Raw genomic sequence first — 115343 nt, forward strand, 5'->3', positions numbered from 1 at the left:
GGTTCCTACAGTTATTACGCTATTTACGGGTTAACCGATGTTATTCAACCAAGCCTCACGCCTGGCCAAGATCACCAGCCCCCTGGGGCCGGATGTGCTGCTGCTCAATGAAATGGGTGGCGGCGAAGAGCTGGGTCGGCTGTTCAATTTCGAACTGCAGCTGACCTCGCTGGACGCCAACATCGACCTCAACCAGTTGCTGGGCAAGCCCATGAGCCTGAACCTGCAACTGGCGGACGGTGGCGAGCGACACTTCCACGGCATCGTCGCCCGCTGCAGCCAGAACATCGACCAGGGCCAGTTCGCCAGCTATCAGGTGACTTTGCGCCCGTGGTTGTGGCTGCTGAGCCGCACCTCCGACTGCCGGATTTTCCAGAACCTGAGCATCCCGCAGATCATCAAGCAGGTGTTTCGCGACCTGGGTTTTTCCGACTTCGAAGACGCCTTGAGCCGCCCGTACCGCGAGTGGGAATACTGCGTGCAGTACCGCGAGACCAGCTTCGATTTCGTCAGCCGCCTGATGGAACAGGAAGGCATCTACTACTTCTTCCGCCACGAGCAGGACCGCCACGTGCTGGTGCTGGCCGATGCCTACGGTGCCCACGCCAATGTGCCCGGCTACGCCTCGGTGCCTTACTACCCCAAGGACGAGCAGCAGCGCGAACGCGACCATATGCACAACTGGCACCTGGCGCAGGAAGTGCAACCGGGCTCCCTTGAACTCAACGACTACGACTTCCAGCGCCCCAGCGCGAGCATCGACGTGCGCTCGGCCATGCCGCGCCCGCACACCGCCGGCGACTACCCGCTGTACGACTACCCCGGCACCTACGTCAAAAGCGAAGACGGCGAACACTACGCCCGCACCCGCATCGAAGCCCTGCAAACCCTGCACGAACAAGTGGAGTTCAGCGGCAATGCGCGCGGCCTGGGTTCCGGCCACCTGTTCAGCCTCACCGGCTTCAGTCGCCGCGACCAGAACCGCGAATACCTGATCGTCGGCGCCCGCTACTACATCTCCCAGGAAAGCCTCGAAAGCGGCGGTGGCGCGCCTTCGGCCCAGTTCGAAAGCACCCTCACCTGCATCGACGCACAACAGAGTTTCCGCCCGCTGGCCAACACCTACCGGCCCATCGTCAAAGGCCCGCAGACCGCGCTGGTAGTGGGCCCCAAGGGCGAAGAAATCTGGACCGACCAATATGGCCGGGTCAAGGTGCATTTCTATTGGGACCGCCACGACCAGTCCAACGAAAACAGCTCATGCTGGATTCGCGTATCGCAGTCCTGGGCCGGAAAAAACTGGGGCTCGATGCAGATCCCGCGGATCGGCCAGGAAGTGATTGTGAGCTTCCTGGAAGGCGATCCCGACCGGCCGATCATCACCGGCCGGGTGTACAACGCCGAGCAGACCGTGCCTTACGACCTGCCGGAAAACGCCACCCAGAGCGGGATGAAAAGCCGCTCCAGCAAAGGCGGCACACCGGCCAACTTCAATGAAATCCGCATGGAGGACAAGAAGGGGTTGGAGCAGCTGTACATCCATGCAGAGCGTAATCAGGACATCGTGGTAGAGGTGGATGAAAGTCATTCGGTGGGGCATGACCGGAACAAGAGTATTGGGCATAACGAGACGGTGACGATTGGGAACAATCGAGTGCGCATCGTCAAGCATCAAGACATCCTCTCGGTGGGCCAGAGAAAGACCGACAGCATCAGCCAGAGCTACGTGATTGAAGTGGGCGAAAACCTGCGATTGGTCTGCGGTAAAAGCATCCTGGAGTTGAACGCCAGCGGGCAGATCAACCTGAGTGGCGTAAATATCAGCTTCCACGCCAGCGGCGATGCCGAATTCAATACCGGCGGCGTCCTGCACCTGAACAACGGCGGCGGCCCCGGCGCAACACCCGATGGTCAGGGCATGAAAGCCAGCATCGACGCCAATATCAAAGCCGCGTTCCCCGCGCCTAAAAGCTCCTGACGAGACCTGTTTTCCATGACGTACCGAATTAACGAATTTCAGTTCCAACTGCCGGCCGGCGAGCTGCAGGACGCTACGATCAATATCCTCAAGTTCCCCGAGCTGGGCACTTCCTTGATCATCAGCCGCAGCTTCCTCACCGATGGCGAAACCCTGCACAGCAACTTCGACGAACAGCTCAAACGCCTGGAAAAACAGGTGCAGGATTTGCGCTATCAACCGGGCGTCGGTGTCCGTCTAGGTGCAACAAAGGAAGTAGAAGGCATAGAGCTCCGCAGCCAGTTCAGCAAGGGCAGTGACAAGGTGTTCCAGTACCAACTGGCTCTGGTAATCCCGGGCACACGCAAGATGCTCGCCTTGAGTTATGTGAAGGCAGACAAGCTGGGCGATGCCGAGGCGGCGCACTGGGCGACGATCAAAAACTCATTGTCGTTCGACGCGATTTCCTGATGGGCACCATGCATGTCTGATGCTCTATGGGCCGCTCGCATGGGCGACGCGCTCTCCCACACCTCAATGATGGCCGACATCCTCGGCGGTGTGTTGGAGGTGGCGGCCAATATCGCGATCACTGCAGTAGCGACTGCTGCCGTGGTGGCTGCTACCGGTATCACCGTCGCTACCGGCGGACTCGGATGCGTCCTGCTCGGCGCAGTGGTGGGCACAGTTGTCGGCCTTCTCATGAGCAAGAGCGGGGCGGACAAAGGCCTCACCAATTTATGCGACAGCTTCAGCAACGCCCTGTTTCCGCCCACGGTACAGGCGAATATTCTCACCGGTGCCACCGATACCCTGACCAACAACCTTCCCGCCGCACGTGCCGCGGGGGCGATCAGCTCGCATGTCGCGCCAGCCGGAACCGAACTGGAAGAACCCGCACCCGAACCAGAAGCCAGTTATCTGGATATGGCCGAGAGCTTCTTCTCCCAAATGTGGCGCCCCACGGTGGCTACTCCCACACCAGGAGCCGTGCCCAAGCCTCTGGACTTGGTCACCTGCATGAAGCATCCACCGATGCCTCCGCAGTTCCTGGCCGAGGGTTCGGATAAGGTCACGATCAATGGCCAGCCTGCGGTGCGCAGTGGTGATCGTAGTACCTGCGATGCAACAGTGGTGTCGTCCGGGTTGATTTCATCGAACGTGACCATTGGCGGCGGGTCAGTGGTGGTGCGGGAAATACGCAGTGGCAAGACGCCGGGCGTGGGGTTGGCGGTCACCGCGTTACTGATGCTCAAGGGCGGCAAGGGCAAGTTCTTCAGCAAGTTGCCGTGCATGCTGATTGGCGGGGCTACTTCGATGGCCGTCAGCAGCGCGATGGACGCGATGACCAACGCTGCCATGGGCTCGTCGAATCCGGTGCATGCTGCAACGGGAGCGAAGGTGCTGGGCGGCACCGATGAACTGGATTTTGTACTGCCCGCCATCCTGCCGATTGACTGGCAACGCTTCTACAACAGCCGCGACGAACGCCCAGGCACACTGTTCGGTACAGGCTGGAGTGTGGCTTATGAAGTATGCGTCGAAATCCAACCTCATCCAGAAGGCGGTGAAGCGCTGGTCTACACCGACGAGCAGGGGCGCCCTATCGACATGGGCTCGATCCCGTTGGGGGGGGCGGTGTTCAGCCCCGGCGAAGGGCTCTCTGTGCGTCGGCACCTCAACGGGCAGTTGCTGATTGAAAGTGACGACGGCCTATATCGTTTGTTTGAGCCCACAGCCAACCCGTCGCTGCTGCGCCTGATTCAACTTGGCGACCGCAACGACAACCGCATTCATCTCGACTACGACCAGGCCGGACGCCTGGTACGCCTGCGCGATACCTTCGACTTGGTGCAGGTCGAGTTGATACGCGAACATGAGCACGTCACTCGCGTCGAACGCCTATTCCCAGATCAACGTCGCGAAGTGCTCGTCAGCTACGGCTATGACGCCAGGGCCAATCTGGCAGAGGTGCGCGATGCCTCTGGCCAGGTGCAGCGGCGCTTCACGTACGATGCCGGGCACCGAATGGTGGAGCATCAGTTACCCACCGGGTTGCGGTGCTTCTATGAATGGGCACTGATTGAAAACTCAGAGTGGCGAGTCGTCCGACACTGGACCGATGAAGGTGACTCCTACCAGTTCGACTATGACTTGAAGGCGGGCCTCACCCGTATCATCGACGGCTTACAGCGCGTCAGCACCCGACATTGGAATACTCAGCACCAGATCATTCAATACAGCGATAAGCTGGGGCAAACCTGGCTGTTCGAGTGGAATGACGAACGCCAACTTCTCAGCGCCACCGACCCGCAAGGTGGACGCTATGAATACAAGCATGATGACGCCGGCAACCTGATCGGCGAAACGGACCCGTTGGGCCGCAGCGATTCAACGTTGTGGCTTGAACACTGGGCGTTACCCCTGGTGGAGACCGACGCCGCCGGCAACAGTTGGCAGTATCGCTATGATCCTCGCGGCAATTGCGTTGCCGAAACCGACCCGCTGGGCCACATCACCCGCTATCGCTATGACGCCCACGGCCAGGTCGTGGAAATCATCGACGCCTCCGGTAAAAGCAAAAAACTGCGTTGGAATCCGTTCGGGCAATTGGTCGAACACATTGATTGCTCGGGTTATCCCACGCGTTTCAGCTACGACGAGCGCGGCTATCTGCAGGTGATCACCGACGCGCTTGGCGAGCGCACTCAATTCAGCTACGACCTCCAGGGGCGCTTACTCAGCAACCAACTGCCGGACGGTCGCATCGAGCTGTTTCAACGCGATGTCAGCGGCCAACTCGTGGGGTACACCGACCCTGCCGGACATACCACGCTCTACCAGCACAATCGACGTGGCCAGATAAGCCTGCGCACCGACGCTCATGGCCGGCAGGTGAAGTTCGGCTATGACAGCTATGGGCGCCTGCAAGCACTGACCAACGAGAACGGCGAACGTTATCTCTTTGCCTGGGACGCCGGGGATCGGCTGACTGAGCAGCAAGACCTCGATGGCAGTGCCAAAAGCTACACCTACAATCCACTGGACCATATCACCACGGTGACCGCCACTCCGGCCCCCTACGGCAACGGGCTAGGCCTGGTTCCCGAGACGCCGCCAGCGCCCATTGTCCATCAAATGGAACGTGACGCAGTAGGTCGGCTGATCGCCAAAACCACCGACGATGGGCGCACCGACTACGCCTACGACCCGCTGGACCAGCTCACCGCCGTCACCTTCACCGACCTGCTGGGCAATACCCAAGCCCTTGGTTTCGCTTACGACGCCCTCGGCCAAATGCTTGCCGAACAGAGTTCTATGGGCACCCTGCAGCACCACTACGACGAACTCGGTAATCTTATCCAGACCCAGATACCCGACGGACGCTGGCTCAATCGCCTGTACTACGGCAGCGGTCACTTGCATCAGGTCAATCTCGACGGCCAGGTCATCAGCGACTTTGAACGCGACCGCCTGCACCGCGAAGTACTGCGCACCCAAGGCCGACTCAGCACCCGCAGTGAGTATGACCGCAGCGGCCGTCTACGCTCACGCCAACACCGCCTTACAGGCCTGCCATCGTTGATGCCAGCGACAGCGCAAAAGCAGTTCGAGTATGACCCTGCCGACAACTTGGTCGGCAAGTTCGACCAGCAATCTGCCATACAACATCGCCAACTGCTGCACTACGATGCCACTGGCCGCATCATCGCCAGCCAGGACAGCCTGCACGGCCAGCGCGAAACGTTTGCCTACGATGCCGCCGCCAACCTGCTGGATGGCCCGCAGTCAGGCGCTGGGCTGGTCGTGCATAACAAACTGCTGACCTATCAGGACAAGCGTTATCGCTATGACGCGTTCGGTCGGATGATCGAAAAACGCAGCGCAGCGCGTGGCTTGCAACGCTTCGCCTACGATGCAGAAAGCCGGCTGATTGAAGTGCGCAATGAAAACGGCAGCGTAGTCAGGATGATCTACGACCCGTTGGGCCGACGCATTGAGAAAACCGAACATGGCAACGACGGCTATCCCCTGGGGGAAACCCGGTTTACCTGGGATGGGCTGCGGTTATTGCAGGAGCATAAACACAGCCAGACCAGTCTTTACATCTATGAAGATGAAGGCAGCGAACCCTTGGCTCGCGTTGACGGCACCGGGCCGCTGCAGAAAATCCGCTACTACCACAACGACCTCAACGGACTGCCGGAGCAACTGACTGAAGCTGACGGGCATAATGTCTGGCGCGCGACATATCGTGTGTGGGGCAATACGGTTGAGGAAGTGCGCGAGCCGTACTACATCGAAGAACAGAACCTGCGCTTTCAGGGGCAGTATCTGGACCGGGAGACGGGGCTGCATTTCAATACTTTCAGGTTTTATGATCCGGACGTGGGACGGTTTACGACACCGGATCCGATTGAGTTTGACGGCGGGCTCAATTTTTATCAGTACGCCCCCAATCCAATATCCTGGATTGATCCATGGGGACTGGCCCCCGAGCTTTATTACCTGATTGCGAAAAAGGACGGCTTTTATGACGAGATGGCATGGGGCCATAAAAAGCCAATAGGCCAAGTCTATTTGAAAAAAGGTGAAGTTTGGAAAGTCGGTGAAACCGTCAATCCGAATCGGCGATATACCCAAAAGTGGCTGAAATCCAAAAATCTTGCCTACAAAAGGGTTATGGCAGCACCGACGAAGGGCAATATGCAGGTATGGGAAAGATTAAAAATCGGAAAATATTTTAAACGCCGAGGAAAACTACCCCCGGGCAACAAATGCAGGCACTGACATAAGGAATACTTTATGCGAGTCGATACGACATCGGACTCACCGAGTTGGACAAAGGTCTTTGAAATCACCGACGAGCTAAATGGCCTGAGTGAGATTCTTGAAAAAAAGTATCCCACCCTCGACTGGGAACTGGCGGTCTGCATGCGATGCCTGCCGAAGAACCTGGAACGAAAAACATTTTGCCGTTATTACGCAAAAGACAAAATGTTCGGTCTGGATATCGCCATGGACGAGGAAGATTTTGTTCCACTGAAAAAAGACATAGCTGCTCAGCGCAAATTAATAGGTGCGGCATTCATTACATTTTTTGTTGAAAGTATTAAGAAATACGAGAAAAAACTCCCCAATCTGCAACCGGTATCGGCGCAACTAATTGCGGATGTACAGCAATGGTGTATTGAGAACGAGTGGACAGCTTGAAGCTCAACGATTGAGCAAGGATTGCCCACCCACAAAAAATGGGCACCCGACCCAGTCGGCGTGCCCATTTTTTATCCCGCGCTCGCACTCGCATGTGCGTAGCGCAGGCTTCTTTACTTACGGATTGACGCTGTCTTTAAGCGACTTGCCTGGCTTGAACGCAACGGTGTTGCTCGCCTTGATTTTCACCGGCTCGCCGGTTTGCGGGTTTTTGCCGGTGCGGGCGCCGCGGTGGCGCTGCAGGAAGGTGCCGAAGCCCACCAGGGTGACGCTGTCCTTGCGATGCAGCGCGCCGGTGATTTCTTCGAGTACGGCGTTGAGTACGCGGTTGGCCTGTTCTTTGGTCAGGTCTGCTTTTTCTGCAATAGCGGCTGCGAGTTCTGGTTTACGCATAAGTGAAGCCTCTTTGACGGTTTTTTGTTGTTATGTCCGTGCTGCTCTCTATCGGAGCAGCGCCCAAGGCGCCGCAGGCTCTACTCTGCGGCAGACGGGAGTGAGGATGGCATGCCATCGGGGCCTGCGCCAGTCTCACGGCGACCTTTCTACGGTCAAAATGATGCTTATTCCGACAGAACGACCAGCATTTACGCCAGCAGCGGCGGAAGTTCTTTGTTGAGGGCCAGTTTTTCCATCACGGCCGTGCCGGTCAGGGCGTAGCCCAGCAGTCGGCCGCTGGCGTCGCGGCACAGAGCCTTGATGTCGCCGCCCTGCCCTTCGACGCTCCACACACCTTCGGTGCCCCGTGGCGGTGGCGAGACGACCAGCGGGCAGATCGGGGTTTTTACCGTGACGGGCATCGGACCGTAGCTGACGGCCGTCGCGTTACCCGCCAGGGTCTGGGCCAGGGCGCGGGCGCAGCTCATCAGGGGCATTACGTACAGCAGGTTCAGGCCATCGACCTCGGCGCAGTCGCCCAGGGCGTAGATGTTGGCGTGGGAGGTCTTGAGGTGGCGGTCGACCATGATCCCGCGGTTGATCTGCAAGCCGGCGGCGGCGGCCAGGTCGACACGCGGGCGCAGGCCGATAGCAGACACCACCAGGTCACACTGGATCACTTCGCCATCAGACAGGTGGGCTTCCAGGCCGTCAGCGGTGCGCTGCAGGCGATTGAGCACCGGGCCCAGGTGGAAACGCGCCCCCAGGCCTTCCAGACCGGCCTGCACCGCTGCGGCGGCTGCCGGGTGCAGCAGGGTCGGCATGACTTGCTCGCACGGCGCCACCAGGTCGATCTCGTAGCCGCCGAGGATCAGGTCGTTGGCGAACTCGCAGCCGATCAGCCCGGCACCCAGCAACAGCACCCGGCGTTTTCCGGCCGCAGCGGCACGAAAGCGTGCGTAGTCTTCGAGGTCGTTGATCGGGAAAATCAGCTCGGCGGCGTCGCCCTGTACCGGCACCCGCACGGTTTCTGCGCCCCAGGCCAGGATCAGGTCGCGATAGGCCACCGCTTCCTCACCGATCCACAAGCGCTTGTGGCCCGGGTCGATGCCACTGATGCGGGTGTGGGTACGCACTTCGGCCTTCAGTTGCTCGGCCATGGCGCCCGGTTCAGCCATGCTCAGGCCATCGGCTTCCTTGTTCTTGCCAAAGCCTGTGGAGAGCATGGGCTTGGAGTAGGAGCGCCCGTCATCTGCGGTGATCAGCAACAGCGGGGTTTCGCTATCGAGCTTGCGAAACTCCCGAGCCAGGTTGTAACCGGCCAAACCCGTGCCGACGATCACGACAGGTGCGTTCATTCCTTTCTCCTTGTAGTTAGTACGGTTCTTGAATTGCGATTTAAATCAGCAATCAGCCGATTTCGATCATTTCGAAATCCATTTTGCCCACGCCGCAGTCCGGGCACAGCCAGTCTTCGGGGACGTCCTGCCACAGGGTGCCCGGCGCGATGCCGTCATCCGGCCATCCGTCTTTCTCGTCGTAGATCAGGCCACAGACGACACATTGCCACTTCTTCATTACTTGTTTCCTCAGGTCCAGGCGCGTTGGCCGACGGTCGATAGATGCAACCTTGCCGTGCGGCTCAGGGCGTTTTGTACTGATCAGCAGGCGCAGATGCAAGCATGATCGACGCATGGCCCTGGCGCACTCCGGCAAAAGTCCAGGGCACCATGGTAAGCTCGCCGCCTCATTAACTGCCAATAATGACCCTCCGTGCCGCATTCAAACGCCCTTCCCGATGCTTGCCGATGGCTGACCCAGAGCCTTCTGAGCCCACTGCCCGCGCCGCTGACACTCAACTGGCTGTTCGATGAAGGTTCGCTGACCCGGCGCCTGACGCGCCTGTCCGACGATGGCTTCAGCGTGACGCCGTTGTTCGAAGGCTGGCAGCCACTGCGAGACGACGAATGCGCCACCCTGGACTTGCCCGCCGCCAGCATCGGCTGGGTGCGCGAGGTGTATTTGCGTGGCCATGGCCAGCCGTGGGTGTTTGCCCGCAGCGTGGCGGCCCGCAGCGCCTTGCAGGGCGACGGCTTGCACATGGATGAGTTGGGCAGCCGGTCTCTCGGGGAATTGCTGTTTTGTGACCACGCCTTCACGCGCCAGGCCATCGAGGTACGCCGCTACCCACGGGAATGGCTGCCCCCGGCGGACCAGGCCGATCACCTGTGGGCACGCCGCTCGCGCTTCGACCGCGGGCCGCTGAGCGTGCTGGTGGCCGAGATCTTCCTGCCCACCCTGTGGCAAGCCGTGCACGACCATCCGGAGCGTTTCTGATGTACCAGCGCCTGCTCAAATCCCTGAATCACCTGAACCCAAGGGCCTGGGACTTCATCCAGTTGACCCGCATGGACAAGCCCATCGGCATTTACCTGCTGCTATGGCCCACGCTGTGGGCGCTGTGGATTGCCGGCAAGGGTTCACCATCGCTGCTCAATATCCTGATCTTCGTGCTCGGCGTGGTACTCACCCGGGCCGGCGGTTGCGTCATCAATGACTGGGCCGATCGCAAGGTCGACGGCCATGTGAAGCGCACCGAACAGCGCCCGCTGGTCAGCGGCAGGATCAGCTCGAAAGAGGCCCTGGTGTTCTTCGCGGTGCTGATGGTCATCAGTTTCCTGCTGGTGCTGCTGACCAACTCCATGACGATCTGGCTGTCTCTGGGCGGCCTCGCGCTGGCGGCCAGCTACCCGTTCATGAAGCGCTACACCTATTACCCGCAGGTGGTATTGGGCGCGGCGTTCTCGTGGGGCATGCCGATGGCGTTCACCGCCGAGACGGGCAGCCTGCCCGCCGCGGCATGGCTGTTGTACATCGCCAACCTGTTGTGGACGGTGGGATACGACACGTACTACGCCATGACCGATCGCGACGATGACCTGAAAATCGGGGTCAAATCCACCGCGATTCTGTTCGGCGATGCCGACCGGGTGATCATCCTGACCCTGCAGGGCCTGGCACTGGTGTGCCTGTGGCTGGCGGGGATGCGTTTTGAGCTGGGCGGCTGGTTCCACCTGGGCTTGCTGGCGGCGGCCGGGTGTTTTGCCTGGGAGTTCTGGTACACCCGGGACAAGGACCGGCTCAAATGCTTCAAGGCGTTTTTGCACAACCACTGGGCCGGGTTGGCGATTTTTGTCGGGATTGTCGCGGACTACGGGTTTCGGTGAGAGGCCAGGCCCCTCACCCTTACCCGGCTCACATCAAGGCTTGGCGACCTTCCACGCCCCGTCCATTTTGCCTTCGCCGGTCATGTCACCGGCCTTCTTGTCCATGATGAAGGTGTAGAGCGGCTTGCCGCTGTAGGCCCACTGGCTTTTCTGGTCGTCACGGGTGATCACGGTCCACTTGCCCATGGGCTTGTCGGTGGATTCGGCCATCAACGGCGGCCAGTTGGTGGCGCACTTGTCGTTGCACATGGATTTGCCATCAGCGTCCTTGGCAAAGGTGTAGAGGGTCATGCCGTTGTGGTCCACCAGCATCCCGTCCTTGGTCATCGCCGGGTCTGCCGCAAACGCCAGTGTCGGCAGCGTTAACGCGGCCGTTACCAGCAGGGCTTTCCAGGAAAAAGTACTGTGAGTCATGGGAACCTTCCTTTTGTGGTTGTCAGGATTCGGACCCAAAGCGTAGTCCAGAGAGGCAAGGATTGCCCAAGCGACTAAATTACTGTCACACGACTGCAATAATTCCGTTATCTAATGCGGCGCAAGACAGTTAAATGACAAGAGGATTTAGCATGGTTGGCAGGAGCATTCTGATCGTTGACGACGAAGCGCCCATTCGCGAGATGATCGCCGTTGCGTTGGAAATGGCCGGCTATGACTGCCTGGAGGCGGAGAACTCCCAGCAGGCCCATGCCATTATCGTCGACCGCAAGCCGGACCTGATCCTGCTGGACTGGATGCTGCCCGGCACCTCCGGCATCGAACTGGCCCGCCGCCTCAAGCGTGACGAGCTGACCGGGGATATCCCGATCATCATGCTCACCGCCAAGGGCGAAGAGGACAACAAGATCCAGGGCCTGGAAGTCGGCGCCGATGACTACATCACCAAGCCCTTTTCCCCACGGGAACTGGTCGCCCGTCTGAAAGCCGTTCTGCGCCGTGCCGGCCCCACCGATGGTGAAGCGCCTATCGAAGTCGACGGCCTGATCCTTGACCCGATCAGCCACCGCGTGACCATCGACGGCAAACCCGCCGAGATGGGCCCCACCGAATACCGCCTGCTGCAATTCTTCATGACCCACCAGGAGCGCGCCTACACCCGCGGCCAACTGCTGGACCAGGTCTGGGGCGGCAATGTGTATGTGGAAGAGCGCACCGTCGACGTGCATATCCGCCGCTTGCGCAAAGCCTTGGGCGACGCTTACGAGAATCTGGTACAAACCGTGCGCGGCACCGGCTACCGGTTTTCCACCAAAGGCTGAGCCAGCCCGAACTGCCCAGACAGCTGAAAGGACGCGTGTTTAAGTGAACCAAAACTGGCATGGCACCCTGATCCGCCACATGCTCCTGTTGATCACCGGCTGCCTGCTGGTGGGCCTGGTCAGCGGCTATTACGGCTGGAGCCTGGCCGTCGGCCTGGGCCTTTACCTGGGCTGGACCCTCAAGCAACTGCTGCGCCTGCACGAATGGCTGCGCCAGCACAAACCCGACGAAGCACCACCCGACGGCTACGGCCTGTGGGGCGAGGTGTTCGACAGCATCTACCACTTGCAACGCCGCGACCAGCGTGTACGCGGGCGCCTGCAAGCGGTGATCGACCGGGTGCAGGAGTCCACCGCCGCACTGAAAGACGCGGTGATCATGCTCGACAGCGACGGCAACCTGGAATGGTGGAACCGCGCCGCAGAGACCTTGCTGGGCCTCAAGACGCCCCAGGACAGCGGCCAGCCGGTGACCAACCTGGTGCGCCACCCGCGTTTCAAGGAGTATTTCGAGCAGGACAACTACGAAGAAGCCCTGGAAATCCCGTCACCGACCAACGACCGCGTGCGTATCCAGCTGTACCTGACGCGCTACGGCAATAACGAACACTTGATGCTGGTGCGCGATGTCACACGTATCCATCAGCTGGAACAGATGCGCAAGGACTTCGTCGCCAACGTCTCCCACGAACTGCGCACACCGCTGACAGTGATCTGCGGTTATCTGGAGACGCTGCTCGATAACGTCGAAGACGTGAACCCGCGCTGGACCCGTGCCCTGCAACAGATGCAGCAGCAAGGCTCGCGCATGCAAACCCTGCTCAACGACCTGCTGTTGCTGGCCAAGCTGGAAGCCACCGATTACCCCTCGGACAACCATCCGGTGCCGGTGCAAAGCCTGTTGCAGACGATCAAGAGCGACGCCCAGGCATTGTCCGGGCAGCGTGAACAGCAGATCACCCTTGAAGCCGACCCATCGATACTGCTCAAGGGCAGCGAGGGCGAGTTGCGCAGCGCGTTTTCCAACCTGGTGTTCAACGCCGTCAAATACACCCAGGACAAAGGCAACATCCGCATCCGCTGGTGGGCCGACGACCAGGGCGCACACCTCAGCGTGCAGGACTCCGGGATGGGCATCGACGCCAAGCATTTGCCGCGCCTCACCGAGCGTTTCTACCGCGTCGACTCCAGCCGCAACTCCAACACCGGCGGCACCGGGCTCGGCCTGGCCATCGTCAAACATGTGCTGCTGCGCCATCGCGCGCGGCTGGAAATCAGTAGCGTGCTCGGCCACGGCAGTACCTTTACCTGCCATTTCCCGCCGGCCCAGGTGACACGTTCCCGGGTCCTTCATCAGGACGAGTGACCCTCCGCCCGGCAGCCGCCACTAGGCAAGCGCCCCGTCAGCCGCTACATTGGCGGACTTGCGCCTGCCTTTCAGGCCCACCTGCTCACCCTTTTCGATTAGACGGAACCCGCAAAACCCCATCATGGACCCTTCCCCTGGCATCACCCTCGCGACACTCTTCGCCGACTTCGGCATGATTCTTTTTGCACTGATCCTGGTACTGCTCAACGGCTTTTTCGTTGCGGCGGAATTTGCCATGGTCAAACTGCGCTCGACCCGGGTCGAAGCCATCGCCCACAAGAACGGCTGGCGCGGGCAGATCCTGCGCACCGTACACAGCCAGCTCGACGCCTATCTGTCGGCCTGCCAGTTGGGTATCACCCTCGCCTCCCTGGGCCTGGGCTGGGTCGGTGAGCCGGCCTTCGCGCACATCCTCGAGCCGTTGCTGGGCGCGATCGGTGTGCAGTCGCCGGAAGTGATCAAGGGCGTGTCGTTCTTTGCCGCCTTCTTCGTGATCTCGTACCTGCACATCGTGGTCGGTGAACTGGCGCCCAAGTCCTGGGCCATTCGCAAGCCCGAGTTGCTGTCGCTGTGGACCGCCGTGCCGCTGTACCTGTTCTACTGGGCCATGTACCCGGCGATCTACCTGCTCAACGCCAGTGCCAACGCCATCCTGCGCATCGCCGGCCAAGGCGAGCCTGGCCCGCACCACGAGCACCATTACAGCCGTGAAGAACTGAAACTGATCCTGCACTCCAGCCGTGGCCAGGACCCGAGCGACCAAGGCATGCGCGTGTTGGCCTCCGCCGTGGAAATGGGCGAGCTGGAAGTGGTGGACTGGGCCAACTCCCGGGAAGACCTGGTGACCCTGGACTTCAACGCACCGCTCAAGGAAATCCTGGCGCTGTTCCGTCGCCACAAGTTCAGCCGCTACCCGGTGTACGACGCCGTGCGCAACGAGTTCGTCGGCCTGCTGCACATCAAGGACCTGCTGCTGGAACTGGCGGCCCTGGACCACATTCCCGAGTCGTTCAACCTGGCCGAACTGACCCGCCCGCTGGAACGCGTATCGCGCCATATGCCGCTGTCGCAACTGCTCGAACAGTTCCGTAAAGGCGGCGCGCACTTCGCCCTGGTGGAAGAGGCCGACGGCAAGGTCATCGGCTACCTGACCATGGAAGACGTGCTGGAAGTACTGGTAGGCGACATCCAGGACGAACACCGCAAGGCCGAGCGCGGCATCCTCGCTTACCAGCCGGGCAAATTGCTGGTGCGTGGCGACACGCCGCTGTTCAAGGTGGAGCGCCTGCTGGGCGTCGACCTGGACCACATCGAAGCCGAAACCCTTGCCGGGCTGATCTACGACACCCTGAAACGAGTGCCGGAAGAGGAAGAAGTGCTGGAAGTCGAAGGCCTGCGCATCATCATCAAGAAGATGAAAGGGCCGAAGATCGTGTTGGCCAAGGTGCTATTGCTCGACTAGGGCACACCCCCTGTAGGAGCGAGCTTGCTCGCGAAGGACGTTAACAATAACGCTGGGACCCTGACACCCGGCAGCGCCCTCAGGTTTTTCGCGAGCAAGCTCGCTCCTACAAAAGCCTTACCGCGTGCCCAGCGCAAAGTTGGGCAACGCCTGCACCGGCTGGTTGAATTCATAGGGAATCGACACCAGCCCCGACGCCGTCGTGCGCTGCACCACAAAATGCAGATGCGGCCCGCTGCTGTTACCGGTATTGCCCGACAGCGCCAGCGGGCTGCCCACCGCCACGCGCTGCCCTTCCCTGACGCTGACCGACCCTTGCTTGAGGTGCAGGTACACGCCTTGCGTGCCGTCATCGTGCTGCACCCGCACGAAATTGCCCGATGGATCGCTGCCGCGCCCGCTCTGCTCGTTCTCGGTTTTCAGTACGACACCGCCACGTGCCGCGATGATTGGCGTGCCTTCAGGCATGGCAATGTCCATCGCATAACGGCTTTTGAGCTCGGAGTGGCTGAAGGTACCGTTCGGGCCTTGGGTGAGACGGAACGGCCCGCCACGCCAGGGCAAGGGATAACGATAGGAAGCGGGTTGCGAAGGATATACAGGCTTGGGAATCACCCGCTCCTGATACACAAACGCCTGTGCCCCGGGCGTGTACCGGTCGCTGAAGACCACAGCGCCGTCGGCGTCGATGGATTTGTAGAGGGTCATGGACATCGCCGGCATGACAACGGCGAACAGTCCACACAACAGCAGTGAGCGCACGAGCATCGGGTTGGCCTGCCAGGGACGACTGGATGGCAGGCTAACAAGGGATCATGACAGTGCTATGTGAACCAAACACTAACCCTGTGGCGAGGGGGCTTGTCCCCCGTTGGGCTGCGCAGCGGCCCCAGTAGAGTTATCGCGCAGGGTCAGGCAGAACTCAATTACAGGGTTTGGGGCCGCTACGCAGCCCAACGGGGGACAAGCCCCCTCGCCACAGGTTTTTTGGAGACCCCATCAAGTCACGCACCCGGCACAAAATGCTTCTGTGCGGTCCCGCGGGCGATCAGCCGCGAAATGTAGTCAAGCTTCTGCGCATCCTGGTCGATAAACCGGAAGGTCAGTTGCAGCCAGTCACTGTCGGGCTTGGGCTCGTAGGCCACGACGGCATGCAGGTAGCCATTCAGACGCGCCACTTCAGCGTTCTCACCCTGCTCCAGGTCGAGCACGGCGCTTTCCAGTACCTGAGGCAGGATTTCACCACGACGCACCACCAGCAGCGCCTCCTTGATACTCAGGGCCTTGATCACACACTGCTGAGTGCCACTGGACAGGCGCAACTGGCCCTGGCCACGACCGCTGGCAGGCGACGCTGCCGCAGCCACCTGCACCGGCGGGCTGTTGAGCAGGCCTTTGCTGGGCGCGGCCACCGGGGCCGGCTTGACTGCGTCAGGCTTGCCACCAGTGAGGGCGCTGAGGGAATCGTTACCGAACGCCGAGTTCATCTTGGTCGGTGCGCTGGCGATCAGCGCGTCGAGGCGGCCAATCTTGTTCAGTGCCTGCTTGACCTTGTTCAGCAACTGCTCGTTGGTGAATGGCTTGCTGACGTAGCCGGAAACCCCGGCCTGGATCGCCTGCACCACGTTTTCCTTGTCGCCACGGCTGGTCACCATGACGAAAGGCATGGCTTTGAGATGAGACTGTTCACGGCACCAGGTCAACAGTTCCAGGCCGGACATTTCCGGCATTTCCCAGTCGCACAGCACCATGTCGAAGGTTTCGCGCATCAGGATGGCCTGGGCCTTTTTGCCGTTCACCGCATCTTCGATCTTGATCCCCGGGAAGTAGTTACGCAGGCACTTCTTCACCAGGTCGCGAATAAACGAGGCGTCATCCACCACCAATACACTGACTTTGCTCATCGACCCTTCATCCTATAAAAACCCCGGCAAGCATAACGCTTCGCTGATGGCGTTTTGCCAAAAATTCCAACACCACAAACGAAAACGCCCGACCAAAGGCCGGGCGTTTATTTCTCGGGCAATCTTACTTATCGTCAGGAACGCCCGGAACATTAGGGATTTGATCGGTCGTACCTTCAACTTCTGCTTTCATCCGCTTGAGACCCATGTGCCGCACGTCAGTACCCCGCACCAGGTAAATCACCAGTTCCGAGATGTTGCGTGCGTGGTCGCCGATGCGTTCCAGCGAACGCAGTACCCAGATGATGCTCAGTACCCGTGAGATAGAGCGCGGGTCTTCCATCATGTAGGTCGCCAGTTCGCGCAGCGCCGTCTTGTATTCGCGGTCGATGGTCTTGTCGTATTGGGCCACCGACAACGCCAGCTCGGCGTCGAAACGGGCAAACGCGTCGAGGGCGTCGCGAACCATGTTGCGCACCTGGTCACCGATGTGGCGCACTTCGACATAACCACGCGGCGCTTCGCCTTCCTCACACAACTGGATGGCGCGGCGGGCGATCTTGGTGGCTTCGTCACCGATGCGCTCCAGGTCGATCACCGACTTGGAGATGCTGATGATCAAACGCAGGTCGGACGCCGCCGGCTGACGACGGGCCAGGATGCGCAGGCATTCTTCGTCGATGTTGCGTTCCATCTGGTTGATCTGGTCATCGATCTCGCGCACTTGCTGGGCCAGGCCCGAGTCGGCCTCGATCAGCGCGGTGACGGCGTCGTTGACTTGCTTCTCCACCAGCCCGCCCATGGCCAGGAGGTGGCTGCGCACCTCCTCAAGCTCGGCGTTGAACTGCGCGGAGATGTGATGGGTAAGGCCTTCTTTGCTAATCATGTTGGCGTCCTTGGAACGTCCAGTAAGGTGCGGTCGACCGCAGCATCAGTTCAGTGAGCAACCAGCCACCTGCTAGCCGTAGCGACCGGTGATGTAGTCTTCGGTCTGCTTCTTCGCCGGGTTGGTGAACAGGGTATCGGTGTCGCCAAATTCCACCAGCTTGCCCATGTACATGAACGCGGTGTAGTCGGAAACCCGCGCCGCCTGTTGCATGTTGTGGGTCACGATGACGATGGTGAACTTGGATTTCAGTTCGTAGATCAGCTCTTCGACTTTCAACGTGGAGATGGGGTCGAGTGCCGAGCACGGTTCATCGAGCAGCAGCACTTCCGGCTCCACGGCGATGGTGCGGGCGATCACCAGACGTTGCTGCTGGCCGCCGGACAAACCGAGGGCCGACTCGTGCAGGCGGTCCTTGACCTCGTCCCACAGCGCCGCGCCTTTCAGTGCCCACTCAACGGCTTCGTCGAGGACGCGCTTTTTGTTGATGCCCTGGATGCGCAGGCCGTAGACCACGTTTTCGTAGATGGTCTTGGGAAACGGGTTGGGCTTCTGGAACACCATGCCCACCCGGCGCCGCAGCTCGGCCACGTCTTCGCCCTTGCGGTAGATGTTGGTGCCGTACAGGTTGATCGCGCCCTCGACGCGGCAGCCGTCCACCAGATCGTTCATCCGGTTGAAGGTGCGCAGCAGGGTCGACTTGCCGCAACCGGACGGGCCGATGAAGGCGGTCACGCGCTGCTTCGGAATGTTCATGCTGACGTCGTACAGCGCCTGCTTGTCGCCGTAGTACAGGCTCAGGCCCGGGACTTCGATGGCCACGGTTTCCTGGGCCAGGCTCAGGCTCTGCTTGTCGCGACCCAGGGCTGACATGTTGATGCCGTGGGAATGGGTTTCATGTTGCATGGGATGCTCCCTGTGCTACCAATTCGTTTTGTGGGAGCGGGCTTGCTCGCGAAGGCGTCAGGTCAGTTGACCCATGTATGACTGATACACCGCATTCGCGAGCAAGCCCGCTCCCACATTTAGTCCGCGTTCACTTCAATTAACTGTCCAGCGCTTTGTATTTTTCGCGCAGGTGGTTACGAATCCACACCGCCGACAGGTTGAGCGTGGCGATCACCAGCACCAGCAGCAAGGCGGTGGCGTACACCAGCGGCCGCGCGGCTTCGACGTTGGGGCTCTGGAAGCCGACGTCATAGATATGGAAGCCCAGGTGCATGATCTTCTGGTCCAGATGCAGGTACGGGTAGTTGCCGTCCACCGGCAGCGACGGCGCCAGTTTCACCACACCCACCAGCATCAGCGGCGCCACTTCACCGGCGGCGCGGGCCACGGCGAGGATCATGCCGGTCATCATCGCCGGGCTGGCCATCGGCAGCACGATCTTCCACAGCGTTTCCGCCTTGGTCGCGCCCAGTGCCAAAGAACCTTCACGTACGGTGCGAGGAATCCGCGCCAGGCCTTCTTCAGTGGCCACGATCACCACCGGTACCGCCAGCAGCGCCAGGGTCAGGGACGCCCAGAGCAGGCCAGGCGTACCGAAGGTCGGTGCCGGCAAGGCCTCGGCGAAGAACAGCCGGTCAACCGAGCCGCCCAGTACGTACACAAAGAAGCCAAGGCCGAACACGCCGTAAACGATGGCGGGTACACCGGCCAGGTTGTTCACCGCGATGCGGATGATCCGCGTCAGGGTGTTCTGCTTGGCGTATTCACGCAGGTACACCGCCGCCAGCACGCCGAACGGGGTCACGATCATCGCCATGATCAGGGTCATCATCACGGTGCCGAAGATCGCCGGGAAAATCCCGCCTTCGGTGTTGGCTTCCCGTGGATCGTCGCTGAGGAATTCCCAGACCTTGCTGAAGTAGAAACCAACCTTGGTCATGTAGCCCATGGCGTTCGGCTGGTAAGCGTGCACCACCTTGCCAATGCCGATTTCGATTTCTTTGCCGTTGGCATCGCGGGCGGTCAGGCTGTCGCGGTTGAACTGGGTGTGCAGGTCGGCCAAGCGGGCTTCGATATCCTTGTAGCGGTTGTTCAGTTCGGCGCGGCCGCTGTCCATGTCGGCCTGGGCGGTGGCGTCCAGCTTGCCTTCCAGCTCCAGTTTGCGACCGTGCAGGCGGATGCGTTCGAGGCCGGCGTTGATGGCGCCGATGTCGGACTTCTCGAGGGTCTTGAGCTGGGCCGCGAGCTTGTTGACGCGGTCTACGCGGGCTTGCAGTTCCGGCCAGGCCGCCTCGCCTTCGGCGATCACCTTGCCGTCCTGCTTGACGTTGACCAGGGTGCCGTAGAAGTTGCCCCACTCACGACGCTCGATGGCCATCAACTCGACCGGCTTGGTCTGGTTGGTCAGCCACTCGCCGACGATCCAGGTGAAGTCATTGCCGTTCAAGTCACGGTTGCCGACCTTGATCAGCTCGCGGGTCATGAACTCCGGGCCTTGGTCCGGCACCGGCAAGCCAGCGCTTTTCAGGCGCTCGCGGGGCACTTCTTCTTTCTGCACCACTTCGCCGACGACGATGTGATTTTCCTGGCCCGGCACGTTGTAGTTGGCCTGGATCAGGTCGGCCGGCCAGAAGTGGCCCAGGCCACGCACGGCAATCACGGCCAGCAAACCAATGGTCATGATGACCGCGATGGACACCGCGCCACCGCTGATCCAGACGCCCGGGGCGCCGCTCTTGAACCATCCATTCAGGGAGTTCTGTTTCACAGACTTCTACCTTTCTTAAAGCGACGAGTATTTCTTGCGCAGACGCTGACGAATCAGCTCGGCGAGGGTGTTCATGATGAAGGTGAACAGCAGCAGCACCAGCGCCGAGAGGAACAGCACGCGGTAGTGGCTGCCGCCGACTTCCGATTCGGGCATTTCCACCGCGACGTTGGCTGCCAGGGTTCGCAGGCCTTCAAACAGGTTCATCTCCATCACCGGCGTGTTGCCGGTGGCCATCAGCACGATCATGGTTTCACCGACCGCGCGGCCCATGCCGATCATCAGCGCCGAGAAGATGCCCGGGCTGGCGGTCAGGATCACGACGCGGGTCATGGTCTGCCATGGCGTGGCGCCCAGGGCCAGGGAGCCCAGGGTCAGGCCGCGCGGCACGCTGAACACGGCGTCTTCGGCGATGGAGTAGATGTTCGGGATCACCGCGAAACCCATGGCCAGGCCGACTACCAGGGCGTTGCGCTGGTCGTAGGTGATGCCCAGGTCGTGGGAGATCCACATGCGCATGTCGCCGCCGAAGAACCAGGTTTCCAGGTACGGGCTCATGTACAACGAGAGCCAGCCCACAAACAGGATCACCGGGATCAGGATCGCGCTTTCCCAGCCATCCGGGACCCGCAGGCGGATCGACTCAGGCAGGCGGCTGAAGACGAAGCCGGCCACCAGGATGCCAATCGGCAGCAACATCAGCAGGCTGAAAATCCCCGGCAAATGCCCTTCGACATACGGCGCCAGGAACAGGCCGGCGAAGAAGCCGAGGATCACCGTCGGCATCGCTTCCATCAATTCGATCACCGGCTTGACCTTGCGGCGCAGGCTCGGGGCCATGAAGTAAGCGGTGTAGATCGCAGCGGCAACGGCCAGTGGCGCGGCCAGCAGCATGGCGTAGAACGCGGCCTTCAGGGTACCGAAGGTCAGGGGCGCCAGGCTCATCTTGGGTTCGAAGTCGGTGTTGGCGGCGGTCGATTGCCAGACGTATTTAGGTTCGTCGTAGTTTTCGTACCAGACCTTGCTCCACAGCGCGCTCCAGGAAACTTCCGGGTGCGGGTTGTCCAGCAGCAGCGGTTGCAGCTTGCCGCCGGCCTCGACGATCACCCGGTTGGCCCGTGGCGACATGCCGAAGATACCGTTGCCGTCGACCACCTGGTCCACCAGCAACGTACGGTGGGCAGTGCTGTGGAACACACCGAACTTGCCGGAAGCGTCGAGGGCGGTGAAGCCTTTACGACGTTCTTCAGCAGTGATTTCAACGATAGGCGCGGTGCCCATCTGGAAGGTACGGATCTGCTTCAGGCGTTGTTCGCCGTCCGGGTCGCGGGCCATGAACCACTGCGCCAGGCCACCGCTGGAGTTACCGATGATCAGCGAGATGCCGCCCACCAGTTGGGTGCTGGCCGTGACTTGCGCCACGCCGTCTTCCAATAATTTGTAGCGACCGTTGAGGCTCTTGTCCCGCAGGCTGAAAACGTCGGCCTGGGCGCGACCGTTGATCACGTACAGCCACTGCTGGCGCGGATCAACGAAGATGGCTTTGACCGGCTCGGTCATTTGCGGCAGCTCGATGCGTTTCTGCTCGGTGGTGACTTCCTCGGTCATCATGTTTTCTTCACGGCTGATGGACAGCACGTTCAGATGGGCACCACTGGAACCAGCCACCACCAGCGTCGAGTCGGTCGCATTCAAGGCGACATGCTCAAGGGAGCGGCCCTGTTCGTCGAGGACGATCGGTGTTTCGCCGTAAGGGTATTCGACGGCGGGCGAGATGGTCTTCTTGCCGTCCGGGTACGACACTTTATAGGTGTGGCGGAACACCAGGGACTGGCCGTTGGACAGGCCGAGGATCACCAGCGGGCTGCCGGGCTGGTCTTCACCAATGGAGGCGACTGTCACGCCCGCCGGCAACGGCAGGTCAACGCGCTTGAGTTCGGCACCCGTGTCAACGTTGAAGAACAGCGCCTGGCCCTTGTCGGAAACCCGCATGGCGACCTGGTTCTGTTCTTCCATGGAGATCATCAGCGGCTTGCCGGCGTCCTGCAGCCAGGCAGGCGCGAGGGCCTCTTCCTTGGTCAGGTTGGCGCCGTGGAACAGCGGGGCGACCACGTAGGCGAGGAAGAAGAAGATCAAGGTGATCGCGCCCAGGACGGCGAGGCCGCCAATCAGCACGTACCAGCGGGTCAGGCGATCCTTGAGCGCGCGGATGCGGCGCTTGCGTTGCAGCTCAGGCGTATTGAAATCAATGCGCTTGGGGGGAGAAGTCGTCGTCATGGTGGAATTGGCCAGATCATTCATGCGCACACCCTAGCGATCCTGTATGACAGAAAGATGACAATGCAGTGACGCAAGAAATCCGCCGCGTAGCAGGGCTGGCAGCGGATTAAAAAATGGGAGGCGAGGTCCAGGTCTTACAGACCCCGCCCGGGCCTTGAACCGTGGGTAAACCGCGGTTCAAGGCAGGTTTACCGGCGGCTTATTTGCCACCTTCTTTCAGGCCCAGGTCAGCCAGTGCCTTGGCGGCAACTTTGGCTGGCAGCGGGATGTAGCCGTCTTTCACTACCACTTCCTGGCCCTGTTTGGACAGAACCAGCTTCACGAACTCGGCTTCCAGCGGGGCCAGAGGCTTGTTCGGGGCTTTGTTGACGTAGACGTAGAGGAAGCGCGACAGCGGGTATTTGCCGTTCAGGGCGTTTTCTTCGCTGTCTTCGATGAAGTCAGTGCTGCCTTTCTTGGCCAGGGCCACGGTTTTCACGCTGGCGGTTTTGTAACCGATGCCCGAGTAACCGATGCCGTTCAGCGAGGAGCTGATGGACTGCACAACCGACGCCGAACCAGGTTGTTCGTTCACGTTAGGCTTGTAGTCGCCTTTGCACAGGGCTTCTTCCTTGAAGTAGCCGTAGGTGCCGGATACCGAGTTGCGACCGAACAGTTGCACTGGCTTGTTGGCCAGGTCGCCGGTCACGCCCAGGTCGCCCCAGGTCTTGACGTCAGCCTTGGCGCCGCACAGACGAGTCGAGGAGAAGATCGCGTCGACTTGTTCCATGGTCAGGTGCTGGATCGGGTTGTCCTTGTGCACGAACACGGCCAGGGCATCCACGGCAACCGGGATCGCGGTTGGCTTGTAGCCGTACTTCTGCTCGAAGGCAGCCAGTTCGGTGTCCTTCATCTTGCGGCTCATCGGGCCCAGGTTGGAGGTGCCTTCAGTCAGTGCAGGAGGTGCAGTGGCGGAGCCGGCGGCCTGAATCTGGATGTTGACGTTCGGGTATTCCTTTTTGTAACCCTCAGCCCACAGGGTCATCAGGTTTGCCAGGGTATCGGAACCAACGCTGGACAGGTTGCCCGACACACCAGTGGTCTTCACGTAAGCCGGAATCGCCGGGTCAACACCAGCGGCTACCGCGTTAGCGGTCGCAACGCCAGCAGCGACAAAAGTCATTGCCGCCATCAAACGTTTCAGTTTCATGCCTTGCTCCTAGCAGATAGGGATAGTTGGATCGGGGCCAAGTATCGGTAGGCCGTGTGAACACTCTATGTCTGGAATATGACAATTAGATGAAAGGCCAGCATTTATGAAAAAGCTGACAGGAAGGAGAAACGTCAATAAATCCGGGGCTTGCGAGGAGGTTGGAGCGATTTCGTGGAAACAATCTGTAATTGTTGTAAGGCAAAATCTGTGGCGAGGGAGCTTGCTCCCGCTGGGTCGCGTAGCGGTCCCCAGAATGGAACCGCTGCGCAGTTCAACGGGAGCAAGCTCCCTCGCCACAAGGTTGTCCGGCAGTTTTCAAAAACGTGTCAGCGCCCGCGCTTCCACAGGTACCCACCCACCGCCATCCCCATCACGCACAGGGCCGCCACGTAGTAAGCAGGGCCCATCGGGCTTTCCTTCATCAGCAGCGACACCGCTAACGGCGTCAGGCCACCGAATACGGCGTAGGCGACGTTGTAGGAGAACGACAAACCGCTGAAACGCACCACCGGCGGGAACGCTTTCACCATGACATAGGGCACCACGCCAATGGTGCCTACAAACAGGCCGGTCAAGGCGTACAGCGGGAACAGCCAGTCCGGGTGAGCCATCAGGCTGTGATAGAGCGTCCAGGACGTTGCCAGCAACAAGGCACAACCGATGATCAGCACGCGCCCGGCACCAAAACGGTCGGCCAGGGCGCCGGAAGCAATACACCCCAGGCTCAGGGTGACGATGGCCAGGCTATTGGCCTGCAGCGCCACCGTTGGGCTGAAGTGGTAGATCGTTTGCAGCACGGTCGGCGTCATCAGGATAACCACGACCACACCGGCCGACAGCAGCCAGGTCAACAGCATCGACAGTACGATGGCGCCACGATGGTCACGCAACACCGCGCGCAACGGCAGCTCGGCCGCCAGGGTCTTGCGCTGCTGCATCTCGGCGAAGATCGGGGTTTCGTGCAGCCAGCGACGCAGGTACACCGACAACAGGCCGAACACACCCCCCAGCAGGAACGGAATGCGCCAGGCGTAATCCGACACCTGTTCCGGGCTGTAGAGCGTGTTGATGGCGGTGGCCACCAGCGAACCCAACAGAATGCCGGCCGTCAGGCCGCTAGTCAGGGTGCCGCAGGCATAACCGATGTGACGGGGCGGCACGTGCTCGGACACGAACACCCACGCGCCCGGCACTTCACCGCCAATCGCCGCGCCCTGGATCACGCGCATCAGCAGCAACAGGATCGGCGCCCACAGGCCGATCTGCGCGTAGGTCGGCAGCAGGCCCATGATCAGGGTCGGCACGGCCATCATGAAGATGCTCAGGGTGAACATCTTCTTGCGCCCCAGCAGGTCGCCGAAGTGCGCCATGATGATCCCGCCCAGCGGCCGCGCCAGGTAGCCGGCGGCGAAGATGCCGAAGGTCTGCATCATGCGCAGCCATTCGGGCATGTCCGCCGGGAAGAACAGCTTCCCGACTACCGTCGCAAAAAATACGAAGATGATGAAGTCGTAGAACTCCAGCGCCCCGCCCAAGGCAGACAGCGACAGGGTTTTGTAGTCGTTGCGGGTCAGCGGGCGCGAAGGTTGCGCACTGCTTGCGGGCACGGAGGACATGGCAAGGCTTCTCTTATAGTAGTCAGGACGGCAAGCCCGGGACTTGCGGCAGGCTTGGCAAGATAGCAAATCGCTTGAAAAAGCACAGCGTTGAGCCGTTAACAGTTCAGATCCGCGAAATATTTCCGTAGCAGACGTGCAATTAATATGAGCAGGAGCACAGTTGCCGGAAAAAGCCGCGATACAGCGTCTATTTACCGACCAAATGAGCGTAGGGAGGTCGTCGTGGCGCCGACGGCTCGATATACTCGGCCCTTGCAAGCGCCAGACCCGCATCCTTGAGGGGCTGCTGTGCCAAAACGCCGTTGGTTATACACCAGCCGATTTGGCAGAGTTTCCCTTTAGTACGCCTTACGAGAAACGCATCGAGCGGTGTATGTTGGTGCTGAAACGTTTTTCCAGAAGACGGCTATCCACTTGAAATACCCATGAAGCGTCACGGGTCAGAGGCACCGGCATGATCGAACTCGAACAAGAAGATCCTATCCCGCAAGGCGATCTCGCCCTGCAAATCACCGCACTCCCGCGTGAAACCAACGGTTTCGGGGACATCTTCGGCGGCTGGCTGGTCGCGCAGATGGACCTGGCCGGCACCGCCATGGCGAGCAAGGTTGCCGGTGGCCGCGTAGCCACCGTGGCGATTGATCGCATGGCATTCCTGGTGCCCGTGGCCGTCGGCGCGCAGTTGTCCTTCTATACCCAGGCCCTGGAAATCGGCCGCAGCTCGATCCAGATGATGGTCGAAGTGTGGAGCGACGACCCGCTGTCCAGCGAATGGCGCAAAGTCACCGAGGCGGTGTTTGTGTTCGTTGCCATCGATGGCAGCGGCCGCACCCGCTCGGTTCCGTCGCGGGCGCGTTAAACATCGCGACGTTTTGACGGTCCATTGCCCCATTGTCTGCCATTGAGAGCGCGCGCCTATGTCTACGCCCAACGTTGAAACCGTAAAACTGGATGAGCTGAACGCTTGGCGCATCCGCCACAACGGCGCCGAATTGGTGGTGGCCCAGCAAGGCGCGCACATCGTGAGTTACCAGCGCACCGGCGAGAAGCCGCTGATCTGGCCCAACGATCAGGTGCTGTTCAAGAAAGGCAAAGGCATTCGTACCGGCGTGCCGGTGTGCTGGCCGTGGTTTGGCGTATTCGACCGCAACCCGCAGAGCGTCAAGGCCATGTACCAGGGCGCCGAGCCGGCCGGTGCCCATGGTTTCGTGCGGACCGCTGACTGGACGTTGGCTGGCGTTGAGGCAGAAGGCACAGCGCTGAGGGTTGAGCTGGAACTGCCAGTGCCTGAAGGTGGCTTCCCGGGTTGGCCGCATCAGGTTGACCTGAAGATGAGCATCCTGCTGGATGATCAACTGCACATCCGCCTGACCAGCCACAACCACGGCGCCGAGACCGTCAGCCTCAGCCAGGCGCTGCACAGCTATTTTGCGGTCAGCGATGTACGCAACGTGCAGGTCGACGGCCTGGACGGGCGGGACTATATCGATACCGCCGACGGCTGGACCCAAAAGCAGCAATCCGGGCTGCTGCACTTCACCGCCGAGACCGACCGCATCTACCTCGACACCCCGACTCAAGTGAACATCGTCGATAAAGACTGGCAGCGCCGCGTTCAACTCACCAGCACAGGCTCGCGCTCGACGGTGATCTGGAACCCGTGGACTGAACGTGCCAAGGCCTTCAGTGACATGGCCGACGACGGCTGGCAGGGCATGTTGTGCATCGAGACCGCGAATGTGCTGGACGATGTGGTGACGCTGGCGCCAGGTGAAAGCCATACCCTGGGCGTGAGCATCAGCGGTATCGCCCTGTAACCCCAATCAAAAATGTGGGAGCGGGCTTGCTCGCGAATGCGGTGTTCCAGTTAGTGCATGTGCTGACTGACACACCGCATTCGCGAGCAAGCCCGCTCCCACATTAGGTGCTGCGTCAGATCAGAGATCCGATTCCTTGACCGCCCGCACCTTCCCCGCATCCAACGCATACGCCGCATCGGCCAGGTCATTGTTGACCTTCTCCACCTTCAGCGTGCCCGTCACCCACAGCGGCGTGTAGATGTCATCCAGCTTCAAGCCCTTGGGATAACGCACCAGCACCAACTGGTTGGGCGGCGGTGGCGGAACGTGGATGCAGGCGCCCGGATAAGGCACCAGGAAGAACAGCGTGCTGCGGCCCTTGGCGTCGGTTTCCAGCGGCACGGGGTAGCCGCCAATGCGAATATTCTTGCCGTTCATGGCAGCCACCGTCTTGGTGGAATACATAACCGCCGGCAAACCCTTGCTCTGCTTCAGGCCACCCTTTGCGGTGAACGTGCCTTGGGCTTCCGGGGAGTTGTGGTCGATTTCCGGCATTTCTTCGAGGGCTTTCTGGTCCGACTTGGGCATCAGTTCCAGCCAGTCGGTTTCCGGCAGTTCGCCAGCGTGGGCCAACCCGGTGCATAGAAGAAGGGATAACAGGAGACGGCGCATGGAGGGGCTCGGCAAGGATTACAGTGCCGGCATTCTAGCCCTCTGCGCCTGCGCAGCGCAGAGGGCCTGGTCGCTAAATTACTTCTTTTTCAGCAGACCGTAGATCACCAGCAGCACCACGGCACCCACCAGCGCACCAATGAAGCCTGCGCCCTGGCCAGCCTGATAGATGCCCAGTGCCTGGCCACCATAAGTCGCAACCAGCGAACCGGCGATACCCAGCAGGATGGTCATGATCCAGCCCATGCTGTCGTCGCCTGGCTTCAGGAAACGCGCCAGCAGGCCGACGATCAAACCGATAAAGATGGTCCCAATGATACCCATGGCATTTCCCTCTGATTGAAGTGAATTCAGTCAAAGCCTAGTCAGACTTTGGCTTCCTGCAATCAGAGGGTGGCGGGTACCAATGGTTCCGCCCGGCCTTGGGTTATTGCTCGGCGATCAGCGCTTCGACCTTGAGGATCTGCGCTTGCAGCGTCGCGCGATCCTTGCAGCGCAGGTTGGCGTGGCCGACCTTGCGCCCGGCCTTGAACGCCTTGCCGTAGTGATGCAGATGGCAGTCATCAATCGCGATCACGCGATCAACCGGCGGCACCACGCCGATGAAGTTGAGCATGGCGCTCTCGCCGACTTTTGCCGTGGAGCCCAATGGCAAGCCCGCTACCGCCCGCAGGTGGTTTTCGAACTGGCTGCACTCGGCACCTTCGGTGGTCCAGTGCCCGGAGTTGTGCACGCGCGGGGCGATTTCGTTGGCCTTGAGGCCACCGTCGACTTCAAAGAACTCGAACGCCATCACGCCGACGTAATCCAGTTGCTTCAGCACACGGCTCGAATAATCTTCGGCCAGGGCTTGCAGCGGGTGATCGGTGCTGGCCACGGACAGCTTGAGGATGCCGCTGTCGTGGGTGTTGTGCACCAGCGGGTAGAAACGCGTTTCGCCATCGCGGGCACGCACGGCAATCAGCGAGACTTCACCGGTGAACGGCACGAAGCCTTCCAGCAGGCAGCCGACGCTGCCCAGTTCGGCGAAGGTACCGACCACGTCGGCGGCGGTGCGCAGGACTTTCTGGCCCTTGCCGTCGTAACCCAGGGTGCGGGTCTTCAACACGGCCGGCAGGCCGATGGAGGCGACTGCGGCGTCCAGGTCAGCCTGGGACTGGATGTCGGCGAAAGCCGGTGTCGGGATGCCCAGGTCCTTGAACATGCTCTTCTCGAACCAGCGGTCACGCGCGATGCGCAAGGCTTCGGCGCTCGGGTATACCGGCACGAACTGCGACAGGAAGGCCACGGTTTCAGCCGGGACGCTTTCGAACTCGAAGGTCACCAGGTCGACTTCATCGGCCAGTTGGCGCAGGTGATCCGGGTCGCTGTAGTCCGCACGCAGGTGTTCACCCAGCGCAGCTGCGCAGGCATCTGGTGCCGGATCCAGGAAAGCGAAGTTCATCCCCAGCGGCGTACCCGCCAGGGCCAGCATGCGGCCCAGTTGGCCGCCACCGATTACACCGATTTTCATCAATCAACCACCTCAGGCAATGCGTGGGTCTGGATTGTCCAGGACGCTGTCTGTCTGCTCAGCACGGAATTTTTTCAGCGCCGCGTGGAACTGCGGGTGCTTGGCGCCGAGGATGCTGGCGGACAACAAGGCAGCGTTGATCGCGCCGGCCTTGCCGATCGCCAGGGTGGCCACCGGAATACCGGCGGGCATCTGCACGATGGACAACAGCGAATCCACGCCCGAGAGCATCGACGACTGCACCGGTACGCCCAGCACTGGCAGGTGAGTCTTGGCTGCACACATGCCTGGCAGGTGAGCTGCGCCGCCGGCACCGGCGATGATTACCTCGATGCCACGGGATTCTGCTTCATCGGCATACTGGAACAGCAAATCCGGAGTGCGGTGGGCGGAAACCACCTTCACTTCGTAGGGAATGCCGAGTTTTTCCAGCATATCGGCGGTGTGGCTAAGGGTGGACCAATCGGACTTGGAGCCCATGATCACGCCAACCAATGCACTCATCGTCGTGCCTCTTCTCTCTGGGCGCCCGCAGGCGCGTCAAAAAACAACAAGCCACGCGGGAAATCCAGCGTGGCTTGTTGTACGAATTAAGGCCGGTTGGACCGGCCGAAGGCCGCGCAGTATACCGTAATAACGCAGATAAACAGCCCCTGGAATGACCATCTGTCTTACACCTCAAACAGGCGGTTTTATTGACTTCCAGGTCAGCGAACACACCAGAAAACTAATGTGGGAGCGGGCTTGCTCGCGAATGCGGTGGATCAGCCACAGATGGGTTGACTGACACTACGCTTTCGCGAGCAAGCCCGCTCCCACATTTGATCTGTGTGGGCTCAGGTATTCTGCGCCGCGCCGCCTTCCAGCTTGCGCCACAACAACCGCACGTTCGCCTTGCGCACCAACGCACAGCGATACAACCGGATCTCCAGCGGCACATGCCATTGCGGGCCGCCGCACACCACCAGTTCACCCCGGGCCAGCTCGGCGCGCACGCTCAACTGCGGCACCCAGGCAATGCCCAAGCCCTCAAGGGCCATGCTTTTCAGGCTGTCGGCCATGGCCGTTTCGTAAATCGTGGTAAAGCGCAGCGCCCGCTGGCGCAGCAGCAGGTTTACCGAGCGCCCCAGGAAAGCTCCGGCGCTGTAGGCCAGCAGCGGCACACTGCCCTCGCCTTCCAGGTCGAACAGTGGCTTGCCGTCGGCATCGGCGGCGCACACCGGCAGCATCTCGGTGTTGCCCAGGTGCAGCGACGGGAAGATCTCCGGGTCCATCTGCATCGCCGCATCCGGGTCGTAGAACGCCAGCATCAAATCGCAGCCGCCTTCGCGCAGCGCATGCACGGCGTCGCCCACGTTGGTGGCGACCAACCGCGTGGCAATGTTCAGTCCTTCGTTGCGCAACTGCGCGATCCAGCGCGGGAAGAAACCCAGGGCCAGGGAGTGCGCCGCCGCCACTTGCATGACTTCACCCTGCCCGCCTTCCAGGTGATGCAGGTGGCGCAGCACCTCGCCGAGTTGCTCGACCACGGTCCGCGCGGTGACCAGGAACAACTGCCCCGCCGCCGTCAGTTCGACCGGCGTGCGCGAGCGATTGACCAGGGTCAGCCCCAGCGCCGCCTCCAGGCTGCGGATGCGCCGACTGAACGCCGGCTGGGTGACGAAGCGCCGCTCAGCCGCCTGGGAGAAGCTGCGGGTGGCAGCCAGGGCGCTAAAGTCTTCCAGCCATTTGCTTTCAAGGTTCATCACATCCTCCCGGGGCACGCACCATTTTGGCACACACGTCCGTCATGGTAACGGGGTCACACCGACATTATGCCGTTTATGCATAGGCCAGTGTTTAACAGCATTGGCCCAAAATCTCCTGCAAGCCTAGCATTCACAGCGTTCCGGCCTAGCCCGGGTCCATATCGAGATGATTTCCGTCATGTCCTCCGCTGCATCTTTCCGCACAGAAAAAGACCTGCTTGGCGTACTCGAAGTACCCGCTCAAGCGTATTACGGCATCCAGACCCTGCGAGCGGTGAACAACTTCCGTCTCTCGGGCGTTCCGATTTCGCATTACCCGAAATTGGTGGTCGGCCTGGCAATGGTCAAGCAGGCAGCTGCTGACGCCAACCGCGAGCTGGGCCAACTCAGCGAAGCCAAGCACGCTGCCATCAGCGAAGCCTGTGCCCGTCTGATCCGCGGCGATTTCCACGAAGAGTTCGTGGTGGACATGATTCAAGGCGGCGCTGGCACTTCAACCAACATGAATGCCAACGAAGTCATCGCCAACATCGCGCTGGAGGCCATGGGCCACAGCAAGGGCGAATACCAATACCTGCACCCCAACAACGACGTGAACATGGCGCAGTCGACCAACGACGCGTACCCGACCGCGATCCGCCTGGGTCTGCTGCTGGGCCACGACGCGCTGTTGGCCAGCCTCGACAGCCTGATCCAGGCGTTCGCTGCCAAGGGTGAAGAATTCAGCCACGTCCTGAAAATGGGCCGTACCCAGCTGCAAGACGCCGTGCCGATGACCCTCGGCCAGGAATTCCGTGCCTTCGCCACCACCCTCGGTGAAGACCTGGCTCGCCTGAAGACCCTGGCGCCTGAGCTGCTGACCGAAGTGAACCTGGGCGGCACCGCCATCGGTACCGGCATCAACGCCGACCCGCGTTACCAGGCCCTGGCCGTCCAGCGCCTGGCGACCATCAGCGGCCAGCCGCTGGTACCGGCTGCCGACCTGATCGAAGCCACCTCCGACATGGGCGCCTTCGTGCTGTTCTCCGGCATGCTCAAGCGTACCGCGGTGAAGCTGTCGAAGATCTGCAACGACCTGCGCCTGCTGTCCAGCGGCCCGCGCACCGGCATCAACGAAATCAACCTGCCGGCGCGTCAGCCAGGCAGCTCGATCATGCCCGGCAAGGTCAACCCGGTGATCCCGGAAGCCGTGAACCAGGTGGCGTTCCAAATCATCGGTAACGATTTGGCGCTGACCATCGCGGCCGAAGGCGGCCAGCTGCAACTGAACGTGATGGAGCCGCTGATCGCCTACAAGATCTTCGACTCGATCCGCCTGCTGCAACGCGCCATGGACATGCTGCGCGAGCACTGCATCGTCGGCATCACTGCCAACGAAGCCCGCTGCCGCGAGCTGGTGGAACACTCCATCGGCCTGGTCACCGCGCTGAACCCGTACATCGGCTATGAAAACGCCACCCGCATCGCCCGTATCGCCCTTGAAAGCGGCCGCGGCGTGCTGGAACTGGTGCGCGAAGAAGGCTTGCTCGACGACGCCATGCTCGACGACATCCTGCGCCCCGAAAACATGATTGCCCCACGTTTGGTCCCCTTGAAGGCCTAAGCGTTTGTTGCACCGCTCACCAGGTTGAGGGACTAGACACCTCTCACCTTTTGAGGGCCTGAAGGCTCGTTCTTCAGGCCCTTTTTTTTGCCTCAAGGTTGTGAAATGACGCCAATAAAAACTCCAAGATCGCCCAACAAACCCGCCTTGCCCGTAACGCCTTGGCTGAAACCTTTAATCGCCTCGTGCAGACGGATCACCCACTCCTAGGTATAGTGCCGCCCCTCTTCGCGTCAGCGGTCGTCGGTAACGAGACCCTGGGAAGCGCGAAACCGCATGAATAACAACACCCGCAAAAGGATTGGGGTCGAAGCGTCGTGCACTGCCTGGTGCCGAGCGATGCGTCGGACCGTCCTGCGTTTGCCATTAGAAAAATCAGCGAGGAACACTCCATGCTAGAAGTCATCAACGACTTCCTCTCAGGGAAAGTATTGATCGTGCTCATTGTCGGGCTCGGTGGTTACTTCACGATCCGCTCGCGTTTCGTTCAGTTGCGTCACTTTTTCCACATGTTTTCGGTGTTTCGCGACAGCCTGAAAAGCAGCGCCGGCCAGCTCAGTTCGTTCCAGGCGCTGATGCTCAGCCTCGCCGGGCGCGTGGGTGCCGGCAACATCGCAGGCGTCGGCATTGCCGTGACCCTGGGTGGCCCGGGCGCCGTATTCTGGATGTGGGTCACCGCACTGGTGGGCATGTCTTCGAGCTTTATCGAGTGCTCCCTCGGCCAACTGTACAAACGCACCGACGCTGAAGGCACCTACCGTGGTGGCCCGGCGTATTACATCCAGCACGGCCTGCACAAACGCTGGCTGGGCATGGTGATGGCGTTCCTGCTGCTGGTGACTTTCGGCTTCGCCTTCAATGGCCTGCAAGCCCACGCCGTAACCCACTCGCTGAACAACGCGTTTGGCCTCGACACCACCTACACCGGCCTGGCCCTGGCGGTGCTGCTGGGCCTGGTGTTCATCGGCGGGATCAAGCGTATCGCCTCGATCGCCGACCTGCTGGTGCCGGTCAAGACCCTGGTCTACATCGCGGTGACCCTGTACGTGATCGTGCTGCAATTCGACCACGTGCCAGCCATGCTCGCGACCATCGTCAAGAGCGCTTTCGGCCTCGACCAGGCCTTCGGTGGCCTGGTGGGCAGCGCGATCATCATGGGTGTGAAACGCGGCGTGTTCGCCAACGAAGCCGGCCTGGGCAGTGCGCCTAACGTGGCGGCAGTCGCCTCGGTTGAACACCCGATCGCCCAGGGCGTGGTTCAGGCGTTCAGCGTGTTCCTCGACACCTTCGTCATCTGCACCTGCACCGCGCTGCTGATCCTGCTCTCGGGCTTCTACACCCCGGGCTTTGAAGGCGACGGTATTGCCCTGACCCAGAACTCCCTGGCGGCGGTGGTGGGTGACTGGGGCCGGATGTTCATCTCGGTGGCCCTGGCGTTGTTCGTGTTCACCTCGATCATGTACAACTACTACCTCGGCGAGAGCAACCTGCGCTTCATCGTGGGCGACAACCGCAAGGTGCTGATGGGCTACCGTGCGCTGGTGCTGGTGCTGATTTTCTGGGGTTCCATCGAGAACCTGAGCACCGTGTTTGCCTTCGCCGACATCACCATGACCATGCTGGCGTTCGTCAACCTGTTCGCCCTGGCGTTCCTGTTCAAGATCGCCATGCGCATCCTGAATGACTACGACGGCCAGCGTGCTGCGGGCATCAAGACCCCGGTGTTTGATTCCAGCAAGTTCCCGGACCTGGACCTGGACCGCAAGGCCTGGCCGGCAAATCCGGTGAAGCCTGAGCCAGCCGCTCAAGCGACCGCAGAACTGAACGCTCAAGCGCAACGCTAAACCTAGATAGATGACACGCCGCCCGGCCTTGGGCATGCTCTGGGCCCGGCGGCGTTTTTCGTTCAGGAGATTCTTCAATGCAACCAGCCAACAACGTCATGGTGCTCTACACCGGCGGCACCATCGGCATGCAGGCCAGCGCCAACGGCCTGGCCCCCGCTTCGGGGTTTGAAGCGCGCATGAGCGAAGCCCTCGCCCAACTGAATATGCCAGCCTGGCGCTTTCGGGAAATGTCCCCGCTGATCGACAGTGCGAACATGACCCCCGCCTATTGGCAGCGCCTGCGCGCCGCCGTGGTTGAGGCGGTGGACGAGGGTTGCGACGCCGTACTGGTGCTGCACGGCACCGACACCCTGGCCTACAGCGCCGCGGCCATGAGTTTCCAACTGCTGGGCCTGCCCGCGCCGGTGCTGTTTACCGGCTCGATGCTGCCGGCCGGTGTGCCCGACAGCGATGCCTGGGAAAACGTCAGCGGTGCGTTGGCAGCCCTGAGCCAAGGCCTGGCGCCTGGCGTGCAACTGTACTTCCACGGTGCACTGATGGCCCCGACCCGTTGCGCGAAAATCCGCAGTTTTGGTCGCCACCCGTTTGCCGCGTTGCAGCGTAACGGCGGCGTCGCCCAAGCCGAGTTGGTTCCGGCGGCGCTGCATTACCGCCAGGCCAAGGCGCTGGCCAATGTGGGTGTGCTGCCACTGGTGCCGGGCATCGCCGCCGCGCAATTGGACGCGTTGATCGACAGCGGCATCCAGGCGCTGGTGCTGGAATGCTTCGGCAGCGGCACCGGACCGAGCGACAACCCGCAGTTCCTCGCCAGCCTGCAGCGCGCGCAGGATAACGGCGTGGTCGTGGTGGCAATCACCCAATGCCATGAAGGCGGTGTGGAGCTGGACGTGTACGAGGCCGGCAGCCGCTTGCGGGGCGTCGGGGTGTTGTCGGGTGGCGGGATGACCCGTGAAGCCGCGTTCGGCAAGCTCAATGCCTTGATCGGCGCCGGGCTGGACATCGCCGAAATCCGCCGCCTGGTCGAACTCGACCTGTGCGGCGAACTGAGCTGACCGGCATATAACTTGCTCCTCTTCCAGCCATCCCCTGGCTGGAAGCCCCCATGCTGCACTCTCACCTCACCACCCTCAATGCCGTCTCGTTGGTGCTCAATACCTTCAAGGCCGAAGGCCAACCCGCCGAGGCCTTGCTGGCCGGCAGCGGTATCTGCGCGGCGGACTTGAGCCGCGCCGACACCCGCATCACCACCAACCAGGAGATGCGCGTGTGCGCCAACGCCGTGGCCCTGCGCCGGGATATCGGCCTGGAGCTGGGCCGGCAAATGCACGTTTCTTCCTATGGCATGCTCGGTTACGCACTGCTCACCAGTGCCACCTTCGGTGACGCTTTGCGCCTGGCGCTGCGGTATCCGGCGCTGCTGGGAACACTTTTCGAGCTGGACCTTGAGGAAGACGGCACGCGCATCTGGTTCAGCGCCGCGGATTACCGGGAAAATCCGGCGCTGGAAACGTTCAACGTCGAACTCTGCCTGGCCTCGTTGAAGGTGATCTGCGACGACCTGCTGGGGCATGCCCTGCCGCTGCTTGCGGCGCGCTTTGAACACGACGCCCCGGATTACCGCGCACGGTACGCCGAAATCTTTGCCTGCCCGCTGCAATTCGGCGCCATCGCCAACGCGTTTGCCTTCGACCGAAGCTGGCTGGACCAGCCCCTGCCATTAGCCGACGCCGTCACCCACCAGGCCATGGCTGAGCGCTGCCGCAAGCAAAACACCGAGTTCACCGGGCGCCAGGCCTGGCTGGGCAAGATTCGCCACCTGCTCGCCAGCCAACTCAGCGCCGCGCCGGGCCTCGACGGCCTGGCCGAGCAGATGAACTGCTCCCCGCGCACGCTACGCCGGCACCTGCATGACTTGGGCTGCAGCTATCAGGAGTTGCTGGACGAGCTACGCTTCGAGCGGGCCAAGCGATTGCTGGGCGAGGATGAGCTGCCCATTTACCGAATTGCCGAGGCGCTGGGCTTCAGCGAAACCGCGAGTTTCCGTCACGCCTTTGTTCGCTGGAGCGGCGTCGCACCCAGCCAGTTCCGCCCCTGAAGCCACTTGCTGGGGCACGGCCGCGCCATTTCGGGGCGAATTGCGGTCACACACTTTGGCCATATTTATCCCCTTTTGGCCGCTCCTGCCATTCTCATTAATCCCACCCGCCGCAAGACTGGACTCACCGATTCAGCCTGCGGAGAACAACAATATGCTGACGATCTACTCGGACGATCACCACCTGCACCATGGCCGGTGCGAGTTGATGGACGGGCAACTGATGCCCTGTTTTGAAATGCCCGCGCGCGCCGACCATGTGTTGCAACGGGTCAAGGACCGCGAACTGGGCCCGGTGCAAGCGCCTGAGGATTTTGGCCTGGCGCCGCTGCAACGTATTCACAGCCCCGCGTACCTGGACTTCTTCAAAGGCGCCTGGCAACGCTGGACGGCATTTGGCCAGGACGGAGACTTGCTGCCCTACACCTGGCCCGCACGCACCTTGCGCCGGGTCATCCCCACCAGCCTGCACGGCCAGCTCGGCTATTACAGTTTCGACGGCGGCGCGCCGATCACCGCCGGCACCTGGCAAGCGGCCTACAGCGCGGCGCAAGTCGCTCTCACCGCGCAACAGGCGATCCAGCAAGGCGCCCGCAGTGCCTTCGCCCTGTGCCGTCCGCCCGGGCACCACGCCGCCAGCGACTTGATGGGCGGATATTGCTACCTCAACAACGCGGCCATCGCAGCCCAGGCGTTTCTCGACCAGGGCCACACAAAGGTGGCCATCCTCGACGTGGACTACCACCACGGCAACGGTACCCAGTCGATTTTCTACGAGCGCGACGATGTGCTGTTCACCTCGATCCACGGCCATCCGGAGGCGGAATTTCCGTTCTTCCTGGGCTACGCCGACGAGTTGGGCGAAGGCGCCGGTGAGGGTTTCAACTTCAACTATCCGTTGCCCGCAGGTTCTGGCTGGGACCGCTGGAGCGCCGCGCTGGAGCAGGCCTGCGGGGATATCGAGCGCTACGGCGCCGACATCATCGTGGTCTCGCTGGGCGTCGACACCTTCAAGGACGACCCGATCTCCCAGTTCAAGCTCGACAGCCCCGACTACCTGGCGATGGGTGCGCGAATCGCCCGCCTCGGCAAACCGACGCTGTTTGTGATGGAAGGCGGCTACGCCGTGGAAGAAATCGGCATCAATGCCGTCAACGTTCTCGAAGGTTTTGAGGGATTCGCCCAATGAACATGCTCAAGCATCTCGTCCTCTGCGCCGCCGTGCTGAGCGGGGCCGCGCACGCCGAAGAAAGAACCCTGCGGGTCTACAACTGGTTCGACTACATCACGCCCAAGGCCCTGGAGGATTTCAAGGCGCAGAACCCCAGCGTCAAGCTGGTCTACGACATCTTCGACACCAACGAAGCCCTGGAGGCCAAGCTGCTGACCGGCAACTCCGGCTATGACGTGGTCGTGCCCTCCAACGTGTTCCTGGCCAAGCAGATCGAAGCCTCGGTGTTCCAGCCGCTGGACCGCAGCAAACTGCCCAACTGGAACCACCTCGATCCCAAGTTGATGAAGCTGATCGAGGCCAACGACCCCGGCAATAAATTCGCCGTGCCCTACATGTACGGCACCATCCTGATCGGCTTCAACCCGGACAAGGTCAAGGCCGCGCTGGGGGCGAACGCCCCCGTGGACAGCTGGGACCTGATCTTCAACGTCGAGAACATCAGCAAGCTCAAGCAATGCGGCGTGGCGCTGCTGGATTCGCCGTCGGAAATCCTGCCCTTGGCATTGCAACACCTGGGCCTGGACCCCAACAGCAGCAACCCGGCGGACTATGTCAAAGCCGAAGCACTGCTGATGAAGATCCGCCCGTACATCACCTATTTCCACTCGTCCAAGTACATGGGTGACATTGCCAACGGCGACATCTGCGTGGCGGTCGGCTATTCCGGCAGCTTCTCCCAGGCCGCCAACCGCGCCAAGGAAGCCAAGAACGGTGTGACCGTGGACATGCGCCTGCCGAAAGAAGGTGCGCCAATCTGGTTCGATATGCTCGCGATCCCCAAAGGCGCCAAGGACCCGGAAGACGCCTACGCCTTTATCAACTACCTGCTGCAACCGGGCGTGATCGCGCCGATCAGCGATTTTGTCGGTTACCCCAACCCCAACAAGGACGCCACCGGGTTGGTGGATCCGGCGATTCGCAACAACCCCAACCTGTACCCGACCGAGGCGGCCATGGCCACGCTGTATACCCTCAAGCCCCTGGGACGTGACGCCGAACGAGCCAGGACCCGCGCCTGGACCAAGATCAAGTCCGGCACCTGATCGGTTGCCGCCGGTTGCGCCTCAGTGCGCAACCGGCGCGCGCCAAACCTGGCCCAAGCGCTTCAACGCCTGGCTGATCTGCGCCTCGGGCACGGCAGCAAACCCCAACACCAATCCGGCACGCTGATCCTGCGGCGTGAGTGACTCCGGCAGCCAATAGCTGCTCAAGCCATTGACCTCCACACCCACCGCCGCCGCCTGTTGGATCAGCGCCTGTTCCCGCGCCAGGCTGTCGACCCGCACGGTCAGGTGCAGCCCGGCCGCCACCGACGGCAGGCGGCCAACGCCTTCAATGTCGGCGGGCCACTCGGCCAATAGCGCATTGAGCCGGCTCTGCGCGGCGCGGCGCATGCGGCGTACATGGCGCTGGAAATGCCCGGTCGCCATGAACTCCGCCATCACCGCCTGGGTGCTGACTTCCGAGTGGCGCACGTCCACCGCGCGGCGCCGGGCAAAGGCCTGGACCAGGCCGACCGGCAACACCAGGTAGCCCAGGCGCAGCGCCGGAAAGGCCACCTTGCCGAAAGTCCCGACATACAGCACCCGCCCCGTGCGATCGAGGGCCGCCAGTGGCGCCAGGGGCGCGCCGCTGTAGCGGTACTCACCGTCGTAGTCATCCTCGACGATCCAGCCGCCCGTACGCTCGGCCCAGGCCAGCAGTTCCAGGCGCCGGGCCAGGCTCATCACCACGCCGGTGGGGTATTGATGGGACGGGGTGACGTAGGCCAGGCGGCAACCGCCGAGGCGGTTCAAGGCAGCGCAGTCGATGCCCTCGCTGTCCACCGTCACGCCATGCAATTGGCCACCCGCCACCGCGAACGCATGGCCTGCTGCCCGATACCCCGGATTCTCGATGGCAACCTCATCGCCGGGCTCCACCAGCAGCTGTGCACAAAGGCTGATTGCCTGCTGCGCGCCACTGGTGATCACTATTTGCTCAGCCGTGCACTGCATGCCGCGAGAACTGCGTAGATAGGCCGCAATCAATCCACGCAGGCGCGCGTCGCCCGCCGGGTCGCCGTAACACAACTGCTGCAAGTCCGGCTTGCGCCAGAAAGCCGCATTCAGCTTGGCCCACACGTCAAACGGGAACAGATCGAAAGCCGGTACGCCCACCCTGAAAGCCCTCGGCGGACCACTGGGCGGAAGCGCCAAATGATTGTTTTCCACCCGCGCCAGCGCACCGCTGTGGATAACTTGACTGGACGAAAACACAGGTAACTCCGGCCGTTTTGTGGATAAACCTGGGGATAAGCCTGTTGATAACCCTGTGGACACTTTTGTGGATAGTTTTTTTGCGGCCGTCGGTGTCTGCGGCAATTGCGCCACATAGGTGCCATCACCCACGCGGCCCTCAATAAATCCTTCGGCGTACAGTTGGTCGTAGGCGCGAACCACACTGTTGCGCGAGATCGACAGTGCCGCCGCCAGGTCACGGCTGGCGGGGAGCCGGGTGCCACTGACTAACCGGCCATCCAGTACCCGCTGGCGCAGCGCCTGATAGAGCTGGCGGGTGAGTCCCTGGCGGCGGTCCAACTCGATACCCGCCGGGTTGAACGAGAGCGGTGGTTCTAACGCAGGCATGGAATTGGACCTATAAAATTGACTGTAGATGGCTCTTACAACGAACCAATAGCCTGCCTAGGATGCAAGCATTCGCCAAGGAAAATCTTCATGTACACACCACGCGCCTTTGCCCTCGATGACTTGCCTGAAATCCAGCAACTGATCCAGCACACGCGCCTGGCGCAACTGGTGACCTTGGGCGAACAAGGCCTGCAAGCCAGCCATTTGCCGCTGCTGCTCAACCCGGATGAAGGGCCCAACGGCACCCTTTACGGGCACATGGCCAAGGCCAATCGCCAATGGCAGGACCTGCAAAATGGCGGCGAGGCCCTGGTGATTTTTGCCGGGGCCGAGGCCTACATCAGCCCGTCGTTCTACCCGGCCAAGGCCGAACACGGCAAAGTGGTGCCGACCTGGAATTACATCGCGGTACACGCATACGGCACCGGCGAAGTGTTCACCGACGCCGAGCGCCTGCTCGAACTGGTCAGCGCCCTCACCGACCGCCATGAAGGCAATCGCGCCCAACCCTGGAAAGTCAGCGACGCCCCGGCCGACTACATCGACGGCATGCTCAAGGCCATCGTCGGCTTTGCCCTGCCGATCCAACGCCTGGAAGGCAAACGCAAACTCAGCCAGAACCGCAGCCCGGCGGACATCGCCGGCGTTCGCGACGGCCTGGCCGCCAGCACCGACGTACGCGACCAGACCCTCGCCCGCTTTATTCCCAAGGAGCCATCATGAGCCAGATCGAAATCCGCCAGGTCAGCGCCGCCGACTACGCCGCTTGGTTGCCCCTGTGGCAAGCCTACCTGCGCTTCTACAACACCGAGCTGCCCGACGCCGTCAGCCAGAACACCTGGCAACGCTTGATCGACGCCAATGAGCCGACCCACTCGGCCCTGGCCTGGCAGGACGGCAAGGCCGTAGGCATGGTCAATTTCATCTACCACCGTTCCAACTGGAGCATCGAGAACTCCTGCTACCTGCAGGATTTGCTGGTAGATCCGGCCCAGCGCGGCACCGGCGTCGGCCGCAAGCTGATCGAATTCGTCTACGCCACCGCCAAGGCCGACGGTTGCTGCAAGGTCCACTGGCTGACCCACGAGACCAACGCCACCGCCATCCAGCTGTACGAACGCATCGCCGAACGCCCCGGTTTTATCCAGTTTCGCAAAGGTCTTTTTTAAGGAGAAGCACAGCATGACGACATCATTGGCCGACTGGAAAGGTGTCCCGGCGCCCACCGTCACCCTTATCGAAGGGCGCTTCGTGCGCCTGGAAAAACTCGACCCCGCCCGCCATAGCGATGACCTGTTCAACGCCCTGCAAGGCCCCGGCGCGGATCCGAAGCTGTGGGACTATTTGCCTTACGGCCCATTCCCCGAGCGCGCCGCCTTCGACGCCTGGCTGAACAACCACGCGTCCCACAGCGACCCGTACTTCTTCAGTGTGATCGACAAGGCCAGCGGCGAGGTGCAAGGCATCCTCAGCCTGATGTCCATCGTGCCCGAGCAAGGCCGCATTGAAATCGGCCACGTAACCTTCGGCGCCCCGATGCAACGTTCACCGAAAAGCACCGAGGCGGTGTACCTGCTGGCCAGGCACTCGTTTGAGCTGGGCAATCGTCGCCTGGAGTGGAAGTGCAACAACGCCAACGCCCGCTCCAAAAACGCCGCCGAGCGTTTGGGTTTCAGTTTTGAAGGGGTGTTTCGCCAGCACACCGTGGTCAAGGGCCGCAACCGGGATACGGCGTGGTACTCGATCCTGGATGGGGAATGGCCGGCGATTGGGGCGGGGTTTGAGCGGTGGCTGTCAGATGCCAACCAGACCGGTTCGGGACAGTTGAAAACGCTGGTGGAGTGCCGTACCTAAGCCACCCTGCCACCCCCTGACAAATGTGGGAGCGGGCTTGCTCGCGAAAGCGGTGTATCAGTCACGAATGTATCAACTGACCCACCGTCATCGCGGGCAAGCCCGGCTCCCACATTGTATCTTCAGCGTATCCGGGCCTTGTGCTCAGCCGAGGCGAATAGGCGAGCATCTATAGATCAAACACCACGCCATCGCCTTTTCCTACAAGCTTCTGCGAACCTTCACAACTCCCATCTTCAACCCAAACGGCCTGAACACTGCGTTCAACGACTTCAGCGTCTGATTGCCCTCGCCATGTTCGATATGTACCAGCGTGCGTACGGAGATTTTGCACATCTTGGCAAACTGGCTCTGATGCAGCCCAGTGACTTCCGTTCGCAGCCGGCGTACCGCCTCGGCTATTTCCAGCGTTCCCTCGGCCAATGCATCCTGAATGCTTTCGATCAACCGGGTTCGTTCTTCAACCGTCAGGCTCATTTCAATCCCCGTCACCTCCTCGCCATCATTCTGTAAAAAACCTCCGCTATACAGGTCGACTCTTTTCCAAAAACAAGGTCGCCCGCCATGCCCCCTTCGCCCCAGCGCCTTGCGCTCACTCTCGGCCTGCTGGTCAGCAGCGGTTTTGTCGATGCGGCGCCCACGCCAACCAAGACGCTGCAGATCGACACGCCCACCACCACCGGGCAAACCCTGGGTGGCAGTGACTCGTTGACGATTTCGGCACCGGGCAGTATCACCACCTCCAAAGTCGCGGTGACCTTGAAGGACGGCACCACCGGTAATGGCGTGGTGATCGACAACTCCGGCAGCATTACCTCCACGGGTGGCCGGGCCATCGACAGCAGCGGCAGCCTCACCGGTACGCGCAACTACAGCATCTACAACCGCGCCGGCGGCGTGATCCAGGGCGCCAACGACGCGCTGCGCATCGACAGCAATTTCGCCAGCGGCAGCCTGTTGATCGACAACAGCGGCACCATTCGCTCCGCCACCGGCCAAGGGCTGGACCTGGATGCGATCCGCAGCCCGAACGTCAGCACCACCATCATCAACCGTCTTGGCGGGCTGATTCGCGGCGACGCCAGCGACGGCATGAAAACCGGCGGTAATGCCACCCTCACCAACTACGGCGAGATTTCTACCGGCGACACGTTCTCCCGGGACGACAAGTTCGATGGCGTCGACATCGACTCCGCCACCGGCGTGACGGTGACCAACTACGGCCTGATTTCCGGCGGCCGCCACGGCATCACCACCGACCTGGGCGCCACGCTGACCAACTACGGCACGGTAATCGGCCGCAACGGCTCGGGTTTTGGTTCCGACGGCGATGGCACGGTGATCAACCACGGCACTATTACCGGCGCATTCTCCGGACTGCAGCCGGACGGCGATGGTGACGGCGTGGACATCGACAAGATCGCCCACATTGAAAACTACGGCATCATCCAGGGCGTCGGCGCCGGCGGTGTCGACAAGAACGGCTTTGCCAACGGCAGCGAAGGCATCGCCCTCGGCGGTGGCTACGTGTTCAACGGCGTGGGTGCATTGGTAAGCGGTGCCAACAACGCGGTGCTGGTGGACGACGGCAGCGACGGCCCGGGACTTGCTGCAACCACCCTGATCAACCATGGCACCATTCAGGGCCTGAACGGCTTTGGCGTGAAGTTCGTCGGCGAGTTTGCCGACACGGTGGTCAACGCCGGCTTGATCAGCGGCAGCAACGGCCTGGCCCTGGATTTGGGCGGCGGCGATGACACGCTGACCCTGCTCGGCGGCAGCCGCTTTGTCGGCGTGGTGGATGGCGGCACCGGATATGACCGCGTGATCATGGACGACGCCGCCGGCGGCAGTTTCGGCGACAGCCGCAACTTCGAATGGCTGGACGTGAAGCAAGGCACCTGGACCCTCACCGGCAGCGGCGACTTCAGCGACGGCGGCGAGATTTTCAGCGGCGCCAAGCTGATCAACCAGGGTGGGATCGCTGGCAACCTGACCGTCGATGAAGGCGGTATCTATGCCGGTGGCGGCAGTGTCGGCAGCCTGTTGGTCAAAGGCACCTTGCAGACCAACACCGCCCTCGGCACCGCCAGCATCACCCGCGACCTGACGATGACCAGCGGCTCGACCCTGGCCTATGGCGTGAATGCCGACGGCAGCAGCGCACCGGTCCAGGTCGGCGGCACCGCGTACCTGAATGGCGCGACCCTGGCGGTCAATCCCGGCACCGGCACCTACCCGTGGCAGAGCCACTACACGGTACTGCAGGCCGGCAGCATCAATGGCACGTTCGGCAAGGTCACCAGCGACTATGCCTTCCTCACCCCCACCCTGGATTACAGCCCTACCCAGGTCGGCCTGACCTATTCCCGCAATGACGTGGCGTTCAATCAGTTCGCCAACACCGGCAACGGCACCCGCGCCGCCAACGCCCTGGCGAGCCTGGGCAAGAACAACGCGTTGTACAACGCCTTGCTCAACACCACCAACAGCAGCGCCGGTGCCGCCATCGAGCAATTGGCCGGCAGCAGCACCGCCAACCTGACCAGTGCCACCCTCGGCGCCAGCGCCCAGGTCGGCAACAGCATGTTGAACGCCATGCACCAACTGGGCGGCGGTGCCGGACTGCTGGTGGGCCTTGATCAAAAAGACACACCCGTACTGGCCGCCACCGGCGTACCCGCCGAAGCCCGCAACCTCAACGATCCCAATGCCCGGGGCCGCCTGTGGCTGCAAGGTATCGGCAGCTACGGCAAGCTCGACGGCGACCACGGCAGCAATGGCCTGACCCAGCGCACCAAAGGCAGCGTGTTGGGGGCCGATTGGGCGCTCGATTCGGACTGGCGCGTGGGCGTGCTGGGCGGTTATTCGAAGACCGACCTGGACACCACCGGCGTCGACGGCAGCGTCGACAGCTGGCACGCCGGCGTCTACGCCATGCGCCAGAGCGGACCGCTGGCCTTGCGCCTGGGTGCTGCGTACAGCGGGCACCAGGGAGACAGTAAACGTACGGTGGCCTTTGACGGTTTCAACGATCGACCCAAAGGTGACTACGACGCCGACAGCCAACAAGCCTTCGCCGAACTGGGTTATGCCATGGGCAGCGGGCGCCTGAGCGCCGAGCCGTTCGCCAACCTCGGCTACCAGCGCTACCACCGCGACAGCTACAACGAAAAAGGCGGCGCCGCCGCCCTGCATGTCGAAGGGCAAACCCAGGACAATTTCAGCAGCACCTTCGGCCTGCGCCTGGCGCACTTGAGCCAGCTGGACAACGGCATCAGTCTCACACCGCGGGTCAGCGCCGGCTGGAAGCACACCTACGGCGACGTAGACAGCAGCACCCGCCAGGCCTTCCTGATGGGCGGCACCGCGTTCAACGTCGAAGGCAGCGCCCTGGACCGCGACAGCCTGTTGCTGGAAGCCGGGCTGGATGTAGGCCTGTCGGCACGCCATACCCTCGGCGTGGGCTACAGCGGCGAAATAGGCAGTAACAGCCGCAATCACGGGCTGATCGGGCAATGGCAGATGAGTTTTTAATCGCGGCCCACTAGAGACATCTCTGGCAGGCAAAGGGTGGATGGCCTGACATTTATCCGCCCTTTACCCCGCTAGATTTCCCGACCTCATACATCAAGAGGTCGGACCTGCATGCCACTCCTTCAGAAACAACTCGCACTCGCCATCACCTTCGCGCTGGGTGCCACCAACGCTCAATTCGTCCAGGCGCGAGGGGACATCGATCCAGACAGCGAGTGGTTCATCCCGGCGCCAGAGGCCGGCCAGCAAGGCCACCAGCGCCCCAAGCCACCCAAGCCCACTCCCGACTTTAACTTTACCGACCACGCCACCACCCGTAACGGCCAGCAGGTTGCCCGCGTACTGGACTCTGCCGTGGACACCCTCATCAAGTCGGGCGAACTCAATGAGTGGCAAGAGTACGAACTGGACAATATCGCCCGGGAACTTGGCAGGCTGGCACCGGGCCGTGTGGGTGCAGTTCTGGAGCAACTGGCAGGCAGCCAGAACGCCAACCTTGGCGCCGCCACTCAAGACAGCATGAAACAGCTCAACAGCAGCCTGCTTTCAGTCATGCGCCGGACAGGCGACGAACGCAACCTTACGGATGCCGAAGGTAATGGCCACGTATGGTTCCAGGCCCTGGGCAACGCTGGCAAGCTTGAAGGACAGCACGGTAGCGTGGGCCTGCAGCAACACACCCAAGGCCTGATGCTGGGCGGCGACTGGGCAGTGGACGATGCCTGGCGGGTGGGTGTGATGGGCGCCAAGTCCGCCAGCGACCTGAACGCCAAACGCTTCAAGGGCGAATTGGACAGCTGGCACCTCGGCGGTTACGCCGTGCGTCAGGACGGCCCCCTTGCATTGCGCCTGGGGGCGATCTACAGCAGCCATGCCGGCCAAACCCAACGCACCGTAGACTTTGATTTCGTTGAGCGCCGCGAGCAGTCCAAAGGCAAATACAACGCCCAAAGCCAGAACGCTTTCGCCGAGCTGGGCTATCAACTGGACAAGGGCAGTTTCAGCGTCGAACCCTATGCGGGGATCGGCTACCAGCGCTATCACCGCGACCGCTACAAGGAAAAAGGCGGCTTTACAGCGCTGAATGTCGGCGCCCAGACCCAGGAAAACCTCAGCAGCACCTTCGGCTTGCGCCTGGCCAGTGCCTTTACGCTGGACAACCAGATGGCCCTCAAGCCGCACCTGAGCACAGGCTGGAAGCACCTCTACGGTGACGTGAGCAGCACCGTGCGCCAGTCCTCCGCGTGGGTAAAACGGCCGGGCTTCAACAGTGACTTCACCATCGAAGGCACCTCCCTGGACCGCGACAGCCTGGCGCTGCACACCGGAGTGGACCTGGCGCTGTCGACCCGGCACACCGTGGGCCTGGCCTATACCGCCGAGGTCGGCACCCACAGCCGTAACCAGGGTTTGCTGGGCCAGTGGACCCTGGCGTTCTGATTATTGCGGGCGAAAAAAAAGGGGGCACATGCCCCCCCGAGGTTTAAGCGGTAGTTTCGAAGGCTGTTGATCAGCCTTCGATTTCAATCAGGATTTCACCCGGGTTGACCCGGTCGCCCTTGGCCACGTGTACGGCGGTGACCTTGCCGGCGATCGACGCCTGTACTTCGGTCTCCATCTTCATCGCTTCAGTGATCAACACAGCCTGGCCGGCCTTCACCACGTCGCCTTCCTTGACCAGCACGTCGACGATGTTGCCCGGCATCGCCGTGCTGACATGGCCTGGCGCGGTGGCGTGCTTGCGCTTGCTGCCGCCACTGCTGACAAACTCGTTGAGCGGCTCGAACACCACTTCTTCCGGCATGCCGTCGATGGAAAGGTAGAAGTGGCGCTTGCCTTCGGCCTTGACGCCCACCCCGGTGATGTCCACGCGATAGCTTTCGCCGTGCACGTCGATCACGAACTCGGTCGGCACACCTTCGCCACCGGCACGGGCCACGCCGCCGGCTTCAGGAATCGGCAACAGCACTTCAGGGCTCAAGGTGCCAGCGTCGCGCTCTTCAAGGAATTTGCGCCCGATGTCCGGGAACATCGCGTAGGTCAGTACGTCTTCTTCGGACTTGGCCAACGCGCCGATTTCGCCGCGCAACTTGGTCATTTCCGGCTTCAGCAGATCTGCCGGGCGATGGTCGATCACCTCTTCGCTGCCGATGGCCTGGCGCCGCAGTTTTTCATTCACGGTGCCCGGCGCCTTGCCGTAGCCGCCTTGCAGGTACAGCTTCACTTCGTTGGTGATGGTCTTGTAGCGCTCGCCGGCCAGCACGTTGAAGAACGCCTGGGTACCAACGATCTGCGAAGTCGGGGTGACCAGCGGCGGGAAGCCAAGGTCTTCACGAACCCGCGGGATTTCGGCCAGCACTTCGCTCATGCGGTTCAGCGCGCCCTGCTCTTTGAGCTGGTTGGCCAGGTTGGAAATCATCCCGCCCGGTACCTGGTTGACTTGCACGCGGGTGTCGACGGCGGTGAATTCGCTTTCGAACTGGTGGTACTTCTTGCGCACAGCGTAGAAGTACAAACCGATTTCCTGCAGCAGTTCCAGGCTGAGGCCGGTGTCGAATTCGCTGCCTTTGAGGGCCGCGACCATCGACTCGGTACCCGGGTGGCTGGTGCCCCAGGCGAAGCTGGAAATGGCGGTGTCGATATGGTCGGCACCGTTTTCGATGGCCTTGAGCTGGCACATCGAAGCCAGGCCCGCAGTGTCGTGGGAGTGGATGAAGATCGGCAGGCTCTGCTCGGCCTTCAGCGCCTTGACCAGCTCGCCGGTGGCGTATGGTGTCAGCAGGCCGGCCATGTCCTTGATCGCCACCGAGTCGCAACCCATGGCTTCCATTTGCTTGGCCTGGGCCACGAACGCCTCGATGGTGTGCACCGGGCTGGTGGTGTAGGCGATGGTGCCCTGGGCATGTTTGCCGGCGGCTTTTACCGCTTCGATGGCCACTCGCAGGTTACGCACGTCGTTCATCGCGTCGAAGATGCGGAACACGTCGATGCCGTTGACGGCGGCCTTGGCTACGAAGGCTTTGACCACATCGTCGCTGTAGTGGCGGTAGCCCAACAGGTTCTGGCCACGCAGCAGCATTTGCAGGCGCGTGTTGGGCAACGCCGCGCGCAGTTTGCGCAGGCGCTCCCACGGGTCTTCTTTCAGGAAGCGTACGCAGGCGTCGAAGGTCGCGCCGCCCCAGACTTCCAGGGACCAGTAGCCGACTTTGTCGAGCTTGTCGCAGATCGGCAGCATGTCGTCGGTGCGCATGCGGGTTGCCAGCAACGATTGGTGGGCGTCGCGCAGGATGGTGTCGGTTACGAAGATCTTCTTGCTCATTCTTATATTCCTCACAGGCCTGCGTGGGCGGCGATGGCGGCGGCGATGGCCAGGGCCAGCTCTTCGGGTTTGCGCTTGATCGAGTAGTTGGTCAGCTCAGGGTGGCTTTCCACAAAACTGGTGTTGAACTGGCCGCTGCGGAATTCCGGGTTGCGCAGGATTTCCTGGTAATAGGCGGCGGTGGTCTTCACGCCTTGCAGGCGCATGTCATCCAGGGCGCGTAGGCCGCGGTCCATGGCTTCTTCCCAGGTCAACGCCCACACCACCAGCTTCAGGCACATCGAGTCGTAGAACGGTGGGATGGTGTAGCCGGTGTAGATCGCCGTGTCGGTACGCACGCCGGGACCGCCGGGTGCGTAGTAACGGGTGATCTTGCCGAAGCTGGGCAGGAAGTTGTTCTTCGGGTCTTCGGCGTTGATGCGGAACTGCAACGCAAAACCCCGGTGCTGAATGTCTTCCTGCTTGACCGACAGCGGCAGGCCCGACGCAATGCGGATCTGCTCACGCACAATGTCGATGCCGGTGATTTCTTCGGTAATGGTGTGTTCCACCTGCACCCGGGTGTTCATCTCCATGAAGTACACCTCGCCCTCGGCGAGCAGGAACTCCACGGTGCCGGCGTTCTCGTAGCCCACGGCCTTGGCCGCGCGCACCGACAGGTCGCCGATGTAGGCGCGCTGTTCAGGGGTCAGCTGGGGGCTAGGGGCGATTTCGATCAGCTTCTGGTTACGGCGCTGGATAGAGCAATCGCGCTCGAACAGGTGCACCACATTGCCGAAGCTGTCACCGAGGATCTGCGCCTCGATGTGCTTGGGATTGACGATGCATTTTTCCAGGAACACTTCCGCCGAACCGAAGGCCTTGGTGGCTTCGGAAATTACCCGGGGGAAGGCTTGTTCGAGTTCTTCACGGCTGTTGCAGCGACGGATACCGCGACCGCCACCACCGGAGGTGGCCTTGAGCATCACCGGGTAACCAATGCGGTCGCCTTCGGTGAGGGCTTCAGCGATGTCGGCAACGTTGCCTTCGGTGCCCGGGGTCACCGGTACGCCGGCCTTGATCATGCTGCGGCGGGCTTCAGTCTTGTCGCCCATGCGGCGAATCACTTCTGCGGACGGGCCGATGAACTTGATCCCACGTTCGGCGCAAATGTCTGCCAGCTCAGCGTTTTCCGAGAGGAAGCCGTAGCCGGGGTGCAGCGCGTCGCAACCGGTTTCCACCGCCAGGTTCACCAGCTTGCGCGGGTTCAGGTAACCGGCCAATGGCTCGGCACCGATGCTGTGGGCTTCATCTGCACGCTTTACATGCAGGGCATGGCGATCGGCATCGGAATAGACCGCGACCGAACGAATGCCCATCTCGGCGCAGGCACGCACGATACGTACGGCAATCTCACCACGGTTGGCGATCAGGATCTTTTTTATCACTTGGAAATTCCCTTGAGCCGATTGCTACCTACTTCGACCCTGGAAGCGGGTCGGCGCGTGACCAAATGTTTCATGGCAGTCGCGTGACACACACTATGCCCCTGCAGGGATTAACAAAAATCAATAATTATTGGGTTGTGTATAAGCAAAGACTTATAGTCGTCGCATCAAGGGTCGGCGGGAGTGCTTGAACTATGCGTAAGTCATTGATGCGTATGACATTGCGTCAATTGCAGATTTTCAATGAAGTCTGTGATTTGCGTTCCTACAGCCGCGCAGCCGAGGAAATGTCCCTCACGCAACCGGCCGTTAGCCTACAAATCAAGCAGCTGGAAGAGCTGCTGGGCCAGCCATTGTTCGATTACGTCGGCAAAAAGCTCTATATGACTGAAGCTGCTGAAGCCTTGCAACGGGCCAGCCGGGACATTTTCGGCCGCCTGGAAAACCTCGATATGCAACTCTCCGACATGCAGGGCTCATTGCAGGGCCAGCTGAAACTGGCGGTGGAATCCAGCGCCAAGTACTTCGTGCCGCACCTGTTTGCCGCCTTCAAGCGCCAGCATCCGGAGGTCAACCTGCACCTGACGGTGGTCAACCGCGCCCAGGTGATTCGCCGGCTTTCAGACAACCGCGACGACCTGGTGATCATGTCGATGGTGCCCCAGGACATGGGCCTGGAATTCCTGCCGTTCCTGAACAACCCGATTGTCGCGGTGGCGCCCCACGATCATCCGCTGAGCCATCAAGGGCCGTTGCGCCTGCAGGACCTTGAGCCTTACACGCTGCTGTTGCGCGAGCCGGGGTCCGGGACGCGGATGGCGTGCGAAGAGTATTTCAAGGAGAAGCGCGTGCACTTCACCCAGACGGTGGAAGTGTCTTCGGCCGAGGCGCAGCGCGAGTGCGTGACCGCTGGGTTGGGCGTGGCGCTGCTGACGCGCCACGCGGTCAACCTGGAACTGGCCACCGGCGGGCTCAGGGAGCTGCCGGTGGAAGAACTGCCGCTGTACCGCAGTTGGTGCCTGGTGCAGGCCAAGGCCAAGCGCCTGTCACCGGTGGCCCATGCATTCCTGGGCTTTATCCGCAGCGAGCGGCTGCAGATCAGCGCGCTGGCTGAACGCTTCGCTGGGCAGCCGCGGGTGCCTGCCAGTGGAGTTCCGGATAGTCACTGATGCTCTGTTGCAATTGACGCTGATCGCAGCGGTCTTCAATTGCGCGACGGAAGGCCATGCGGCGCTGGTCTTCCTGCTGGCGGCGGGTCTTGACGGTGCTGTTGCTTTCTTCGTATTGCCGAGCCATTTCGAGTCTCCCAATGCGAGTAAGGGGAGTTCAGGATGGGCTCGGGCAATGACGGTTTAGCGGCATGGGGATGACAGGACGATGAATCTTGCGGGGCAGGACCCAATCAAAATGTGGGAGCGGGCTTGCTCGCGAATGCGGTGGGCCAGCCAGCATATTCAGTGACTGACACTCCGCATTCGCGAGCAAGCCCGCTCCCACAATTGGTCCGCGTACAAACTATCAGTCGTCGAGGGCTTTTACGGACTTGGGTGACAACCGAAGGCTGCGCAAGCTGCGCTTCACGCTCTTGAGGTGGTTGACCAGGCTCGGGCCGCGCGCCATGGCTACGCCCATCGCCAGCACGTCGATCACCACCAGGTGGGCGATACGCGAGGTCAGCGGCGTGTAGATCTCGGTGTCCTCGTGCACATCGATCGCCAGGTTGACGGTCGACAGCTCTGCCAATGGCGTCTGGCTCGGGCACAGGGTAATCAGGGTCGCGCCGCTTTCACGCACCAGGTTGGCGGTGATCAGCAAATCCTTGGAGCGGCCGGACTGGGAAATGCAGATCGCCACGTCGCTGGGCTTCAACGTCACCGCCGACATCGCCTGCATGTGCGGGTCGCTGTAGGCCGCCGCCGTCAGCAGCAAACGGAAGAACTTGTGCTGGGCATCCGCCGCCACCGCGCCGGACGCGCCGAAACCATAGAACTCCACGCGCTGGGCCTGGGACATGGCGGTCACGGCTTTTTGCAGCTCCACCGGGTCGAGCTTTTCGCGCACTTCCATCAGGGTGTGCAGGGTGGTGTCGAAGATTTTCAGGCTGTAGTCGGCGACGGAATCGTCTTCGTGGATCGCAAACTGGCCAAAGCTCGCACCGGCCGCCAGGCTCTGGGCCAGCTTGAGCTTCAAGTCCTGGAAACCGGAGCAACCAATGGCGCGGCAGAAGCGCACGATGGTCGGCTCGCTGATGCCCACGCTGTGGGCCAGGTCGGCCATGGAACTGTGCATCACGGCCGCAGGGTCAAGCAGCACGTGATCGGCAACCTTGAGTTCCGATTTGCGTAACAGGTGGCGCGACTGGGCGATATGTTGCAACAGGTTCAAAGGGCTGGACTCTTGTTATTGGCAGACGCCAGGGATGTAGCAAGCTTGTAGTTATACTACAAGAATTACCGATTTGCCCGTTCGATGCATCACTTAATCACGCTGCTGCCCGCTGATTCAGCGGGCAGGCTCGATGTAGCCCCGCGTGCGGCTTGGGCTCAACTATGGAAAATCGGCATTTTTTCGTAACAAATCCGCCAAGCCATCCGCTTCCACCGGCCGACTGATCAAATAGCCCTGCACCTCGTCGCACTGCTCATCCCGCAAAAAGTCCAGCTGCTGCTGATCTTCCACACCCTCGGCCACCACCTTGAGCGACAGCCCGTGGGCCATGGCAATGATTGCGCGGGTGATCGAGGCATCTTCGCGTCCCTGGCCCAGGCCGCGAATGAACGTCTGGTCGATCTTCACGTAGTCCACGGGGATGCGCTTGAGGTAACTGAGGGATGAGTAACCGGTGCCAAAATCATCAATCGCCAGCTTCACCCCCAGGTCGCGCAGTTGCTGGAAGGTCGAGATGATGTGCTCGACGCTGTCGAGCAGCTGGCTTTCGGTCAGTTCCAGCTCCAGGTATTGCGGATCAAGCCCGGTTTCTTCCAGCACCTGGCGCACCAGGCTGATCAGCTTGCCCTGGCGCAGTTGGTGCACCGACAGGTTGACCGACACCCGAATCGGCGCCAGCCCCTGGCGTTGCCATTCACAAGCCTGCCAGCACGCCTGGCGCAACACGAACTCCCCCAGCGGCACGATCAGGCCGGTTTCTTCGGCCAGCCCGATAAAGTCGCCGGGCGGCACCATGCCCCACTGCGGATGTTCCCAACGAATCAATGCTTCGGCCGCATTCAGCTTGCCACTGGCCAGGCACAGTTTGGGTTGGTAGAACACCGTAAGCTGGCGCTCATCAATCGCCTTGCGCAGCTGGTTTTCCAGCTGCAAACGTTCCAGGGTGCTGGCCTGCAGGCTGTCGGTGTAGAACTGGAAGTTATTACCGCCCAGGTGCTTGGCGTGCTGCATGGCCATGTTCGACTGGCTGACCAGCGCGGATATTTCCCGCGCATTGTCGGGCAACAGGCTGACGCCCATTGAGGCACTGACCACCAGCTCGTGCCCTTCCACCGTCACCGGCACCCGCAACTTGGCCAGCAACCGCGTGGCCACCCGCGCCAGGCTCGACAGGTTGCCGTAGGCGTCGAACAGCACGGCGAATTCATCGCCAGAGAGCCGCGCTATGGTGTCGGCCTCAGGCAAGGCGTTGATCAAGCGGCGGGCCATTTTCTGCAACAACTGGTCGGCCACTTCATGCCCGAGGCTGTCGTTGAGCAGCTTGAAACGGTCCAGGTTGATATGCAGCAAGGCCAGGCTGCGGCCACCCTGGCGCACCCGCTGATGGGCTTCGCGCAACCGCTCGCGGAACAGCGAGCGGTTGGCCAGCCCGGTCAATTCGTCGTAGTGCGTGAGATAGCGCATGCGCTCTTCGGATTCGCGGCGCGCAGACAGATCAGCGAAGAAACCCACGATATGGCTGACGTTTCCTCGAATATCCCGGACTACATTCAGTTGTAGCCATTGCGGGTAGAGTTCGCCGTTCTTGCGGGTTTCCACGAGCTCGCCCTGCCAGGTGCCGTGGCTGAGCAACGCCTGGCGGATCACCGGGAAGTGGCGCCGTGCGTCGCGGCTGCTGGGCAGCTCCACGACATTGCGCCCGATCATGTCGTCAATGTCGAAACCGGTGACGCGGCTGAATGCCTGGTTGACGGCTATCAGCACGTAGTCCGGGTCGAGGATCACAATGCCTTCGCTGGCCGCCTCAAACACCGTCGATGCCAGGCGCTGCTGTTCTTCCAGGACCTTGCCGGCGCTGATGTCGCGGCGGGTACCGAGCATCCGCGTGACGCGCCCGCCTGCCGAGCGCTCCACGGCGCGGCCACGGTCCTGGATCCATACCCAATGGCCATCGCCATGGCGCACCCGGTATTCCACCAGGTAGTCCTCGCTGCGGCCTTTAAGGTGCTCCACCAGCGCGCGCTTGAGCAGCGGCAAGTCGTCCGGGTGCAGGCGTGGCTTGAGGTGGCTGAGCATCGCCGTGACGTATTCCGGCTCCAGGCCGAACAACTCCTTGAGCTGGGTGTGGTGGACCTCATCGGTTTGCAGGTTCCAGTCCCACAGCCCCAGTTCGCTGGCCTGCAGCGCCATGGCCAGACGCGCCTCGCTTTTGCTCAGGGCCAGGCTGGCCGCGTCCAGTTCCTGGCTGCGCTGATCGACGCGTTGCTGCAGGCCAATCTGTGCTTCGCGCAACTCTTGTTCGACCTGGCGCCGCTGCTCCACCTCACGCACCAGTTCCTGGTTCAGTTGCTCGCTGCGTTGCTGCGCTTGCTGCAGGTGCTCGATCAACGCCTGGTTCTGGAAGCGCCTGAGCAGCCCGCGCTGGATCAGGCGATTGACCTGCCATGCCACCAGGCTCAGGGATGCCAGCAGAATCAGGCCCAGGCAACCCCAGCCTTGCTGTTGCGGGTCGCCGCTCCAGAATAAATAGAGGATGGCCGGCACCAGGCAGGGCACGGCAAACGACAGGAAAGCCGGCAGGCTGACGGCATAGGCCACACTGGCGGACAAGGTCGCCGCGCCGAGCAGGCCGAACACCCAGGCCTGTTGCGCAAAACTGTCCACAGGGACCAGGGCGATGGCAGCACTGGCCAGCGTCAAGCCGCTGACGGCCGAGCCCAGCATGAACATGCGTCGCCAGATCGGCTGCGCCTGGCGGCTGGGCATGGCGGAATCGAACGCCGCCACCTGAATTACCCGCAAGGCCACCAGCGCCAGCAGCCATACCAGCCAAATGCTGTCCAGCAGATAGCGCTGCGGGCTCCAGAGCAACCAGGCGCAGACCAGTCCATTCACCAGCATTAATAAAGTAGGCAGCAGGGAGCCTTGGTAAAGCAGGCGCGTGCGCTCCACCGCCATCTCCATGGCGTAGTGCTTGCGGATAACCTGCGCCGGCGCCACGGAGGGTCCCGCCAGGTCAATGCTAAGGGTCATAGGCAGTGTTCTTATAATGGTGAGCCCGAAACGTCGACGGAGCATACACAAGCAAACGCTCGGGCCAAACTGCCCCAAGTCATAAAAACAGCGCGACAATCAGGCGCAAACCTTGGAGCCAGACAGCTTGAGTGAGACAGGGCGCGGGCTGTGGGCGATGACCGACCGGTCATCACCGTGAATAGATTGTTGCCTTATCCTGTGTCGACGCAGAAGTTTTCCCGTGACCACCCGGCATTGGGATTTGCCCGTCTCCCCCGGGCACCCTAGAATGCGCCGATGCGCGATGATCTCTCTCTTTTGCTGAACTCCCTCAACGATGCCCAACGCCAGGCCGTAGCGGCCCCCGTTGGCCGTCAGTTGGTCCTGGCCGGTGCTGGCTCCGGTAAAACCCGAGTGCTGGTGCACCGTATCGCCTGGTTGATCCAGGTCGAGAACGCCTCACCGCATTCCATCCTGTCGGTGACCTTCACCAACAAGGCCGCTGCCGAGATGCGTCATCGCATCGAGCAGTTGATGGGCATCAGCCCGGCCGGCATGTGGGTGGGCACCTTCCACGGCCTGGCGCACCGCCTGTTGCGGGCGCATTGGCAGGAAGCCGGCCTGAGCCAGACCTTCCAGATTCTCGACAGCGACGACCAGCAACGCCTGGTCAAGCGGGTGATCCGCGAGCTGGGCCTGGATGAACAACGCTGGCCGGTCCGTCAGGCCCAGTGGTTCATCAATGGCCAGAAAGATGAAGGCCTGCGCCCGCAACATATCCAGGCCAGCGGCGACCTGTTCCTGGCCACCATGCGCAGCATTTATGAAGCCTATGAAGTGGCCTGCCAGCGCGCCGGCGTCATCGACTTCTCCGAACTGCTGCTGCGCGCTCTCGACTTGTGGCGCGACAACCCGGGCTTGCTGGCGCACTACCAGAAGCGCTTCCGCCACATCCTGGTGGACGAGTTCCAGGATACCAACGCCGTGCAGTACGCCTGGTTGCGCCTGCTGGCCAAGGGCGGCGACAGCCTGATGGTGGTGGGCGACGACGACCAGTCGATCTACGGCTGGCGCGGCGCGAAAATCGAGAACATCTACCAGTACAGCGACGACTTCCCGGACGCCGAAACCATCCGACTGGAACAGAACTACCGCTCCACCGCAGGGATCCTCAAGGCCGCCAACGCCTTGATCGCCAACAACACCGGGCGCCTGGGCAAAGAGCTGTGGACCGACGGCGGCGAAGGCGAAGCGATCAACCTGTACGCCGCCTTCAACGAACACGATGAAGCGCGCTACGTGGTGGAAACCATCGAAAGCGCCCTGAAAACCGGCCTGGCCCGCAGCGATATCGCGATTCTCTACCGCTCCAACGCCCAATCACGGGTATTGGAAGAGGCCCTGCTGCGCGAGCGCATTCCGTATCGCATCTATGGTGGCCAGCGCTTCTTCGAACGTGCCGAAATCAAGAACGCCATGGCCTACCTGCGCTTGCTGGAAGGTCGCGGCAACGATGCGGCGCTGGAACGGGTGATCAACATTCCGGCCCGTGGCATCGGCGAGAAGACCGTCGAGGCGATTCGCGACCACGCACGCCACAGCGATGTGTCGATGTGGGAAGCGATGCGCCTGCTGATCGCCAACAAGGGCCTGACCGGCCGTGCGGCCGGTGCCTTGAGCGTGTTTGTCGAGCTGATCGAGAACCTGGCCGCCAAGTGCATGGAAATGCCCCTGCACCTGATGACCCAGACCGTGATCGAGCAGTCCGGCCTGATCGCCTACCACGAAGCGGAAAAAGGCGAGAAAGGCCAGGCCCGGGTAGAAAACCTTGAGGAACTGGTCAGCGCCGCCCGCGCGTTCGAAAACACCGAAGAAGACGAAGACCTGACGCCACTGGCGGCATTCCTCGGCCACGCTTCCCTGGAAGCCGGCGACACCCAGGCTGATGAGCATGAAGACAGCATTCAGCTGATGACCTTGCACAGTGCCAAGGGCCTGGAATTCCCCTACGTGTTCCTGGTGGGCATGGAAGAAGGCCTGTTCCCCCACAAGATGAGCCTGGAAGAACCCGGCCGCCTTGAGGAGGAACGCCGCCTGGCCTACGTGGGCATCACCCGGGCGATGCAGAACCTGGTGATGACCTACGCCGAAACCCGGCGCCTGTACGGCAGCGAGACCTACAACAAGGTGTCGCGCTTCGTACGCGAGGTGCCGAAAGGGCTGATTCAGGAAGTGCGCCTGTCCAACAGCGTCAGCCGACCGTTCGGTGGCGGCCAGCAGCAGAACTCCAGCAGCATGTTCGCTGGTTCGGAAATCCCCGAGACGCCGTTCAGCCTTGGCCAACAGGTCAAGCACGCGATCTTCGGCGAAGGCGTGATCCTCAACTTCGAAGGCGCCGGTGCCCAGGCCAGGGTGCAGGTGAACTTCGCCGAAGGCAGCAAGTGGCTGATGATGGGCTACGCCAAGCTCGAAGCAATCTGAAACAACTGTAGAACATGAAGGATGTTGCCCCACCCTTGTATTTGGCAGCGGTGGGGCCAATATCTGTAATAAGTCCTACAGACGATTCGGTATTGGCTCTACGCAAAAGCCCGAAACACTATGCCGCTAGCCACTGACATCACACCTGTGCAACATGGCGCGCGTGCAATCCACAAATGGGAATTCCCTTTATGAAACGTTTTCTTAGCATCGCCATGGCGTTGTGCATCGGCCTGACGATGAGCCTCGACGCCAACGCCAAGCGCTTCGGTGGCGGCAAATCCATGGGCTCGGCGCCGAGCCACCAGACCAGCCAAATGGCCCCATCCGGCGGCGGCATGGGCGGCGCAGCTGCGACCGCTGGCGCTGCCGGTGCCGCAGGCGCTGCTGCCAAGGCTGGCGGTGCTTCGCGCTGGTTGGGCCCTCTGGCCGGTATCGCGGCCGGCGGCCTGCTCGCCTCCATGTTCATGGGCGGCGGCTTCCAGGGCATGCAGATCTTCGACATCCTGATCATGGCGGTCATCGCCTTCCTGATCTTCCGCTTTATCGCCGCCCGTCGCCGCAAGCAACAGGAGCACATGGCTCCAGCCGGCGCGCCGATGCAGCGTGAAGTGTTCGAGCAAAAGCCTGCTGCCATGGGTTCGATCTTCGGCGGTTCGGCTGCTCCTGCTGCCGCTCGTCCGGTGATCAACGCACCCGCCTGGTTCAACGAAGAGCGCTTCGTCGAAGCGGCCCGCAGCCACTTCCAGTCCCTGCAGCAGCACTGGGACGCCAACGAAATGGACAAGATCGCCGAGTTCGTGACCCCGCAACTGCTGGAGTTCCTCAAGCGCGAACGTGCCGACCTGGGCGACGGCTTCCAGTCGACCTACATCGACGACCTGAAAGTGCAGCTTGAAGGTGTGGATGACCGCGCCGACAAGACCATCGCCACCCTGACCTTCAGCGGTGTGTCGAAGACCTCGCGTTTCGACCAGGGCGAAGTGTTCAGCGAAAGCTGGAACATGGAGCGCCCACAAGGCGAAAACCAGCCTTGGCTGGTCGCCGGTATCCGCCAGAACGGCTGATCCCTGCCCGCTTTGAGTACGCAGTAACAAAAACCCCGGACTTGTCCGGGGTTTTCTATTTCACGGTTGCACTTATAGCGAGCTACTGTATAAAACGCCCCTATAAACCGCGCCATCTAGCAAGAGGATCCCGGCCGTGGAAGAAGTTATCGAACAATTGCGTGAAGCCAACGAACCGGTACCGGTTCCTCTGGAGCTGCCTGACGAAGATCAACTGGTGGAAATCGAGGAACAACTGTTCATCGATATTCCGTTCGTCTTCCGTGAATTTCTGCTGACCGTCAGCGATGTGGTCTACGGCAGCCTGGAGCCGGTGACCGTCACCGACCCACAGTCCCACACCTACCTGCCGGACGTTGCCGCCAACGCCTGGGATGCCGGTGTTGACCGCAGCATGATCCCGATCTGCCAGGACGGCGACGACTACTACTGCGTCGAAGAAGACGGCACCGTGGTGCTGTGGTCCGGCGAAGAAGAACTCGTCACCGAAGAAACCTGGGAATCGGTGTGGCACTGGGCGCGGGACGTCTGGCTGGAAAGCTGAGACCCCTGTGTGCCGAGGGCGCTTGTTGTGGCGAGCGAGCTTGCTCGCGCTGGGCTGCGAAGCAGCCCTCTGCGACCCACTCAGTGCTCCGGCGTATCCTTATGGTTATCCAGGGTCTCCAGCAAGGCGACCTGCATCCGCGTATGCACGCGGATGAACCAGCGCCACAGCACGGCGGCCACCGCGGCCGTCACCACGGCGATCAGCACCAGCAACTTGTTGGTCGGCAGGATACTGGCCGACAAGGCTGCCAATAGCAGGAAAATCACCAGCAGCGAAAGAATCGGGATCACTTCGGCGATCACCCGGCGCACGCGCTGAGTGTGGCGCCCGGCCATTTCCGGCTTCACGCTCATCTCCGCCAGCAGCATCGACAGCGCCTTGAGCTTGCGGTACGCCGCAATCAAAAACGGCAGCGACAGCAGCAACGCCCCACCCCAGATCAATGCCTTCTGCCAGCTCGGATCGCTGACCCAGCCTTCCAGGTAGCTGCCAATACGCGCCGCGAAAAAGCTGCCGGCAAAGAAGATCGCCACCACCAGCGCCAGGTTCACCCCCACCTGCAGAATGATCTTGCGGATCATCGACGCCAGCATCGCACCCTCGCCCTGGGGCTGAATGCTGCGCAGCCACTCGCCATACATCCCGAACACCCGGCTCATGCGCTTGGGCATCACTGCGGCAATCTTCAGCGACAGCGGGTCTGCGCCACGGATCAGATAGGGTGTGAGCAGTGTGGTAATCGCAGAAACAGCCACCGCCACCGGATACAGGAAGTCGCTGGTGACCTGCAATGTCATGCCCAGCGCGGCGATGATGAATGAAAATTCGCCGATCTGTGACAGCCCCATCCCCACTCGCAATGAAGTGCGGCCATCGTTACCCGCAATGAACGCCCCCAACCCACAGGACAACATCTTGCCCAGCACCACGGCCACGGTAATCACCGCAATCGGCCAGGCGTATTGCAGGAGGATCTGCGGGTCGATCATCAAGCCAATGGCGACAAAGAAGATCGCGCTGAACAAGTCGCGAACCGGTTCGATCAGGCGCTCAATCTTCAGCAATTGCCGGGATTCGGCCATGATCGCGCCGATCAGGAATGCCCCCAGCACCATGCTGTATTCCAGCTTGACCACCAGCAGACAGAAACCGAAACACAGACCCAGCACGGTGATCAGCAGCATCTCGTTGCTTTCGAATTTGGCCACGTACTCCAGCAGGCGTGGCACCAGCAAAATCCCGATCACCAGCGCGACAATCATGAACAGCGAGAGCTTGCCGACGGTGGAGAACACCTCGCCGGAGCTGACCGTGCCGCTGACGGCAATGCTCGACAGCAAGGCGATGATGCCGATGCCGAGGATGTCTTCGACGATCAGCACCCCGAAAATCAGCTGGGCAAAGCGCTGGTTTTTCATCTTCAGGTCATTGAGCGCCTTGACGATGATGGTGGTCGAGGAAATCGCCAGGATCGCGCCCAGGAACAGCGAGTCCATGGTGTTCCAGTCGAACCAGCGGCCGATTTCGTAGCCGATCCAGATCATCAGGATGATTTCGAGGAACGCCGCGATAAAGGCGGTGGCGCCAACCTTGAACAGCTTGCGCAGGCTGAACTCAAGGCCCAGGCAGAACATCAGGAAGATCACCCCAAGCTCGGCCAGGGTCTTGATCGTGTCTTCGTCGTGGATCAGGCCAAACGGTGGGGTGTGCGGGCCGATGATGAAGCCGGCGACGATATACCCCAACACCACCGGCTGCTTGAGCCGATGGAACAGGATCGTCACCACCCCGGCCACCAGCATGATCACGGCCAGGTCCTGGATAAAGCTGATGGCGTGCATGGCGAGGGGCTCCTTGAGGGGTACTGGCGCTTTTCCCATTTCCACGCATGCACCCCGAAAGGTCGCAATGAACGGAAAGAAAAGTCTGCCTTGATCGTAAGAATTGCCTTTGAGACGGGCTTTTGAAGGGTAACACCGCGACTTGCGGCAGAAAGCCGGTGCAATATATGGAAACAGATCGCCCCAGGCGTGACGGCAAGCCGGGGCCCAGCGTCCCGTTATGAATGGCTCTGCAAAGATTCCAGCACCCGCAGAGGTGCCTCCCCACCCAATGCCTACAACCCGTGAGTGTGCTATGGAACCCGGAAACACCCAGCTGTCGATGACAGTATTGATGACCCCTGACATGGCCAACTTCTCTGGCAATGTGCACGGCGGCACGCTGCTCAAGTACCTCGACGAAGTGGCCTACGCCTGCGCCAGCCGTTATGCCGGGCGCTATGTGGTGACGTTGTCGGTGGACCAGGTGATTTTTCGCGAGCCGATCCATGTCGGCGAGCTGGTGACCTTCCTGGCCTCGGTCAACTACACCGGCAACACGTCGATGGAAGTGGGGATCAAGGTGGTCACCGAGAATATCCGGGAGCGTTCGGTACGCCACACCAATAGCTGCTTCTTCACGATGGTCGCGGTGGATGACCAGCGCAAACCGGCCGCCGTGCCGCCGCTGCAACCGCAGAACAGCGAAGACAAGCGACGGTTTGTGCAGGCTCAACAGCGCCGGCAGATTCGCCAGGAGCTGGAAAAGCGCTATCAGGAAATCAAGGCAGACGGCCCGTAAGAGCCCGCCAGGTTTCTGGATGACCGCTTAGTAACGCGAGCACTTGTCAAAGTGCGCACACACATCAAAGCGCTGGTCCAACTGGGCCATGCGCTCCATATGGTGATTGACCACCTCCATCGTCACGCTCTTTCGGGTATTCACGTAGTACTGCACCATAAGCTTGTCGTTCTCCGCTACGCGCGATTTGATCGCACTGTCCGTAGGCTGCATCCATTGCTCCAGGACGGCATCCTCAGTTCCCCGCAGGCGCTGGCGGTACACCTCAGTGTAAAACCCCAGAGCCCGGGCCAGACGACCGGCAGACTCTTGATTCGACAGTTCGTAGTTCTGCCGAAACTGGTTCCAATAATCCGGCGGCAAGGTATACGAGCCCATCAACGCCTTACGCTTGCTGATCAACTCATCAAGCTCTTGAGGCGAGGTTTGCATTCGGTCGACTTTATTCTCTGACACGATGGCCGTGATCGACTGCGCACGCTCGTCAAGAATGCGATCAATCAACACCATTCGCTGCGGAGTATCCGGTAACAACTTGCCGAATATCGGACCTTTGCCCTCGCAAGACGGCATGCCGGTCTCGAACAGCGGCTGCGGGATCCGCACGTCCTTGCCGTCCAATCGCGTAAGACGCTGGAGCAGCGTGCTGCATTGGCGGCCCTGCAATTCGAAGGTCACTTCGTACTCTTCACCCGCCTTGGGCGTTAGATTGAACGCTTTGCCACAGACATAGGAGCTGCCGTTGGTGTTGATCATCAACATAGTGTCCTTTCCGGGCGCCAGCTTGATCTCCAGCAACCCACGAGCCGTGGGCGGTGGGCGGTGGCGGCACAAGCATGTCTACCCGCCGCTTGGTGTCCACCAGGAACATGTTGTTGAGAATGCCTGTGGTCTCACCCATGCAGTGCTGTGCGTCATAGACAAAAAGGGTGCTGTTGGTGGTGTTGGAGATGAACCGCAGCTTCGCCGCATCGGGCTCGGCTGCGTCAGGATAGGTACCGTGGACGCTGCAACCACTGAGCAGCGTAACCAGGGCCAATGCGATAAATGCCCGTGGCGAATGGAGCAGGGATAACGACATGATCTTCCTTGATGAACGCAGAGGGCAAAAAGACGGCCGATAGTAACGGACGCCCTTTGCGTCGCTCAATCAGGAATATTCCTACAGCCCGATTGGGGTTGCCTCGAAGCGAACTCGCGGATGGGCAATCCGGTCCTGGGCGCGCACCAGTTCCAGCTCATAGCTGGCGCACGCCTGGGTTTCCAGCAGTACTTCATGCACCGCTGCAGCAGTGAACTCAAAGGCCGCCACCAGGCTATCGCCCAACAACACCCGCGCCAGGAACAGGCCCGACGTCAGGTCGCCCACGCCCACCGGCTGACGCGGGAATGCCAGCAGTGGCCGACGCAGGTGCCAGCTGCCTTCAGCCGTCACCAACAGCATTTCGAAGCCGTCCGGCAGCTTGCCGGGATAATCCAGGTGCTTGACCAACACCGCTTTCGGCCCGCGGGCCAGTAACGCACGGGCCATCCCCAGGCAATCGAACAGCGACTGCGGCTTGCGCCCGGCAAAGCTGTCCAGCTCCAGCTGGTTGGGGCACAGAAAGTCGGCCATCGCCGCCGCTTCCTCCAGCAGGAAGTCGCTGACCTCCTGGGGGACGATGCAGCCTTTTTCCGGATGCCCCATCACCGGGTCACACAGGTAAAGAGCCTTGGGGTTGATCGCCTTGATCCGCGCCACGCCGGTGAGGATCGCCCGGCCCTGGGCCGCACTGCCCAGGTAGCCCGACAGCACTGCATCACAGTTGCCCAGCTCGCCAATCGCCGCGATGCCTTCCACCAGCGCAGGAATTTGCTGCGGCGCCAACACTTCTCCCGCCCACTGACCATACTGAGTGTGGTTGGAGAACTGCACCGTATTGAGCGGCCACACGTTCACCCCGACCCGTTGCATGGGGAACACGGCGGCGCTGTTTCCGGCGTGGCCGAAGACCACATGAGACTGGATCGCAAGCAGATGGGGCGTACGTTTCATGCAGGGGATTTCCGTAAAGCCGTTGATATTCTGGCTGCGCAGTATGCGACTAAACGCGGCCTGTACGACAGACCGGAGACGCAGTTAAGCTGGCCCTACTTTGTTGGAGTTCATCGAATGCTGACCCTCGGAAATATCTTCGTGCTGATGCTGCTGGCGACCGGTGCCGCCTGGCTGTGGCACAACCACGGCCTGCGCGAGCGGGCGCTGGAACGGGTCAAGCAGCACTGCGCCAAGCTCGACATCGAGCTGCTCGATGGCGCCGTGGCGTTGAAGCGCATCGGTTTTGTGAAAGATGCCAGCGGGCGGCGGCGCCTGGCACGGATCTACAACTTCGAATTCACCGTGACCGGCGAAACGCGGCACCCGGGGACCATCACCCAATTCGGCGCCCACAGCGCGCAAATCGAGTTGGCGCCCTACCCGTTCGAGATCAAGACGCCATTGCCCAGCGCCGAGATCATTGAGCTAAGCCAGTGGCGCCAGGAGCATGGCAACAGCAAGACCCGTCACTGACGGCAAGCGGTTAACCCACCCTGTAACTGCGCAACGTTCTGCACTTCGCTGAAGATCAATTCGATACGCGAATCCCGCCGCCATTCGCTGGGCTGCCAGGCCAATGCTGCGTTATCCACAGCGTTGGCCGATGCCCAGCCATCCAGGCTGTGGATAACCAGTTTTGCCCGTCGCCAGTCCAACGATTGCAGCCATTGCTGAATGCGCCGCGCGTCGAATCGCTGACTCGGATGCCAGCGCCAGCCAATGCTCCAGCCATCCTCCTGGCCCTGGCTGAGGCAGATCGGCGATGCCGGATCCGTCCAGATGGCCGGCATTTGCCCCAGGCCTTTGGGCAACTCGAAGTTATCCACAGCCGCTGCCGCTTGAGCATTCACACCCGGTAACCGGGCCAAGGGCAGTTGCGCCTGCTGCGTCCAATAGATCGGTCGATCGGGCAGTTGCCCTTGAATCAACAGGCGCTGCGCATCACTTAAGGCTTCATTCTTGTTCAATACCAACAGCCCGGCGCTGGCTAATGCCTCCCGTTGGGCATTGGGTAAAGGTTTACCCGCCGCCAACGCCTGGGCGTCCAGTACGAGTACGCACGGCTGCACCGCCAGTACCTGCTGCCAGGGTGCTTCCCGCAGCTGCTTGAGCAATTGAGCCGGGTGCCCAAGCCCGGACGGCTCGATAAACAGCCGGTCGGGCCTGGCCTTACGCAACAAACGCCCCAGTCCTACCTGAAACGGCGCCCCGTTGACGCAACACAGGCAGCCACCCGCCACTTCACCGAGGGCAATCCCGTCGTCATCACGGGTGAGCAGCGCGGCATCCAGGCCAATCTGCCCGAACTCATTGATCAACACCGCCCAACGCTCGTTGGCCGGGCGCTGGGCCAGCAGGTGCTTGATCAGGCTGGTCTTGCCGGCGCCCAAGGGCCCGGCAATCACGTGGGTGGGAATGTTCTGCAGCATGGTGGACATCATTCAGACCGTGTAGAGAGGTTCGATCCTACCCGGTTACGCCAACCAATCCAGCGTCAGAATCAACCGTCGTTGATCCGCTTGCAGCGGCGGCGAGCGGTGGATCAGACCAAAGCCTTCGTTGCCGTGCCATTTTTCGCCCTTGAGCAACGCCACTTCGCCGCAGTGGATTTGCTCAATGCGTTCTTCCGGCTCAGCACTCGCCTGGCTCAGGTGCCGCCGCTCCATCACACCTTCGCGCAACCACTGGCTGCCGATGCCGGCGTAGGTGGTGATCAGCCGCACCGGCACATGATCCACATGAAAACGCGGGCACATGGCCTTGTCCAATAGCCGCAAACGCACGCCGATACGCTTGGCTCCGAGCAAACAGGCAAAGGCGCTGACCAGCCACGACACATCGGCGATAAAGCCTTCGTAGCCTTCAAGGTCACGGCAACCTGATGCCAAGTCCTGCAGGTTTGGCTCGGCGTCTTCGCTGTTCAGTTCAACCACCAGCGACTCGGCCAATGGCTCATTGAGTGCCACCAGTAACGCGCCGAACTCGGCGATGTGCAGAGGCAACTGACGCTGCCACACCGCTAGGTTCACGCCGTCCTCAAGGATATCGGTGAGCACGGCCGGGGTTTCGCCGTGGGTCTGGCGTACCACCGGGCGCAGTTTCAAGGTCGGTGCCAGCATCAGGCAGCCTCTTCGAACCAAGGGCCAAAGGGATCGGCCAACAAGCGCCAGCCTTCGACACCCGTGGCCATTTCATCGTCGGTCAGCAAACAAGCGTCCAGCTCGGCGGTCATCTGTGCGAAGTCGATGTTCTGGCCGATAAACACCAGCTCCTGCCGGCAATCGCCGGTGCTCAGTTGCCAGTTTTTCATGATTGCGGCGATGCCTTCCTCGTCCTGGGGCCACTGGGTTTTCGGCACGAAACGCCACCAGCGCCCGGCAAACCCATGGCGCATCAGGCCGCCAGCCTGGGACCAGCTACCGGCGTCCTGGTGTTTGCTGGCCAGCCAGAAAAAGCCCTTGGAGCGCAGCAGTTTTCCATTCACCCAAGGCCGGTCGATAAAGTCGAAAAACCGCTGCGGGTGGAACGGGCGGCGGGCGCGATAGGCGGTGGAGGCGATGCCGTACTCTTCGGTTTCCGGCAGGTGTTCGCCACGCAGTTCCTGCAACCAGCCCGGCGCCTGGGAAGCACGCTCGAAGTCGAAACGGCCGGTGTTGAGGATCTTCGCCAACGGCACTTCGCCCATGACCATCGGGATGATTTCAGCCTGGGAGTTCAAGCGCTCCAGGATCGCCATCAACTCCTCGCGCTCACTGCTGCTGATCAGGTCGATCTTGCTGATGAGGATCACATCCGCAAATTCGATCTGCTCGATCAGCAGGTCGGTGATCGAGCGCTCGTCCTCTTCACCGAGGGTTTCGCCCCGGGACGCCAGGCTTTCGGCAGCCTGGTAGTCGAGCAGGAAGTTCATGCCGTCGACCACGGTGACCATGGTGTCGAGCCGGGCAATGTCCGCCAGGCTCTGGCCTTCTTCGTCGCGAAACGTGAAGGTTTCCGCCACCGGCAACGGCTCGGAGATCCCAGTGGACTCGATCAACAGGTAATCGAACCGACCTTCCTTGGCGAGCTTTCCGACTTCTTCCAGCAAGTCTTCGCGCAAGGTGCAGCAGATGCAGCCGTTGCTCATCTCCACCAGTTTTTCTTCGGAGCGATTGAGGGTGACGTCGCGCTGGACCTCACTGCCATCGATGTTGATTTCGCTCATGTCGTTGACGATCACCGCCACCCGCAGGTTTTCGCGGTTGCGCAGGACGTAGTTGAGCAGCGTGCTTTTGCCGGCGCCGAGGAATCCGGACAGCACAGTAACGGGGAGACGATTGGGCATCAGGTATTCCTCATCAGGGTTGGCCGGTCAAATCGCCCGTTGATGGCGTTCGCGCAGCTCTTCACGTTCTTTGGCTTCGATACACAGGGTGGCCGTGGGGCGCAGCAGCAGGCGCTTGAGGCCGATGGGTTCGCAGGTTTCACGGCACCAGCCGTATTCACCGCGGGCCAGGCGTTCCAGGGCTTCGTCGATCTTGTCCAACAGCTTTTTTTCGCGCTCCAGCAGGCGCAGTTGCCATTGGCGCTGTTCTTCGGCGCTGCCGACATCGGCGGGATCGCTGTTGGGCTCCTGTTCGCGCAGCACCATGAATTCAGCGTCGATACGCGCTTGCAGCTCGTTGCGCTGGGCCAGCAGCAGCTCGCGGAAGAAACCTTGCTGGGCTTCATTCATGTAGTCGGCGCAGGGTTGGTCGAGAAGGTCTTGTTCGGTCATCGGAGGTGGTTCACGGGTCAGGCTGTCTTTTAATGTTATAGTATAACAATGCAAATAAGCCAATCCCCCTTGCTCGTGACGACGAAGGGCGCAATGCTGGCAGCCGAATAACGCCCCGAGAGCCTCTATGAAATACCTGCTGTGTGCTGTGTTGCTGATGCTGGCGAGCCTGGCCAACGCCCAGGTGCCCAGCCTGCTGGCCAACTGCACCCGCAGCGCCAACCTGCTGGCGTGCGTCGACGCCCAGGGCAATGCCTACAGCGTCGCGACGGCAGGCAGCACTACGTATTTGCGGGGCTTTGAAGTGATCGGAAAACGCTATTGGGCACAGACCAGCAGCCGCTACGGGCAACTGACGTTCTTTACCGGGTTGGCTTCCGATGGTGAGGCGTGGGTGGGCTACACGCGGCGAGTGGGCTGGACCACCCTCAACCGGTTTTCCAGTTCCGGTGGTGCCAGCGCCAAGTTCACCTGTAGTCGAATCACCGGCTGTTAGACCTGGCCGGTTTTCTGTTCCTGAACCCAGGCCATGTAGCTGTTCATCGGCGGGTTCTTCTGGAAGTAGTTCTTCAACCCTTCAAATAAACCGTCTGCCACCGCCTGTTGATGGCGTGCGGTGACCAGTCGCTGGGCGTCCTGGGTGTTGGAGATAAACCCGGTTTCCACCAGGATCGACGGCACGTCCGGCGACTTGAGCACCGCAAAGCCGGCCTGTTCCACGCGTTTTTGATGCAGCGTGGTGATGCTTTGCAGGCTGCCCAGTACCGAGCTGCCCAGTTGCAGGCTGGAGGCGATGGTGGCGTTCATCGACATGTCGAGAATCACCCCGGCGAGCATCGGGTCCTTGTCCTTGAGATTGAGCAAGGTGGTGGCGCCCAACAGGTCGGCGCCGTTTTCCCGCTGCGCCATGAACCGTGCGGTGGCGGAGGTGGCGCCGCCTTCAGACAGCGCATAGACAGAGGCGCCGGACGCCGTAAGCCGTGGCGCGGCATCGGCGTGTACCGAGATAAACATGTCGGCTTTGTGCTGACGGGCGATGTCCACACGTTTACGCAGCGGCACGAAGAAGTCGTCGTTGCGCACCAGCTTCACATCGAAGCCCTTCTCGCGCTTCAGACGCTTGGCCAGCAACTGGGCGATGGACAGCACCACGTCTTTTTCGCGCTGGCCCTTTGAGCCAATCGCGCCGGGATCCTTGCCGCCGTGCCCAGGGTCGACCACCACGATGATGTCGCGTTTTGGATGAGCCCTGTCCACCGGCGCCGGCACGGGTGCAGCCAACGCGGCCGGTGCCGCAGCGATTTGCATAGGCGCATGAGTGGCGCTTGTCAGGTCCAGCACGAGGCGGTGGCCCTGGCCATCCTGCGGCGGCAGGAGAAAGCTGTTGAGCTGCATCGGCGCCTTCAAATCCAGCACGATCCGCGTATCGCCCTGCCCGAAATGCCCCGAGCGAATCGAGGTAATGCCGCTGTTGGTCAGGGCCAGTTGGCTGAAATCACCGGTCAGCTTCGCGCCGCTCAAATCGATGATCAACCGCTCCGGCGCGGTCAGGGTGAAGGTCTTGTATTGCACCGGGCCGCTGAGGTCCAGCACCAGCCGCAGCTTGTTATCCGACCGCCACAGCCGTGCATTGCGGATCTGCGCGGCAGACACGCCCAAGGGCAAGGTGAACACCGCACTGGCCAGCAGCAGGTTGAGGAGTTGACGTCTGTGCATGACTTACACCGCAAATAAAGGAGCTTCCGTACTCGACATGACTGAATAAAAGACAGAACAGAAAAAATTTCGTCGTTTCAATTGTAATAATATAACATGTCTTTTTATTTCCAACGATGGACCTGCTCATGAACGCGCTGACTCTGCCCGATATCGCCGCGCAGGCTTCACGCCAAGCCTTGCCGCTCGATTGGGTGGGCATGTGCGGCATTGCCCTGCCCATTCTGATCGACGGCCAAAGCCTTAGCGCCACGGCTGATGCCGGCGTCAGCCTGGACGACGGCGAGGCCCGTGGCATTCATATGTCACGGCTTTACCTGGCGCTGGAAATGCTTGAACAGCAACCGCTTTCGCCAGCACTGCTGCGCAGTGTATTGCAACGTTTTCTCGACAGTCATGAAGGTTTATCCACAAATGCCTACCTGCGAATTCATGCAGGTCTGCTGCTGAAACGCCCGGCGCTGGTCAGCCCGTTGGCCGGCTGGAAAAGCTACCCGGTAAGCATCGAGGCGCGCCTGGAAAACCAGATGTTCCACGTGGAACTAAAAATTGACGTTACTTACTCTTCAACCTGCCCTTGCTCCGCTGCCCTCGCCAGGCAATTGATTCAGCAGCAATTTATCGAGGACTTTGCCGGCACACCGCTGCAGCACGAAGACGTACTGACCTGGCTCGGCAGCGCAAACGGCATCGTCGCCACGCCCCACAGCCAGCGCAGCAGCGCGCTGTTGCAGGTCCGGCTTCAAGGCGATCAGCCAACACTGCCGCTGACCCAGTTGATCGACGAAACCGAAGCCGCCCTCGGCACTGCCGTGCAAACCGCCGTAAAGCGTGCAGACGAACAAGCCTTCGCCCTGGCCAACGGGCAGAACCTGATGTTCTGCGAAGACGCCGCCCGCCGCCTGAACCTCGCCTTGAAACGCTCGGATGCGGTCAATGCCTTCCACTTGAAAGTGATCCACGCCGAAAGCCTTCACGCGCACGATGCCGTGGCCGAAAGCCGCTGGACGAGACCTTCCGAATGATCACCTGCACCGCTTTGCGCTGGGGCGCCCCCGGCCAACCACTGACCCCCGCCGTGGATTTCACCCTGGAAAAAGGCAGCCTTACCGGCATCATCGGCGCCAACGGCACCGGCAAAAGCAGCCTGTTGAAAGTTATCGCCGGATTGCAGAAGCCACTGGCGGGGAAAGTGACGATCGATGTTCCACGCCGAGGTGGCCTGTCGTTTTTGCCCCAGCAACAGAACCTCGATCGCCAGTTTCCTATCAGCCTCGAAGAGTTGGTGGCCGCCGGTTTTTGGGGCAGCAGGCAAACCCCGCAACAACGTACCGAACGCCTGAGCGCCGTGCTCGAAGACTGGTGCCTCAGCGGCCTGGAGCATCGGCCGTTGATGGCCTTGTCGGGCGGCGAACTGCAACGCGCCCTGCTCGCACGCATGAGTTTGGCCGAGTCGCCGATACTGCTCCTGGACGAACCCCACGCCGCCCTCGACGAAGACGGCCAGGCGCTGTGCTGGAAACACATCCACGCCTGGCACGACGCAGGCCGCACGGTGGTCGTGGTGTGCCATGACCTCGGCTCCGTACGCCAACACACCCAGCAAGTGGTGCAGATCAAAAGCAGTGGCTGCGTGTTCGGCTCCAGCAAAGAACTGATCCGCCCGCAGCCGCAAATGCAGGTGGCCTGATGCACTTCGCCGCCCACCTGTGGATGCCGTTTCTCGATTTCGTTTTCATGCGCCGCGCGCTCGTCGGCGGTCTGGTATTGGCATGCAGCACGGCGCCGCTGGGGGTGTTCCTGATCCTGCGCCGCATGAGCCTGATCGGTGACGCGGTGTCCCACGGCATCCTGCCCGGCGCCGCCCTGGGCTTCTGGTTTGCCGGCCTGAGTTTGCCCGCGCTGACCATCGGCGGCCTGGGCGCCGGCCTGAGCATGGCCGGCCTCGCCGCCTGGATCACCCGTCGCACCGGGCTGAAGGAAGACGCCAGCCTCGCCGCCATCTACCCGATCTCCCTGGCCAGCGGCGTGCTGATCCTCGGCCTCGCGGGAAAACGCCTGGACCTGCTGCACCTGCTGTTCGGCTCGGCCCTGGCGGTAGACGGCCCGACCCTCACCGGCATGCTCTGGGTCTCGGGCTTCAGCCTGATCGCCATGGTGGTGATCTACAAACCGCTGCTGCTGGACACCCTCGACCCGCTGTTCCTGCAAACCGTCAGCCGCCTCGGCCCGCTGGCCCACGGCCTGTTCCTGACCCTGGTGGTGCTGAACCTGGTGATCGGTTTCCAGGCCATCGGCGCGTTGATGGTGGTCGGCCTGATGATGTTGCCGGCGATTGCTTCACGTTTCTGGAGCCGGCGCCTGCCGGTGTTGATCGCCATATCAGCGGTGCTGGGATGCCTGTCGGTATGGCTTGGCTTGTTGCTGTCGTTCTACTACTCGCTGCCCAGCGGCCCGGCAATTGTGCTGGTGGCTGGCGGCTGGTACCTGCTGTCCGTGGTCTTCGGTCCGGTGCACGGCTTGCTGCGCCGCCCGCCTTTGCTTACATCCCAATGAGGTGTTTCCCGATGCGCGCTCTACTCGTGCTGTTCAGTGTGTTGCTGCCGCTGTCGTTCGCGACGGCCCAGGCTGCCGACAAGCTTCAGGTGGTTACCAGCTTCAGTATTCTTGACGACATGACCCACCAGGTCGGTGGCGATCATATCCAGATCAGCAACATGGTCGGCCCCGACGCCGACGCCCACACCTACGAACCAACACCGGACGATGCCAAGGCCCTGCTCAAGGCCAAGGTGATCATCAAGAACGGCTTGGGCTTCGAGCCGTGGCTGGATCGCCTGGTCACCAGCACCGAGACCAAGGCCACTGTGGTCACTGCGAGCAAAGGCGTGCTCTCCCACACCATGGAAGAGGACGGCGAAACCATCCCCGACCCGCACGCCTGGCACAACCTGGCCAACACCGTTATCTACGTGAACAACATCACCAAGGCGCTGATCGCTGCCGACCCGGCCAACAAGGCCGACTACGAGCACAACAGCCAGGTGTACCTGAAAGAAATCTACCGCCTGCTGGCTGAAGCCAAGGCCAAGTTTGGCGCGCTGCCACCGGGTAACCGTCGCATCGTCACCTCTCATGACGCCTTCGGCTACCTGGGCCAGGCCTACGGTATCGAGTTCCTGTCGCCTCAAGGCCTGTCCACCGAACGTGAACCGTCGGCCGCCGAAGTCGCCACGCTGATCACCCAGATCCGCAAGGACAAGGTCAAGGCCGTGTTCATGGAAAACATCAAGGACTCGCGTCTGCTCCAGCAGATCGCTGACGAAAGCGGCGCGCAGATCGGCGGCACGCTGTATTCGGACGCCCTGGCCGCAGAAGGTCCGGCCAGCACCTTTACCGGCCTGTTCGAATACAACCTCAACACCCTGTGCGCGGCCCTGAGCAAGCCATGAGCCTGAGCATGCTTGACCTGGAAGAGGCTGCCATCGGCAGCCGCTTTCCACTCGATAGCGTGCTCGACGCCCTGCCGTGGACCAGCGATGGACTGATCGCCGCCATCGCCCAGCAACACGGCAGCGGCGAAGTGTTGATGCTGGCCTGGATGAACCGCCAGGCCCTCGACGAAACCCTGGCCACCAGGCACGTCTGCTACTGGTCCCGTTCGCGCCAGCAACTGTGGCGCAAGGGCGAAACCTCCGGCCACCGGCAACTGCTGGTGGAGGCCCGCCTGGATTGCGACGGCGACGCGGTATTGCTGATCGTCGACCAGCAAGGCCCGGCCTGCCACACCGGCCGGCCCACCTGTTTCTACAACGCCATCGACGGCCATCACGTCAACATCATCACCGCGCCTCTCAAGGAACCTGACCCATGATCCGCAAGAACCCTTCCGGCGATCTGCCCGTGATTGCCGAATCAGCCTACGTCGACAAAACTGCAATCATCTGCGGCAAGGTGGTCATCGGCGAAAACGTATTTGTCGGCCCTTACGCGGTGATCCGCGCCGACGAAGTCGACGCCAACGGTGACATGGACCCGATCACCATTGGGGCCAATTCGAATATCCAGGACGGCGTGGTGATCCACTCCAAATCCGGCGCCGCCGTAACCATCGGCGAGTTCACCTCCATCGCCCACCGCTCCATCGTCCACGGGCCCTGCACCGTTGGTGACCGGGTGTTCATCGGCTTCAACAGCGTGCTGTTCAATTGCGTCGTCGGCGATGGCTGCGTGGTGCGGCACAACTCTGTAGTCGACGGCCGCGATTTGCCCGACGCGTTCTACGTGCCCTCCACCACCCGCATCGGCCCCAACACCGACCTGTCCCAGTTCCCGCCGGTGAGTGTCAGCGCTTCGGAGTTTTCCGAAGACGTGGCGCGCACCAACGTCGACCTGGTACTGGGTTACAAAGCCCTGCAAAACGAGTTCTGATCATGAGCCGCCTGCTGATCCGCAACGCCCGCCTGGTGAACGAAGGCGAGGAATTCGAGGCTGACCTGCTGGTCGCCAATGGCCGTATCGAGAAGATCGCCGGCAGCATCGACAACGCCAACGCCACCGTGGAAATCGACGCCCAAGGCCAGTGGCTGCTGCCGGGAATGATCGACGACCAGGTGCATTTCCGAGAACCCGGCGCGCCGGACAAAGGCAGCTTCTACAGCGAGTCCCGTGCGGCGGTGGCCGGTGGAATCACCAGTTTCATGGACATGCCCAACACCAACCCGGCGACCCTGAACCTGGAAGCCCTGGCCGACAAGAAGCGCCGCGCGGCGCTGCATTCGGTGGCCAACTATGGCTTTCACTTCGGAGTGAGCAACGACAACCTCGACACCGTCGCCGCGCTGGACCCGCGGGAAGTCGCCGGGGTCAAAGTGTTCATGGGTGCGTCTACCGGCAATATGCTGGTGGATGATCCGAAGATCCTCGAGCGTCTGTTCGCCGAGGTGCCGACCATTCTCCTGGCCCACTGCGAGCACACCCCCAGCATCCTGGCCCGCGAGCAAAGGATGCGCGAGCGTTTCGGTGAGCACATTCCTGCCGTGGCGCACCCGCTGATCCGCGATGCCGAGGCCTGCTATCGCTCCTCGTCCCTGGCGGTGGAACTGGCCAAGCGGCACGGCACGCGCCTGCATGTGCTGCACATCACCAGCGCACGGGAGTTGGTGCTGTTCGAAGACAAACCCCTGGCGCAAAAACACATCACGGCGGAAGTCTGCCTGCATCACCTCTTGTTCGATGACCGCGACTACGCCCGCCTCGGCCACCAGATCAAATGCAACCCGGCGATCAAGACACGCGCCGACCGCAACGCCTTGCGCCTGGCATTGTTGAGTGATCGTCTGGATGTAATTGGCAGTGACCATGCGCCGCACACCTGGGCGCAAAAACAGCTGCCCTATCGCGAAGCGCCGTCAGGCTTGCCGCTGGTGCAACACGCCCTGCCGGCGCTGCTGGAATTGGTCGCCGACGGCCTGCTGCCGCTGACCACGCTGGTGGCGAAAACCAGCCATCGGGTCGCGGACCTGTTTGCGATCCCCGACCGTGGCTACCTGCGCGAAGGCTATTGGGCCGACCTGGTGCTGATCCAACCCGAGCCTCACGGCAAGCCCGTCAGCAGCCAGCCGATCCTGGCCCGCTGCGGCTGGACGCCCTTTGCCGGGCGCAGCTTCCGGCACAGCGTCAGCACCACGCTTGTGTCCGGCCACCTGGCCTGGCACGACGGGCGCGTGCACGACAGTTGCCAGGGGCTGCCGCTGCATTTTCAGCGCTGAAGAGACTCTGTACCTGGCAATCCAATCAAATGTGGGAGCGGGCTTGCTCGCGAATGCGGTGGGTCAGCCAATACACCTGTGACTGATTCACCGCATTCGCGAGCAAGCCCGCTCCCACATTTTGATCGGGGTATGTCTTAGGTTAGGCGCGGGGTTTGACCGTGCCGCAGTTGCTGCCCAACCACTGCGCGTGGGTGTCCAGGCTGCCCTTCTGCTGTACGCCGGTGGCGTTGAAGGTACCGTTAACCGTAGTGGTGAATTCCTGCTGGCTCTGGAACGTCGCCACGCCAGTGCCCTGGGCTTTCGGGCAACTGAAGCGGAATTTCCATTGGTTGCCAGTCTTGTCCGTCACTTCCTGCTTGCAGCCCGATTGCGGATCGGTCAGCGGGATGGAATCGGACGCCACCTGGGCCGGAGTCAGGCACACCTGCACGCCTTTGCCGGCCATGGTGATGCCTTGCTTCTCAAGCATCGCGCGTTGCTCCGGGGTCATCTGTTGCTTGAGCTGACCGAGGATCAGCGACAAGTCCGGCAGGTCCTGGTTATCGACCTTCATGTTGCTGGTGGTCAACTCCCACAAGCCCGGCGCCAACATCTGCGCTTGCGCCGCCACAGGCAGCGTCAAACCAACAACCATGGCCAAACCAAGCAGACGAGCATTCATCGGGTAACTCCTGGGCAATTGTCGGCGTTAGACGCCGCAAAAGCGCCAGTGTTGCACAGCAAATAAAATAGCGACATTCGTGGCCGAACATGGTCTGTTAGGCACTTGTTCGTCAGGAGTACCGTTGTCCATGGATTTCTTTGGCCCGCACCTGCTCGCCTATTTCATTGCCACCCTGCATTTTCTGGGCACCCTCGCCGCCATCCATGCGGTGCTGACCGTCAGGACCGCCCAAGGCTCGATTGCCTGGGCATTGTCGCTGATGTTCATCCCCTACCTGACGCTGATTCCCTACCTGATCTTTGGCCGGAGCACTTTCGACGCCTACATTCAGGCGCGGCGCCAGGCCAACCAGGAAATGCACAAGGCGATCACCGAGCTGAACTGGCGCCCATGGGTTGAAGAGGCGCTGGCCGCGCGCAACTCCCAGGCCTACGCTTCGCTGCGGGCCATGCCCAAGCTGGGACGCATGCCGTGCCTGGCGAATAATCAGGTGCGTTTGCTGATCAATGGCGAGGCTACGTTCAGCGCGATTTTCGAGGCGATTCGCTCGGCAAAGACCGCTGTGCTGTTCCAGTTCTTCATCATTCATGACGACGAACTTGGCCGCCAACTGCACACCTTGCTCAAGGAAAAAGCCGCCGAAGGCGTAGCCATTTTCGTGCTGTACGACCGTATCGGCAGCCATGCCCTGCCCCATCGTTATGTGCAGTCGCTGCGAGACGCCGGGGTGCAGGTCAAGGCCTTCGCCACGCGCAGCGGCTGGCTCAACCGCTTCCAGGTCAACTTCCGCAACCACCGCAAGATCGTGGTGGTGGATGGCATTACCGGGTTCGTCGGTGGGCATAACGTCGGCGATGAGTACCTGGGCAAGAAACCGCCGCTGGCGCCATGGCGTGACACCCATGTGCAAGTCAGCGGCCCAGTGGTGGCGTGCTTGCAGGAGTCGTTTGCCGAGGACTGGTTCTGGGCCGCGCGGGAGTTGCCGCCGCTGCTGCTGCCGGATACCTACCCGGACGACGGCGTGCTCTGCCAGTTGCTGGCCAGCGGCCCGGCGGACCCTTATGAAACCTGCTCGCTGTTTTTCGTCGAGGCCATTCATGCGGCCACCGAGCGGGTATGGATCACCAGCCCGTATTTCATTCCCGATGAGGCGGTGTTTGCGGCGTTGAGGTTGGCGGTATTGCGCGGTGTCGACGTGCGCCTGCTGCTGCCGTCACGGCCGGATCACCGCATCGTCTACGCCGCTTCAAGCCTGTATGCGATCGAAGCCGTGCGCGCCGGGGTGCGGGTATTCCGCTATACGCCAGGATTCCTGCATCAGAAAGTGGTGTTGGTCGACCGTGAAATCAGCGCCATCGGCAGTGCGAACCTGGATAACCGCTCGTTCCGGCTGAATTTCGAAGTGATGTTGCTGACGGTAGATGACACCTTCGCCAGCCAGGTGGAGCACATGCTGCTGGAAGACTTCGCCCTGGCCCATGAAATCAGCCAGGAAGAAAACCGCCAGACCCACCGCCTGCAACAATTGGGCATGCGGATCGCGCGGCTGATTTCTCCAATTTTGTAAGGCTTGCACCGAACCCAATGTGGGAGCGGGCTTGCTCGCGAAAGCGGAGTGTCAGTCACTGAATGTGTTTCTGATCCAACGCCTTCGCGAGCAAGCCCGCTCCCACATTCAGATCACCGGTACCATTGCTTACTGGTACAGGTCATCCCGCGTCCAAGGCAGCTCATGGCTACCATCGGCATGGGGTTTCACCGCCAGAATCTGATGCAGGTTGATCCAGCCCCGGGCAAACGCATACGCACAGCCGGCCAGGTACAGGCGCCAAATGCGCAAGGCTTGTTCCGGCACCATCTTGCCTGCCGCTTCCAGGTTGTCTTCGAGGCGCTCGCTCCAGTGATCCAGCGTGCGCGCGTAATGCAGGCGCAGGCTTTCGACGTCGACGACTTCCAGGCCCACGTCGCTGATCTCGGCGGTCATCATCGACAGATGCGGCAACTCGCCGTTGGGGAACACATAACGCTCGATAAAATCCCCGGCGCCACGGCCTACGGGCCGGCCATCAATGTGCTTGGCGGTAATCCCGTGGTTCATCACCAGGCCGCCCTCACGCACCGCGCCGTAGAGAATCTTGCAGTACTCAGCCAGGTTGGCGTGGCCAACGTGTTCAAACATCCCCACGCTCACCACCTTGTCGAACCGGCCATCCTGGGGCAAGTCGCGGTAGTCGAGCAGCGTCAGCTCTACCTGGTCTTCCAGGCCTTCGGCCTTCACCCGCTCCCGGGCCAGCGCCAGCTGTTCCTTGCTCAGGGTGATACCAAACACCTTGACCCCGAATTCCCGCGCGGCATACCGCGCCAGCCCACCCCAACCGCAGCCCACGTCGAGCAAATACTCCCCCGGCTGCAGCCGCAATTTGCGGCACAGGTGGCGGAATTTGTCTTGTTGGGCTTGATCAAGGGATTCGCTGCCGGTTTCGAAATACCCGCAGGAATAGGCCATGTCGCGGTCCAGCCACAGCTGGTAGAACTCGTTGGACAGGTCGTAATGGTAGGAAATAGCCGCTGCGTCGGTGGCCTTGTCGTGGATCGAGCGCACCGGACGACCCCCCTCGTCGTCATCAACCAGGGCATGACTCAACTCGTCAACGACCCTGATCACTTCGGAAATGGAGCCTTCCAGCTCCAGTTTGCCCTCGACGAAAGCTTCGCCCAGTGAGTCGAGCGTCGGATGGGTGAGCTTGGAAACCATCATGGGGTCCTTGACCACAATGGTGACGCTGGGATCCGGGCCCAGGTTGAATTCATGGCCGTCCCAGAGTCGAAGACGCAGCGGTAGCTTGAGATTCTGTAAGGCCGGTGGAAGTTGCGCGAGCATGAGTAGTCCCCCCTTGTTTCAGACGTCTGAAATGAGGGTAGACCATCCACGGAAAAATTAGCAGGCTATCGAAACAATAGCGCCTTTCTATGGTGCCCGCCGCTGGAGCAAACCCTCCTGGACCCACTGTTTCAGCCAGGTAACCGCTTGCAATGGCGCGCCCTCCTGGTAAGTGACTGCCAACTCGGCACACAGTTCGGAAAAACTCCAACCGTTGGCGACCATGCCTGTCAGCGCGCTGGCTTGCGCCGGTTCAACGCTGCGGTATTGGCAGACATTCTGATGGCGCCAGACCAGGCACACCTGCGCCAATGGCAGGGCTTCGCTGCCGGGAAAGTCCCACTCGCCCTTGCTCGCACGCCAGATGCCCAGGCTGTTGAAATCACACAGCACCTGCTGCACCGACGGCACCAACTGCACCAGCAGCCCGGGCCAGTCTTCGGGCGGCAGCGTTGCCATGTCTTGCAGGGCCAACGGCTCGCCCTGCGGTGCATCAAAGGCCAGGGTGAATGCCCATTCGAGCCGCGCCAGCTCGGCAGGCGCCAAACCTTGCTCGCCATAATGCTCAACGATAAACCCGGGGAACCGCTCGCCAAACCAGCGCAGGCTGTAATGGGCCGAGGGATAACGGCAGATATAGGCCGAACCCAACGCTGCAAACTCCTCGTCCCCCAGCCAATACCAGACGGCGCTGAAGTCATCGCGCAGCACTTCCTGCAACCGGGCGTGATAGGCGTTGTGGTAAATCGCCAGGCCCGTCTCGACATCCAGGGTCGGGCCGCCGATCAAGGTGGCGCTGAAGCTGTTGCTGGCAGTGGAAGACTCGGCCAGCAAATGCCGCTCAAAGGCCAATTGCCAATCGATCAGGCGCATAACGCTCTCCTGTCCAGCGCGCTCGCGCCCAGTTCGCGGGCCTTGTTCAACTCGTCGAGCAGCTCCTGGAAAGGCGGGAAATGGTCATCGCGTTCGAGCAAGGTCGAGACTGGCCCAAGGTGCTCCAGGGTCCGCTGGTACAGCGCCCACACCGGATCGCATACCGGATGGTCATGGGTGTCGATCACGTAGTCGCCGTAATCCATATGCCCGGCCAGGTGCAGTTGGCGGATGCTTTCGGGCGGCAGGTTGCGGATAAATTCCCAGGCGTCGAACCCGTGATTGCGCGAGCTGACGTAGACGTTATTCACGTCCAGCAGCAACTGGCAGCCGGTGAGATGGGTCAGGGCGTTGAGAAATTCCCATTCGGTAAACTCATCCGCCTTGGAGCGCACGTAGCTGGAGACGTTTTCCAGCACGAAAGGACGCTGCAACACATCCTGCACCTGCCGTACGCGAGCGGCGACGTGGTACAGGCTTTCTTCGGTGTAGGGCAGCGGCAGCAAGTCATGCAACTGGTGCGCGTTGCCACGGCTCCAGCACAGGTGATCGGAAATCCACGCCGGCCGGATACGCTCGGAGAGCTGCTTGAGTTGCTTCAGGTAATCGGTATCGAGGGCATGGGGCCCGCCGATAGACAGGGACACGCCATGCATCACCAGGGGATAACGCTCGGCTATCGCATCCAGGTAGTACAAGGCCTTGCCGCCCTGCACCAGATAATTCTCGGAGATCACTTCGAACCAATCCACAGCCGGCGATTGTTCAAGGATCTGCTGGTAGTACTCGCTGCGTAGACCCAGGCCGTAACCCAGACTCGGAAGGGAAGCGGACATAAAAACACTCCTGGGGAAAGTGTCCGCAGCGGAGGGGGGGCCCGCTGCGGTTGCACTCGGTTGTCGGTTATTCGCCGACTTTGCCGCCTTTCTGATCGCACATCGCCTTGCTCATCGACAGGAAGCCCTGGCCTTTGCAAGAACCCATGCCTTTGCAGGCGTGGTCTTTGGTTTTGCAGTCGTTCTGGCCTTTGCAGGCGTTGACGCCATAGCAATGGACCTGGGCGTCTGCTGCCTGTACCTGAGTGGCAACACCGGCAAACATGCCAGCAGCGGCGATAGCGAGGGCGGCACCAGCAGCAGCGGATTTGATGTTCATTGTGTATTCCTCATGATCGGTAGTGGAGCCGGTCTGAACGGATTGTTCAGTCTCGACATAGCACTAGAGTGAGGTCCCCCCATGGCGTTACAGCGCGACTGAAAAATTTATTCTTCGAGTTTCAATAGCGGCTCCTGGAACCGCAACAGACGCCCCGCATTGCCCAGCACCAGCAGCGTACTGAGGTTGTGCAGCACCGCCGCAATCATCGCGCCCGCCGCGCCCAGCCAGCCAAATGCGGCGAACACCACGATCGCCAGCGTCCAGCCCAGACCGATGATCACGTTAACCTGCAACGTGTGCCGGCACTGGCGACTCAAGCGCACACAGGTGCCCAGGCGCCGCAGGTCGCTGCCGATCAGCACCACGTCCGCCGATGCCAGCGCGATATCCGCCCCGCCCGCGCCCATCGCCACACCGACCACGCCGGCCTTGAGCGCCAACGAATCGTTGATCCCGTCGCCCACCACCATCGGCCGGAAACCGCTGCCGATTTCCCCCAGCACGCGATTGAGTTTGTCCTCCGGCAAAGCCTGGGCTTCGACGTCGCTGATGCCCACTTCCAACGCCAGGCTGTCGGCCACGCTCTGGCGGTCGCCGGTCAGCAGCAGTTGGCGCCCCAGGCCCAATTCACGCAGCTCTTTCATCGCCTGGCGCGCTTCAGGTTTCACGCTGTCCGCCAGCAACAGCCAGGCAAGGAACTGCCCGTTCAACGCAAGCCCGGCAATCGGGCCGTCGTGATTGGGGACCGCCGTGGTCGTGATGCCCAGTTGCTCAAACAATTCCGGCCGGCCGAGGGCGGCTTCGCCCTGCCCGGTCTGCGCGACCACACCGAGGCCCTGGCGCTCGCGAATATCCGACAGCACCAGCATTTGTTCCTGAGTCGCCAGCCCCGCCAATGCCCGGCTGACCGGGTGGCTGCTGGCCGAGCCGAGGCTGGCCGCCAGATTGAGCAGTGCTTGCCGATCCGGCTCACGGGTGTCGATGGACTGCAAACGCAGGGTGCCAAACGTCAGGGTGCCGGTCTTGTCGACCACCAGCGACGTCAGGTCCGCCAGCTCTTCGAGAAACGCCGAGCTGCGAATCAGAATGCCGTGACGCGCCGCCACCGCAATGCCCGCAATCGCCGTGGCCGGCGCCGACAACACCAAAGCACACGGGCACGCCGCCACCAGCACCGCGAGCATCGCCTGGGCGTCATTGGTGACAAACCAGGTGACCGCCGCCAGCAACAACACCAGCACCATGTAGCTGCCGGCGTAGCGCTCCAGCAATCGGGTGATCGGCGGCTTGGAACGTTCGGCGCTCTGCATCAGGGCGATGACTTTACCCAGCGTCGACTCATTGCCGGTGCGGGTCACTTCCAGGCGCAGCAAACCGTCGAGGTTGATCGCGCCACCAAACACCTGCACGCCGATACTCGCTTCCAGCGGCACCGATTCACCGGTAATTGGCGCGGTGTCCAGGCTGGCCTGGCCCGAAAGCACCACGCCGTCGGCGGGCACGCGGTCACCGGCGCGCACTTCGACGATATCGCCGGTCTTCAGGATGCCGTTGTCCACTTCCAGGATCGTCCCGTCCGCCTGCACCAACCGTGCGTGGCTACGGGTCAGCTTGCCCAGGGCATGAATCGCTTCCTGGGAGCCGATGACGCTGCGCTCTTCCAGCACATGGCCGAAGATCATGATGATCGGCAGCAGCGCGGCGGTCAGCAGGTCACCGGTAGCCCAGGCGCCGAGCATCGCCAGCGCAATGAGTTGGTCGGTGATGCCATGCAAACTTGGATACCGCAGGCTGTACCAGGCCGAGCGCATCACGGGCACGGCCACCAGCAACGAGGCGACGCCCAGCAGCAATTGGCTCACGCCGGTCTGGTCCGGCGCCAGCCAGCGCCATACCAGGCCCAGGCTGAGCAAGCCCAGGGCGAGCATCGCCAGGGTCAGTTGCCGGGCGGCGCTGCGTTGTTCGGCCGATGAGAGCATCGGGGCGGCGTGGGCGGTCATTGTTCGGCTCCCTGAATGATCAGGCGGGAATCGTCTTTAGGGTCAACCGTGGTCACGGAGCCGGCCTGCCCGAGAATCTTCGGCAGGCGTTCGCGGTACAGGCGCAGCAACAGGCCGGGGTCTTGGACCTGGGCCAGGCTGGCGACGGTAGCGGTTTGCGCCTGGGCGTTGGACAGCCGTTCGCTGGCCTGGGCGTGAGCCACTTGCACGGCGCGGTCGGCGTCCTGGTTGGCGGTCTGGGTAAGTTTTTCGGCGTCGGTGCGCGCATTGGCCACCGCCTTGTCGGCTTGCTGGCTGGCGGTCAGCACTGCGTTGAAGGCATTGACCGCCGGGCCCGGCAAGCTCGATTGCACGTCGACCCGGGTGACTTCGATGCCCAGGCCAAGGCCGGTGGACGCCAGGTCAGCCAGGCGTTGATTGATGCCGCGCACCAGGTCGCCACGCAGCCGTTCGCGGCGTTCGGCGGCCTGGTTGTCGGCGCCGATCAACTCGGGGCGCGCCACCAGAATCGTGTCCAGATCCCGCGCCGCAGTCAGCACCACGGCGCTGCGGGTGACCAGTCGATCCAGCGCCGGCAGCACGTGATCGCCCTGCAAAACAAACGCATAGGGTTCGGTGACCTTGTAGAAGACCCGCACATCCAGCTGCACCACGCCGGCATCGCCGGTCAGCAGGTAACCGGAGCCGGCCAGGGCATCGCTCAGCGGTGTGGCAAAACTCGCCACGCGGTCGGCTTGGGTGGCCGCATCGGAACGCAGCAGGTTTTCCACCCGGCGCTCAATCACCCGGTCCGCTGCGGGCAACAGCACCACTTGCTCGAACGGACGCGGCCAGGCCAGCAGCAGCCCGGCATTCTGGATCCGGTCCAGCGCGCCGAAGTGCAACACCACGGCGCGGTTCTGCGGGTCGATCTGCCGCACGTTGGAAAATGCCCACGCCAGCGCGGCCAATACCGTCACCGCATACAGCGCCAGGAACGTCAGCCGTCCAGCCTGGATCCACGGGCTGTCGAGGCTTTCCCGCTCACTCATGGCTGGACATCCTTCGGCCCATCCACCAGCGCGCGGAAAGGCGCGGCATCGGTGCGCAGGATGATCTTGGTGCCCGGCGTGACCACTGTGCCAAGGGTGTCGAGGGAACGCAGCAGGTTATACAGCTGCGGATTGCCGGCGTAGGCACGGCCATAAATCTGCGCCGCTTCGACTCGGGATTGCGCTTCGATGTCGGCGGCTTTCACCGTGGCGTCGGCCTGGACGATCCGCGCATCACGCTCGGCGGCCGAACGAATCTGCGCCGCTTCACGCTTGCCCACGGCGGTTCGTTCCGTGGCGATGGTCTCGCGCTCGGCGCGCATGCGGTCGACGGTGGCGGCGAGGGTCACCGAGGGCAAGGTCAGCCGTTCAACGCCCACCTGCACCACACGCACGCCATAGGTGGTGAGCAATTGTTGATCAATCTGCTGGCGCAACTGCGCTTCAAAATCGGCAATGCGCACCTGGCTGGCATCGGTGTTCACCAGGTTGGCCAGGTCGAAACTGGCGGCGGTGGTTTCCAGCGCCGAGCCGACAAAGGTGCGAATCTGCCGCGCCGCTTCATCCGGCTGGTTCTGCACCGCACGCATAAAGCGCTGCACGTTGTCGGGATCGCCCTGCACCTGCCAGGCCACGTAGGCCTGCACGATGATCCGCAGGCCATCGCGGGTGCCCACATCCTGCAAACCGCTGGAGGTGGTGCGCAGGCGCAGGTCCACCGGAATCGCCGCCTCGAACGGCGCCGGCCAGCGCCATCCCAGGCCCGGCTCCAGCAATACCCGCGACGGGTTGCCGAAGCGAGTAATCACCGTGGCTTCACCGGAACGCACCTGCACCAGGCTCGCCGCGGCCACCGCGAACAGCACGAGCAATACCGCCCAGCTCATACGCCGCCAGGGGAACGGGCCGGCTTCGTGTTCATCGCCATGATGGTGATGATGGTGGCCGTGGTGGTGACCATGGCCTGCGTGATCGTGAGAATGAGCGCTCAACAGATGAACTCCTTATTGAACGGCTTTACGCGGCACCGCAGGGTCGGCCGGTAAGGTAAAGGAACGCAGATCGATGGTCGGTGCGCCACTGGCGCCCAGGCGATGATCAAGAATGAGTAACTTGGCGTGGGCCAGGCCCTGGCTCAATTGGCTCAGGTACTGCTCCAGCACGAAGGCCTGGCCGGCTTGTTGATAGGCCTTTTGTTCGGCGCTGAAGCGCAGGTCCGCCGCTTGGGCGCCGGCGCTGACTTCATGGGCCGTGGCCTGGGCCTGGTCACGGGCGGTACTGGCTTGCAGCAACGCCTGGTTGGTCTGCTCACTGGCAGCGCCGCGCTCCCGGGAAATCAGCGCCTGGGCGCCGATCTGCGCAGCTTGCACCGCGTGGTAGGCATTCGCCGCACCGGAGGGCGGGTGAATGGCTTCCACCACGGTGGCGAGAATTTCCACGCCACTGTCGAGTTTCTTCAGGTCCGCTTGCACCGCCTGGCCAATTTCATCGGCGAGGCTGTTGCGTTCTTCACCCAGCAATTCATCGAGGGTTCGCGAGGCAAACTCGTGCACCAGGATGCGGCTGGCGGTGCTGCGGATCAGCGTGGGCACATCGGCGCTGTTATAGGTGGCGGCGAGTGCGGCCTGGTCGGTCAAGCCGATGCGGTACACGAAGCGCACGTCCATATTGACGATCTGGAAGCTCTGCTTGTCGCCGCTGCTGCTGGCGATCACCTGGGATTTGTCATTCACATGGCTGGCGTCCCACAGGCGATTGGCGATCAGCGGCGCCGGGCCCTCGGCCGGAGCGACGTCGGTGTTTGCCGCTTCGCCAACGCTGGTGGCCAGCTCATGGACCACGCCGTTTTCCACGTTCAGTACGCGACCCAGCGGCCACGGCAAACCGGCATGCAGGCCAGGCCCGAAGACCTCCACCGGCTTGCCAAAGCGTTCATAGATCCCACGGCTTTGCAGGGCGACTTCATGCACGCCGGTCAGCAACCAGCCTACGGCCAGCACCACCACCAGCACTGGCAGGAATGCCCGGCGCATATAGGTGAAGGCCCAGATCTGCCGCAGGTCGATGCCGAAACGGTTGTGCAGTTCGTGCTGCAAGGCGAGCAACGGTTGCGGCGGCCAGCGCAGCATCCCGGCGATAAAACTTTGCGCCATCAGGCGCGGTTCAAGCCGCCCCTGGCGCGGGCTGAACAGCGACAGCAGGCCTCTTAGTAGAAACTCCAGCGCCACCAGGGCCGGCAACAGGCCGATCAACACGGCCAGGCGCAAGGGCCACACGGACTCTTCACCGGCAAACAGCAGACAAATCGCACTGATCACCAGGCAGATAATCGCCACCCGGCTCAGTTGCGCCAGTTGCACCGCTTCCGGCCATTGGGCGGTGCTTTCCTGGGCCATGCGCCGTTCAAACACCAGCAAGCCGAACGCCAGTGCCAAGGCAATGGCGGCGCCCACACTGGCAGCCTGGCCCAGCGCCGCGGCGGGCAAGGTCAAGCTCCAGAATTCCAGAACGCTGAAGAATGCCAGCAACGACCAGCCGCACAGCCAGAACACCGGTGCGCCAATCTGCACCAGCAAGCCGTTACCGACGCGACCGAACTGCCGGTTTAGCCAGCCAGGTTCTTCTTGTGGCAGCGGCGGTTCGATCAGCCGTGCAGCCGGCTCCTCCAGCGCCATGGCCCGCCAATCCGCGACCCACCACGCCGATTGCAAGCCAGCCACCAGCACCAGCAACGCCGAGGCGCAGTTGATCAGCACCACCGGCCAGATCGACAGCGGGGCGAACAGCGCCACAAACAGCGCCAGCATCCAGCCGCCGACCGCCAGCACCGTCAGGCCAATGCCGGCCTGCCTTAACCGGCGGGCATGAAACAACCCCTGCTGAAAACGCGGCAGCCCTTCGATGGCCACGTCATCAGCGTCTAGATCCACTCGCATCCCCAAACGCCCACCCAGAAACAATTAGTTACTCTATAACCCGAAGCGTGAAATTTTTGTTTGGTTTCACACAGATAGTGACGAAAGCCCCAGAAACACGAGCCATCACTGGTTTCAGCGGTGATAAATCGGCACACTCCCCAGAGTTTTTCGCGGGCTTACGGACAAGGAAGCGTCACTCCCCATGATTTCGATCTATCAGCTTAAACCGCGTTTTCAGAACCTGCTGCGCCCGCTGGTGCAGCGCCTCTACGACAACGGCACCACCGCCAACCAGATCACCGTGCTGGCCGGGGTGGTTTCCCTGCTGGTGGGATTGCTGATTGCCGGCTTCGCACAACATGTGTGGCTGTTTGCGCTGATCCCGCTGTGGATGATCCTGCGCATGGCCCTCAATGCCATCGACGGCATGCTCGCCCGGGAATTCGGCCAGCAATCGCGACTCGGCGCCTACCTCAATGAACTGTGCGACGTGATCGCCGACAGCGCACTGATCCTGCCGTTTGCGCTGATCCCCGAGGTCAGCCTGGCGCCGGTATTGCTGGTGACGCTGCTGGCGGTGTTCAGCGAATACGCCGGCGTGCTCGGGCCGATGGTCGGGGCCTCGCGGCGCTACGACGGCCCGATGGGCAAGAGCGATCGGGCGTTTGTGCTCGGGGTGCTGGCCACCGGCGTGGCGCTGGGTTGGCTGGGTGCCGGTTGGGTCGATGCGGTGATGTGGCTGGTCGCGGCGTTGCTGGCCTACACCCTGGTCAACCGTGTGCGCCAAGGCTTGAAAGAAGAAACGAACACCTCCCCTTCTGCATAAGGATTTTGCGATGCGTGAACAGCAAGAGCACACCTTCAGCACCCATGACGGGGTGGAGCTTTTCTACCGTCATTGGCCCGCCACCGCACCCGCGGGCTTTGCGCCGCGCAAGGCGATCTTGCTGTTCCATCGCGGCCACGAGCATTCCGGTCGTATCGCCCACCTGGTGGACGAGCTGAACCTGCCGGAGTTCGACTTCTTCGCCTGGGACGCCCGTGGCCACGGCCAATCCCCCGGCGCGCGCGGCGACAGCCCGAGCTTCGCCACCAGTGCGCGGGACGTGCAGACTTTCGTTGACCATATCGGCAGCGCCTACAACATCGAGGAAGAACACCTCGCAGTGATCGCCCAAAGCGTCGGCGCGGTGATCGCGGCCACCTGGGTGCACGACTACGCGCCGAAGATTCGCTCGCTGGTACTCGCCTCCCCCGCATTCAAGGTCAAGCTCTACGTGCCTTTCGCCCGGCCGGGCCTGGCGTTGATGCGCAAGTTTCGCGGCAACTTTTTCGTCAACAGCTACGTCAAGGCCAAGTTCCTGAGCCATGACCCGGAGCGCGTGGCGTCCTACGACAGTGATCCGCTGATCACCAAAGCCATCTCGGTGAATGTGCTGTTGGGCCTGTACGAAGCGGCCGACCGGGTTGTAGCCGATGCCCAGGCAATTCAGGTACCGACCCAACTGCTGATCTCCGGCTCGGACTTTGTGGTGCACCGCAAACCCCAGCAGCAGTTTTTCGACCGCCTCGGCAGCTTGAAGAAAGAGCTGCACATCCTCCCCGGCTTCTTCCACGACACCCTCGGTGAACGTGATCGTGCCGTGGCCTTGAGCAGCGCCCGGCGCTTTATCCTGCAGAACTTCGAACACCCGCTGGACCGCGCCTCCTTGCTGGATGCCGACAGGATTGGCCTGACCTGCGCCGAATCCGAGTCCCTCGCCGCGCCGTTGCCACGCAACTCCCTGCGCGACCTGTACTGGCGCATGACCCGCGCCAGCATGGGCCTGGGCAGCAAACTGTCGGATGGCGTGAAGCTCGGTTTCGACACCGGCTTCGACTCCGGCAGCACCCTGGACTACGTGTACCGCAACAAACCCACCGGCAAAGGCGGGCTGGGGCGGATGATCGACACCAACTACCTGAACTCCATCGGCTGGCGCGGTATTCGTCAGCGCAAGTTGAACGTGGAAGAGCTGCTGCGCCTGGCGATGGCCAAGCTGCGGGACGAGCAGCGCGAAGTGCGAATCGTCGACATCGCCGCCGGGCATGGTCGGTACATTCTGGAAGCCTTGCAGGGCGTTTCGCCGTTGCCGGAATCGATCCTGCTGCGGGACTACAGCGATATCAACGTGCGCGACGGTGGCGCGCTGATTCGTGAAAAAGGGCTGGGGGATATCGCCCAGTTCGTCAAAGGCGATGCGTTTGACCGGGCGGACCTTGCGGCGCTGGAACCCAAGCCGACGCTGGCGGTGGTGTCCGGGCTATATGAACTGTTCGCGGATAACGCGATGGTCGGTGGCTCGCTCGCCGGCTTGGCCGAAGCCGTGGAGCCAGGTGGTTATCTGGTGTACACCGGCCAACCGTGGCATCCGCAACTGGAACTGATCGCCCGCGCCCTCACCAGCCACCGCCAGGGCCAGGCCTGGGTAATGCGCCGGCGCAGCCAGGCGGAAATGGATCAACTGGTGGAAGCCGCCGGTTTCCGCAAGATCACCCAACGCGTGGATGAGTGGGGAATTTTCAGCGTGTCCCTGGCACAGCGAGCCTGACCCATGCGTGAACCGGGCCTGTTGAAACCGGCGGTGCTGTGGCTGCTGCTGTTGGCGCCGCTGTTTTTCAGCACCTACGGCTTTGCCACGTGGGTCACCAGCCAGCGCAGCGACGTGGGCACGATGGTGTTCGGCTGGGAAACCCATATCCCGTTCTGGGCCTGGACCATCGTGCCCTACTGGTCGATCGACCTGCTCTACGGTTTCTCCCTGCTACTGCCAAGCACCCGCCATGAACTGAAACAACATGCCTTGCGCCTGCTGACGGCCCAAGTGATTGCCGTCACCTGCTTCCTGATCTGGCCCTTGCGCTTCACCTTTGAAAGGCCGGCGCTGGACGGCGTGTTTGGCTGGCTGTTTGCGGTACTCGCCGGGTTCGACAAGCCGTTCAACCAGGCGCCGTCATTGCACATCGCGCTGCTGGTGGTGCTGTGGATAATGTATCAGCGGCATAGCCAGGGCCTGTGGCGCTGGCTGGTGCATGGCTGGTTCGCGTTGATCGGCCTTTCGGTGCTGACCACTTATCAACATCACTTTATTGACTTACCCACAGGCGCCCTCGCCGGCTGGATGTGCGTGTGGCTGTGGCCGCTGGAACATCCGAGCCCGCTGCTGAATGCCCAGCTGACCAGGGACCGCCAGCGTTGGCGCCTGGGGCTGCGCTATGGCTTCGGATCGCTGGTGTGTTTGATCCTGGCGTTTTCCCTTGGCGGCGGCTGGTTGTGGCTGCTTTGGCCGGCGGTATCCCTTGGCTTGATGAAGGCGAATTACCTGGTACTGGGCGTTTCGGGATTTCAGAAACGCGCCGACGGACGACTCACTCCGGCGGCGCGCTGGTTGTTGGCGCCTTATCTGGTGGCTGCCTGGATCAATTCCCGCCTGTGGACACGTAGACATCCACAGCCCGATCAGGTTGTGGATAACGTTTGGCTGGGGCGAATTCCCACCAGCGGTGAGCTGGGATCATTCAAGGCGGTGGTCGATCTGTGCGCCGAATTGCCGATTAATCCACAGGGTCGCGCCTACTACAGCCTGCCAGTGCTCGACCTGACGGCGCCCACTGCAGCGCAATGCGTGGAAGCCGCCCAAGCGATAGAGCGGCTACGCTCAACCGGACCCTTGCTGGTGTGCTGCGCCCTCGGTTACTCACGCAGCGCCACCGCCGTGGCTGCATGGCTGCTGCATACCGGGCGCGCAGGCAATGTCGACGAGGCGGTGGCTATTATTCGTACAGCACGCCCACGTGTGGTCCTGCATTCCGCGCACCGTGAAGCCCTGGAGGGTTTAGCCCATGCCCGCTGATATGGAATTACAGGTCGTCGCCAGCCTGCTGCGGCGGGGCCGTTCCCTGGATCAGTTATCCACAGGCCTGACCTTGCTCGGCGTACTGTTCGGCCTCGCTCAACTGCTGATGGCCAGCATCACGCCGGTCTGCCTGATCCTCAGCCTGTGGATGATTGTGCTCGGGCTGCTGGAAAAATATTGGGCGCTGCGGGTGGCCTTCGACGCCGACCTGTTCGCCCTGCTCGCCCGCGACACCGACCGCACGCCCGACTTCGACCAGGCCATGCAAACCCTTGGCCTGCAATCCGCCAAACGCGCAGGCCGCCCCTGGACCGAGCGCCGTCGCGGCGCCCTGAAACTGTTGCGCAAGCAAGCCTACCTGCTGGCGGCGCAAGTGCTGCTGACCGTGGCCGTCATCCTGGCCAGCCCCTGGCTGCCCTTCGCCGGATAAGGAATCCCCATGTTCGAACCCGTGGTCGCCACCCTGATTACCTCCATGGCCCGCACCGTCACCGGCGCCCGCAGCCTGTGGCTTGGCTGCGCGCCGGTGCCGGTGCAACGCATCTACTACGCCAACCACAGCAGCCACGGCGATTTCGTGCTGCTGTGGGCCTCGTTGCCGCAGAACCTGCGTAAATTCACCCGCCCGGTGGCCGGCAGCGACTACTGGAACACCAGCGCCCTGCGCCGCTACATCATCAACCGGGTGTTCAACGGCGTGCTGATCGACCGCGAGCGCAAGGACCCTGTGGATAACCCCCTGGAGCCGATGCTTCAGGCCCTGGAAAACGGCGACTCGCTGATCATCTTTCCCGAGGGCACGCGCAACCTGGAAGACGGCCTGTTGCCGTTCAAAAGCGGGCTGTATCACCTGGCCAAGAGTTATCCACAAGCCGAATTGATCCCGGTGTGGATCGCCAACCTCAACCGGGTCATGCCCAAGGGCCGTGTGCTGCCGCTGCCCTTGCTGTGCACCACCAGCTTCGGCGCACCGCTGCAACTGGAGGACGGCGAAGACAAGGCGCTGTTCCTCGCCCGCACCCGCGACGCCTTGCTCGCCCTTGCCCCGGAGCATTCCTGAGATGGATAGCCAAACCCTGATGTTGTTCGGCGGGATCGGCGCGATCCTCGTGCTCGCCTCGCTGATCGGCCTGATCCTCAAACTGCGCACCCGTGGCACACCCAACGCGGTGATCGACAACCTCAACGCCCGCATCAATGCGTGGTGGGTGATGGTGGTGGTGATTGGCATTGCGTTCTGGCTCGGCACCGGCGCGGTGATCCTGCTGTTTTACGCAGTGTCGTTCTATGCGCTGCGGGAATTCCTCACGCTCACACCCACCCGGCGAAGCGATTACCCGGCGCTGGTGGCGGCCTTCTACCTGGCGCTGCCACTGCAATACCTGCTGATCTACTTCGACTGGTACGGGCTGTTCTCGATCTTCATCCCGGTGTACGTGTTCCTGCTGTTGCCGATCCTCGCGTCATTGGGCGGCGACAGCACGCACTTCCTGGAACGGGCATCGAAAGTGCAATGGGGGCTGATGATCGCGGTGTTCTGTGTGTCCTTCGTGCCGGCGCTGCTGACCCTGGATATCGTCGGCTACGAAGGCCGCAACCTGCTGCTGATTGCCTACCTGGTGATCGTGGTGCAACTGTCGGACGTGTTGCAGTACGTGTGCGGGAAGCTGTTCGGCAAACACAAGATCGCGCCCAACTTGTCGCCGTCTAAAACCGTGGAAGGGTTTGTCGGCGGGATTCTGCTGTCGTCGCTGATTGGCGCGGCGCTGTGGTGGACCACGCCGTTCAATCCCTGGCAGTCGTTCCTGATTGCGCTGTTGATCAACCTGCTGGGGTTTGCTGGCGGGATCGTGATGTCAGCGATCAAGCGCGACCGCGGCGTGAAGGATTGGGGGCACATGATCGAAGGGCACGGCGGGATGCTGGATCGGCTGGATTCAGTGTGTTTTGCCGCGCCGATCTTCTTTCATCTCGTGCGCTACTGGTGGACCTGACGACCACCTCCCTCCCCAAATCCACACAACCCCAGTGGCGAGGGAGCTTGCTCCCGCTGGAGTGCGCAGCGCTCCCAAGATTTTGGGGCCGCTACGCAGCCCAGCGGGAGCAAGCTCCCTCGCCACAACAAGCGTCCTTACCACAATAAGAAATCACCAGCCGGGAAGGTGCCCCCGGCGTCCTTATCTGATCGTTCCCACGCTCTGCGTGGGAATGCATCCGGTGACGCTCCGCGTCACGACTTTAAAGCGGACGCGGAGCGTCCAGGGCGGCATTCCCACGCGGAGCGTGGGAACGATCTAGCCGGGAAGGTGACTCAGCGGCAATGCCCCGGGCGTCTTCACCGTCTGAATCGCGAAGTTGCTGCGGATATCACTCACCCCCGGCAACTTCAACAAGCTCCCGGTCAGGAACCGTTCATACCCGCGCAAGTCCGGCACCACCACTTGCAGCAGGAAATCCGACTCCCCCGACACCAGAAACGCCGAAATCACCTGGGGCAGCGCCGTCACCGCCAACCGAAACGCCTCCGCCTGTTCGTCGTTATGCCGCTCCACTTTCACCCCGACAAACACCGTCAGCCCCAACCCGACTTCATCCCGGTCCAGGCTTGCCTGATAACCACGAATCACCCCGGCCTCTTCCAGCAGCCGCACACGCCGCAAGCAGGGCGAGGCCGACAGGCCAATCTCGTCCGCCAGTTGCACGTTGCTCAGCCGGCCATCCCGTTGCAGGGCTTCAAGAATCTTGCGGTCAAATGCGTCCAGCTTCAGATTTGGCATAAGTGAAATGTTTCGCCCGAAAAAAGTGGCAGATTGTGCCAAGACTAGACGCTTTTCCATCTGACTACGCAAGCACCTGCCCCGGCCTTCGCCCCTAAAATTGCCCTACGAATCACCTACCGCAAGGGGCAGGCACATGGCAGAACTCTGGTTGTTTTTAGTCGCGTTGGCAGTGGTGTACCTGCTGCCCGGCCCGGACATGATCCTGCTGCTGCAAACCGGCGCCCGCCAGGGCAAGGCGATGGCACTGGCAACCGCAGGCGGCTTGGGCCTGGCGCGAGCCTGCCACGTGGCGCTGGCGGGGATGGGCCTGGCGACCCTGTTCAAGGTCGCACCCTGGACCTTCGATGTGGTGCGCCTGGGCGGTGCGGCGTATCTGCTGTGGATCGGCGTGCAGTGCCTGCGCTCAAACCTGCTGCCCAACCTGAACGCCGAGCACAGCACGGCGCCGGCGCATGCCTGGCGCGAAGCCTTCCAGCGGGGTTTGCTGACCAACCTGCTCAACCCCAAGGCGCTGCTGTTCTGCTCCGTGCTGCTGCCGCAATTCATTGATCCACATGGCGCATCGGTGACTGCGCAGTTTGCGCTGTTGGGGGCGATTCTGGTGGCGGTCGGCCTGGGATTCGACAGTTGCTATGGATTGGCCGGCGCAAGAATCGGCCGCTGGCTGGAACGCAGCCCGTCCGCCCAGCGCCTTCAGCAATGGCTGTTTGGCAGTCTTTTGATCGGTTTTGCGATACGCCTCACCTTCGTACAGCAAGCCTGAGCTTTGCGGCGCATTTGCCGTCATCTTTTGTATCAAAGAGACGTGTAAGATACGCGACACATTGCCAGGGATGCTCACCATGTTTGATTCGTTAAAAGCGACCAGCCGCCGTTTTTTCGGGGCCTTGATCTCAGTGGTGAGTGTTCTGTTCAGCGCCGTTCGATGGCTGGCGCGCAGCCTGTTCGGCCAGTGGCAGCCGCCGCGCTGGCTGCAAGCCACAGGCAACGGCCTGGTCAACGTCGGCCACAAGGCCCGGGCTTATCCGCGCCAGGCTGCGGGCGGCGCGCTGGCCCTGGTACTCGTGCTGGCCGCGGGCTTTTACGGCTGGCACTGGTATTCCCACCTGCCACAGCCCCACACCGTGGGTTATTCGCTGCACAAGCCCAACCTGACGGATTACACCCAGCCGCAACCGGTTGTGGATAACTTGCAGGTACGCTTCGCCGAATCCGTGGCCCCGCTGGCGGCCATCGGCAAGCCGGTCACCGAAGGCATCACCCTCAAGCCTGCCATCGCCGGCGCCTGGCGCTGGGCGGATGACCGCAGCCTGGTGTTCACCCCGGAAAAAGACTGGCCCGTCGACGCCCACTACACCATCGACCTGGCCAAGAAAACCCTGTTGGCCGACGGCGTACTGCTCAGCCAATACACCAGCCAATTCTCCACCCAGCCGTTCCGCGCCACCTTGACGCAAAACGAGCTGTACCAGGACCCGAGCAACCCGACGCAGAAACAGCTGGTAGCGACCTTCCACTTTTCCCACCCGGTAGACGAAGACAGCGTACGCAAACGTGCCTCGGTCGCCCTCGGCAAAGGCTTGGCCTACCGCGATGCGCAACTGCCCAATCGCCCGGAAATCACCTTCGACGAACACAAGCTCAACGCCTTTGTGCGCTCTGCCGCCCTGGCCACCCCACTGGAAAGCACCCCGGTCAGCGCCAAGCTCGATGAAGGCCTCAAGGCCCGTGATGGCGGCAATCCCAGCTCGGCGCCGCTGGTGGCCGAAGTCACCGTGCCCGGCCGCTATCGCCTGACCTTTACCGGCGCCGAAGTCAGCTTTGTCGACAACGAGCGCGGCGAACCCGAGCCGGTGTTGATGTTCAGCAGTTCCAGCGCCGTGGCCGACGAGACCATCGCCAACAAGGTGCAGGCCTGGATGCTGCCGGAAAAAGCCGAGGACGATACCCGCCCCTGGAACCTGCAAGACATCGACGACAAACTGCTGGCCAGCAGCACCAAGGTCAAGCTGACCCACGTGCCGAGCGTCGAACCGCTGAATACCCTGCACGCCTTCAAGTTCAAGGCCCCGCCGGGCCGCGCCCTGTATGTGCGGGTGCCGGCCAACCTGGAAGCCATCGGCGGCTACCTGGCGAAAAATCCGACAGCCTCTCTCGTGAGCATGCCGGCTTATCCACGCACGCTGCAGTTCCTGTCCGACGGCGCCCTGCTCAGCCTCACCGGCGAAAAACGCCTGGGCTTCATGGCCCGTGGCGTACCCGGCGCCCATGTGGAAATCGCGCGCCTGCTGCCCAACCAGTTGCAACACCTGGTGGACCAGAGCAGCGGCAGCTTTGCCCGACCGAATTTTGCCAATGACTACTTCGACCGGATGGTGGAGCGTCAGAGCCTGGACATTCCGCTGTCGGCTGGCGACCCGTCGAAAACCGTCTACGACAATGTCGATCTGAGCAGCTACCTGACGGCCAACGGCGGCCGCCGGGGGATTTTTGTGCTCAAGCTGAGCCCGCAGGACGATCCGGCTGATCGCACCTTCGACTACTCGCGCAACACCACCAGCGACCTGCGTTTCATCGTGGTCACCGACTTGGGCATCATCGCCAAGCGCTCCAGCGATGGCAGCCACGATGTGTACGTGCAGTCCATCGGCAACGGCTCGCCGGTGTCCGACGCCCAGGTCGATATCATCGGCCGCAACGGTTTGTCGGTCGCCAGCGGCCATACCGACGCCGAAGGTCACGCGCACTTCGCCAAGCTGGATGAATTGCGCCGTGAGAAAACGCCGTTGATGTATGTGGTCAGTCGCGGCAATGACCAATCCTTCCTGCCGATTGCCCGTCAGTCGCAACAGCTGGATTTGTCACGCTTTGATGTAGGCGGCCTGGAAGAGGACGGTGCGATCAATCGCCTCAGCGCCTACCTGTTTACCGATCGCGGCCTGTACCGGCCCGGCGAGACCGCGCACCTGGGCATGATCGTGCGCAGCGGCGACTGGAAAGGCGCCCTGCAAGGCCTGCCGGTTGAGTTGCAGATCACCGACCCCCGTGGCCTTGAGGTGATTCGCCAGCCGTTGAAACTGTCGGCCAGCGGTTTTGAAACCTTCGATTTCCCAAGCAGCGAAGTAGCGCCATCCGGCGATTACACCGCGACCCTGCAACTGATCGGTGAGAAGCAGCGTCGTACCGACCTGGGCAGCGTCAGCTTCAAGGTCCGCGACTTTGAACCGGACCGGATGAAAGTCAGCCTGAGCCTGCACGATACACCGGTGCCGGGCTGGATCCCGCCGGACCAGGTGGTGGCCAAGGTCACCGCGATGCACTTGTTCGGCGCTCCGGCGGCGGGTCGTCGCGTCACGGCGAAAATGTCCCTGAGCCCCACGCTCGCGGCCTTTGATCGCTACCCGGATTACCGCTTCCGCCTGAATGACTCGCTGGAAGAAGCCAGCTCCGAAGACCTGGCCGAAACCACCGTCGACGACAATGGCCAGGCGGTGCTGGACCTGAACCTGCAACGCTTCGCCAACAGCACCTACCGCCTGCAAGTGATGACCCAGGTGTACGAAGCCGAAGGCGGTCGCAACGTCGCCGCACAAAGCGCATTGCTGGTGTCGGCGGCGCCGTACCTGGTGGGTGTGAAGAGCAAGGATTCGCTGTCTTTCGTCGCCAAGGACGCTCCGCGTGAAGTGCAATGGCTGGCCGTGGCGCCAGACCTCACGCCAGTCGCAGTCGACGGCCTGACCAGTGAAGTGGTCGAGCACCGCTACGTCTCGGTGCTGGTGAAGCAATCCAACGGCACCTACAAATACGAGTCGCGCATCAAGAACATCAGCCAGCCGGCCTCGCCGCTGGTGATGACCAAGGACGGCGCCAAGCAAACCCTGAACACCGGCACCCCGGGCGATTTCACCCTGCAACTCAAGGACGCCAACGGCAACCTGCTGAACCAGATCGACTACAGCGTCGCCGGCCGGGGCAACACCTCACGCTCCCTGGAGCGCAACGCCGAACTGCAACTGCGCCTGGATAAACGCAGCTACGCCACCGGTGATGAGATCGCCATCAGCATTCGCGCGCCGTACACCGGCGCCGGGTTGATCACCATCGAGCGGGACAAGGTCTACACCCAGCAGTGGTTCAAGGCCGACAGCACCAACAGCGTGCAACACATCCGCGTTCCTGCGGGGCTTGAGGGCAATGCCTACGTCAACGTGCAGTTCGTACGGGACATTGGTTCGTCCGAGGTCTACATGAGCCCGCTGTCATACGGCGTAGTGCCGTTCAGCATCAACCTCGACGCGCGGCGCATGGCGCTGAAAGTCGAAGGCCCGGCGAAGATCGAGCCGGGGCAGACCCTGGATATCAAGGTCAACGCCGACCGCCCTGGTCGCGCAGTGGTCTACGCGGTGGACGAAGGCATCCTGCAAGTGGCGCGCTACCAGACGCCGGACCCGTTGGGCTTCTTCTTCCAGAAGCGTGCACTGGAGGTCGGCACCAGTCAGATCCTTGACCTGATCCTGCCGGAATTCAGCCGCCTGCTCAGTGGGGCAGCGCCGGGTGGCGATACGGAAGGCGCCCTGGCCAACCACCTCAACCCGTTCAAGCGTAAACATCAGCCGCCTGTGGCCTGGTGGTCTGGCCTGGTGGACTTGCCGGCCGGTGAAACCGTGCTGCACTACCAGGTTCCGGACAGCTTCAATGGCAAGCTGCACCTGTTTGCGGTGGCCGTGGACAGCGACAGCGTGGGCGTCAGCGAGGCCAACACCGAAGTGCGCGGGCCGCTGGTGATCACGCCGAACGTGCCGGCCTTTGTCGCACCGGGGGATGTGTTCAGCGTCAGCGCCGGGGTGTTCAGCAACCTGGACGCGGCGGCGGACGTGAAGTTTGAAGTGCAGACCAGCGATGGCCTGCAGGTGCAAGGCGACAAGGCCAGCACCCTGGCCCTGCAACCGCGCAAGGAGGGTGTCGCCGAGTTCAAGATCAAGGTAGGCGAAACCCTCGGCTCGGCAGACTTGCGCTTCGTCGCGGTGCTGCCGGATGGCAAGCGTATCCAGGTGGCGGAAACCACGTCGATCCGACCCTTGAGCGAGCATCGGGTGGCCCTGAGCCTGGGCCGTTTCGACAGCGCCAGCAAAGAGCTGAAACCGACCCGCGAGCTGTTCAGCCAGTTGCGCGATGTGCAGTTGGGCGTCGCCGCTTCGCCGCTGGTATGGGCCAACGGCCTCAAGCATTACCTGGATGACTATGGCTACGCCTGCACCGAGCAATTGGTGTCCAAGGCCATGCCGGCGTTGATCTGGGGTGGTAACGCGCCGGAGGCCGAGCAGGCCTTCAGCGGTGCGGTGCGCATGCTGCGTCAACGGCAGAACCAGGCCGGCGGTTTCGGCTTGTGGGCGGCCAACCCGGACGTGGCGCCGTATGCCAGCCTGTACGCCACCGACTTCCTGATCGAAGCCAGGGAGCGCGGGCTGCCGGTGCCGGAAGACCTGCTGCAACGTTCCAACGCGTACCTCACCGACCTGGCCAACGGCCCGAGCGAAGGCCTGTCGGAATTGCGCAACCGCGCCTACGCCAGTTACCTCCTGAGCCGTCAGGGGATTCTGGTGAGCGGCGCCTTGAGCGATATCCGCGAGCGCTACGAAAGCTACTTCAAGGACACCTGGCAGAACGACATTGGCGCGGCGTACCTGGCCGCCAGCTACAAGCTGCTCAAGCAGGATCGTCAGGCCGATACCTTGTTCCGCAAGGTGCCGTGGCTTTCCCTATCGGATAAATGGAACAGCGACGGCCTGTATTACGACCCGCTGGTACACGACGCCGAGCACCTGCATTTGCTCGCGCGGCACTTCCCGGAAATGCTCGACGATGTGCCGACAAGCCTGCTGGATAAACTCGGCAAGCGTCTCAACGAGCAACGCTACAACTCGCTGTCGGCGGCACTGTTGCTGCGGGCCCTGGACAATTACGGCCAGCGCGCCCAAAGCGACATGACCCTCAAGGCCACCGCATGGCTCAGCGACAAGCAGCAACAGTTGTTGCAGATGGCCGGCCAGCCGCCACGTGCGGCGGTGCCTGCCGGTACGCAAAAACTGCAGATGGAAAAATCCGACGGCCCGGCGGCGTTCTACATGCTGAGCGAAGCGGGCTATGACAAGGGCGCCAACCTCAAGCCGATCAACAGCGGCCTGGAAATCATCCACGAATACCTCGACCTCAAAGGCAATCCAGTCAGCAAGGTCGCGGTAGGCGATGAGTTCCTGGTGCGCCTGCGCTTGCGCGCCACCGACCGTGATCAGGTGCAACAAGTGGCGGTGGTCGACCTGCTGCCGGGCGGCGTCGAGCCTGTGTATAACTTGCCGCCGGAGCCGGAAGCGGCCAGCACCGAGGAAAGCGAAGGCGACGATTCGGAGTACGTTGAAACCGGCGAAGACACCGAAGAAGCCGACGCCTGGCAGGCGCCGATTGGCGAGACCGACTTGAGCAACTGGCAGCCGGACTACGTCGACGTGCGTGATGACCGAGTGGTGTTGTACGGCACCGCGCTGCGGGATGTAGGCACCTTCGTGTACCGCGTGCGCGCCACCAACGCCGGTACCTTCAATACGCCACCGGCCTACGCCGAGGGCATGTACGAAACCACCCTGCAAGGACGCGGCAAAGTAGGCCAGCTTGAAATTACCAAGCCTTAAAAGCCTGACGCCGCTGCTGGCAGCGGCGTTGATTCTGGCGGGGCTACGCTTGTGGCCCCACGCGCCGCTGGAACAGGCAGCCACCTCCTCACGGGTGGTGCTGGCCGATGACGGTTCGCTGCTGCGCATGACCCTGGCGGCTGACGGGCAATATCGCCTGTGGCTACCCCTGGAACGGATTTCTCCGTCACTGGTGGAGGCGTTGCTGCTCAAGGAAGACCGCAATTTCTACTGGCACCCCGGGGTCAATCCCCCGGCGTTATTGCGGGCGGCCATGGCCACCTATAGCGGCGGCCAGCGTCAGGGCGGTTCGACCCTGAGCATGCAACTGGCCAGGCGCTTGTGGGATCTCAATACTCGCCAAGTGCCCGGCAAGCTGCAGCAGATGGCCCTGGCACTGTGGCTGGAGGCGCGTTACAGCAAGCACGACATCCTTGAGGCCTACCTCAACCTGGCGCCCATGGGCGGCAATATCGAAGGTGCCGAAGCGGCCAGCCGGATCTATTTTGGCAAGTCAGCGGCGCAGTTGTCCTTGTCTGAAGCCCTCGCGCTGGCCGTGATTCCCCAGCAACCGGGTCGTCGGGCGCGCTTTGGGCCTTCCCTGCAAACCGCCCGGCAACGGCTGATGGCCGACTGGCGGGAAACTTATCCACAGGACCCGCGTAACGACAGTTTGCTGGACCTGCCGCTGGAAGCCCGCAACCGCCAGCAGATCCCGTTTCTCGCGCCGCACCTGAGCGAACAGTTGCTGGCCTCGCAAACCGGCAATGAGTTGAACAGCACCCTCAGCCTGGCGCTGCAACAATTGCTGGAACGGCTGATCACCGGCTTCATCGCCGAGCGCCGCAGCAGCGGTGTGGAAAACGCCACGGCGATCCTGATCGACAGCCGCGACCAGAGCGTAAAAGCCCTGGTGGGCTCGGCAGACTACTTATCCACAAGCATCCACGGCCAGGTCAACGGCGTGTTGTCGTGGCGCTCGCCGGGCTCCACCCTCAAGCCATTCCTGTATGGGCTGGCGCTGGACCAAGGGGTGATCCACCCCATGAGCATCCTCAAGGACATGCCGAGTAACTTCGGCTACTTCCAGCCGGAAAATTTCGACGGCAGTTTTGTCGGGCCGGTGACAGCCCGTGACGCGCTGATTCGCAGCCGCAATATTCCGGCTGTCTGGCTGGCCAGCCAAACCCGCTCGCCGTCACTCTACGGATTGCTGCAACGGGCCGGGATCAAGGGCCTGCGCGGCGAAAGCCATTACGGCTTGGCGCTGGCCTTGGGCGGCGGCGAGATGACGCCCGAGGAGCTGGCGCGGCTGTATGTGATGCTGGCTGGTGACGGGCATTTGCGGCCGCTGCGCTATTTGCAGGAACAGCCGCAAACCACTGGCGCCCAGCTACTCACGCCGCAGGCCGCGTTTATGGTGCGCGACATGCTGCGGCGCAACCCGCGCCCGGACGGGCTGCCGGGGCGCCACTGGCGTACGGCCTGGAAGACCGGCACGTCCTGGGGTTTTCATGATGCATGGAGCGCCGGCCTCGTAGGCCCGTACGTGCTGGTGGTGTGGGTGGGCAACTTCGATGGCCGTCCGAATCCTGAGTTTATCGGTGCGAAAACTGCGGCACCGTTGTTCTTCCGTATCGCCGACGCCCTGCCGCTGGCCTTGCCCAATGTGGTGATCAAACCCGACAAGCCGCCCGCCGGGCTGATCCGCATTGACGTCTGCGCGGCCTCTGGTGACTTGCCCAACCGTTGGTGCCCACGTACCCGCAAGACCTGGTACATCCCCGGCGTGTCACCGATTCGGGTGTCCAACCTGCACCGCCCGGTGCTGATCGACACCCGCACCGGCAAGGCCGCGTGCCCGCCGTTCGACCCGCAGTACACCCGTGAAGAAGTCTTCGAGTTCTGGCCCAGCGATGTGCAGCGGCTGTTCCGCGCCGCCGGGCTGCCCCGGCGTACGCCGCCCAATGTGCAGAAAAGCTGCCAACCCAACCGTGTCGGCGATCAAAGCGAAGCGCCACAGATTCGCTCGCCGCTGACCCAGGTCAGCTACCACCTGCGCCTGTCCCAGCCCCAGGAAAGCATCCCGCTGAACGCCAACGCGGCCAGTGATGCACTGACGCTGTATTGGTTCGCCGACCAGACCCTGATCGGCCAGGGCCCGCCGCAAACCACGCTGAACTGGCGGCCGGGTAAGTCGGGGGAGTACCGGTTGCGGGTGACTGACGATCAGGGCCGCAGCGCCAGCCGAGGCTTGAAGGTTGAGTTTGTACCCTGATCAGGCGTCCTCGTCGCCTAAACCGGCAGTGCCGGCATCTTTTGCGAAATGCTTGTACGCCACCCCTAGCATGCGTTGCTCAAAGATCGAAAACACCAGGGTGCCCAGCAGAATCATCATCCACACCAGGAACACCTTCATGGTGTCCACCTGGGCCACCACCAGCAGCAAGGTCACTACGCCGCCAATCACCATGCCCAGGCCCATCCAGGCGCCCAGCACGCGGCCTACCGCCAGGCGCATGCCCGTGGGCAGCAAGAGCCGCAGCGCGAGCAACACCACAAACATCGTCAGCAAGAAGCCAAACGCGGCCATGAAAGGAATCACGAAGCCATTGTCACGGTACAACCAGGCCAGAAACCGATAGGCGGGATTCAGCTCTGCCATTTGCTGGTAGGTGGCGGGACCCGGCAGATGCAGTTGGGCAAAATGTTCCGGCGTCATGGCCATGATGCCGACGCCGATCAAACCCACCACCACCGCGTAGAAACCACCGGCGCGCCACAGCGGCGCCAGCACACGGCGGTTTTCCACCTCCTTGGTCTCGGCCAGGCCGAAGACCGCGTCAGGTTGCCGGCCCTGGGCAATCACCGTCTTGCCCGCACGCTCGCAGGCGTCGCCAATCAGCATCACCTGCATATCCTGGGTGAGGAGCAGTTCGCCTTGGCGGCGGGAGCTGCTGATCCATTCATGGTCGTCAGGGCGCTTCTTGCCGAACAGGTCGATACCCTCGGCAATCACTGTCACTTCACCGGTGGCGTCCTGCAGGCGGAAGTCATTGCAGCGAGCCTCGGCCGAGACCTGGCTCCAGCTCCAATCGCCATCCTTGTCTTTGGTGCCTTCTTCGATGACCCACACGTAACCCGCGCAAGGCTTGCCGTGGACCGGGGAGATCAGCGGCGAGTCGACGATCACCTTGCCGTTCACCTCCACCAGCCCCATGGCCAATGAGCGTATCTGGCTGGTGGCCAGGCGCTGTTCGGTGCGATAGAAATTGGGGCCGAAGCTGGCCAGCAGTCCGATCAGGATGCACACAGGAAAAAACAGCGCCACCAGGATCGTCGGGGCGTAGACCATCAGGCCAATAAAGCCGGCGAGAAAGGCCAGTGCCACCAGGGTTTTCCACGCTGGTTTTTTTGTGACAACCCCTGCCTGGGTGGTTTTCATGCCCCCGGCACCTCAAGCTTCACGCCGTCGTAGCGGGTTTCTTCGGCGCTGATGGCCAGCAGCGGAATGCGCTGATAACCGAGCATCTTGGCGAAGAACAGATCAGGAAAAATCGCGATGGCGATGTTGTAGAGATTGACCGACTCATTGAAGAACTCGCGACGGTCGGCGATGCGTTCCTCCACCGCCGAGATCGCCTGCTGCAACTCGACCATGTTGGGGCCGGAGATCAGCGTCGGATATTCTCGGCCACTGCAATCACCGACTTGAGCGCCGTATTGAGTTGGTTGGAGGCATCGACTTTATCGGTGAGGCTGCTGGCGTTGAGGTACGCGGTGCGGGCGTCGCTGAGGCGGGTGAACAGCGCGTTCTCATGGTTCATGGCGGTTTGCACCACGCGCATCAGGTCGGGAATCTGGTCTGCCCGCTGCTTGAGCAGCACGTCGATGTTGGCGAAGGCTTTATCCACATCGTTGCGGCGCATCACCAGGCCGTTGTAGACCCCCACCAGCCAGCCGACCAGGCCGACGACAATGATCAGCACGACGATACCGGCGATCAGCAGTTCGATGTTCATGGCGGCGGCATTCCCTGGCTAGTTATCCACAGGGCGCATTCTAGGGGTAAAGCAGGGGAATACTCCCGGAATTAGTCCACAGAAACGGCAAGACCCGATGCTCGGTAGCCTGAAAAAGCAAAACCCCCGAAGAACGGGGGTTTTGGTGGTTCGGGTGCGGCTTATTCCACCGTCACCGACTTCGCCAGGTTACGCGGCTGGTCAACGTCGGTGCCCTTCAGCACAGCCACGTAATACGACAGCAGCTGCAGCGGGATGGTGTAGAGGATCGGCGACAGGGTGTCGTGGATGTGCGGCATGTTGATGACGTGGGTGCCTTCGCCATTGGTCATGCCGGCCTTCTCGTCGGCGAACACGATCAGTTGCCCGCCACGGGCGCGCACTTCCTGCAGGTTGGACTTGAGCTTCTCCAGCAGTTCGTTGTTCGGCGCGACGGTAACGACTGGCATGTCGTCATCCACCAGGGCCAGCGGACCGTGCTTGAGCTCACCGGCCGGGTAGGCTTCGGCGTGGATATAGGAGATTTCCTTGAGTTTGAGCGAACCTTCCATTGCCACCGGGTATTGCGCACCACGGCCGAGGAACAGGGTGTGGTGTTTGTCGGCGAACAGCTCAGCGACTTTCTCCACAGTGCTGTCCATGGCCAGGGCTTCACCCAGGCGGGCCGGCAGGCGGCGCAGTTCTTCGACCAGGTGTGCCTCAACGCCTTCGCCCAGCGTGCCGCGAACCTGGCCCAGGGACAGGGTCAGCAACAACAGGCCGACCAACTGGGTGGTGAAGGCCTTGGTGGATGCCACGCCGATTTCACGACCGGCCTGGGTCAGCAGGGTCAGGTCGGACTCGCGCACCAGCGAGCTGATGCCGACGTTGCAGATCGCCAGGCTGCCGAGGAAGCCCAGTTCCTTGGCGTTGCGCAGGGCGGCCAGGGTGTCGGCGGTTTCACCGGACTGGGAGATGGTCACGAACAGAGTGTCGGGCTGCACCACCACCTTGCGGTAGCGGAATTCGCTGGCAACTTCGACCTGGCACGGGATGCCGGCCAGTTCTTCCAGCCAGTAACGGGCGACCATGCCGGCGTGGTAGCTGGTGCCGCAGGCGACGATTTGCACGTTGCGCACTTTGGCGAACAGCTCAGCAGCTTGCGGGCCGAAGGCTTGCACCAATACCTGGTTCTGGCTCAGGCGACCTTCCAGGGTGCGTTGCACCACGGCCGGTTGCTCGTGGATTTCCTTGAGCATGAAGTGGCGGAACTCGCCCTTGTCGGCGGCTTCGGCGCCGTCACGATACTGCACGGCCTCACGTTCCACGGACTGGCCGTCAACGTCCCAGATCTGCACGCTTTCACGGCGGATTTCGGCGATGTCGCCTTCTTCCAGGTACATGAAGCGGTCAGTCACCTGACGCAGGGCCAGTTGGTCGGAGGCGAGGAAGTTCTCGCCCAGGCCCAGGCCGATCACCAATGGGCTGCCGCTGCGGGCGGCGACCAGGCGGTCAGGCTGGCTGGCGCTGATCACGGCCAGGCCATAGGCGCCATGCAGTTCCTTGACGGTGGCCTTGAGGGCATTGGTCAGGTCGCCGATGTCCTTGAGCTTGTGGTTCAGCAGGTGGGCGATGACTTCGGTGTCGGTGTCCGAGGTGAAGACATAACCCTGGCCTTTGAGCTGTTCACGCAGCACTTCGTGGTTTTCGATGATGCCGTTGTGCACAACCGCCAGGTCACCGGAGAAGTGCGGGTGGGCGTTGCGTTCGCACGGCGCGCCGTGGGTGGCCCAACGGGTGTGGGCGATACCCAGGCGGCCTACCAGCGGCTCACCGGCCAACGCTTGTTCGAGTTCGCTGACCTTGCCCGGGCGACGCATGCGCTCAAGCTTGCCGGCGTTGGTAAAGAGCGCCACACCGGCGCTGTCGTAGCCACGGTATTCCAGGCGTTTGAGGCCTTCGAGCAAAATGGCAGTGACGTTTCGTTCAGCGACTGCGCCAACAATTCCACACATGGTTTCTCTCCTAGATGACTGCCGCGCAAATCAGCGTGATGCCGCGGGCTTGAATCTGGTCGCGGGCCTCAAGTGGCAGGCGATCATCGGTAATAAGGGTATGGACGCTGCTCCAGGGCAGTTCCAGGTTGGGGATCTTGCGGCCAATCTTGTCGGACTCGACCATCACCACCACTTCGCGGGCGACTTCGGCCATGACGCGGCTCAGCCCCAGTAATTCGTTGAAGGTGGTGGTGCCGCGCTCCAGGTCGATGCCATCGGCACCAATAAAGAGCTGGTCGAAATCGTAGGAACGCAGTACCTGTTCGGCGACCTGGCCCTGGAACGAGTCCGAATGCGGGTCCCAGGTGCCGCCGGTCATCAACAATACCGGCTCGTGTTCCAGGTCGCTCAAGGCGCTGGCCACGTGCAGGGAGTTGGTCATCACCACCAGGCCGGGCTGGTGCCCCAGTTCGGGGATCATGGCGGCGGTGGTGCTGCCGCTGTCGATGATGATGCGCGCGTGTTCCCGCAAACGCCGGACGGCCGCACGGGCGATGGCGCGCTTGTAGGCCGAAATGGGCTGTGCCGGATCACCGACCAGTTCCTGAGGCATGGTGATGGCGCCACCGTAGCGACGCAGCAACAGACCGTTACTTTCGAGGGCCGCCAGGTCCTTGCGGATGGTGACTTCCGAGGTTTCGAAACGCTTGGCCAATTCGTCCACGCTGACTTCACCTTGCTCGGTGAGCATGGCAAGGATGTTGTGGCGACGTTGGGGTGTATTTCGTTTCGACATGGTGATGATAAGTTTCGTTTCGAAAGATAACGAAGGCAATCAAAACCTATTCATTCAAAATGGTCAAGCGTGCGGCGGAGTTTTTTGAATCAACACAGATAAAAATGTGGGAGCGAGCAAGCCCGCTCCCACATGAGTACCGCAGTGTTTCAGGGTTGTGGATAACTCAGGTCTTTTTGATTTTGACCGGGCGTTTCCAGCCGTCGATGTTGCGCTGGCGGGCGCGGGCCACGGCCAACTGGGACTTATCCACATCCTGGTTGATGGTGGAACCTGCGGCGGTGTTTGAACCATCACCGATAGTGACGGGGGCGATCAGCGAGTTGTTGGAGCCGATAAACACGTCTTCGCCAATGGTCGTCTGGTACTTGTTGGCGCCGTCGTAATTGCAGGTGATGGCGCCTGCGCCGATATTGCTGCGGGCACCGATCACTGCATCGCCGAGGTAAGCCAGATGGCCGGCCTTGGCGTCGTCACCCATCCGGGCGTTTTTCAGTTCGACAAAGTTACCCACATGGGCGCGGGCGCCCAGCACGCTGCCCGGACGCAAACGCGCGAACGGACCGGCATCGCTGCCCTCGCCCATCACCGCACCGTCGATATGGCTGTTGGCCTTGATCACCACACCCTTGCGCAGGGTGCTGTCCTTGATCACGCAGTTCGGCCCGATCACCACGTCGTCTTCGATGACCACGCGGCCTTCGAGGATCACGTTGATATCGATCAGCACGTCGCGGCCAACGGTGACGTCACCCCGCACATCGAAACGTGCCGGATCACGCAGCGTCACGCCCAGCGCCATCAGGCGGCGGCCTTCACGCAGTTGGTAGTGACGCTCCAGCTCCGCCAGTTGCTTGCGGTCGTTGGCGCCCTGCACTTCCATCGGGTCGTGGGGCTGTTCGGTGGCTACCACCAGGCCATCGCTGACGGCCATCTCGATGACGTCGGTCAGGTAGTACTCGCCCTGGGCGTTGTTGTTGGACAAGCGGCTCATCCAGTCAGCCAGGCGGTCAGCCGGCACAGCGAGGATGCCGGTGTTGCCTTCAGTGATGGCGCGCTGGGCTTCGCTGGCGTCTTTATGCTCGACGATGGCGGCGACCTTGCCGTCAGCGTTGCGCACGATGCGACCGTAGCCGGTCGGGTCGTCCAACTCGACAGTGAGCAAGCCCATCTGGCCTGGCACCACGTGCTTGAGCAGGCGCTGCAAGGTTTCCACTTCGATCAGCGGCACGTCACCGTAGAGGATCAGCACGGTGTCGGCCTTGATGAACGGCACGGCCTGCGCGGTGGCATGGCCGGTACCCAATTGCTTGTCCTGCAATACGAAATTCAGGTCATCCGCCGCCAGCCGCTCACGCACCACATCGGCACCGTGGCCGATCACCACATGAATGCGCTGTGGATCCAGCTGCCGGGCGCTGTGGATAACATGGCCAAGCATGGAGTTGCCGGCAACCGGGTGCAGCACCTTGGGCAGGGCCGAACGCATACGGGTGCCCTGGCCTGCGGCAAGAATTACGATTTCGAGAGACATGAATGGCTACCAATCCTGGGCGGTCAGACTTCAGACCAAAGAAGTGTTTTGCAAAAAAAGAAAAAGGGTAGCCGAGGCTACCCTTTTTAATCAATCACGCATGAGGCTTGACGGCTTAGCCGCCAAACTTCTTGCGGATCTGCTGGACGGTGCGCAGCTGAGCTGCGGCCTCGGCCAGACGTGCAGCAGCAGAACCGTAGTCGAAATCTGCGCCTTTTTCGTTCAGGGCCTTCTCGGCAGCCTTGACGGCTTCCTGAGCGGAGGCTTCATCCAGGTCGGCAGCACGTTGCACGGTGTCGGCAAGTACCTTGACCATGTTCGGCTGAACCTCGAGGAAACCACCGGAGATGTAAAACACCTCCCGTTCCCCGCCCAGCTTGGTCAGAGTGATCGGACCAGGCTTCAAGGATGTAATCAATGGCGCGTGGCCAAAGTTAATACCCAGGTCGCCCAGTTCGCCGTGTGCAATCACACTCTCGATCTGACCGGAGAAGATTTCCCCTTCCGCGCTGACGATATCGCAATGGAATGTCATAGCCATCTGCTTGCCTCAACCTGATTAGCGCCCGTTACCGGGCGCCGGAATTACAGTTTCTTGGCTTTCTCGATCGCTTCTTCGATGCCGCCGACCATGTAGAACGCTTGTTCTGGCAGGTGGTCGTAGTCACCGTTGAGGATGCCTTTGAAGCCAGCAATGGTGTCTTTCAGGGAAACGTATTTACCCGAGGCACCGGTGAAGACTTCAGCCACGAAGAACGGCTGCGACAAGAAGCGCTGGATCTTACGAGCGCGGGATACCAACTGCTTGTCGGTTTCCGACAGCTCGTCCATACCCAGGATCGCAATGATGTCCTTCAGTTCTTTGTAACGCTGCAGAACGTACTGGACGCCGCGAGCGGTGTCGTAGTGTTCCTGGCCGATGACGTTCGGGTCCAGCTGGCGCGAAGTCGAGTCCAGTGGATCGACCGCTGGGTAGATACCCAGGGAGGCGATGTCACGGGACAGTACGACGGTGGCGTCCAAGTGGGCGAACGTGGTCGCTGGCGACGGGTCAGTCAAGTCATCCGCAGGTACGTATACCGCTTGGATCGAGGTGATCGAACCGTTTTTGGTCGAAGTGATACGCTCTTGCAGAGTACCCATCTCTTCGGCCAGGGTCGGCTGGTAACCTACTGCGGAAGGCATACGGCCCAGCAGTGCGGATACTTCAGTACCGGCCAGGGTGTAACGATAGATGTTGTCGACGAACAGCAGAACGTCGTTACCTTCATCACGGAACTTCTCGGCCATGGTCAGGCCGGTCAGTGCTACGCGCAGACGGTTACCCGGCGGCTCGTTCATCTGACCGTAAACCAGTGCCACTTTGTCCAGAACGTTGGAATCCTTCATCTCGTGGTAGAAGTCGTTACCCTCACGAGTACGCTCACCCACACCGGCGAACACGGAATAACCGCTGTGCTCGATGGCGATGTTACGGATCAGTTCCATCATGTTTACGGTTTTGCCTACACCGGCACCACCGAACAGACCGACTTTACCGCCCTTGGCGAACGGGCAAACCAGGTCGATAACCTTGATGCCGGTTTCCAGCAGGTCGTTGCCGCCCGCTTGTTCCGCGAAGGAAGGCGCAGGACGGTGAATGCCCCAGCGCTCTTCGGTGTCGATTGGACCGGCTTCGTCGATCGGGTTACCGAGGACGTCCATGATCCGGCCCAGGGTCGCTTTACCGACCGGTACGGAGATGGCTGCGCCAGAGTCAGTGACTTCCAGACCGCGCTTCAAGCCTTCGGTGGAACCCATTGCAATGGTACGAACCACGCCGTCGCCCAGCTGCTGCTGAACTTCCAGGGTGGTGCCTGCATCGCTTTTGACTTTCAAAGCGTTGTAGATGCTCGGTACGCTGTCGCGTGGGAATTCCACGTCGATAACGGCGCCGATGATTTGAACGATACGTCCGCTACTCATAGCTGGATCCTCTGAATATTTGAACCGTTAAACCGCGGCAGCGCCGCCGACGATTTCCGAGATCTCTTGGGTGATCGCAGCCTGACGCGCCTTGTTGTAGATCAGCTGCAAATCGCTGATCAAATCACCGGCGTTGTCGGTAGCGTTCTTCATCGCGATCATCCGCGCAGCTTGTTCAGCCGCGTTGTTCTCGACCACCGCCTGGTACACCTGCGACTCCACGTAGCGCACCATCAAGCCGTCAAGCAGCTCTTTGGCGTCTGGTTCGTAGAGGTAGTCCCAGTGGTGCTTGAGTTCTTGTTCCGGGGCGGCCACCAATGGAATCAACTGCTCCACGGTAGGCTGTTGCGTCATGGTGTTGATGAACTTGTTGGATACCACGGAGAGGCGGTCAATCCGGCCTTCCAGGTATGCATCCAGCATCACTTTGACGCTGCCGATCAAATCATTGATCGACGGTTCTTCACCCAGGTGGCTGATAGCTGCAACGACGTTACCGCCGAAGTTGCGGAAAAAGGCCGCACCCTTGCTACCGACCACACACAGATCGATCTCGACGCCTTTTTCGCGGTTTACCGCCATGTCCTTGACCAGGGCCTTGAACAGGTTGGTATTCAAACCACCGCACAAACCACGGTCACTGCTCACCACGACATAACCGACGCGCTTTACTTCGCGATCGATCATGAACGGGTGGCGATATTCCGGGTTGGCGTTGGCCAGATGACCAATAACCTGGCGGATACGCTCCGCGTAGGGACGGCTAGCAGCCATGCGCATTTGTGCCTTGCGCATTTTGCTGACCGCCACTTTTTCCATGGCGCTGGTGATCTTTTGCGTGCTTTTGATGCTCGCAATCTTACTGCGAATCTCTTTTGCGCCTGCCATGTAACACCTATCAGGTTAGCAAGCGGGAGCCTCGCGGCCCCCGCTGCGGCTTACCAGGTTTGGGTGGCCTTGAACTTCTCGATACCGGCTTTGATGCCAGCGTCGATGTCGTCATTGAAGTCACCCTTCACGTTGATCTTCGCCATCAATTCGGCGTGATCGCGGTTGAAGTAAGCAATCAGCGCTTGTTCGAAGCTGCCGACCTTGGTGATTTCAACGTCGGTCAGGAACCCACGCTCAGCGGCATACAGCGACAGCGCCATGTCAGCGATCGACATTGGTGCGTATTGCTTCTGCTTCATCAGCTCGGTAACGCGCTGACCATGCTCAAGTTGCTTACGGGTCGCTTCGTCCAGGTCAGAAGCGAACTGAGCGAATGCCGCCAGTTCACGGTACTGAGCCAGAGCGGTACGGATACCACCGGAGAGCTTCTTGATGATCTTGGTCTGAGCGGCACCACCCACACGGGATACCGAAACACCGGCGTTCACTGCAGGACGGATCCCGGAGTTGAACATGGCCGATTCCAGGAAGATCTGACCGTCGGTGATGGAAATCACGTTGGTCGGAACGAACGCGGAAACGTCGCCAGCCTGGGTTTCGATGATCGGCAGTGCGGTCAGGGAACCGGTTTTCCCGGTCACTGCGCCGTTGGTGAACTTCTCTACGTATTCTTCCGAAACGCGGGATGCGCGCTCCAGCAGACGGGAGTGGAGATAGAACACGTCGCCTGGGTAAGCTTCACGGCCTGGTGGACGGCGCAGCAGCAGGGAAATCTGGCGGTAAGCCACTGCTTGCTTGGACAGATCGTCATAAACGATCAGCGCGTCTTCACCGCGGTCGCGGAAGTATTCGCCCATGGTGCAACCGGAGTACGGTGCCAGGAACTGAAGTGCAGCGGATTCCGAAGCACTGGCAGCCACGACGATGGTGTTAGCCAGGGCGCCGTTTTCTTCCAGCTTGCGAACCACGTTGGCGATGGTCGATTGTTTCTGACCGATGGCTACGTAGACGCAGAAAATCCCGCTGTCTTTCTGGTTGATGATCGCGTCGATCGCCAGAGCGGTTTTACCGATCTGACGGTCACCGATGATCAGCTCACGCTGGCCACGGCCGACAGGAATCATGGCATCGACAGCCTTGTAGCCAGTCTGTACAGGCTGGTCTACCGACTTACGCCAGATCACGCCTGGAGCAACTTTCTCGACCGCATCGGTCTCGGTGTTGTTCAGCGGACCTTTGCCGTCAACTGGGTTACCCAGTGCGTCGACAACGCGACCCAGCAGTTCCTTACCAACCGGAACTTCCAGGATGCGGCCTGTGCACTTGGCGCTCATGCCTTCGGCCAGAGTCTGGTAGGAGCCCAATACAACGGCACCTACAGAGTCTTGCTCCAGGTTGAGGGCCATACCGTAGACGCCGCCCGGAAACTCGATCATCTCGCCGTACATTACGTCGGCCAGACCGTGAATCCGCACGATGCCGTCAGATACGCTGACGACAGTGCCTTCGTTACGGGCTTGGGAGGTCACATCGAGCTTGTCGATGCGGCCCTTGATAATTTCACTTATTTCGGAAGGATTGAGTTGCTGCATTGCTCTGCTGCCCCTTCAAACTCAAGATTTCAATGCTTCGGCAAGATTCGCGAGTTTGCCGCGAATCGAGCCATCGATAACCAGGTCGCCGGCGCGAATGATGACACCACCAATCAGGGTGGCATCCTCCGCAACTTGCAGGCGCACTTCCCGGTCGAGTCGTGCACTGAGAACCTTGGCGAGTTTGTCTTGCTGTTCTTGGTTCAATGCAAAAGCACTGGTCACTTCAACATCTACCGATTTCTCTTGTTCGGCCTTGTACAGGTCAAACAGAGCGGCGATCTCCGGCAGAAGCGGGAGACGGTCGTTTTCGGCAACGACGTGGATGAAGTTCTGCACTTTTACATCAAACTTGTCGCCGCACACGTCAATAAACGTGGCGGCCTTGTCTGCGCTCGTCAGTCGCGGGGCCTTGAGCACGCGCTGCATGGTGTCGTCTTGCGACACTGCTGCAGCCAGGCCGAGCATGGCTGACCAAGAGGCCAGCTGCTGGTGGGCCTGGGCGTGCTCGAAGGCTGCCTTAGCGTAAGGTCGGGCCAACGTGGTCAATTCTGCCATGATCGCCCTCGCTTAAATTTCAGCAGCCAGTTTGTTTACCAGCTCCGCGTGCGCGTTTTGATCGATTGTGGCACCCAGGATCTTCTCAGCACCGCCGACGGCCAGAGCACCCAGTTGGGCACGCAGCGCATCTTTGACACCGTTCAGTTCCTGCTCGATCTCGGCTTGAGCCTGAACCTTCACACGGTCAGCGTCGATACGGGCTTTTTCAACAGCCTCTTCAACGATCTGGTTACCGCGTTTCTTGGCTTGCTCAATGATTTCAGCTGCCTGAGCTTTCGCTTCGCGCAGTTGTTGACCCGCTTTATCTTGGGCCAACTCCAGGTCGCGAGCTGCTCGTGCGGCAGCGTCCAGTCCGTCTGCGATCTTCTTCTGACGTTCGTGCAAAGCCGCGATGACCGGAGGCCATACGAACTTCATGCAGAAAACTACAAAAATCAAGAACGCTAAGGACTGACCAATAATGGTTGCATTAATGTTCACGCCAATACCTCGCTCGTTCGTTGCACAACACACCAATCACTCGAAAAAACGAGTGATTAACCGGCGAGTTGACCAACGAAGGGGTTCGCGAAGGTGAAGAACAGAGCGATACCAACACCGATCATGGTCACGGCGTCGAGCAGGCCGGCGACGATGAACATTTTAACTTGCAGCATTGGAACCATTTCTGGCTGACGCGCTGCGCCTTCCAGGAACTTGCCGCCCAGCAGGCCGAAACCAATGGCAGTACCCAGGGCGCCCAGGCCGATCAACAGTGCAACAGCGATAGCGGTTAGACCAACTACAGTTTCCATCTTTCCTCCCGACTTTTACGTCGTATGGTTTAGGTTTTTTAGATTTTAAAGCGGTAAAACAAATCGTTTCATAGCCCTTCAGGGCTACCCTCCCGTTTGACCGGGAGGGACATCAGACTAGTCGAGACTGGTCTTAATGGTTCTCT

The 115343-nt window shown here is 61.6% G+C and carries 101 protein-coding genes and 1 pseudogene (1 of these 102 cut by a window edge); 46 read left to right on the plus strand and 56 right to left on the minus strand.

The features are described from left to right. Window positions 1–37 precede the first annotated feature (37 nt). The 4 genes from HX839_RS06985 to HX839_RS07000 are packed head-to-tail and all read left to right on the plus strand — an operon-like array spanning window position 38 to window position 7171. Window positions 38–1978, plus strand: coding sequence for a type VI secretion system Vgr family protein (locus tag HX839_RS06985; RefSeq protein WP_003213354.1), 1941 nt, complete (start codon window positions 38–40; stop codon window positions 1976–1978). A 15-nt stretch (window positions 1979–1993) separates the two neighbouring features. After that, window positions 1994–2428: a DcrB-related protein gene (locus HX839_RS06990; protein ID WP_003213356.1), complete on the plus strand. Its 435-nt coding sequence runs from the start codon at window positions 1994–1996 to the stop codon at window positions 2426–2428. Window positions 2429–2440: 12 nt separating this feature from the next. Further along, window positions 2441–6748, plus strand: a complete 4308-nt coding sequence (locus HX839_RS06995; protein ID WP_177020306.1) for an RHS repeat-associated core domain-containing protein — start codon at window positions 2441–2443, stop codon at window positions 6746–6748. 15 nt (window positions 6749–6763) lie between these two features. After that, entirely contained in the window at window positions 6764–7171 is a 408-nt protein-coding gene (locus HX839_RS07000; RefSeq protein ID WP_003213360.1) for a hypothetical protein, read from the plus strand. A 117-nt stretch (window positions 7172–7288) separates the two neighbouring features. On the opposite strand, the gene HX839_RS07005 is transcribed toward HX839_RS07000, so the two are convergent. From HX839_RS07005 to HX839_RS07015, 3 genes are all read right to left on the minus strand, one after another. After that, complete coding sequence (locus HX839_RS07005; protein ID WP_003213368.1) at window positions 7289–7564, minus strand: HU family DNA-binding protein; 276 nt, start codon at window positions 7562–7564, stop codon at window positions 7289–7291. Between the two features lie 191 nt (window positions 7565–7755). Then, on the minus strand, window positions 7756–8904 hold the full coding sequence (locus HX839_RS07010; protein WP_003213371.1) for an NAD(P)/FAD-dependent oxidoreductase: 1149 nt from the start codon (window positions 8902–8904) through the stop codon (window positions 7756–7758). Window positions 8905–8956: 52 nt separating this feature from the next. Continuing rightward, entirely contained in the window at window positions 8957–9124 is a 168-nt protein-coding gene (locus HX839_RS07015) for a rubredoxin (protein ID WP_003213373.1), read from the minus strand. A 195-nt stretch (window positions 9125–9319) separates the two neighbouring features. Between HX839_RS07015 and HX839_RS07020 the strand changes: the two genes are divergently transcribed. Together HX839_RS07020 and ubiA are read left to right on the plus strand one after the other, a co-directional pair. Then, window positions 9320–9883: a chorismate lyase gene (locus HX839_RS07020; RefSeq protein WP_008439472.1), complete on the plus strand. Its 564-nt coding sequence runs from the start codon at window positions 9320–9322 to the stop codon at window positions 9881–9883. Continuing rightward, window positions 9883–10773 (plus strand): 4-hydroxybenzoate octaprenyltransferase, encoded by an 891-nt coding sequence (gene ubiA / locus HX839_RS07025; protein ID WP_003213378.1) that lies wholly within the window; start codon window positions 9883–9885, stop codon window positions 10771–10773. Before HX839_RS07020 ends, ubiA begins: the two co-directional genes overlap by 1 nt. Window positions 10774–10806: 33 nt before the next feature. On the opposite strand, the gene HX839_RS07030 is transcribed toward ubiA, so the two are convergent. Beyond that, on the minus strand, window positions 10807–11187 hold the full coding sequence (locus tag HX839_RS07030; RefSeq protein ID WP_003213380.1) for a hypothetical protein: 381 nt from the start codon (window positions 11185–11187) through the stop codon (window positions 10807–10809). 152 nt (window positions 11188–11339) lie between these two features. On the opposite strand from HX839_RS07030, the gene phoB reads away from it, so the two are divergent. The 3 genes from phoB to HX839_RS07045 all read left to right on the plus strand — a co-directional run bounded on the left by phoB (window position 11340) and on the right by HX839_RS07045 (window position 14860). After that, window positions 11340–12029, plus strand: coding sequence for a phosphate regulon transcriptional regulator PhoB (gene phoB, locus HX839_RS07035; RefSeq protein WP_003195617.1), 690 nt, complete (start codon window positions 11340–11342; stop codon window positions 12027–12029). 43 nt (window positions 12030–12072) lie between these two features. Next, a complete protein-coding gene (gene phoR, locus HX839_RS07040) occupies window positions 12073–13395 on the plus strand; it encodes a phosphate regulon sensor histidine kinase PhoR (RefSeq protein WP_008439473.1) in 1323 nt (440 codons plus the stop codon). A gap of 124 nt (window positions 13396–13519) precedes the next feature. Continuing rightward, a complete protein-coding gene (locus HX839_RS07045; RefSeq protein WP_003213385.1) occupies window positions 13520–14860 on the plus strand; it encodes a hemolysin family protein in 1341 nt (446 codons plus the stop codon). Between the two features lie 117 nt (window positions 14861–14977). Here HX839_RS07045 and HX839_RS07050 read toward each other — a convergent pair whose 3' ends face one another. The 8 genes from HX839_RS07050 to HX839_RS07085 form a co-directional block, all read right to left on the minus strand. Then, window positions 14978–15628: a M23 family metallopeptidase gene (locus HX839_RS07050; protein WP_008439474.1), complete on the minus strand. Its 651-nt coding sequence runs from the start codon at window positions 15626–15628 to the stop codon at window positions 14978–14980. Between the two features lie 236 nt (window positions 15629–15864). After that, complete coding sequence (locus HX839_RS07055; RefSeq protein WP_177066890.1) at window positions 15865–16764, minus strand: response regulator; 900 nt, start codon at window positions 16762–16764, stop codon at window positions 15865–15867. Between the two features lie 124 nt (window positions 16765–16888). Continuing rightward, window positions 16889–17650 carry a phosphate signaling complex protein PhoU gene (gene phoU, locus HX839_RS07060; RefSeq protein WP_003213392.1) on the minus strand — a complete coding sequence of 254 codons (762 nt, stop codon included), beginning with the start codon at window positions 17648–17650 and terminating at the stop codon, window positions 16889–16891. Between the two features lie 72 nt (window positions 17651–17722). Then, window positions 17723–18556, minus strand: coding sequence for a phosphate ABC transporter ATP-binding protein PstB (gene pstB, locus HX839_RS07065; protein WP_003213395.1), 834 nt, complete (start codon window positions 18554–18556; stop codon window positions 17723–17725). Window positions 18557–18695: 139 nt separating this feature from the next. Then, window positions 18696–20366, minus strand: a complete 1671-nt coding sequence (gene pstA / locus HX839_RS07070) for a phosphate ABC transporter permease PstA (RefSeq protein ID WP_008439475.1) — start codon at window positions 20364–20366, stop codon at window positions 18696–18698. 15 nt (window positions 20367–20381) lie between these two features. Beyond that, window positions 20382–22415 (minus strand): ABC transporter permease subunit, encoded by a 2034-nt coding sequence (locus HX839_RS07075; protein ID WP_173406109.1) that lies wholly within the window; start codon window positions 22413–22415, stop codon window positions 20382–20384. A gap of 430 nt (window positions 22416–22845) precedes the next feature. Beyond that, window positions 22846–23835 (minus strand): phosphate ABC transporter substrate-binding protein PstS, encoded by a 990-nt coding sequence (locus HX839_RS07080; RefSeq protein ID WP_003213401.1) that lies wholly within the window; start codon window positions 23833–23835, stop codon window positions 22846–22848. 329 nt (window positions 23836–24164) lie between these two features. After that, window positions 24165–25454 (minus strand): MFS transporter, encoded by a 1290-nt coding sequence (locus HX839_RS07085; protein ID WP_003213403.1) that lies wholly within the window; start codon window positions 25452–25454, stop codon window positions 24165–24167. A gap of 457 nt (window positions 25455–25911) precedes the next feature. Between HX839_RS07085 and HX839_RS07090 the strand changes: the two genes are divergently transcribed. After that, a complete protein-coding gene (locus HX839_RS07090; protein ID WP_003176975.1) occupies window positions 25912–26316 on the plus strand; it encodes an acyl-CoA thioesterase in 405 nt (134 codons plus the stop codon). A 58-nt stretch (window positions 26317–26374) separates the two neighbouring features. After that, window positions 26375–27274: a D-hexose-6-phosphate mutarotase gene (locus HX839_RS07095; protein WP_177066891.1), complete on the plus strand. Its 900-nt coding sequence runs from the start codon at window positions 26375–26377 to the stop codon at window positions 27272–27274. Window positions 27275–27394: 120 nt separating this feature from the next. On the opposite strand, the gene HX839_RS07100 is transcribed toward HX839_RS07095, so the two are convergent. The 5 genes from HX839_RS07100 to HX839_RS07120 all read right to left on the minus strand — a co-directional run bounded on the left by HX839_RS07100 (window position 27395) and on the right by HX839_RS07120 (window position 31186). After that, window positions 27395–27928: a DUF3299 domain-containing protein gene (locus HX839_RS07100; RefSeq protein WP_023659290.1), complete on the minus strand. Its 534-nt coding sequence runs from the start codon at window positions 27926–27928 to the stop codon at window positions 27395–27397. 78 nt (window positions 27929–28006) lie between these two features. Further along, window positions 28007–28252, minus strand: a complete 246-nt coding sequence (locus tag HX839_RS07105) for a GlsB/YeaQ/YmgE family stress response membrane protein (RefSeq protein WP_003213408.1) — start codon at window positions 28250–28252, stop codon at window positions 28007–28009. A 103-nt stretch (window positions 28253–28355) separates the two neighbouring features. Beyond that, on the minus strand, window positions 28356–29441 hold the full coding sequence (locus HX839_RS07110; RefSeq protein ID WP_102370181.1) for a 5-(carboxyamino)imidazole ribonucleotide synthase: 1086 nt from the start codon (window positions 29439–29441) through the stop codon (window positions 28356–28358). A 12-nt stretch (window positions 29442–29453) separates the two neighbouring features. Continuing rightward, complete coding sequence (gene purE / locus HX839_RS07115) at window positions 29454–29945, minus strand: 5-(carboxyamino)imidazole ribonucleotide mutase (protein WP_003213411.1); 492 nt, start codon at window positions 29943–29945, stop codon at window positions 29454–29456. Window positions 29946–30277: 332 nt separating this feature from the next. Further along, entirely contained in the window at window positions 30278–31186 is a 909-nt protein-coding gene (locus HX839_RS07120) for a LysR substrate-binding domain-containing protein (protein WP_003213413.1), read from the minus strand. Window positions 31187–31367: 181 nt separating this feature from the next. Here HX839_RS07120 and aspA point away from each other — a divergent pair, with 181 nt between their 5' ends. The 6 genes from aspA to HX839_RS07150 all read left to right on the plus strand — a co-directional run bounded on the left by aspA (window position 31368) and on the right by HX839_RS07150 (window position 39011). Then, entirely contained in the window at window positions 31368–32792 is a 1425-nt protein-coding gene (gene aspA / locus HX839_RS07125) for an aspartate ammonia-lyase (protein WP_003213415.1), read from the plus strand. Window positions 32793–33184: 392 nt separating this feature from the next. Then, the gene (locus HX839_RS07130) at window positions 33185–34636 is read left to right on the plus strand and encodes a sodium:alanine symporter family protein (protein ID WP_003213417.1); all 1452 of its coding nucleotides are present in this window, start codon (window positions 33185–33187) and stop codon (window positions 34634–34636) included. Window positions 34637–34713: 77 nt separating this feature from the next. Beyond that, window positions 34714–35691: an asparaginase gene (locus HX839_RS07135; protein ID WP_177066892.1), complete on the plus strand. Its 978-nt coding sequence runs from the start codon at window positions 34714–34716 to the stop codon at window positions 35689–35691. Window positions 35692–35741: 50 nt separating this feature from the next. Beyond that, the gene (locus HX839_RS07140) at window positions 35742–36734 is read left to right on the plus strand and encodes an AraC family transcriptional regulator (RefSeq protein WP_177066893.1); all 993 of its coding nucleotides are present in this window, start codon (window positions 35742–35744) and stop codon (window positions 36732–36734) included. Window positions 36735–36888: 154 nt separating this feature from the next. After that, window positions 36889–37923 carry a histone deacetylase family protein gene (locus HX839_RS07145; protein ID WP_134327548.1) on the plus strand — a complete coding sequence of 345 codons (1035 nt, stop codon included), beginning with the start codon at window positions 36889–36891 and terminating at the stop codon, window positions 37921–37923. Then, window positions 37920–39011, plus strand: coding sequence for a polyamine ABC transporter substrate-binding protein (locus HX839_RS07150; RefSeq protein WP_177066894.1), 1092 nt, complete (start codon window positions 37920–37922; stop codon window positions 39009–39011). The genes HX839_RS07145 and HX839_RS07150 overlap by 4 nt, the downstream gene beginning before the upstream one ends. A 21-nt stretch (window positions 39012–39032) precedes the next feature. Here the strand turns inward: HX839_RS07150 and HX839_RS07155 are convergent, their stop codons facing one another. After that, the gene (locus HX839_RS07155; RefSeq protein ID WP_177066895.1) at window positions 39033–40595 is read right to left on the minus strand and encodes a PLP-dependent aminotransferase family protein; all 1563 of its coding nucleotides are present in this window, start codon (window positions 40593–40595) and stop codon (window positions 39033–39035) included. Window positions 40596–40685: 90 nt separating this feature from the next. Here HX839_RS07155 and HX839_RS07160 point away from each other — a divergent pair, with 90 nt between their 5' ends. The 3 genes from HX839_RS07160 to HX839_RS07170 are packed head-to-tail and all read left to right on the plus strand — an operon-like array spanning window position 40686 to window position 42452. Then, a complete protein-coding gene (locus HX839_RS07160; protein WP_177066896.1) occupies window positions 40686–41321 on the plus strand; it encodes an FMN-binding negative transcriptional regulator in 636 nt (211 codons plus the stop codon). Next, window positions 41318–41767, plus strand: a complete 450-nt coding sequence (locus tag HX839_RS07165; protein WP_177066897.1) for a GNAT family N-acetyltransferase — start codon at window positions 41318–41320, stop codon at window positions 41765–41767. Before HX839_RS07160 ends, HX839_RS07165 begins: the two co-directional genes overlap by 4 nt. A gap of 13 nt (window positions 41768–41780) precedes the next feature. Beyond that, window positions 41781–42452 (plus strand): GNAT family N-acetyltransferase, encoded by a 672-nt coding sequence (locus HX839_RS07170; protein WP_087694597.1) that lies wholly within the window; start codon window positions 41781–41783, stop codon window positions 42450–42452. Between the two features lie 201 nt (window positions 42453–42653). Here HX839_RS07170 and HX839_RS07175 read toward each other — a convergent pair whose 3' ends face one another. After that, on the minus strand, window positions 42654–42929 hold the full coding sequence (locus HX839_RS07175) for a helix-turn-helix domain-containing protein (protein WP_087694596.1): 276 nt from the start codon (window positions 42927–42929) through the stop codon (window positions 42654–42656). An 87-nt stretch (window positions 42930–43016) separates the two neighbouring features. Between HX839_RS07175 and HX839_RS07180 the strand changes: the two genes are divergently transcribed. Both HX839_RS07180 and HX839_RS07185 read left to right on the plus strand, forming a co-directional pair. Beyond that, window positions 43017–45989 carry an autotransporter domain-containing protein gene (locus HX839_RS07180; protein ID WP_177066898.1) on the plus strand — a complete coding sequence of 991 codons (2973 nt, stop codon included), beginning with the start codon at window positions 43017–43019 and terminating at the stop codon, window positions 45987–45989. Window positions 45990–46100: 111 nt separating this feature from the next. Beyond that, the gene (locus HX839_RS07185; protein ID WP_003213438.1) at window positions 46101–47429 is read left to right on the plus strand and encodes an autotransporter domain-containing protein; all 1329 of its coding nucleotides are present in this window, start codon (window positions 46101–46103) and stop codon (window positions 47427–47429) included. A gap of 70 nt (window positions 47430–47499) precedes the next feature. On the opposite strand, the gene oadA is transcribed toward HX839_RS07185, so the two are convergent. Both oadA and HX839_RS07195 read right to left on the minus strand, forming a co-directional pair. Next, window positions 47500–49308, minus strand: a complete 1809-nt coding sequence (gene oadA, locus HX839_RS07190) for a sodium-extruding oxaloacetate decarboxylase subunit alpha (RefSeq protein ID WP_102370189.1) — start codon at window positions 49306–49308, stop codon at window positions 47500–47502. Window positions 49309–49319: 11 nt separating this feature from the next. Then, window positions 49320–50735: an acetyl-CoA carboxylase biotin carboxylase subunit gene (locus tag HX839_RS07195; protein ID WP_003213442.1), complete on the minus strand. Its 1416-nt coding sequence runs from the start codon at window positions 50733–50735 to the stop codon at window positions 49320–49322. A gap of 194 nt (window positions 50736–50929) precedes the next feature. Here HX839_RS07195 and HX839_RS07200 point away from each other — a divergent pair, with 194 nt between their 5' ends. Then, window positions 50930–51904, plus strand: a complete 975-nt coding sequence (locus HX839_RS07200) for a LysR family transcriptional regulator (RefSeq protein WP_003213443.1) — start codon at window positions 50930–50932, stop codon at window positions 51902–51904. Here the strand turns inward: HX839_RS07200 and HX839_RS31540 are convergent. From HX839_RS31540 to HX839_RS07210, 3 genes are all read right to left on the minus strand, one after another. Then, complete coding sequence (locus tag HX839_RS31540; protein WP_003213445.1) at window positions 51834–52031, minus strand: PA3496 family putative envelope integrity protein; 198 nt, start codon at window positions 52029–52031, stop codon at window positions 51834–51836. The two genes, HX839_RS07200 and HX839_RS31540, sit on opposite strands and share 71 nt — an antisense overlap. A gap of 222 nt (window positions 52032–52253) precedes the next feature. After that, window positions 52254–53120 carry a transcriptional regulator HexR gene (gene hexR, locus HX839_RS07205; protein WP_003213447.1) on the minus strand — a complete coding sequence of 289 codons (867 nt, stop codon included), beginning with the start codon at window positions 53118–53120 and terminating at the stop codon, window positions 52254–52256. A 162-nt stretch (window positions 53121–53282) separates the two neighbouring features. After that, on the minus strand, window positions 53283–56156 hold the full coding sequence (locus HX839_RS07210; RefSeq protein WP_177022400.1) for a GGDEF domain-containing phosphodiesterase: 2874 nt from the start codon (window positions 56154–56156) through the stop codon (window positions 53283–53285). A gap of 279 nt (window positions 56157–56435) precedes the next feature. Here HX839_RS07210 and uvrD point away from each other — a divergent pair, with 279 nt between their 5' ends. The 3 genes from uvrD (at window position 56436) to HX839_RS07225 (ending at window position 60230) form a co-directional block, all read left to right on the plus strand. Further along, window positions 56436–58619 (plus strand): DNA helicase II, encoded by a 2184-nt coding sequence (gene uvrD / locus HX839_RS07215; RefSeq protein ID WP_003213452.1) that lies wholly within the window; start codon window positions 56436–56438, stop codon window positions 58617–58619. A gap of 191 nt (window positions 58620–58810) precedes the next feature. Then, the gene (locus HX839_RS07220) at window positions 58811–59686 is read left to right on the plus strand and encodes a Tim44 domain-containing protein (RefSeq protein WP_003213454.1); all 876 of its coding nucleotides are present in this window, start codon (window positions 58811–58813) and stop codon (window positions 59684–59686) included. Window positions 59687–59822: 136 nt separating this feature from the next. Further along, window positions 59823–60230 (plus strand): SMI1/KNR4 family protein, encoded by a 408-nt coding sequence (locus HX839_RS07225; RefSeq protein WP_003213456.1) that lies wholly within the window; start codon window positions 59823–59825, stop codon window positions 60228–60230. 80 nt (window positions 60231–60310) lie between these two features. On the opposite strand, the gene HX839_RS07230 is transcribed toward HX839_RS07225, so the two are convergent. After that, a complete protein-coding gene (locus HX839_RS07230) occupies window positions 60311–62074 on the minus strand; it encodes a cation:proton antiporter (RefSeq protein ID WP_177066899.1) in 1764 nt (587 codons plus the stop codon). 295 nt (window positions 62075–62369) lie between these two features. Between HX839_RS07230 and HX839_RS07235 the strand changes: the two genes are divergently transcribed. Continuing rightward, window positions 62370–62855 (plus strand): acyl-CoA thioesterase, encoded by a 486-nt coding sequence (locus HX839_RS07235; RefSeq protein WP_088421988.1) that lies wholly within the window; start codon window positions 62370–62372, stop codon window positions 62853–62855. Window positions 62856–62882: 27 nt separating this feature from the next. Here HX839_RS07235 and HX839_RS07240 read toward each other — a convergent pair whose 3' ends face one another. From HX839_RS07240 to pdxY, 3 genes are all read right to left on the minus strand, one after another. Beyond that, window positions 62883–63611: a hypothetical protein gene (locus HX839_RS07240; protein WP_256344685.1), complete on the minus strand. Its 729-nt coding sequence runs from the start codon at window positions 63609–63611 to the stop codon at window positions 62883–62885. Further along, window positions 63544–63936, minus strand: coding sequence for a hypothetical protein (locus HX839_RS31545; protein ID WP_256344686.1), 393 nt, complete (start codon window positions 63934–63936; stop codon window positions 63544–63546). Before HX839_RS31545 ends, HX839_RS07240 begins: the two co-directional genes overlap by 68 nt. A gap of 81 nt (window positions 63937–64017) precedes the next feature. Next, window positions 64018–64890: a pyridoxal kinase PdxY gene (gene pdxY / locus HX839_RS07245; protein WP_003213465.1), complete on the minus strand. Its 873-nt coding sequence runs from the start codon at window positions 64888–64890 to the stop codon at window positions 64018–64020. A gap of 117 nt (window positions 64891–65007) precedes the next feature. Between pdxY and HX839_RS07250 the strand changes: the two genes are divergently transcribed. Beyond that, the gene (locus HX839_RS07250) at window positions 65008–65406 is read left to right on the plus strand and encodes a DUF3301 domain-containing protein (RefSeq protein ID WP_003213466.1); all 399 of its coding nucleotides are present in this window, start codon (window positions 65008–65010) and stop codon (window positions 65404–65406) included. On the opposite strand, the gene HX839_RS07255 is transcribed toward HX839_RS07250, so the two are convergent. From HX839_RS07255 to dksA, 4 genes are read right to left on the minus strand one after another with little or no spacing between them, the layout of a single operon-like run. After that, the gene (locus tag HX839_RS07255) at window positions 65400–66362 is read right to left on the minus strand and encodes a GTP-binding protein (RefSeq protein ID WP_177066938.1); all 963 of its coding nucleotides are present in this window, start codon (window positions 66360–66362) and stop codon (window positions 65400–65402) included. The genes HX839_RS07250 and HX839_RS07255 overlap by 7 nt on opposite strands. A gap of 45 nt (window positions 66363–66407) precedes the next feature. Then, the gene (locus HX839_RS07260; RefSeq protein ID WP_177054041.1) at window positions 66408–67052 is read right to left on the minus strand and encodes a DUF1826 domain-containing protein; all 645 of its coding nucleotides are present in this window, start codon (window positions 67050–67052) and stop codon (window positions 66408–66410) included. Then, entirely contained in the window at window positions 67052–68257 is a 1206-nt protein-coding gene (gene zigA / locus HX839_RS07265) for a zinc metallochaperone GTPase ZigA (protein ID WP_003213472.1), read from the minus strand. Before zigA ends, HX839_RS07260 begins: the two co-directional genes overlap by 1 nt. Window positions 68258–68284: 27 nt before the next feature. After that, entirely contained in the window at window positions 68285–68689 is a 405-nt protein-coding gene (gene dksA, locus HX839_RS07270) for an RNA polymerase-binding protein DksA (RefSeq protein WP_008439502.1), read from the minus strand. A 127-nt stretch (window positions 68690–68816) separates the two neighbouring features. Here dksA and HX839_RS07275 point away from each other — a divergent pair, with 127 nt between their 5' ends. Continuing rightward, a complete protein-coding gene (locus HX839_RS07275; RefSeq protein WP_003213476.1) occupies window positions 68817–69185 on the plus strand; it encodes a hypothetical protein in 369 nt (122 codons plus the stop codon). On the opposite strand, the gene HX839_RS07280 is transcribed toward HX839_RS07275, so the two are convergent. Next, the gene (locus HX839_RS07280) at window positions 69182–70405 is read right to left on the minus strand and encodes an N-acetylmuramoyl-L-alanine amidase (protein WP_003213478.1); all 1224 of its coding nucleotides are present in this window, start codon (window positions 70403–70405) and stop codon (window positions 69182–69184) included. The genes HX839_RS07275 and HX839_RS07280 overlap by 4 nt on opposite strands. 128 nt (window positions 70406–70533) lie before the next feature. Between HX839_RS07280 and folE2 the strand changes: the two genes are divergently transcribed. Genes folE2 through HX839_RS07315 form a run of 7 tightly spaced genes read left to right on the plus strand, consistent with a single transcriptional unit; the run spans window position 70534 to window position 76176 of the window. Further along, window positions 70534–71430: a GTP cyclohydrolase FolE2 gene (gene folE2, locus HX839_RS07285; protein ID WP_003213480.1), complete on the plus strand. Its 897-nt coding sequence runs from the start codon at window positions 70534–70536 to the stop codon at window positions 71428–71430. Beyond that, window positions 71427–72095, plus strand: coding sequence for a metal ABC transporter ATP-binding protein (locus HX839_RS07290; RefSeq protein ID WP_008439505.1), 669 nt, complete (start codon window positions 71427–71429; stop codon window positions 72093–72095). Before folE2 ends, HX839_RS07290 begins: the two co-directional genes overlap by 4 nt. Next, window positions 72095–72961: a metal ABC transporter permease gene (locus HX839_RS07295; RefSeq protein WP_003213483.1), complete on the plus strand. Its 867-nt coding sequence runs from the start codon at window positions 72095–72097 to the stop codon at window positions 72959–72961. The genes HX839_RS07290 and HX839_RS07295 overlap by 1 nt, the downstream gene beginning before the upstream one ends. Before the next feature lie 11 nt (window positions 72962–72972). Then, entirely contained in the window at window positions 72973–73857 is an 885-nt protein-coding gene (locus HX839_RS07300; protein ID WP_003213485.1) for a metal ABC transporter substrate-binding protein, read from the plus strand. Further along, window positions 73854–74279 carry a phosphoribosyl-AMP cyclohydrolase gene (hisI, locus tag HX839_RS07305; protein ID WP_177009033.1) on the plus strand — a complete coding sequence of 142 codons (426 nt, stop codon included), beginning with the start codon at window positions 73854–73856 and terminating at the stop codon, window positions 74277–74279. The genes HX839_RS07300 and hisI overlap by 4 nt, the downstream gene beginning before the upstream one ends. Continuing rightward, window positions 74276–74836: a DapH/DapD/GlmU-related protein gene (locus HX839_RS07310; RefSeq protein ID WP_003213490.1), complete on the plus strand. Its 561-nt coding sequence runs from the start codon at window positions 74276–74278 to the stop codon at window positions 74834–74836. Before hisI ends, HX839_RS07310 begins: the two co-directional genes overlap by 4 nt. Window positions 74837–74838: 2 nt before the next feature. After that, window positions 74839–76176, plus strand: a complete 1338-nt coding sequence (locus tag HX839_RS07315; RefSeq protein ID WP_177066900.1) for a dihydroorotase — start codon at window positions 74839–74841, stop codon at window positions 76174–76176. 142 nt (window positions 76177–76318) lie between these two features. On the opposite strand, the gene HX839_RS07320 is transcribed toward HX839_RS07315, so the two are convergent. Then, window positions 76319–76840: a DUF3617 domain-containing protein gene (locus HX839_RS07320; protein ID WP_003213494.1), complete on the minus strand. Its 522-nt coding sequence runs from the start codon at window positions 76838–76840 to the stop codon at window positions 76319–76321. 130 nt (window positions 76841–76970) lie between these two features. Between HX839_RS07320 and cls the strand changes: the two genes are divergently transcribed. Then, window positions 76971–78410 carry a cardiolipin synthase gene (gene cls, locus HX839_RS07325; RefSeq protein WP_134327562.1) on the plus strand — a complete coding sequence of 480 codons (1440 nt, stop codon included), beginning with the start codon at window positions 76971–76973 and terminating at the stop codon, window positions 78408–78410. A gap of 129 nt (window positions 78411–78539) precedes the next feature. On the opposite strand, the gene cfaB is transcribed toward cls, so the two are convergent. The 8 genes from cfaB to hflK (HX839_RS07365) all read right to left on the minus strand — a co-directional run bounded on the left by cfaB (window position 78540) and on the right by hflK (HX839_RS07365) (window position 87722). Next, on the minus strand, window positions 78540–79724 hold the full coding sequence (cfaB, locus tag HX839_RS07330) for a C17 cyclopropane fatty acid synthase CfaB (RefSeq protein WP_177066901.1): 1185 nt from the start codon (window positions 79722–79724) through the stop codon (window positions 78540–78542). An 87-nt stretch (window positions 79725–79811) separates the two neighbouring features. Continuing rightward, window positions 79812–80597: a DNA-binding domain-containing protein gene (locus HX839_RS07335; protein WP_177066902.1), complete on the minus strand. Its 786-nt coding sequence runs from the start codon at window positions 80595–80597 to the stop codon at window positions 79812–79814. Further along, the gene (locus HX839_RS07340; RefSeq protein WP_003213501.1) at window positions 80588–81433 is read right to left on the minus strand and encodes a DUF692 domain-containing protein; all 846 of its coding nucleotides are present in this window, start codon (window positions 81431–81433) and stop codon (window positions 80588–80590) included. The genes HX839_RS07335 and HX839_RS07340 overlap by 10 nt, the downstream gene beginning before the upstream one ends. A gap of 67 nt (window positions 81434–81500) precedes the next feature. Beyond that, window positions 81501–81752, minus strand: coding sequence for a hypothetical protein (locus tag HX839_RS07345; RefSeq protein ID WP_003213503.1), 252 nt, complete (start codon window positions 81750–81752; stop codon window positions 81501–81503). 107 nt (window positions 81753–81859) lie between these two features. Then, window positions 81860–83755 (minus strand): cation-translocating P-type ATPase, encoded by a 1896-nt coding sequence (locus HX839_RS07350; RefSeq protein ID WP_177066903.1) that lies wholly within the window; start codon window positions 83753–83755, stop codon window positions 81860–81862. Then, window positions 83752–84786: a protease modulator HflK gene (gene hflK, locus HX839_RS07355; RefSeq protein WP_003213508.1), complete on the minus strand. Its 1035-nt coding sequence runs from the start codon at window positions 84784–84786 to the stop codon at window positions 83752–83754. Before hflK (HX839_RS07355) ends, HX839_RS07350 begins: the two co-directional genes overlap by 4 nt. Beyond that, a complete protein-coding gene (hflC, locus tag HX839_RS07360) occupies window positions 84783–85781 on the minus strand; it encodes a protease modulator HflC (RefSeq protein ID WP_177009123.1) in 999 nt (332 codons plus the stop codon). The genes hflK (HX839_RS07355) and hflC overlap by 4 nt, the downstream gene beginning before the upstream one ends. 9 nt (window positions 85782–85790) lie before the next feature. Continuing rightward, complete coding sequence (hflK, locus tag HX839_RS07365) at window positions 85791–87722, minus strand: protease modulator HflK (RefSeq protein WP_134327564.1); 1932 nt, start codon at window positions 87720–87722, stop codon at window positions 85791–85793. Between the two features lie 184 nt (window positions 87723–87906). Here hflK (HX839_RS07365) and HX839_RS07370 point away from each other — a divergent pair, with 184 nt between their 5' ends. Genes HX839_RS07370 through HX839_RS07395 form a run of 6 tightly spaced genes read left to right on the plus strand, consistent with a single transcriptional unit; the run spans window position 87907 to window position 93594 of the window. Then, window positions 87907–88530, plus strand: coding sequence for a CDP-alcohol phosphatidyltransferase family protein (locus HX839_RS07370; protein WP_102370198.1), 624 nt, complete (start codon window positions 87907–87909; stop codon window positions 88528–88530). 10 nt (window positions 88531–88540) lie between these two features. Next, window positions 88541–90295 carry a bifunctional alpha/beta hydrolase/class I SAM-dependent methyltransferase gene (locus HX839_RS07375; protein ID WP_177066904.1) on the plus strand — a complete coding sequence of 585 codons (1755 nt, stop codon included), beginning with the start codon at window positions 88541–88543 and terminating at the stop codon, window positions 90293–90295. Between the two features lie 3 nt (window positions 90296–90298). Beyond that, window positions 90299–91597, plus strand: a complete 1299-nt coding sequence (locus HX839_RS07380; protein ID WP_087694581.1) for a phosphatase PAP2/dual specificity phosphatase family protein — start codon at window positions 90299–90301, stop codon at window positions 91595–91597. Further along, window positions 91587–92030, plus strand: a complete 444-nt coding sequence (locus HX839_RS07385; RefSeq protein WP_003213520.1) for a hypothetical protein — start codon at window positions 91587–91589, stop codon at window positions 92028–92030. The genes HX839_RS07380 and HX839_RS07385 overlap by 11 nt, the downstream gene beginning before the upstream one ends. A gap of 9 nt (window positions 92031–92039) precedes the next feature. Then, window positions 92040–92660, plus strand: a complete 621-nt coding sequence (locus HX839_RS07390; RefSeq protein ID WP_177066905.1) for a 1-acyl-sn-glycerol-3-phosphate acyltransferase — start codon at window positions 92040–92042, stop codon at window positions 92658–92660. A gap of 1 nt (window position 92661) precedes the next feature. Further along, window positions 92662–93594 (plus strand): phosphatidate cytidylyltransferase, encoded by a 933-nt coding sequence (locus HX839_RS07395; RefSeq protein WP_003213523.1) that lies wholly within the window; start codon window positions 92662–92664, stop codon window positions 93592–93594. Window positions 93595–93894: 300 nt separating this feature from the next. On the opposite strand, the gene HX839_RS07400 is transcribed toward HX839_RS07395, so the two are convergent. Further along, window positions 93895–94368 carry an Lrp/AsnC family transcriptional regulator gene (locus tag HX839_RS07400; protein WP_032899927.1) on the minus strand — a complete coding sequence of 158 codons (474 nt, stop codon included), beginning with the start codon at window positions 94366–94368 and terminating at the stop codon, window positions 93895–93897. Between the two features lie 145 nt (window positions 94369–94513). Here HX839_RS07400 and HX839_RS07405 point away from each other — a divergent pair, with 145 nt between their 5' ends. The 3 genes from HX839_RS07405 (at window position 94514) to pbpC (ending at window position 103344) form a co-directional block, all read left to right on the plus strand. Then, on the plus strand, window positions 94514–95143 hold the full coding sequence (locus HX839_RS07405) for a LysE family translocator (protein WP_177009026.1): 630 nt from the start codon (window positions 94514–94516) through the stop codon (window positions 95141–95143). A 79-nt stretch (window positions 95144–95222) separates the two neighbouring features. Next, on the plus strand, window positions 95223–101066 hold the full coding sequence (locus HX839_RS07410; protein WP_177066906.1) for an alpha-2-macroglobulin: 5844 nt from the start codon (window positions 95223–95225) through the stop codon (window positions 101064–101066). After that, window positions 101047–103344 (plus strand): penicillin-binding protein 1C, encoded by a 2298-nt coding sequence (gene pbpC, locus HX839_RS07415; RefSeq protein ID WP_177066907.1) that lies wholly within the window; start codon window positions 101047–101049, stop codon window positions 103342–103344. The genes HX839_RS07410 and pbpC overlap by 20 nt, the downstream gene beginning before the upstream one ends. Here pbpC and HX839_RS07420 read toward each other — a convergent pair whose 3' ends face one another. The 13 genes and pseudogenes from HX839_RS07420 to atpB form a co-directional block, all read right to left on the minus strand. After that, window positions 103345–104511 (minus strand): hypothetical protein, encoded by a 1167-nt coding sequence (locus HX839_RS07420; RefSeq protein WP_177066908.1) that lies wholly within the window; start codon window positions 104509–104511, stop codon window positions 103345–103347. It abuts the gene before it with no gap. Continuing rightward, a pseudogene (locus HX839_RS31820) lies at window positions 104508–105088 on the minus strand (LemA family protein). The gene HX839_RS07420 and the pseudogene HX839_RS31820 overlap by 4 nt, the downstream one beginning before the upstream one ends. Before the next feature lie 161 nt (window positions 105089–105249). Continuing rightward, on the minus strand, window positions 105250–107082 hold the full coding sequence (glmS, locus tag HX839_RS07430; RefSeq protein WP_003213537.1) for a glutamine--fructose-6-phosphate transaminase (isomerizing): 1833 nt from the start codon (window positions 107080–107082) through the stop codon (window positions 105250–105252). A 10-nt stretch (window positions 107083–107092) separates the two neighbouring features. Next, window positions 107093–107860 carry a DeoR/GlpR family DNA-binding transcription regulator gene (locus HX839_RS07435; protein WP_003213539.1) on the minus strand — a complete coding sequence of 256 codons (768 nt, stop codon included), beginning with the start codon at window positions 107858–107860 and terminating at the stop codon, window positions 107093–107095. Between the two features lie 166 nt (window positions 107861–108026). Continuing rightward, window positions 108027–109394, minus strand: a complete 1368-nt coding sequence (glmU, locus tag HX839_RS07440) for a bifunctional UDP-N-acetylglucosamine diphosphorylase/glucosamine-1-phosphate N-acetyltransferase GlmU (protein ID WP_102370203.1) — start codon at window positions 109392–109394, stop codon at window positions 108027–108029. A gap of 115 nt (window positions 109395–109509) precedes the next feature. Then, the gene (locus tag HX839_RS07445) at window positions 109510–109935 is read right to left on the minus strand and encodes a F0F1 ATP synthase subunit epsilon (protein WP_008439541.1); all 426 of its coding nucleotides are present in this window, start codon (window positions 109933–109935) and stop codon (window positions 109510–109512) included. 44 nt (window positions 109936–109979) lie between these two features. Beyond that, a complete protein-coding gene (gene atpD, locus HX839_RS07450) occupies window positions 109980–111359 on the minus strand; it encodes a F0F1 ATP synthase subunit beta (RefSeq protein WP_003213545.1) in 1380 nt (459 codons plus the stop codon). Between the two features lie 27 nt (window positions 111360–111386). Beyond that, window positions 111387–112247, minus strand: coding sequence for a F0F1 ATP synthase subunit gamma (gene atpG, locus HX839_RS07455; RefSeq protein WP_003213547.1), 861 nt, complete (start codon window positions 112245–112247; stop codon window positions 111387–111389). 50 nt (window positions 112248–112297) lie between these two features. Next, the gene (gene atpA / locus HX839_RS07460) at window positions 112298–113842 is read right to left on the minus strand and encodes a F0F1 ATP synthase subunit alpha (protein ID WP_003213549.1); all 1545 of its coding nucleotides are present in this window, start codon (window positions 113840–113842) and stop codon (window positions 112298–112300) included. A gap of 21 nt (window positions 113843–113863) precedes the next feature. Continuing rightward, the gene (locus HX839_RS07465; RefSeq protein ID WP_003213551.1) at window positions 113864–114400 is read right to left on the minus strand and encodes a F0F1 ATP synthase subunit delta; all 537 of its coding nucleotides are present in this window, start codon (window positions 114398–114400) and stop codon (window positions 113864–113866) included. A 12-nt stretch (window positions 114401–114412) separates the two neighbouring features. Further along, a complete protein-coding gene (locus HX839_RS07470; protein ID WP_008439543.1) occupies window positions 114413–114883 on the minus strand; it encodes a F0F1 ATP synthase subunit B in 471 nt (156 codons plus the stop codon). Window positions 114884–114939: 56 nt separating this feature from the next. Then, window positions 114940–115197 (minus strand): F0F1 ATP synthase subunit C, encoded by a 258-nt coding sequence (gene atpE, locus HX839_RS07475; protein ID WP_002555987.1) that lies wholly within the window; start codon window positions 115195–115197, stop codon window positions 114940–114942. Between the two features lie 133 nt (window positions 115198–115330). Next, window positions 115331–115343, minus strand: partial view of a F0F1 ATP synthase subunit A gene (gene atpB / locus HX839_RS07480; protein ID WP_003213554.1) — the 3' end only. It continues 857 nt past the right edge of the window; 13 of the gene's 870 nt are visible here — the last part of the coding sequence; its start codon lies off the right edge, out of view — the gene reads right to left on this strand; the stop codon is at window positions 115331–115333.

Origin of the sequence: Pseudomonas sp. I8001 (genome assembly GCF_013385345.1) — a bacterium.
Lineage (GTDB): Bacteria > Pseudomonadota > Gammaproteobacteria > Pseudomonadales > Pseudomonadaceae > Aquipseudomonas.

Bases quoted from the DNA above. Each gene is read 5' to 3' on its own strand.
- HX839_RS07105 (WP_003213408.1), bottom strand. From the start codon at position 28,252: ATGGGTATCATTGGGACCATCTTTATCGGTTTGATCGTCGGCCTGCTG.
- HX839_RS07380 (WP_087694581.1), top strand. From the start codon at position 90,299: ATGCGTGAACCGGGCCTGTTGAAACCGGCGGTGCTGTGGCTGCTGCTG.
- HX839_RS07180 (WP_177066898.1), top strand. From the start codon at position 43,017: ATGCCCCCTTCGCCCCAGCGCCTTGCGCTCACTCTCGGCCTGCTGGTC.
- HX839_RS07290 (WP_008439505.1), top strand. From the start codon at position 71,427: ATGATCACCTGCACCGCTTTGCGCTGGGGCGCCCCCGGCCAACCACTG.
- HX839_RS07465 (WP_003213551.1), bottom strand. From the start codon at position 114,400: ATGGCAGAATTGACCACGTTGGCCCGACCTTACGCTAAGGCAGCCTTC.
- HX839_RS31545 (WP_256344686.1), bottom strand. From the start codon at position 63,936: ATGTCGTTATCCCTGCTCCATTCGCCACGGGCATTTATCGCATTGGCC.
- HX839_RS07345 (WP_003213503.1), bottom strand. From the start codon at position 81,752: ATGAACATCAAATCCGCTGCTGCTGGTGCCGCCCTCGCTATCGCCGCT.
- atpE (WP_002555987.1), bottom strand. From the start codon at position 115,197: ATGGAAACTGTAGTTGGTCTAACCGCTATCGCTGTTGCACTGTTGATC.
- pstB (WP_003213395.1), bottom strand. From the start codon at position 18,556: ATGCAACATGAAACCCATTCCCACGGCATCAACATGTCAGCCCTGGGT.
- HX839_RS07165 (WP_177066897.1), top strand. From the start codon at position 41,318: ATGAGCCAGATCGAAATCCGCCAGGTCAGCGCCGCCGACTACGCCGCT.
- HX839_RS07335 (WP_177066902.1), bottom strand. From the start codon at position 80,597: ATGCGCCTGATCGATTGGCAATTGGCCTTTGAGCGGCATTTGCTGGCC.
- HX839_RS07235 (WP_088421988.1), top strand. From the start codon at position 62,370: ATGGAACCCGGAAACACCCAGCTGTCGATGACAGTATTGATGACCCCT.
- HX839_RS07110 (WP_102370181.1), bottom strand. From the start codon at position 29,441: ATGAAAATCGGTGTAATCGGTGGCGGCCAACTGGGCCGCATGCTGGCC.
- purE (WP_003213411.1), bottom strand. From the start codon at position 29,945: ATGAGTGCATTGGTTGGCGTGATCATGGGCTCCAAGTCCGATTGGTCC.
- HX839_RS07000 (WP_003213360.1), top strand. From the start codon at position 6,764: ATGCGAGTCGATACGACATCGGACTCACCGAGTTGGACAAAGGTCTTT.
- HX839_RS07295 (WP_003213483.1), top strand. From the start codon at position 72,095: ATGCACTTCGCCGCCCACCTGTGGATGCCGTTTCTCGATTTCGTTTTC.
- HX839_RS07170 (WP_087694597.1), top strand. From the start codon at position 41,781: ATGACGACATCATTGGCCGACTGGAAAGGTGTCCCGGCGCCCACCGTC.
- HX839_RS06990 (WP_003213356.1), top strand. From the start codon at position 1,994: ATGACGTACCGAATTAACGAATTTCAGTTCCAACTGCCGGCCGGCGAG.
- atpG (WP_003213547.1), bottom strand. From the start codon at position 112,247: ATGGCAGGCGCAAAAGAGATTCGCAGTAAGATTGCGAGCATCAAAAGC.
- HX839_RS07315 (WP_177066900.1), top strand. From the start codon at position 74,839: ATGAGCCGCCTGCTGATCCGCAACGCCCGCCTGGTGAACGAAGGCGAG.
- atpD (WP_003213545.1), bottom strand. From the start codon at position 111,359: ATGAGTAGCGGACGTATCGTTCAAATCATCGGCGCCGTTATCGACGTG.
- HX839_RS07340 (WP_003213501.1), bottom strand. From the start codon at position 81,433: ATGTCCGCTTCCCTTCCGAGTCTGGGTTACGGCCTGGGTCTACGCAGC.
- uvrD (WP_003213452.1), top strand. From the start codon at position 56,436: ATGCGCGATGATCTCTCTCTTTTGCTGAACTCCCTCAACGATGCCCAA.
- HX839_RS07370 (WP_102370198.1), top strand. From the start codon at position 87,907: ATGATTTCGATCTATCAGCTTAAACCGCGTTTTCAGAACCTGCTGCGC.
- ubiA (WP_003213378.1), top strand. From the start codon at position 9,883: ATGTACCAGCGCCTGCTCAAATCCCTGAATCACCTGAACCCAAGGGCC.
- HX839_RS07140 (WP_177066893.1), top strand. From the start codon at position 35,742: ATGCTGCACTCTCACCTCACCACCCTCAATGCCGTCTCGTTGGTGCTC.
- HX839_RS07100 (WP_023659290.1), bottom strand. From the start codon at position 27,928: ATGCGCCGTCTCCTGTTATCCCTTCTTCTATGCACCGGGTTGGCCCAC.
- HX839_RS06985 (WP_003213354.1), top strand. From the start codon at position 38: ATGTTATTCAACCAAGCCTCACGCCTGGCCAAGATCACCAGCCCCCTG.
- HX839_RS07095 (WP_177066891.1), top strand. From the start codon at position 26,375: ATGTCTACGCCCAACGTTGAAACCGTAAAACTGGATGAGCTGAACGCT.
- HX839_RS07030 (WP_003213380.1), bottom strand. From the start codon at position 11,187: ATGACTCACAGTACTTTTTCCTGGAAAGCCCTGCTGGTAACGGCCGCG.
- HX839_RS07200 (WP_003213443.1), top strand. From the start codon at position 50,930: ATGCGTAAGTCATTGATGCGTATGACATTGCGTCAATTGCAGATTTTC.
- oadA (WP_102370189.1), bottom strand. From the start codon at position 49,308: ATGAGCAAGAAGATCTTCGTAACCGACACCATCCTGCGCGACGCCCAC.
- HX839_RS07015 (WP_003213373.1), bottom strand. From the start codon at position 9,124: ATGAAGAAGTGGCAATGTGTCGTCTGTGGCCTGATCTACGACGAGAAA.
- cfaB (WP_177066901.1), bottom strand. From the start codon at position 79,724: ATGCTCGCGCAACTTCCACCGGCCTTACAGAATCTCAAGCTACCGCTG.
- HX839_RS07175 (WP_087694596.1), bottom strand. From the start codon at position 42,929: ATGAGCCTGACGGTTGAAGAACGAACCCGGTTGATCGAAAGCATTCAG.
- glmS (WP_003213537.1), bottom strand. From the start codon at position 107,082: ATGTGTGGAATTGTTGGCGCAGTCGCTGAACGAAACGTCACTGCCATT.
- HX839_RS07090 (WP_003176975.1), top strand. From the start codon at position 25,912: ATGATCGAACTCGAACAAGAAGATCCTATCCCGCAAGGCGATCTCGCC.
- zigA (WP_003213472.1), bottom strand. From the start codon at position 68,257: ATGCCCAATCGTCTCCCCGTTACTGTGCTGTCCGGATTCCTCGGCGCC.
- pdxY (WP_003213465.1), bottom strand. From the start codon at position 64,890: ATGAAACGTACGCCCCATCTGCTTGCGATCCAGTCTCATGTGGTCTTC.
- hisI (WP_177009033.1), top strand. From the start codon at position 73,854: ATGAGCCTGAGCATGCTTGACCTGGAAGAGGCTGCCATCGGCAGCCGC.
- hflK (WP_134327564.1), bottom strand. From the start codon at position 87,722: ATGCGAGTGGATCTAGACGCTGATGACGTGGCCATCGAAGGGCTGCCG.
- cls (WP_134327562.1), top strand. From the start codon at position 76,971: ATGGATTTCTTTGGCCCGCACCTGCTCGCCTATTTCATTGCCACCCTG.
- HX839_RS07375 (WP_177066904.1), top strand. From the start codon at position 88,541: ATGCGTGAACAGCAAGAGCACACCTTCAGCACCCATGACGGGGTGGAG.
- HX839_RS07395 (WP_003213523.1), top strand. From the start codon at position 92,662: ATGGATAGCCAAACCCTGATGTTGTTCGGCGGGATCGGCGCGATCCTC.
- HX839_RS07005 (WP_003213368.1), bottom strand. From the start codon at position 7,564: ATGCGTAAACCAGAACTCGCAGCCGCTATTGCAGAAAAAGCAGACCTG.
- HX839_RS07150 (WP_177066894.1), top strand. From the start codon at position 37,920: ATGAACATGCTCAAGCATCTCGTCCTCTGCGCCGCCGTGCTGAGCGGG.
- aspA (WP_003213415.1), top strand. From the start codon at position 31,368: ATGTCCTCCGCTGCATCTTTCCGCACAGAAAAAGACCTGCTTGGCGTA.
- HX839_RS07045 (WP_003213385.1), top strand. From the start codon at position 13,520: ATGGACCCTTCCCCTGGCATCACCCTCGCGACACTCTTCGCCGACTTC.
- HX839_RS07300 (WP_003213485.1), top strand. From the start codon at position 72,973: ATGCGCGCTCTACTCGTGCTGTTCAGTGTGTTGCTGCCGCTGTCGTTC.
- phoU (WP_003213392.1), bottom strand. From the start codon at position 17,650: ATGATTAGCAAAGAAGGCCTTACCCATCACATCTCCGCGCAGTTCAAC.
- HX839_RS07260 (WP_177054041.1), bottom strand. From the start codon at position 67,052: ATGCTGGCACCGACCTTGAAACTGCGCCCGGTGGTACGCCAGACCCAC.
- HX839_RS07055 (WP_177066890.1), bottom strand. From the start codon at position 16,764: ATGAGCAAAGTCAGTGTATTGGTGGTGGATGACGCCTCGTTTATTCGC.
- HX839_RS07120 (WP_003213413.1), bottom strand. From the start codon at position 31,186: ATGAACCTTGAAAGCAAATGGCTGGAAGACTTTAGCGCCCTGGCTGCC.
- HX839_RS06995 (WP_177020306.1), top strand. From the start codon at position 2,441: ATGTCTGATGCTCTATGGGCCGCTCGCATGGGCGACGCGCTCTCCCAC.
- HX839_RS07130 (WP_003213417.1), top strand. From the start codon at position 33,185: ATGCTAGAAGTCATCAACGACTTCCTCTCAGGGAAAGTATTGATCGTG.
- HX839_RS07050 (WP_008439474.1), bottom strand. From the start codon at position 15,628: ATGCTCGTGCGCTCACTGCTGTTGTGTGGACTGTTCGCCGTTGTCATG.
- atpA (WP_003213549.1), bottom strand. From the start codon at position 113,842: ATGCAGCAACTCAATCCTTCCGAAATAAGTGAAATTATCAAGGGCCGC.
- dksA (WP_008439502.1), bottom strand. From the start codon at position 68,689: ATGACCGAACAAGACCTTCTCGACCAACCCTGCGCCGACTACATGAAT.
- folE2 (WP_003213480.1), top strand. From the start codon at position 70,534: ATGAACGCGCTGACTCTGCCCGATATCGCCGCGCAGGCTTCACGCCAA.
- HX839_RS07010 (WP_003213371.1), bottom strand. From the start codon at position 8,904: ATGAACGCACCTGTCGTGATCGTCGGCACGGGTTTGGCCGGTTACAAC.
- HX839_RS07135 (WP_177066892.1), top strand. From the start codon at position 34,714: ATGCAACCAGCCAACAACGTCATGGTGCTCTACACCGGCGGCACCATC.
- HX839_RS07445 (WP_008439541.1), bottom strand. From the start codon at position 109,935: ATGGCTATGACATTCCATTGCGATATCGTCAGCGCGGAAGGGGAAATC.
- HX839_RS07255 (WP_177066938.1), bottom strand. From the start codon at position 66,362: ATGCTGCAGAACATTCCCACCCACGTGATTGCCGGGCCCTTGGGCGCC.
- HX839_RS07310 (WP_003213490.1), top strand. From the start codon at position 74,276: ATGATCCGCAAGAACCCTTCCGGCGATCTGCCCGTGATTGCCGAATCA.
- HX839_RS07210 (WP_177022400.1), bottom strand. From the start codon at position 56,156: ATGACCCTTAGCATTGACCTGGCGGGACCCTCCGTGGCGCCGGCGCAG.
- phoB (WP_003195617.1), top strand. From the start codon at position 11,340: ATGGTTGGCAGGAGCATTCTGATCGTTGACGACGAAGCGCCCATTCGC.
- HX839_RS31540 (WP_003213445.1), bottom strand. From the start codon at position 52,031: ATGGCTCGGCAATACGAAGAAAGCAACAGCACCGTCAAGACCCGCCGC.
- HX839_RS07085 (WP_003213403.1), bottom strand. From the start codon at position 25,454: ATGTCCTCCGTGCCCGCAAGCAGTGCGCAACCTTCGCGCCCGCTGACC.
- HX839_RS07320 (WP_003213494.1), bottom strand. From the start codon at position 76,840: ATGAATGCTCGTCTGCTTGGTTTGGCCATGGTTGTTGGTTTGACGCTG.
- HX839_RS07240 (WP_256344685.1), bottom strand. From the start codon at position 63,611: ATGATCAACACCAACGGCAGCTCCTATGTCTGTGGCAAAGCGTTCAAT.
- HX839_RS07385 (WP_003213520.1), top strand. From the start codon at position 91,587: ATGCCCGCTGATATGGAATTACAGGTCGTCGCCAGCCTGCTGCGGCGG.
- HX839_RS07410 (WP_177066906.1), top strand. From the start codon at position 95,223: ATGTTTGATTCGTTAAAAGCGACCAGCCGCCGTTTTTTCGGGGCCTTG.
- HX839_RS07390 (WP_177066905.1), top strand. From the start codon at position 92,040: ATGTTCGAACCCGTGGTCGCCACCCTGATTACCTCCATGGCCCGCACC.
- HX839_RS07275 (WP_003213476.1), top strand. From the start codon at position 68,817: ATGAAATACCTGCTGTGTGCTGTGTTGCTGATGCTGGCGAGCCTGGCC.
- HX839_RS07405 (WP_177009026.1), top strand. From the start codon at position 94,514: ATGGCAGAACTCTGGTTGTTTTTAGTCGCGTTGGCAGTGGTGTACCTG.
- HX839_RS07145 (WP_134327548.1), top strand. From the start codon at position 36,889: ATGCTGACGATCTACTCGGACGATCACCACCTGCACCATGGCCGGTGC.
- hflK (WP_003213508.1), bottom strand. From the start codon at position 84,786: ATGAGTGAGCGGGAAAGCCTCGACAGCCCGTGGATCCAGGCTGGACGG.
- HX839_RS07420 (WP_177066908.1), bottom strand. From the start codon at position 104,511: ATGAAAACCACCCAGGCAGGGGTTGTCACAAAAAAACCAGCGTGGAAA.
- HX839_RS07160 (WP_177066896.1), top strand. From the start codon at position 40,686: ATGTACACACCACGCGCCTTTGCCCTCGATGACTTGCCTGAAATCCAG.
- glmU (WP_102370203.1), bottom strand. From the start codon at position 109,394: ATGTCTCTCGAAATCGTAATTCTTGCCGCAGGCCAGGGCACCCGTATG.
- HX839_RS07155 (WP_177066895.1), bottom strand. From the start codon at position 40,595: ATGCCTGCGTTAGAACCACCGCTCTCGTTCAACCCGGCGGGTATCGAG.
- HX839_RS07220 (WP_003213454.1), top strand. From the start codon at position 58,811: ATGAAACGTTTTCTTAGCATCGCCATGGCGTTGTGCATCGGCCTGACG.
- HX839_RS07185 (WP_003213438.1), top strand. From the start codon at position 46,101: ATGCCACTCCTTCAGAAACAACTCGCACTCGCCATCACCTTCGCGCTG.
- HX839_RS07435 (WP_003213539.1), bottom strand. From the start codon at position 107,860: ATGTCGAAACGAAATACACCCCAACGTCGCCACAACATCCTTGCCATG.
- HX839_RS07230 (WP_177066899.1), bottom strand. From the start codon at position 62,074: ATGCACGCCATCAGCTTTATCCAGGACCTGGCCGTGATCATGCTGGTG.
- HX839_RS07280 (WP_003213478.1), bottom strand. From the start codon at position 70,405: ATGCACAGACGTCAACTCCTCAACCTGCTGCTGGCCAGTGCGGTGTTC.
- HX839_RS07350 (WP_177066903.1), bottom strand. From the start codon at position 83,755: ATGACCGCCCACGCCGCCCCGATGCTCTCATCGGCCGAACAACGCAGC.
- HX839_RS07250 (WP_003213466.1), top strand. From the start codon at position 65,008: ATGCTGACCCTCGGAAATATCTTCGTGCTGATGCTGCTGGCGACCGGT.
- HX839_RS07080 (WP_003213401.1), bottom strand. From the start codon at position 23,835: ATGAAACTGAAACGTTTGATGGCGGCAATGACTTTTGTCGCTGCTGGC.